Source organism: Streptomyces marispadix, assembly GCF_022524345.1.
Lineage (GTDB): Bacteria > Actinomycetota > Actinomycetes > Streptomycetales > Streptomycetaceae > Streptomyces > Streptomyces marispadix.
Genome location: NZ_JAKWJU010000002.1, coordinates 2,816,974 through 2,928,813 on the forward strand (window position 1 = coordinate 2,816,974; position 111,840 = coordinate 2,928,813).

Annotated in this window: 107 protein-coding genes, 1 tRNA gene and 4 pseudogenes (2 of these 112 cut by a window edge); 64 read left to right on the forward strand and 48 right to left on the reverse strand. The window is 70.4% G+C overall.

The features are described 5' to 3' along the window. A protein-coding gene (locus tag MMA15_RS11655; RefSeq protein WP_241059096.1) for a sensor histidine kinase crosses the window boundary here: on the reverse strand, positions 1 to 381 show its 5' portion. Its footprint begins 792 nt before the window's first position; the window shows 381 of its 1,173 coding nt (coding positions 1–381); its start codon is at positions 379 to 381; the stop codon falls past the left edge of the window. A 132-nt stretch (positions 382 to 513) separates the two neighbouring features. Between MMA15_RS11655 and MMA15_RS11660 the strand changes: the two genes are divergently transcribed. After that, the gene (locus MMA15_RS11660; protein WP_241059098.1) at positions 514 to 1,296 is read left to right on the forward strand and encodes a class I SAM-dependent methyltransferase; all 783 of its coding nucleotides are present in this window, start codon (positions 514 to 516) and stop codon (positions 1,294 to 1,296) included. Further along, positions 1,293 to 2,018, forward strand: a complete 726-nt coding sequence (locus tag MMA15_RS11665) for a DedA family protein (protein WP_241059100.1) — start codon at positions 1,293 to 1,295, stop codon at positions 2,016 to 2,018. The genes MMA15_RS11660 and MMA15_RS11665 overlap by 4 nt, the downstream gene beginning before the upstream one ends. On the opposite strand, the gene MMA15_RS11670 is transcribed toward MMA15_RS11665, so the two are convergent. Next, positions 2,003 to 3,472 carry an FAD-dependent oxidoreductase gene (locus tag MMA15_RS11670; RefSeq protein ID WP_241059102.1) on the reverse strand — a complete coding sequence of 490 codons (1,470 nt, stop codon included), beginning with the start codon at positions 3,470 to 3,472 and terminating at the stop codon, positions 2,003 to 2,005. The genes MMA15_RS11665 and MMA15_RS11670 overlap by 16 nt on opposite strands. A gap of 263 nt (positions 3,473 to 3,735) precedes the next feature. Here MMA15_RS11670 and MMA15_RS11675 point away from each other — a divergent pair, with 263 nt between their 5' ends. From MMA15_RS11675 to MMA15_RS11710, 8 genes are all read left to right on the forward strand, one after another. Beyond that, on the forward strand, positions 3,736 to 4,860 hold the full coding sequence (locus MMA15_RS11675) for a family 43 glycosylhydrolase (protein ID WP_241059104.1): 1,125 nt from the start codon (positions 3,736 to 3,738) through the stop codon (positions 4,858 to 4,860). Positions 4,861 to 4,952: 92 nt separating this feature from the next. Beyond that, positions 4,953 to 5,801 (forward strand): hypothetical protein, encoded by an 849-nt coding sequence (locus MMA15_RS11680; RefSeq protein WP_241059105.1) that lies wholly within the window; start codon positions 4,953 to 4,955, stop codon positions 5,799 to 5,801. Between the two features lie 549 nt (positions 5,802 to 6,350). Beyond that, positions 6,351 to 6,698, forward strand: a complete 348-nt coding sequence (locus MMA15_RS11685; protein ID WP_241059107.1) for a hypothetical protein — start codon at positions 6,351 to 6,353, stop codon at positions 6,696 to 6,698. Positions 6,699 to 7,140: 442 nt separating this feature from the next. Further along, positions 7,141 to 7,281 carry a lasso RiPP family leader peptide-containing protein gene (locus MMA15_RS11690; protein ID WP_241059110.1) on the forward strand — a complete coding sequence of 47 codons (141 nt, stop codon included), beginning with the start codon at positions 7,141 to 7,143 and terminating at the stop codon, positions 7,279 to 7,281. 19 nt (positions 7,282 to 7,300) lie between these two features. Continuing rightward, positions 7,301 to 9,121 carry an asparagine synthase-related protein gene (locus MMA15_RS11695; RefSeq protein ID WP_241059112.1) on the forward strand — a complete coding sequence of 607 codons (1,821 nt, stop codon included), beginning with the start codon at positions 7,301 to 7,303 and terminating at the stop codon, positions 9,119 to 9,121. After that, the gene (locus MMA15_RS11700) at positions 9,118 to 9,369 is read left to right on the forward strand and encodes a lasso peptide biosynthesis PqqD family chaperone (RefSeq protein ID WP_241059114.1); all 252 of its coding nucleotides are present in this window, start codon (positions 9,118 to 9,120) and stop codon (positions 9,367 to 9,369) included. The genes MMA15_RS11695 and MMA15_RS11700 overlap by 4 nt, the downstream gene beginning before the upstream one ends. A gap of 2 nt (positions 9,370 to 9,371) precedes the next feature. Then, positions 9,372 to 9,779: a lasso peptide biosynthesis B2 protein gene (locus MMA15_RS11705; RefSeq protein WP_241063151.1), complete on the forward strand. Its 408-nt coding sequence runs from the start codon at positions 9,372 to 9,374 to the stop codon at positions 9,777 to 9,779. A gap of 408 nt (positions 9,780 to 10,187) precedes the next feature. Then, positions 10,188 to 10,592, forward strand: coding sequence for a tyrosine-type recombinase/integrase (locus MMA15_RS11710; protein WP_241059116.1), 405 nt, complete (start codon positions 10,188 to 10,190; stop codon positions 10,590 to 10,592). Between the two features lie 273 nt (positions 10,593 to 10,865). Here MMA15_RS11710 and MMA15_RS11715 read toward each other — a convergent pair whose 3' ends face one another. From MMA15_RS11715 to MMA15_RS11730, 4 genes are all read right to left on the reverse strand, one after another. Beyond that, the gene (locus MMA15_RS11715) at positions 10,866 to 11,279 is read right to left on the reverse strand and encodes a DUF8371 domain-containing protein (RefSeq protein ID WP_241059118.1); all 414 of its coding nucleotides are present in this window, start codon (positions 11,277 to 11,279) and stop codon (positions 10,866 to 10,868) included. After that, complete coding sequence (locus MMA15_RS11720; RefSeq protein WP_241059120.1) at positions 11,203 to 12,384, reverse strand: DUF8370 family protein; 1,182 nt, start codon at positions 12,382 to 12,384, stop codon at positions 11,203 to 11,205. Before MMA15_RS11720 ends, MMA15_RS11715 begins: the two co-directional genes overlap by 77 nt. A 1,053-nt stretch (positions 12,385 to 13,437) precedes the next feature. Then, positions 13,438 to 14,226, reverse strand: coding sequence for an ATP-binding protein (locus tag MMA15_RS28210; RefSeq protein ID WP_308290537.1), 789 nt, complete (start codon positions 14,224 to 14,226; stop codon positions 13,438 to 13,440). A gap of 45 nt (positions 14,227 to 14,271) precedes the next feature. After that, positions 14,272 to 14,706: an NUDIX hydrolase gene (locus MMA15_RS11730; protein WP_241059122.1), complete on the reverse strand. Its 435-nt coding sequence runs from the start codon at positions 14,704 to 14,706 to the stop codon at positions 14,272 to 14,274. Between the two features lie 85 nt (positions 14,707 to 14,791). On the opposite strand from MMA15_RS11730, the gene MMA15_RS11735 reads away from it, so the two are divergent. The 11 genes from MMA15_RS11735 to MMA15_RS28465 all read left to right on the forward strand — a co-directional run bounded on the left by MMA15_RS11735 (position 14,792) and on the right by MMA15_RS28465 (position 22,790). Continuing rightward, positions 14,792 to 15,580 carry a GntR family transcriptional regulator gene (locus tag MMA15_RS11735; protein WP_241059130.1) on the forward strand — a complete coding sequence of 263 codons (789 nt, stop codon included), beginning with the start codon at positions 14,792 to 14,794 and terminating at the stop codon, positions 15,578 to 15,580. A gap of 199 nt (positions 15,581 to 15,779) precedes the next feature. Next, positions 15,780 to 16,130, forward strand: a complete 351-nt coding sequence (locus MMA15_RS11740; protein ID WP_241059132.1) for an SCO3933 family regulatory protein — start codon at positions 15,780 to 15,782, stop codon at positions 16,128 to 16,130. Between the two features lie 4 nt (positions 16,131 to 16,134). Continuing rightward, positions 16,135 to 17,511: an FtsK/SpoIIIE domain-containing protein gene (locus MMA15_RS11745; RefSeq protein WP_241059134.1), complete on the forward strand. Its 1,377-nt coding sequence runs from the start codon at positions 16,135 to 16,137 to the stop codon at positions 17,509 to 17,511. 82 nt (positions 17,512 to 17,593) lie between these two features. After that, positions 17,594 to 18,229, forward strand: a complete 636-nt coding sequence (locus tag MMA15_RS11750; protein ID WP_241059135.1) for a DUF2637 domain-containing protein — start codon at positions 17,594 to 17,596, stop codon at positions 18,227 to 18,229. Positions 18,230 to 18,248: 19 nt separating this feature from the next. Further along, entirely contained in the window at positions 18,249 to 18,440 is a 192-nt protein-coding gene (locus MMA15_RS11755; protein WP_028433703.1) for a mobile element transfer protein, read from the forward strand. Positions 18,441 to 18,454: 14 nt separating this feature from the next. Continuing rightward, complete coding sequence (locus tag MMA15_RS11760) at positions 18,455 to 18,649, forward strand: hypothetical protein (RefSeq protein ID WP_241059142.1); 195 nt, start codon at positions 18,455 to 18,457, stop codon at positions 18,647 to 18,649. Between the two features lie 14 nt (positions 18,650 to 18,663). Continuing rightward, positions 18,664 to 18,945: a hypothetical protein gene (locus MMA15_RS11765; protein ID WP_241059143.1), complete on the forward strand. Its 282-nt coding sequence runs from the start codon at positions 18,664 to 18,666 to the stop codon at positions 18,943 to 18,945. A 90-nt stretch (positions 18,946 to 19,035) separates the two neighbouring features. Next, on the forward strand, positions 19,036 to 20,436 hold the full coding sequence (locus tag MMA15_RS11770) for a replication initiator (RefSeq protein ID WP_308290614.1): 1,401 nt from the start codon (positions 19,036 to 19,038) through the stop codon (positions 20,434 to 20,436). Then, positions 20,433 to 20,645 carry an excisionase family DNA-binding protein gene (locus MMA15_RS11775; RefSeq protein WP_241059147.1) on the forward strand — a complete coding sequence of 71 codons (213 nt, stop codon included), beginning with the start codon at positions 20,433 to 20,435 and terminating at the stop codon, positions 20,643 to 20,645. Before MMA15_RS11770 ends, MMA15_RS11775 begins: the two co-directional genes overlap by 4 nt. Further along, a complete protein-coding gene (locus MMA15_RS11780) occupies positions 20,633 to 22,042 on the forward strand; it encodes a tyrosine-type recombinase/integrase (protein ID WP_241059149.1) in 1,410 nt (469 codons plus the stop codon). The genes MMA15_RS11775 and MMA15_RS11780 overlap by 13 nt, the downstream gene beginning before the upstream one ends. A gap of 64 nt (positions 22,043 to 22,106) precedes the next feature. Next, positions 22,107 to 22,790: an HD domain-containing protein gene (locus tag MMA15_RS28465; protein ID WP_372498337.1), complete on the forward strand. Its 684-nt coding sequence runs from the start codon at positions 22,107 to 22,109 to the stop codon at positions 22,788 to 22,790. A gap of 452 nt (positions 22,791 to 23,242) precedes the next feature. Here MMA15_RS28465 and MMA15_RS11785 read toward each other — a convergent pair. Continuing rightward, a tRNA-Thr gene (locus tag MMA15_RS11785) sits at positions 23,243 to 23,319 on the reverse strand. Positions 23,320 to 23,503: 184 nt separating this feature from the next. On the opposite strand from MMA15_RS11785, the gene MMA15_RS11790 reads away from it, so the two are divergent. From MMA15_RS11790 to MMA15_RS11800, 3 genes are all read left to right on the forward strand, one after another. Beyond that, a complete protein-coding gene (locus MMA15_RS11790) occupies positions 23,504 to 24,628 on the forward strand; it encodes an ABC transporter ATP-binding protein (protein WP_241059151.1) in 1,125 nt (374 codons plus the stop codon). 268 nt (positions 24,629 to 24,896) lie between these two features. Further along, positions 24,897 to 25,322, forward strand: coding sequence for a hypothetical protein (locus tag MMA15_RS11795; RefSeq protein ID WP_241059153.1), 426 nt, complete (start codon positions 24,897 to 24,899; stop codon positions 25,320 to 25,322). Between the two features lie 71 nt (positions 25,323 to 25,393). Beyond that, positions 25,394 to 26,155, forward strand: a complete 762-nt coding sequence (locus MMA15_RS11800) for a nucleotidyltransferase family protein (RefSeq protein ID WP_241059155.1) — start codon at positions 25,394 to 25,396, stop codon at positions 26,153 to 26,155. Between the two features lie 109 nt (positions 26,156 to 26,264). On the opposite strand, the gene MMA15_RS11805 is transcribed toward MMA15_RS11800, so the two are convergent. The 7 genes from MMA15_RS11805 to MMA15_RS11835 all read right to left on the reverse strand — a co-directional run bounded on the left by MMA15_RS11805 (position 26,265) and on the right by MMA15_RS11835 (position 34,157). Continuing rightward, positions 26,265 to 28,118 carry a DoxX family protein gene (locus tag MMA15_RS11805; protein WP_241059157.1) on the reverse strand — a complete coding sequence of 618 codons (1,854 nt, stop codon included), beginning with the start codon at positions 28,116 to 28,118 and terminating at the stop codon, positions 26,265 to 26,267. A 341-nt stretch (positions 28,119 to 28,459) separates the two neighbouring features. Next, on the reverse strand, positions 28,460 to 29,413 hold the full coding sequence (gene rlmB / locus MMA15_RS11810; RefSeq protein WP_241059160.1) for a 23S rRNA (guanosine(2251)-2'-O)-methyltransferase RlmB: 954 nt from the start codon (positions 29,411 to 29,413) through the stop codon (positions 28,460 to 28,462). A gap of 170 nt (positions 29,414 to 29,583) precedes the next feature. Next, a complete protein-coding gene (cysS, locus tag MMA15_RS11815) occupies positions 29,584 to 30,999 on the reverse strand; it encodes a cysteine--tRNA ligase (protein ID WP_241059162.1) in 1,416 nt (471 codons plus the stop codon). A gap of 217 nt (positions 31,000 to 31,216) precedes the next feature. After that, positions 31,217 to 31,624 (reverse strand): PPOX class F420-dependent oxidoreductase, encoded by a 408-nt coding sequence (locus tag MMA15_RS11820; RefSeq protein WP_241059164.1) that lies wholly within the window; start codon positions 31,622 to 31,624, stop codon positions 31,217 to 31,219. Between the two features lie 122 nt (positions 31,625 to 31,746). Beyond that, on the reverse strand, positions 31,747 to 32,328 hold the full coding sequence (gene ispF / locus MMA15_RS11825) for a 2-C-methyl-D-erythritol 2,4-cyclodiphosphate synthase (protein ID WP_241059171.1): 582 nt from the start codon (positions 32,326 to 32,328) through the stop codon (positions 31,747 to 31,749). Next, on the reverse strand, positions 32,318 to 33,163 hold the full coding sequence (gene ispD / locus MMA15_RS11830; RefSeq protein WP_241059173.1) for a 2-C-methyl-D-erythritol 4-phosphate cytidylyltransferase: 846 nt from the start codon (positions 33,161 to 33,163) through the stop codon (positions 32,318 to 32,320). Before ispD ends, ispF begins: the two co-directional genes overlap by 11 nt. Before the next feature lie 511 nt (positions 33,164 to 33,674). Beyond that, positions 33,675 to 34,157, reverse strand: a complete 483-nt coding sequence (locus MMA15_RS11835) for a CarD family transcriptional regulator (protein ID WP_016472332.1) — start codon at positions 34,155 to 34,157, stop codon at positions 33,675 to 33,677. A 578-nt stretch (positions 34,158 to 34,735) separates the two neighbouring features. Between MMA15_RS11835 and MMA15_RS11840 the strand changes: the two genes are divergently transcribed. After that, complete coding sequence (locus MMA15_RS11840; protein ID WP_241059175.1) at positions 34,736 to 35,464, forward strand: copper chaperone PCu(A)C domain-containing protein; 729 nt, start codon at positions 34,736 to 34,738, stop codon at positions 35,462 to 35,464. A 218-nt stretch (positions 35,465 to 35,682) separates the two neighbouring features. On the opposite strand, the gene phoP is transcribed toward MMA15_RS11840, so the two are convergent. Together phoP and phoR are read right to left on the reverse strand one after the other, a co-directional pair. After that, complete coding sequence (phoP, locus tag MMA15_RS11845) at positions 35,683 to 36,354, reverse strand: two-component system response regulator PhoP (protein ID WP_505016618.1); 672 nt, start codon at positions 36,352 to 36,354, stop codon at positions 35,683 to 35,685. Positions 36,355 to 37,021: 667 nt separating this feature from the next. Continuing rightward, a pseudogene (gene phoR / locus MMA15_RS11850) lies at positions 37,022 to 38,213 on the reverse strand (two-component system sensor histidine kinase PhoR); the annotation flags it as partial. 209 nt (positions 38,214 to 38,422) lie between these two features. Between phoR and phoU the strand changes: the two are divergent. Continuing rightward, positions 38,423 to 39,124, forward strand: a complete 702-nt coding sequence (gene phoU / locus MMA15_RS11855) for a phosphate signaling complex protein PhoU (RefSeq protein ID WP_241059178.1) — start codon at positions 38,423 to 38,425, stop codon at positions 39,122 to 39,124. A 613-nt stretch (positions 39,125 to 39,737) separates the two neighbouring features. Here the strand turns inward: phoU and MMA15_RS11860 are convergent. Together MMA15_RS11860 and MMA15_RS11865 are read right to left on the reverse strand one after the other, a co-directional pair. Next, positions 39,738 to 40,028, reverse strand: a complete 291-nt coding sequence (locus MMA15_RS11860) for a hypothetical protein (RefSeq protein WP_241059180.1) — start codon at positions 40,026 to 40,028, stop codon at positions 39,738 to 39,740. Between the two features lie 188 nt (positions 40,029 to 40,216). Continuing rightward, positions 40,217 to 40,975, reverse strand: a complete 759-nt coding sequence (locus MMA15_RS11865; protein WP_241059182.1) for a phosphoglyceromutase — start codon at positions 40,973 to 40,975, stop codon at positions 40,217 to 40,219. A 113-nt stretch (positions 40,976 to 41,088) separates the two neighbouring features. Here MMA15_RS11865 and MMA15_RS11870 point away from each other — a divergent pair, with 113 nt between their 5' ends. After that, positions 41,089 to 42,591, forward strand: coding sequence for an MFS transporter (locus MMA15_RS11870; protein WP_241059184.1), 1,503 nt, complete (start codon positions 41,089 to 41,091; stop codon positions 42,589 to 42,591). Here the strand turns inward: MMA15_RS11870 and MMA15_RS11875 are convergent. Continuing rightward, positions 42,553 to 44,532: a helix-turn-helix domain-containing protein gene (locus MMA15_RS11875; protein WP_241059185.1), complete on the reverse strand. Its 1,980-nt coding sequence runs from the start codon at positions 44,530 to 44,532 to the stop codon at positions 42,553 to 42,555. The two genes, MMA15_RS11870 and MMA15_RS11875, sit on opposite strands and share 39 nt — an antisense overlap. 277 nt (positions 44,533 to 44,809) lie before the next feature. Then, complete coding sequence (locus MMA15_RS11880) at positions 44,810 to 45,622, reverse strand: 3-hydroxybutyrate dehydrogenase (RefSeq protein WP_241059192.1); 813 nt, start codon at positions 45,620 to 45,622, stop codon at positions 44,810 to 44,812. A 203-nt stretch (positions 45,623 to 45,825) separates the two neighbouring features. Here MMA15_RS11880 and MMA15_RS11885 point away from each other — a divergent pair, with 203 nt between their 5' ends. Further along, on the forward strand, positions 45,826 to 46,842 hold the full coding sequence (locus MMA15_RS11885; protein ID WP_241059194.1) for an extracellular catalytic domain type 1 short-chain-length polyhydroxyalkanoate depolymerase: 1,017 nt from the start codon (positions 45,826 to 45,828) through the stop codon (positions 46,840 to 46,842). Positions 46,843 to 47,166: 324 nt separating this feature from the next. Then, the gene (locus MMA15_RS11890) at positions 47,167 to 47,592 is read left to right on the forward strand and encodes a hypothetical protein (protein ID WP_241059196.1); all 426 of its coding nucleotides are present in this window, start codon (positions 47,167 to 47,169) and stop codon (positions 47,590 to 47,592) included. Between the two features lie 77 nt (positions 47,593 to 47,669). Here MMA15_RS11890 and MMA15_RS11895 read toward each other — a convergent pair. Next, positions 47,670 to 48,175 (reverse strand): annotated as a pseudogene (locus MMA15_RS11895) (type III secretion system chaperone family protein). Between the two features lie 151 nt (positions 48,176 to 48,326). Next, on the reverse strand, positions 48,327 to 49,760 hold the full coding sequence (gene mshA / locus MMA15_RS11900) for a D-inositol-3-phosphate glycosyltransferase (protein ID WP_241059198.1): 1,434 nt from the start codon (positions 49,758 to 49,760) through the stop codon (positions 48,327 to 48,329). A gap of 345 nt (positions 49,761 to 50,105) precedes the next feature. Here mshA and MMA15_RS11905 point away from each other — a divergent pair, with 345 nt between their 5' ends. Continuing rightward, on the forward strand, positions 50,106 to 51,005 hold the full coding sequence (locus MMA15_RS11905) for a class I SAM-dependent methyltransferase (protein ID WP_241059200.1): 900 nt from the start codon (positions 50,106 to 50,108) through the stop codon (positions 51,003 to 51,005). 67 nt (positions 51,006 to 51,072) lie between these two features. On the opposite strand, the gene MMA15_RS11910 is transcribed toward MMA15_RS11905, so the two are convergent. From MMA15_RS11910 to MMA15_RS11955, 10 genes are all read right to left on the reverse strand, one after another. Beyond that, complete coding sequence (locus MMA15_RS11910; protein ID WP_241059202.1) at positions 51,073 to 51,453, reverse strand: DUF2267 domain-containing protein; 381 nt, start codon at positions 51,451 to 51,453, stop codon at positions 51,073 to 51,075. Between the two features lie 185 nt (positions 51,454 to 51,638). Further along, a complete protein-coding gene (locus tag MMA15_RS11915; RefSeq protein WP_241063152.1) occupies positions 51,639 to 52,064 on the reverse strand; it encodes an Hsp20/alpha crystallin family protein in 426 nt (141 codons plus the stop codon). Between the two features lie 192 nt (positions 52,065 to 52,256). After that, positions 52,257 to 53,747, reverse strand: a complete 1,491-nt coding sequence (locus tag MMA15_RS11920) for a CHAD domain-containing protein (protein ID WP_241059204.1) — start codon at positions 53,745 to 53,747, stop codon at positions 52,257 to 52,259. 85 nt (positions 53,748 to 53,832) lie between these two features. Beyond that, positions 53,833 to 56,184: an RNA degradosome polyphosphate kinase gene (locus tag MMA15_RS11925; RefSeq protein ID WP_241059206.1), complete on the reverse strand. Its 2,352-nt coding sequence runs from the start codon at positions 56,182 to 56,184 to the stop codon at positions 53,833 to 53,835. 219 nt (positions 56,185 to 56,403) lie between these two features. Then, the gene (gene mshD, locus MMA15_RS11930) at positions 56,404 to 57,318 is read right to left on the reverse strand and encodes a mycothiol synthase (protein ID WP_241059208.1); all 915 of its coding nucleotides are present in this window, start codon (positions 57,316 to 57,318) and stop codon (positions 56,404 to 56,406) included. A 292-nt stretch (positions 57,319 to 57,610) separates the two neighbouring features. Then, complete coding sequence (locus tag MMA15_RS11935; RefSeq protein ID WP_308290538.1) at positions 57,611 to 58,393, reverse strand: NADPH-dependent FMN reductase; 783 nt, start codon at positions 58,391 to 58,393, stop codon at positions 57,611 to 57,613. Positions 58,394 to 58,610: 217 nt separating this feature from the next. Then, positions 58,611 to 60,110 carry a HAMP domain-containing sensor histidine kinase gene (locus tag MMA15_RS11940; RefSeq protein WP_241063154.1) on the reverse strand — a complete coding sequence of 500 codons (1,500 nt, stop codon included), beginning with the start codon at positions 60,108 to 60,110 and terminating at the stop codon, positions 58,611 to 58,613. A gap of 32 nt (positions 60,111 to 60,142) precedes the next feature. After that, positions 60,143 to 60,901, reverse strand: a complete 759-nt coding sequence (locus tag MMA15_RS11945) for a response regulator transcription factor (RefSeq protein ID WP_241059210.1) — start codon at positions 60,899 to 60,901, stop codon at positions 60,143 to 60,145. 180 nt (positions 60,902 to 61,081) lie between these two features. Then, entirely contained in the window at positions 61,082 to 62,119 is a 1,038-nt protein-coding gene (locus MMA15_RS11950; protein WP_241059212.1) for a LacI family DNA-binding transcriptional regulator, read from the reverse strand. Positions 62,120 to 62,240: 121 nt separating this feature from the next. Then, entirely contained in the window at positions 62,241 to 63,047 is an 807-nt protein-coding gene (locus MMA15_RS11955; protein ID WP_241059214.1) for a winged helix-turn-helix transcriptional regulator, read from the reverse strand. A 263-nt stretch (positions 63,048 to 63,310) separates the two neighbouring features. On the opposite strand from MMA15_RS11955, the gene MMA15_RS11960 reads away from it, so the two are divergent. The 11 genes from MMA15_RS11960 to ygfZ all read left to right on the forward strand — a co-directional run bounded on the left by MMA15_RS11960 (position 63,311) and on the right by ygfZ (position 71,597). Further along, entirely contained in the window at positions 63,311 to 64,390 is a 1,080-nt protein-coding gene (locus MMA15_RS11960; protein WP_241059216.1) for an alpha/beta fold hydrolase, read from the forward strand. 80 nt (positions 64,391 to 64,470) lie between these two features. Next, positions 64,471 to 64,737, forward strand: coding sequence for a MoaD/ThiS family protein (locus tag MMA15_RS11965; RefSeq protein WP_241059218.1), 267 nt, complete (start codon positions 64,471 to 64,473; stop codon positions 64,735 to 64,737). After that, a complete protein-coding gene (locus tag MMA15_RS11970; RefSeq protein ID WP_372498230.1) occupies positions 64,734 to 65,702 on the forward strand; it encodes a hypothetical protein in 969 nt (322 codons plus the stop codon). The genes MMA15_RS11965 and MMA15_RS11970 overlap by 4 nt, the downstream gene beginning before the upstream one ends. 163 nt (positions 65,703 to 65,865) lie before the next feature. Beyond that, positions 65,866 to 66,576 carry an LmeA family phospholipid-binding protein gene (locus MMA15_RS11975; protein WP_241059220.1) on the forward strand — a complete coding sequence of 237 codons (711 nt, stop codon included), beginning with the start codon at positions 65,866 to 65,868 and terminating at the stop codon, positions 66,574 to 66,576. A gap of 234 nt (positions 66,577 to 66,810) precedes the next feature. Next, positions 66,811 to 66,894: a putative leader peptide gene (locus tag MMA15_RS28470; RefSeq protein WP_372498338.1), complete on the forward strand. Its 84-nt coding sequence runs from the start codon at positions 66,811 to 66,813 to the stop codon at positions 66,892 to 66,894. A 280-nt stretch (positions 66,895 to 67,174) separates the two neighbouring features. Next, on the forward strand, positions 67,175 to 68,014 hold the full coding sequence (locus tag MMA15_RS11980) for a sulfurtransferase (protein WP_241059221.1): 840 nt from the start codon (positions 67,175 to 67,177) through the stop codon (positions 68,012 to 68,014). Between the two features lie 73 nt (positions 68,015 to 68,087). After that, positions 68,088 to 68,375 carry a DUF1416 domain-containing protein gene (locus MMA15_RS11985; protein ID WP_070018969.1) on the forward strand — a complete coding sequence of 96 codons (288 nt, stop codon included), beginning with the start codon at positions 68,088 to 68,090 and terminating at the stop codon, positions 68,373 to 68,375. A 180-nt stretch (positions 68,376 to 68,555) separates the two neighbouring features. Then, positions 68,556 to 68,972 carry a DsrE family protein gene (locus MMA15_RS11990; protein ID WP_241059222.1) on the forward strand — a complete coding sequence of 139 codons (417 nt, stop codon included), beginning with the start codon at positions 68,556 to 68,558 and terminating at the stop codon, positions 68,970 to 68,972. 412 nt (positions 68,973 to 69,384) lie between these two features. After that, positions 69,385 to 70,002 carry a heme-binding beta-barrel domain-containing protein gene (locus MMA15_RS11995; protein WP_241059224.1) on the forward strand — a complete coding sequence of 206 codons (618 nt, stop codon included), beginning with the start codon at positions 69,385 to 69,387 and terminating at the stop codon, positions 70,000 to 70,002. 22 nt (positions 70,003 to 70,024) lie between these two features. Continuing rightward, on the forward strand, positions 70,025 to 70,564 hold the full coding sequence (locus MMA15_RS12000) for a Fur family transcriptional regulator (protein ID WP_241059226.1): 540 nt from the start codon (positions 70,025 to 70,027) through the stop codon (positions 70,562 to 70,564). 55 nt (positions 70,565 to 70,619) lie between these two features. Then, on the forward strand, positions 70,620 to 71,597 hold the full coding sequence (ygfZ, locus tag MMA15_RS12005) for a CAF17-like 4Fe-4S cluster assembly/insertion protein YgfZ (RefSeq protein WP_241059228.1): 978 nt from the start codon (positions 70,620 to 70,622) through the stop codon (positions 71,595 to 71,597). A 72-nt stretch (positions 71,598 to 71,669) separates the two neighbouring features. On the opposite strand, the gene dtd is transcribed toward ygfZ, so the two are convergent. Beyond that, positions 71,670 to 72,095: a D-aminoacyl-tRNA deacylase gene (gene dtd / locus MMA15_RS12010; RefSeq protein ID WP_241059237.1), complete on the reverse strand. Its 426-nt coding sequence runs from the start codon at positions 72,093 to 72,095 to the stop codon at positions 71,670 to 71,672. Positions 72,096 to 72,256: 161 nt separating this feature from the next. Between dtd and MMA15_RS12015 the strand changes: the two genes are divergently transcribed. The 3 genes from MMA15_RS12015 (at position 72,257) to MMA15_RS12025 (ending at position 75,284) form a co-directional block, all read left to right on the forward strand. Beyond that, the gene (locus MMA15_RS12015) at positions 72,257 to 72,850 is read left to right on the forward strand and encodes an RsiG family protein (RefSeq protein WP_241059239.1); all 594 of its coding nucleotides are present in this window, start codon (positions 72,257 to 72,259) and stop codon (positions 72,848 to 72,850) included. A gap of 111 nt (positions 72,851 to 72,961) precedes the next feature. Beyond that, the gene (locus tag MMA15_RS12020; RefSeq protein WP_241059242.1) at positions 72,962 to 73,927 is read left to right on the forward strand and encodes an asparaginase; all 966 of its coding nucleotides are present in this window, start codon (positions 72,962 to 72,964) and stop codon (positions 73,925 to 73,927) included. Positions 73,928 to 74,033: 106 nt separating this feature from the next. Then, positions 74,034 to 75,284 (forward strand): GNAT family N-acetyltransferase, encoded by a 1,251-nt coding sequence (locus MMA15_RS12025; RefSeq protein ID WP_241059244.1) that lies wholly within the window; start codon positions 74,034 to 74,036, stop codon positions 75,282 to 75,284. A 185-nt stretch (positions 75,285 to 75,469) separates the two neighbouring features. Here the strand turns inward: MMA15_RS12025 and MMA15_RS12030 are convergent, their stop codons facing one another. Next, positions 75,470 to 75,646 carry a hypothetical protein gene (locus MMA15_RS12030; protein WP_241059246.1) on the reverse strand — a complete coding sequence of 59 codons (177 nt, stop codon included), beginning with the start codon at positions 75,644 to 75,646 and terminating at the stop codon, positions 75,470 to 75,472. Between the two features lie 233 nt (positions 75,647 to 75,879). On the opposite strand from MMA15_RS12030, the gene MMA15_RS12035 reads away from it, so the two are divergent. From MMA15_RS12035 to MMA15_RS12050, 4 genes are all read left to right on the forward strand, one after another. Continuing rightward, positions 75,880 to 76,755, forward strand: a complete 876-nt coding sequence (locus MMA15_RS12035; RefSeq protein ID WP_241059254.1) for a GntR family transcriptional regulator — start codon at positions 75,880 to 75,882, stop codon at positions 76,753 to 76,755. 78 nt (positions 76,756 to 76,833) lie between these two features. Then, entirely contained in the window at positions 76,834 to 78,054 is a 1,221-nt protein-coding gene (locus tag MMA15_RS12040; protein ID WP_241059255.1) for an aminoglycoside phosphotransferase family protein, read from the forward strand. A 36-nt stretch (positions 78,055 to 78,090) separates the two neighbouring features. Next, entirely contained in the window at positions 78,091 to 78,798 is a 708-nt protein-coding gene (locus MMA15_RS12045) for an HAD family hydrolase (protein ID WP_241059257.1), read from the forward strand. A gap of 216 nt (positions 78,799 to 79,014) precedes the next feature. Then, complete coding sequence (locus MMA15_RS12050) at positions 79,015 to 79,437, forward strand: ankyrin repeat domain-containing protein (protein ID WP_241059259.1); 423 nt, start codon at positions 79,015 to 79,017, stop codon at positions 79,435 to 79,437. A 145-nt stretch (positions 79,438 to 79,582) separates the two neighbouring features. Here MMA15_RS12050 and MMA15_RS12055 read toward each other — a convergent pair whose 3' ends face one another. Continuing rightward, entirely contained in the window at positions 79,583 to 80,848 is a 1,266-nt protein-coding gene (locus MMA15_RS12055) for a MerR family transcriptional regulator (protein WP_241059261.1), read from the reverse strand. 230 nt (positions 80,849 to 81,078) lie between these two features. Between MMA15_RS12055 and MMA15_RS12060 the strand changes: the two genes are divergently transcribed. Then, positions 81,079 to 81,816, forward strand: a complete 738-nt coding sequence (locus MMA15_RS12060; RefSeq protein ID WP_241059263.1) for a DUF4097 family beta strand repeat-containing protein — start codon at positions 81,079 to 81,081, stop codon at positions 81,814 to 81,816. 93 nt (positions 81,817 to 81,909) lie between these two features. On the opposite strand, the gene MMA15_RS12065 is transcribed toward MMA15_RS12060, so the two are convergent. Beyond that, entirely contained in the window at positions 81,910 to 83,010 is a 1,101-nt protein-coding gene (locus tag MMA15_RS12065) for an aminotransferase class V-fold PLP-dependent enzyme (protein ID WP_241059264.1), read from the reverse strand. 137 nt (positions 83,011 to 83,147) lie between these two features. Then, positions 83,148 to 85,379 (reverse strand): sugar phosphate isomerase/epimerase and 4-hydroxyphenylpyruvate domain-containing protein, encoded by a 2,232-nt coding sequence (locus tag MMA15_RS12070; protein ID WP_241059266.1) that lies wholly within the window; start codon positions 85,377 to 85,379, stop codon positions 83,148 to 83,150. 293 nt (positions 85,380 to 85,672) lie between these two features. Here MMA15_RS12070 and MMA15_RS12075 point away from each other — a divergent pair, with 293 nt between their 5' ends. Together MMA15_RS12075 and MMA15_RS12080 are read left to right on the forward strand one after the other, a co-directional pair. Continuing rightward, positions 85,673 to 86,593 (forward strand): IclR family transcriptional regulator domain-containing protein, encoded by a 921-nt coding sequence (locus MMA15_RS12075; RefSeq protein ID WP_241059268.1) that lies wholly within the window; start codon positions 85,673 to 85,675, stop codon positions 86,591 to 86,593. A gap of 193 nt (positions 86,594 to 86,786) precedes the next feature. After that, positions 86,787 to 88,076: a saccharopine dehydrogenase family protein gene (locus MMA15_RS12080; RefSeq protein WP_241059270.1), complete on the forward strand. Its 1,290-nt coding sequence runs from the start codon at positions 86,787 to 86,789 to the stop codon at positions 88,074 to 88,076. 94 nt (positions 88,077 to 88,170) lie between these two features. Here MMA15_RS12080 and MMA15_RS12085 read toward each other — a convergent pair whose 3' ends face one another. Next, positions 88,171 to 88,623 (reverse strand): arsenate reductase ArsC, encoded by a 453-nt coding sequence (locus tag MMA15_RS12085; RefSeq protein ID WP_241059272.1) that lies wholly within the window; start codon positions 88,621 to 88,623, stop codon positions 88,171 to 88,173. A gap of 157 nt (positions 88,624 to 88,780) precedes the next feature. On the opposite strand from MMA15_RS12085, the gene MMA15_RS12090 reads away from it, so the two are divergent. The 3 genes and pseudogenes from MMA15_RS12090 to nhaA all read left to right on the forward strand — a co-directional run bounded on the left by MMA15_RS12090 (position 88,781) and on the right by nhaA (position 91,974). Further along, the gene (locus tag MMA15_RS12090; protein WP_241059273.1) at positions 88,781 to 89,095 is read left to right on the forward strand and encodes an ArsR/SmtB family transcription factor; all 315 of its coding nucleotides are present in this window, start codon (positions 88,781 to 88,783) and stop codon (positions 89,093 to 89,095) included. Positions 89,096 to 89,211: 116 nt separating this feature from the next. Continuing rightward, positions 89,212 to 90,295 (forward strand): annotated as a pseudogene (gene arsB, locus MMA15_RS12095) (ACR3 family arsenite efflux transporter). 464 nt (positions 90,296 to 90,759) lie between these two features. Continuing rightward, on the forward strand, positions 90,760 to 91,974 hold the full coding sequence (nhaA, locus tag MMA15_RS12100) for a Na+/H+ antiporter NhaA (RefSeq protein ID WP_241059276.1): 1,215 nt from the start codon (positions 90,760 to 90,762) through the stop codon (positions 91,972 to 91,974). A 102-nt stretch (positions 91,975 to 92,076) separates the two neighbouring features. Here nhaA and MMA15_RS12105 read toward each other — a convergent pair whose 3' ends face one another. From MMA15_RS12105 to MMA15_RS12115, 3 genes and pseudogenes are all read right to left on the reverse strand, one after another. Next, positions 92,077 to 92,553, reverse strand: coding sequence for a GNAT family N-acetyltransferase (locus MMA15_RS12105; protein WP_241063155.1), 477 nt, complete (start codon positions 92,551 to 92,553; stop codon positions 92,077 to 92,079). A gap of 114 nt (positions 92,554 to 92,667) precedes the next feature. Then, positions 92,668 to 93,345, reverse strand: a pseudogene (locus MMA15_RS12110) (methyltransferase domain-containing protein); the annotation flags it as partial. Between the two features lie 5 nt (positions 93,346 to 93,350). Next, positions 93,351 to 93,707 carry an ArsR/SmtB family transcription factor gene (locus tag MMA15_RS12115; protein WP_241059278.1) on the reverse strand — a complete coding sequence of 119 codons (357 nt, stop codon included), beginning with the start codon at positions 93,705 to 93,707 and terminating at the stop codon, positions 93,351 to 93,353. Between the two features lie 294 nt (positions 93,708 to 94,001). Between MMA15_RS12115 and MMA15_RS12120 the strand changes: the two genes are divergently transcribed. Then, the gene (locus tag MMA15_RS12120; RefSeq protein WP_241059280.1) at positions 94,002 to 95,132 is read left to right on the forward strand and encodes a hypothetical protein; all 1,131 of its coding nucleotides are present in this window, start codon (positions 94,002 to 94,004) and stop codon (positions 95,130 to 95,132) included. 175 nt (positions 95,133 to 95,307) lie between these two features. On the opposite strand, the gene MMA15_RS12125 is transcribed toward MMA15_RS12120, so the two are convergent. Further along, complete coding sequence (locus MMA15_RS12125; protein ID WP_241059282.1) at positions 95,308 to 95,709, reverse strand: ArsR/SmtB family transcription factor; 402 nt, start codon at positions 95,707 to 95,709, stop codon at positions 95,308 to 95,310. A 198-nt stretch (positions 95,710 to 95,907) separates the two neighbouring features. On the opposite strand from MMA15_RS12125, the gene MMA15_RS12130 reads away from it, so the two are divergent. Both MMA15_RS12130 and MMA15_RS12135 read left to right on the forward strand, forming a co-directional pair. Further along, positions 95,908 to 96,405 (forward strand): ArsI/CadI family heavy metal resistance metalloenzyme, encoded by a 498-nt coding sequence (locus MMA15_RS12130; RefSeq protein WP_241059283.1) that lies wholly within the window; start codon positions 95,908 to 95,910, stop codon positions 96,403 to 96,405. 61 nt (positions 96,406 to 96,466) lie between these two features. Next, a complete protein-coding gene (locus MMA15_RS12135; protein WP_241063156.1) occupies positions 96,467 to 97,375 on the forward strand; it encodes a class I SAM-dependent methyltransferase in 909 nt (302 codons plus the stop codon). Positions 97,376 to 97,426: 51 nt separating this feature from the next. Here the strand turns inward: MMA15_RS12135 and MMA15_RS12140 are convergent, their stop codons facing one another. The 4 genes from MMA15_RS12140 to MMA15_RS12155 all read right to left on the reverse strand — a co-directional run bounded on the left by MMA15_RS12140 (position 97,427) and on the right by MMA15_RS12155 (position 100,914). Further along, positions 97,427 to 98,209, reverse strand: a complete 783-nt coding sequence (locus MMA15_RS12140; RefSeq protein WP_241059285.1) for an ABC transporter permease — start codon at positions 98,207 to 98,209, stop codon at positions 97,427 to 97,429. After that, a complete protein-coding gene (locus tag MMA15_RS12145; protein ID WP_241063157.1) occupies positions 98,206 to 99,249 on the reverse strand; it encodes an ATP-binding cassette domain-containing protein in 1,044 nt (347 codons plus the stop codon). The genes MMA15_RS12140 and MMA15_RS12145 overlap by 4 nt, the downstream gene beginning before the upstream one ends. Before the next feature lie 158 nt (positions 99,250 to 99,407). After that, on the reverse strand, positions 99,408 to 100,250 hold the full coding sequence (locus MMA15_RS12150) for a DUF4097 family beta strand repeat-containing protein (RefSeq protein WP_241059287.1): 843 nt from the start codon (positions 100,248 to 100,250) through the stop codon (positions 99,408 to 99,410). A 151-nt stretch (positions 100,251 to 100,401) separates the two neighbouring features. After that, the gene (locus MMA15_RS12155; protein WP_241059289.1) at positions 100,402 to 100,914 is read right to left on the reverse strand and encodes a hypothetical protein; all 513 of its coding nucleotides are present in this window, start codon (positions 100,912 to 100,914) and stop codon (positions 100,402 to 100,404) included. A 591-nt stretch (positions 100,915 to 101,505) separates the two neighbouring features. Here MMA15_RS12155 and MMA15_RS12160 point away from each other — a divergent pair. From MMA15_RS12160 to MMA15_RS12180, 5 genes are all read left to right on the forward strand, one after another. After that, positions 101,506 to 102,333: a class I SAM-dependent methyltransferase gene (locus MMA15_RS12160; RefSeq protein ID WP_241059291.1), complete on the forward strand. Its 828-nt coding sequence runs from the start codon at positions 101,506 to 101,508 to the stop codon at positions 102,331 to 102,333. Between the two features lie 232 nt (positions 102,334 to 102,565). After that, positions 102,566 to 103,486: an aminoglycoside phosphotransferase/kinase family protein gene (locus tag MMA15_RS12165; protein WP_241059293.1), complete on the forward strand. Its 921-nt coding sequence runs from the start codon at positions 102,566 to 102,568 to the stop codon at positions 103,484 to 103,486. Between the two features lie 643 nt (positions 103,487 to 104,129). Then, on the forward strand, positions 104,130 to 104,744 hold the full coding sequence (locus MMA15_RS12170) for a helix-turn-helix domain-containing protein (RefSeq protein ID WP_241059294.1): 615 nt from the start codon (positions 104,130 to 104,132) through the stop codon (positions 104,742 to 104,744). A gap of 72 nt (positions 104,745 to 104,816) precedes the next feature. Beyond that, complete coding sequence (locus tag MMA15_RS12175) at positions 104,817 to 105,482, forward strand: hypothetical protein (RefSeq protein WP_241059297.1); 666 nt, start codon at positions 104,817 to 104,819, stop codon at positions 105,480 to 105,482. Positions 105,483 to 105,771: 289 nt separating this feature from the next. Beyond that, the gene (locus MMA15_RS12180; protein ID WP_241063158.1) at positions 105,772 to 106,101 is read left to right on the forward strand and encodes a DUF2516 family protein; all 330 of its coding nucleotides are present in this window, start codon (positions 105,772 to 105,774) and stop codon (positions 106,099 to 106,101) included. A gap of 116 nt (positions 106,102 to 106,217) precedes the next feature. On the opposite strand, the gene MMA15_RS12185 is transcribed toward MMA15_RS12180, so the two are convergent. Beyond that, on the reverse strand, positions 106,218 to 107,774 hold the full coding sequence (locus tag MMA15_RS12185) for a PP2C family protein-serine/threonine phosphatase (protein WP_241059299.1): 1,557 nt from the start codon (positions 107,772 to 107,774) through the stop codon (positions 106,218 to 106,220). Between the two features lie 212 nt (positions 107,775 to 107,986). After that, a complete protein-coding gene (locus MMA15_RS12190; protein WP_241059301.1) occupies positions 107,987 to 109,042 on the reverse strand; it encodes a C40 family peptidase in 1,056 nt (351 codons plus the stop codon). 600 nt (positions 109,043 to 109,642) lie between these two features. Between MMA15_RS12190 and pstS the strand changes: the two genes are divergently transcribed. Then, positions 109,643 to 110,755: a phosphate ABC transporter substrate-binding protein PstS gene (pstS, locus tag MMA15_RS12195; protein WP_241059303.1), complete on the forward strand. Its 1,113-nt coding sequence runs from the start codon at positions 109,643 to 109,645 to the stop codon at positions 110,753 to 110,755. A 240-nt stretch (positions 110,756 to 110,995) separates the two neighbouring features. Next, a protein-coding gene (gene pstC / locus MMA15_RS12200) for a phosphate ABC transporter permease subunit PstC (protein WP_241059305.1) crosses the window boundary here: on the forward strand, positions 110,996 to 111,840 show its 5' portion. It continues 181 nt past the right edge of the window; 845 of the gene's 1,026 nt are visible here — the first part of the coding sequence; its start codon is at positions 110,996 to 110,998; its stop codon lies off the right edge, out of view.

Below are 111,840 nucleotides of genomic sequence, written 5' to 3' on the forward strand. Positions count from 1 at the left end.
CAGCACGCCGAAGCGCACGGTGAACGACGACGTCGCCGAGGCCAGCAGGGACTCGGCGACCAGTACGGCGGCGCCGCAGCCCAGGGCCACCGCGATCCGGCTGTGGGAGGCCAGTTCGAACAGGGCGACCAGCAGCAGCGGCAGCAGCGGCCACCCCCAAAGGCCCGTCGCCACGGTGGCCAGCAGAGGTGCGAGCAGCCAGTGGGGGCGGCGCACCAGCAGGGCCAGGCCGCAGAGCACCGCCGCCGCGCTCACCGGCGTCAGATACCGCCCGTCCGCCGACACGGCGCCGTACTGCACGGCGCCGAAGGTGACCGGCACCACCAGGCCGAAGCGCCCGTATGCGGCCCACGAGGGGTGCCCTATCCAGCTCCAGCCCACCCCGCGATCCTAAGCACGGGACGGGAGGCCGCCCTCCGGCGATCTTCCACGCCCGACCCCTACTTTCGTAGGGGTCCGTCGTCGTACAACGGCGGAGTCGCGGGCGCCCGGCCGCTTTCTAGCGTCGGGGCCATGAGCCACTCCCCCGCGCCGCGCCGCCGAATCCCTGCCCCACGCCCCGCCGACGGCTTCATGTTACTCCTCGAAGCCGCCCGCGATCTGCGCACCGTCGGAGCCGTCGCACCCAGCGGCAAGGCACTCGCCCGTGCACTGACCGAGCCCGTACGCGCACAGGCCGGACAGCCGCTGGACATCCTGGAGGCCGGGGCGGGAACCGGAGCCGTCACCCGGACCCTGATCCCGCAACTGGCCCCCGGCAGCCGCCTGGACGTCGCCGAGGCCAACCCGCGCTTCGCCCACCGCCTGAGTGAACTCGTCCGCGCACACCCGCACTTGGCCGGACGGCCCCCCGAGCAGGTACGCGTACACGACGTCCACGTCGAGCGCCTGGAGACCGGCCGCCGCTACGACGTGATCGTCTCCGGGCTGCCGTTCACCAACTTCTCCCCCCACCACGTCGAAGCGATCATGGACCGGTATCTTGAACTCCTCCGTCCCGGAGGCACTTTGACCTACTTCGCATACCGAGGCACCGGGCGCGCCCGCGCCCTGCTCGCCTCCCCTGCGCAGGCGCACCGCCACCGGGCCGTGGAGCGGCTTCTCGCCGCCTACCGTGACCGCTGCGCCACCGGCCGCCGCACGGCGTGGGCGAACCTTCCCCCGGCAACGGTCTGGCAACTGCGGCGCCCCGCATACGCGGTCGAGCACTCGGGCACGCGGGCTGCGACGGCGGAAGGGGCCGGCGGTGCGGGCGGTGTGCCCGGCCCGGCGGGCGTGCCCCGGACGGGTCTATGACCGCCCTCTCCGGCATGTCCGCCGCCCTCGGCCACGTGCCCCCGGGCGCCGCCTACGGGATCGTGACTTCGGCCGTGCTCGCCGAATCCGTGCTGCTGATAGGCGCGTTCGTACCCACGCTCACGTTGTTGCTGACGGCGGGCGCACTGGCACGTACGACGTCACTCGACCTTTCGCTGGTGATCGCAGCCGCCGCGTGCGCCGTAGTGGCGGGCGACTTCCTCGCGCACCGCACCGGAGGGCTGCTCGGCGAGCGCCTGCGCAACGGACGCCTCGCCTGCCGCATCCCGGCCACCGCATGGCGTCGCGCCGAGTCGCTGACGGCACGCTACGGCGGCCAGGCCGTGTTCCTCTCCCGCTTCCTCCCCGTCATCCGCACACTCACCCCCCACCTCACCGGCGCCACCCGCCTCCCGTACCACCGCATCGCCCCGTACAGCGTCACGGCCGCCTCGCTGTGGGCCACCGGAGAGACCACCCTCGGCTACGCGGCGGCGACATCCCTCCAACAGGCCCTCGCCCTGGGCCCGTTACTCGCAGCGCTCGCGGTAACGGCGGCGGCCGGCGCGCTGGCATGGGGGAAGCTGCGGCGTGGGACGAGTCGACGGGCAGGGCGAGGGGCAGGACGACGGTCAGAGCGAGGGGCAGGGCGCGCGAGACGAGCGGCCGAGGCCACCCGCCTTCGGCCCGATGACGAGCCGGTCCGTCAGACGATGTCGTAGGAGACGCCGAGCAGGTCCTCGTCGGCGAGGCGCTTCTTGAACGAAGTGAGTTGCGGCCCCTGGGGGTTGAGGCTCTCCGCGACTCTCAGCCCCGAGTACAGGGCGGTCTCCTGCAAGTCGGTGATCGTGGTGAAGCTGCCCGCGAAGTACAGGTTCCGCTCGCCCTGGAAGGCCATCATGTCGCGCGCCGCCGCGAGGGAGCGCGGGGTGGACAGCGGGTGGGAGAACCGGCGTTCGGCGAGGAGTTCGCCCGGGTCGTCGGCACGGTGCGCGGCCCAGCTCTTGAAGATGCCCGGCTTGGTCGCGGGGTCCGAGGTGCCGTAGTAGGCGCCGACCCAGATCGACGTCTCGCAGTGCCCGCCTCCCACGGCCGCGTTCTGGACGGCCCAGTAGTCCTTGTCGGCGGGCATGTAGTGGGGATCGCGGTGGATGACGAGGCGCGAGGGATGGTATTCGTGCGCCCCGAGATGCTCCGCGATATGCCCCAAGTCCGGGACGTCGCCGAAGAATTCCTTCGACACGGGCGGCGGAGCAGTGACGACGACCGCGTCGTACGGCCCGTGCCGCCGGCCGGAGGCGGTACGGACATGCCAGGTCCCCGACTGCTCCTCCAGGCTCTCCACAGCGGCCCGGGTGAGCACGGTGGTGTTCTCGCACGCGTCGAGAAGCATCCGCAGATACCCCTCCAGACCCACCGTCGAGTTGTAGGTGTGTACGGGCTCGAAGATGCTCCGGGGAAAGGTCTTCGCGAACGACGACAGATGGGCACGTGCCGACTGAGTACGGACGAGCTCGACGTCACCGCAGGTCAGGGACGACAGCCACGGGGTGAGGACGTCGCGCTTATAGCCGTCGTCGATGTCCAGCCCGTCGAGCCACCCGCCCATGGTGGTCTCCCAGGGCGCGTCGGGCTCGGTCATCTTCCGCGCCTCCCCGGTGAAGGTGAGGAAGCGCAGGGCCCCCGGGATGTCCTCCAGGACGTGCTCCGACCCGAAACGGGCCTCGCCGGTGCCGCCGTCGAAGACGGTGAGACTCGCAGGCCCTTCGATGACCAGGCTCTCCTCGGGATCGTCGCTACGAGCCCCGATCTCCGCGAGGAACGACCAGTACAGCGGGTGCGTATCGGGATGGAAGAACTCGGCGCCGATGTCGACCGCGTAGCGCTCGTCCCCCTCGGTGACGTTCAACGTGTCGGCGTGACCGCCGATCTTGTCGCGCGACTCGAAGAGGTCGACGCTCCACGCCGAGTCACAGAAGTACGCCGAGGCGATTCCCGCGGCCCCCGCCCCGACGACCGCGAGCCGCTTCCCCGGCCCGGCCTTTCCCCCACGCCGTTCCCGCTTCGCCTGATTCGCCGGAATCGCCCGGGAGTTGAGCAGCCCCAGCGAGGCGACCCCCAGAACTCCGCCCTGCAACACCGACCGCCGCCTCAAGGGATTCACCGAGCCCAGCATTCCGCCTCCGCCGCATTGGTCTGAACCTTTAGGGAGGGCTCATCGTAGCCCCGGGGTACGGGCCGTGACACGGGCGGTACGAGTCGGGCGCAGCGGGGCGGGGGCGAGCACGGGGCGCGGGCACGGGCGCGGGGCACGGCGGAAGGTCATGGCGCCCACCGGGGCTGCGCTCGGCCGGAATGTATCCGCTTTGTATGTCCACTCACTTCAATCGCGAGTCTTGATCACGACCTGTGCGTGCGGAACTGCGGGGGAAGGAAACCATGAGGAACAAGAGAGCCAAGCTCGTCTCGGCGGCCATAGTGGCCGTGTTCGCCGCCACTTCGGCGGTGGCGGCCGGAGCCACGACTTCGGGGACGACGGACGCTGCCGACGGGGGCGTGGCGAGCAGCGATTCCTCGTCCACGCGCAGCGCGTCGGAATTCAAGCTCGCCGACCCTGACACGGTGCCGACCGGCCAGGGCGACTACATCACCTACGGCACCAGCAGCGCGGGCACCAAGTGCGGCGGCACGAAGCACGGCTTCAAGGTGCCGATGCTGCGGCACGGCTCCGGCGACGACGTCGGAATCGCCGACTGCGCCGTGGGTGACGCACTGCCGAAGAAGAACATCGGCGAATGGGCGGACAAGTCCGGCGGAGTGTGGGCGCCCGGCGTCGTCGAGCACAAGGGCAAGTACCTGATGTACTACACGATGTCCAAGAAGGGCTCGAAGCAGAAATGCATCGGCTTGGCGAGGTCGGCCGATGCGAACGGCCCGTTCAAGGACGACGGCGACCGCCCGTGGGTCTGCCCGGCGAGCGGCAGGTGGGCGATCGACGCCAACCCATACGTCGCGGGCGGCAAGTTGTATGTCGCGTACCGCGACGATCAGGTCACGCGAGGCATCGAAACCGGTGTCTCCGTTGTCGGCGCCGGCGACGACGGATGGGCGGACAAGAACTTCTCCTCGCGCCGTACCGCGATCACGAGCAAGGACATCGCGTGGGACAGCGCCCGGAACAAGGGCAACAACCACATCGTCGAGAACCCGTCGATGTTCAAGGCGGGCGAGAGCTGGTATCTCGCCTACTCGGCGAACGCCTGGGACAGCGCGCGCTACGCGACCGGTATCGCCAAGTGCGGCACCAAGCCGATTCCGCGCAGCAAGTGCGCCCCGTTGCGCAGCGGCGTCAAGCGGCCGTACTTCGGATTCAAGGGAAAGGCCGGCCTCGGACCGTGGCGGGGGCTGCCCGGCAACCACACCGGCCCCGGCGGCATGGACGTTTTCCAGGCTGAGAACGGAAGCCACCGAGCCGTCTACCACTGGTTCCAGCGTTCGGACAAGAAGCGATACCCGATCACCGGCACCTTCGTATGGCACGACGGCGGATTCGCGGTGAAGTGACGGCCCCAACCTGGCCGTCGGCCGAGAACTCAGAACTCGCAACACGCAGACACACGTAGACACACGCAGACGCACGTGTGGAAGGGAAACCCGTGGAATCGATCAGCGGAAGAATCAGCAGAAGACGCACTCTCGTTCTGGGAGGCGGCGCCGTTCTCGGAGCTGCCGCGGCACTCACCGCAACGAGCGGCGCCGGCGCGGCCACCGACTGGAAGCGCCTCGTCGTCGTCACCGCCAACATCGGACGCAAGCACCTCGATCAACGAGAAAGAGCCATCCGCGACGTCCGTCACGCGGCGACGACAGGCGGCCGGCTCGCCAAGCCACTGGTGGGCTGGCAGGAGATCGGCGAGGGAGACGACGACGGCCGGGAACCGCGCTGGATCAACGAGCACTTCGGCAAGGGCTTCCGGAACATCTTCGAGACCGACAAAGCAGCCCACCGGGTGCCGATGTCGATTCCCACGGAGTTCAACATCGTCGACCGCAGGAGCACCCCCGTCCACGGCGGCATGGACGGCGTATCGCCGAACCGCGTCATCAACCAGGCCGTACTGGAGCTGGCGAGCGACCCGCAGTTGAGGTTCGTGTTCGTCAACACCCACTACGTGGCCGGAGCGTGGAACGGCAAGAACGACTCCCACGAGGCCTGGCGCCGCCGCATGTGGGCCCGGCACTTCCGCAGCCACCGCGACGATGTGCTCGACCACTGGCACTCTCAGGGCTACCCGGTGATCTGGACCGGCGACGTGAACCGCAGCCCCATGCCGCTGCTCCTGCCCAAACGCGAAAAGCGCGCGTTCCGCCGCGGCATCGACCAGATCGCCTGGATCCCCGGCACCAACGGCACCGAAATCCGCCTGACCGGCACCAAGTCCGTCCCCATGCACGTGGACGACCACCACGCAAGGGTCGCCATGATGCAGATCCGCCGCGCGTGAGGCCGCCCGCGACCGCTCGGACGCCACGCAACGCAGAGCCCAGCGCCCAGCCGTCGTGAGCGACCGGCGCCGGCACTTCCTCCCGCACACGAACTGCGCCCGCCCCCGCACGTGAATCTGCCGGGACAGCGCAGGAGAACCCCCGCGTGAAGAGGCCCCGTTCCGATCATGGAACGGGGCCTCTGACCTTGTTACTTCTCCGGAGCCGCCTGCCGGATTCGAACCGACGACCCTGTTTACAAGCATTGGGCGAACGCGCCGAGGCGACCCCGGGGTTGGGCCCTGCCATAGGGAACTGCTTGCTGATGGCAGTCCTCGTGTGCCGCCGTTGCTGTCAACGTTGCCGTCACCCACGTCACGAGCATGAGGCGGCGTGCTCCGGATCTGGCGGGCTCGCCTGCCGGCCTGCTTCTCGATGGCTTTCCGTGCGGCGTTGAAAACCAGGCCCCACGGGAAACCGCGCGTATCGCCCTGCTTCGGCGGGTGCGGCTCGCCCGGTCCGAACAGGACGTCGACGCCCCGGTCAGCTTCCAACAGCGAGGTAGTGGCGTGGTCTTACCGCCGCTCGTCGTCCCTGCACGGGACTTCTGGTCCGGCGTCCTGGTCCAACTGACCGTGCAGGACGACGGCACCGGTATCGGCCACATCTGCGGCGGCGCCTCCTACATGCCGATGAAATCCCACCGCCCGCCGACTCCCGCACCGGTCGAGGAACACTCGGCACGCCCGTACGAAAGCGCCCTCGACCCGCGGGAGTCGCTGCCGCTCGGCTTCGCCCTCTACGGCGGGACGCGCCTGCCCGGAATGAAACTCGTCCACGCCCTCCAAGGGGAGAGACGAGACACCACCGCGTGTGGCTCCGCGACCTGCACGGTTCCGGCGCCGCCGCCGACGTAGGCGAACCCGTCGCACAGTACGGGCCACGCGACCTGTGGGCCGAAGTCGAGGCAGCGTACGCGGAGTATGCCGACCTCGGCAGACCAGAGCCCGAGACGTTCGGCATAACCGTCTCCCCGCATGGCGAACAGATGTGGATCGGCGACCCGAGTCGCGTGATCGGCCCGTCCTCGTCGGCCGCCGCTCCACGCCCGGCGCCGTTGACGTCCTGACCGGCTTCCCGTGCCTTCCTCGTCACGGCTAACTGAGCCTTCCGCAGTACCGGTCGCCCTTCAACCCGAGGCTGGCATCGAGGGGTTGAGCGCTGACTGCCACCGGAAGGTGTGGTTTGCGGACCCGAAGTGCCAGTGATCTATAGCGCAGTTGGCGGTGATCACCATGTAATGCCCTTAGAGCCCCGAATGGTTCGGGTCTGTTCCGACTGAGAGGAGATGTCGTAAACGTGAACACCAGTGAGTTCCTTACGAGTGAGGGGGTCGCCGAGTATGAGGCGCCCGTGATCACCGACATCGGCGAGTTCGCCGAACAGACCAGGGGTGAATTCGGTGACTGGCCCGACTACCCGGTCGGTCTTTGGCTCTGAACGAGGTTGATCGACGATCGTGAGTAGCAGCAGCGGTTGGCCCGTGTCGTGGTTCGTCGTGCTGGCGGACCGTGACGAGCAGCGGGATGTGGTGGAGCGGGTGCCGGCATCCGCGCGGCGGGTTGCCTCGTACGCCTCTGGCCGTCCGTGGCTGGTGGGGCAGGTGCCGCAGTGGCAATGCACGATCGTGGAGGTCGGATTGAACCGACTGGTGGTGCTCGGGGTCTGCCCGAGCACCACCGACGACCTGTCGCAGCGCCTGTCCCGCGTTGGCGGTGTGGAGGACCTCGACGGTCTGGCTGCGGCGTTGCCGGGCAGTTGCCACCTGGCGCTGGCGGTCGAGGACCGGACCCGGGTGCAGGGCACGGCCTCCGGGCTTCGGCGTGTGTTCCAGGCCCGGCACGGTCGCGGCACCATCGCGGCAGACCGGGCCGATGTGCTGGCGGCGCTGACCGGCGCTCCGTTGGATGAGGACTGGCTCGCGCTGGGGATGCTCCGGTACCTGCCGCATCCACTGGGGGACCGGACACCGTGGCGTGGCATCGACGGCGTGCCCGCAGGCTCCGCCCTGCAATGGGAGGCCGATGGGTCGGCGCGGGTGCGCCGTTGGTGGACACCACCGGAACCGGCGGCGTCGGTAGCCGAAGGTGCGCCGGTGCTGCGCGAGGAGCTTTCCCGCGCGGTGGCACTACGCGTGGAGCAAACGTCATCAGACGCTCCGCTGGGGTGCGATCTGTCCGGCGGGATGGACTCGACCTCGTTGTGTCTGCTTGCCCACCACCACGGCGCCGACATGGTCGCCCTCACCACCCACCACACCGACGCCTCCAGTGCCGACTCCCGCTGGGCCGACCTCGCCGCGACCGTGATGCCCGGACTGGACCGGATGCACCTGGGCCCGGACGACCTCCCCCGCTACTTCGCCGGCATCGACGAGGTCCACCCGCCGACCGACGCGCCCTCGCCGTTGCCGCGCGGTCGGGCGGTGTTCAGCCGCAGCGCGCGGCTGTACTCCCGTCGCGGGGTGCAGGTTCACTTGGCGGGGCACGGTGGTGACGAGGTCGTCGCCGCCCCGGACGCCTACGTACACGACCTGTTCCGCCGCGATCCCCGGACAGCGCTGAAGCACCTGCGCGGCCACCGCGCTCGGCGCCGCTGGACGAAAGCGCACATCGTCCGAGGACTCGCGGACCGCAGTGGCTATTCCGGATGGCTGGCCACCGAGGCCGACCGTCTCACCGACCCCGAGCACACCAGCGCGTTGTTCGGCTGGGGTGCGCCGCTGCGGCTGCCGCCGTGGGCCAGCCGCCGTGCGGTGCGCGTCGTGTCCGAGGCGTTGGCCGAGGCCGCCGCCGGTGCGCACTCCCTCGCACCGTCCCGCGGCCAGCACACCGCGCTGCAACGCATCCAAGAAGCGGGGAACTACTACCGGTTGTTCTGCCAGGAAACCGACGCCCCCTGCATCGAACTGCCCTATCTGGACGACCGCGTCATCGAGGCGTGCCTGTCGGTGCGACTGGCCGAGCGAGGCGATCCCTGGCAGTTCAAACCGCTCCTCACCCGCGCGATGCACGGCATCGCACCCGCTGAGTTCCTGACCCGCACCACCAAGGACACCCCCGCCCTGGACTGCTACCAGGGGCTACGCGCCCATCGAGCCCAAGTACTCGATGTAGTGGCCGCCTCGCCGCTGGTCCACCACGGCCTGGTCGACCCAGCCGCGCTCCGCGCCGCCGTGCTCTCCCCGCAACCCCGGCAGTGGGCCGCGCTGGAGCACTCCCTGTCCTGCGCCACTTGGCAACCCCGCACCCCGATCATCACTTCAGGAGCAACGGCATGACACTGCGACTCCATCCGAAAGTCGCCGCCACCACGACCGACAGCGGCATGGTGCTACTGGACCAGAACGCGGGGCGCTACTTCGAACTCAACGCGACCGGCGCGACCGTCGTCCGAGCCCTCACCGATGGTGCGGACCCAGTGCAGCAACTGATGCAGCGAGCCTCCGTCCCCAAGGACCAAGCGGCCCAAGACGTCGCCGAGTTCCTGGAGACGCTGCGCTCCCGCGGTCTGGCGGTGGACCAGTGAGCATGCCCGCCTCGGTCAACGCGTTGCCACCGTTGGCCTGGTGGCGGCGACCGCCAGTGTTGCTGGCGGTGGCCGGCGCGTGGTGGCTGGCGCGACAATCACCGGCCCGCATCCAGGCAGTGCTCAAGGTCCTCCGGCGAGGCGCCCGGCCCGCCACCTACGCCCAGGCTCAGCAAGCGCGCAACGACGTCCTGGCGACCAGCGTGCAATGCAACGGCGAAGGCTGCCTCCAGCGCTCCTTGGCCACCACGCTGCTCTGCCGGCTGCGAGGGACCTGGCCAACCTGGTGCACTGGCGTACGCACCATGCCCTTCACCGCGCACGCCTGGGTCCAAGTAGACGACCGCATCGTCGACGAGCCATACCCCGACGACTACTACCGACCCATGCTCGTCGTGACGCCACGGTAGAAACCGGTGGCTTCGGCAGTTCTGAAGGTGAACGTCCGGGTCGTATCGGATGAAAAGACTGGAACGGGGCGCTGCTACACCAAGCTCGGCCCGACATCGACGCCACGCGGAGTACGTCGACCTCGGCAGACCAGAGCCCGAGGCATTCGGCATGACCGCCACCCCGCACGGCGAAGAGATGTGGATCGGCGACCCCACCCGCGTGATCGATCCGTCTTCTTCAGATCCGGCGCCGCACCCTGCCCGTTGAGGTTCTGACCGGCTCCGGCCGTCACTCCGTGGCGGCTCCGGGCCGAGGCCCCCGGCCCGGATGTCCGTCGATCCCCGGCGGGGACAGCCGGTCCGTCGTCCAAGCAGCCGAGGATGTATCCCTGCCGCGTCGCCCTGCCTTCGGAATGCGTGACTGCTATGCGGGCGCGACGCAGCCAGCAGCTTGCCGACCAGCGCGCGGCTGGCGCGGGCTGGAAGGGGGCGGCTCACGGGTTGATCTTCACGACGAAGAACGGCACTCCCATCGAGCCCCGCAACCTCAACCGCTCGTTCGAAGCCTTGTGCAGGCGGGCGGAGATCCGAAGGGTCCGCTTCCACGATCTGCGGCACACGTGCGCGTCACTGCTCCACGAGCAGGGTGCGGACGCTCGCATGATCATGGAAGTTCTCGGGCACAGCTCGATTCGCGTCACGATGGACATCTACACGTTCGTGCGCCTCGACGCCCAGCGCTCAGCCTTCGACCGCGTCGGCGATGCGCTGAACGACGGCCCGGACGAGGGCCAGGACGACGATCCCGGCGCGGCCCCAAAAGAGGACTGAGGTGCTCGCTGGCGGTTGCCGTCAACCGTCGCTGTCTGCGGCATGAAAGAGGCCCCTTGAACGATTCCAAGAGGCCTCTGACCTGCGAGCCGCCTGTCGGATTCGAACCGACGACCTTCTGTTTACAAGCTGTGGACAGCTCGGACATCTGCGGTCGCAGCGGTCAGGCAAGCGACGTCAGCAGGGGCCTGCGGCCACCAACGGTCAGCGAGGTTGCTGTACTTCGCTGCTGTACAGCAACCTCAAGCGAGCCACAGAATGGGGGACGGCGGGTCAGTCGATATCGTCGCCCGCTGTGGAGTCATCTTCCCCGGGATCCTCCTCGCTGCCACCGCGTTCATGAAGCTCATCAGACAGTTCAGGGTTTCGGGCTCGCGACGCCGATTCTTTTCGTCGCGCATCGATGAGGATCGATGTAATGTTTGCTCCACTGGCCTTCGAAGCTACAGCCGCCGCCTTCTTCACTTTCTCACGAAACTCTGGGACGAGCTCGTCATCCGTGTACGCGATTGCCACATAGATGCCCCGCTTTACTTCTTCTGCAACTTGATATCTGGGTAGCTGAGCTAAGACCCCATCCCAAAACCTGCTGCTTCGCGCAAGCTTGATCTCAACGAGTGCACGAGCTGACCAACCACGCGAGAACTTGAAGTCTACCGGGCCCCCTGCCGGCGTCTGCTTCTCCACTTAGGTCGATGTCATTTGCTCGACAGTAGTGAATCACAGAGCTTCGAAAAAGGGCTTGCGATATTCGCTCTTCGCGCCCTCTCTTTTCCCCCCAGAGAATCTGCCATCCATCTTGATCCTCTATGCTATGCCTGAAGCAATCGACTACCACTTCGACAAACTTGCCGAAATCAGCTTCGCGTTCAGGGACGAAGCTGAGGGGTGAATTTTCAGCTAGCTCTGCTCCGGCTTCGTACCAATGCACGAGCATGTCGGGATCGTCGTGAATCGGATATGGATTCTTAGGTTCTTCTTCCAGGGCCTTCAGGTAGAGTGCGGCCACATCGGGGTTCTCCCGAGCCAGCTTTGCCTTCTCCCGGCGCTCGACATTTCTGGCGATATCAAATGCCAAATCGCCTCTCAGCTCTTCCGACATGTTCGACCAAGCCCAGGACCAGAACCCATCCGGTGTTGCGACTGGGATCCTTCGCAGGAAGCTGGCTGGTGTCAGAATGAGTGGTCTATTTATAGCCGGATTGACAGGCAGTTCACATTTTTTTGAAACCCAGCGACAATAGTCCTTGTTCCATTCTGCATTGGTCACATCGAATTCCCGCATAGGGACGTGATGACGACGGCAGACTTCCTGCGTGTACGCAATGAAGTAGCTTTTTAGAATATTGCAAGTCATGTCACTGAGGCGGTCAACTCCCATACCACCTTGGAAGAGGTTGAGCATTTCCATATGCGCAACCCGGCTCATCCCCAAGCCTGTGGCAACCTTTACTCCTTCGAGCATATCTCGTTGGAGGCAGGCACCTGACCCGATGCCCATCGGGGAACTTTCCGCAACGCCAAGGCAGAATTCGAACGGTTCAGGGAATAGGAGGAGCTTCTTCGATTGCCGCCATGACACGGAGGATGTATTGCCACCTGACTTCTTGACCAGATCAAATACCATCTCGAAGAAATCGATCAAGTGATCGTGAGCTGATGCCCACTGCCCTTCTGTTCGCTCCCAGATCAGAAAAGGGTCGACGAATAACTTCGTGTCAGCTGGCATGAAGGTGTCGAACCAGTCGTCCTCGGGCGTGGTAGGGATGTTGTAGTACTCGCTGAAACGCATGTCGCCCCCTCGTTGTCGTCTCAACGATTGTGGCAGTGCAACCGGACGGCGAACAGGGTGCTTCAGGATGCTTTCGAACGGGCGCATCCTCAAGCATCACGGCCCCCAACCAGCCGAGTGGTCAGGGGCCGTTACGCCGAAGGACGATTGCACCGCGATGCCCGTGCCTGTCGTTACCGATGGGGTGTGGCACATGAATGGCATGGGACGGCAGTGACTACAGAGGCCGTTGACGCCCCTTGCGCTTTAGCGCTGAACCGTAGTAGGCGATGAAACACGCGAGGAAGGCAGCAGCGTCTGCATAGGCGCTGATGACTTCTGCGCCAACACGCCAGAATGTCACAACTACGACGATTACTGTTACAACCCATAGTTGAACACGAGGGTTTGACAGTCCTGGCAGCAACGGGTGCACACTCATCTGTGAGCCTCCAAGGCTTGTGCCCCGTCCCAGTCGCTCGTGCCGGCAAGCGTGCGCGACTGGGGCGGGGTTCTCTCTGTGATGTCCAAGCGACCGTAGCAACGTCTCAGCCATAGATCCTCACACGCAGCATCACCGACGATCACTCTCGGATGTAAAGTGGCTTGACAGTTCAACTCTCCGTAGTCATGAACGTGTTCTGGGGGACACGTTTCACGGAAAGAATCAACTGCACGTTGATTTTCCAAGAGCGAGATGACCCTATGTGGCCACGCAAGTTGGCTGAATACACTCGGTCGGAACCTACAAAGCGCGGTCGGTGGAACGGCTTTGGGCTGGAGCTGCCTTGGGGCGAGAGATCAGGGGCTCGTAAGCTTCCCGCGACTCGGGCAGTCTCCTGACCTGCCCGCAACAGCCCGAAGTGAGCCCCTGATCTTCGAGGCTCGCCCCAAGGTGGCTGCCTAAAGCAGTGGAGCCGACCGACCCCCGGCAGCGCCCTTCTTCTCTTCTGGGTCGCGTCCGCGCGCGGAACGGCGGCCGGGCCGGAGCGGGGCGAAGACAGGAGCGTGGCCCGGCGGCAAGCCGGGCCGCGCAGCGAGCGGAGCGAGCCCTTGAAGTAGTAGAGAAAGTTGTTACTCACCGCGGAGGCTGGTGAGTTGGGCTGTCGAGTGCATCTGCGTGCATGCAGGCAAGATCCTGCCTTGGCGGTGTGCCATCGGTAGGAAGGTGACCGGTCGGGCGGTCCAAGTGATGTGCGTGGTGCGGTGTTTGAGGGTGAGGTGCTGGGGCTCGCCCTTGCGGAGCGCTTCGAGGGCCTGCGGCTGCTCGTGGTTCTTCCAGTGCTGGGCCTGGCGGTAGGGCTCCTCGTCCAGGGCCATGGCGATCGTCATGAGGCTGATGCGGACCCAACGGATTGCCTGTTCGGGGCTGGTGGCGTCGAAGGAGCCGAGCTTGCCACCGTTGACGAGGCATTCGCACCAGTAGCCGTGTGTCAGCGGGGTGTTGGGCGTCTCCGGGGCGGTGGAGAGTTCGGCTGTGACGGTGTGGCCGTGCTTGTCGTCGCCGTTGATGTGGAGGCGCTGAGCGAGGGTGGAGACCAGGGCCAGGCCGCGGCCGTGGGTGTCGTTCTCGTCGGGGTGAGCCACGTGTGGCGTGGTGCGGGTGCCGCCGGCGTCGGTGACGGAGATCAGCACGGTCTCTGGTGCGCGGGAGATCGTGAGGTTGAAGGCTTCGCCCTGGTTGCCGCTGGCGCTGTGGAGTAAAGCGTTCGTGCCCAGCTCGGTGACGATCAGCGCCGCGTCGTCGGCGTGGTCGCTGTCGCTGAGGATGTCGCGCGTCCATCGGCGGGCGCGGCCGACCTCTTCCAAATAGCCAGGGCAGGTGAGTTCCCAGATCCGCAGAGTGCTCGTATACTCGTGCATACAAGTTCCTTCATGCTGGTGGCCGCTATGGACAGTGGATTAGAGCTAGACGAGTTTGACGCCGTCGTGCGCACGCACAGCCGGCGGGGATGTCGCGTCGAGTGCGTCCAGGACTCGAATTGCGTATGCCTCGTCGGCCAGTTCGGAGACTTCTTCGCGGGTCGCCCAACGAAGCGCGTAGGTCTCGTCCCCGGTCGTCGGGGCGCCGCTGACCGCTTCGCAGCGGAAGACGAGCGAGACGATCAGGCCGGACATGTTCTTGTAGACGCCGGTGAGGGTCGCGGGAAGCGCGATCTTGATGCCGGTCTCTTCGAGGACTTCGCGCTGAAGCGCATCAGGGATGGTCTCCCCCGGCTCCAGCACGCCGCCAGGCGGTTCCCATCGGCCGTTGTCCCTGCGCTGGATCAGGAGAGCCCGGGCGCGGTCGTCGACGATGACCCCGGCGACGCTTACCGAGTGGGGGCGCTCTACTGGACTCACGGCTTTCCGGCTTCCTTCGTCTGGCTAGGCTCTCCACCGTAACAACGACACTCGACCTCTCGTCTAGATATCTGAAGGAGTACACATGGCGGCTCTTCCCTCCGGCATCCTGGGAACGCTGGACCCGACGAGTGATCGCGCAGTTTTCCGGCAAATCGCCGATCAACTGCGCGAAGCCATCGACAAGGGCCGCTTCAAGGAGGGAGCAAAACTCCCCTCCGAGGCCGAGTTGACTGAACACTTCGGGGTCTCCCGAATGACCGTGCGCAACTCCCTCTCCGTATTGCAGAGCGAAGGACTGGTCTCCTCCGAGCACGGCCGCGGCGTCTTCGTCCGCCCGCGTCCGCCTGTGCGGCGGCTGGCGTCCGACCGCTTCGCCCGGCGTCACCGCGATCAGGGCAAGTCCGCGTTCGTGGTGGAGGCGGAAGCCGCGGGGAGCCGTCCCGAGGTGGACAGCCTGGAAGTGCGGGAAGAGCGCTCGACTCCGGATATCTCCGCGCGGCTCGGCTCGGCTCGGAAGGTGCTCGCTCGCCGGCGCCGCTACCTGCTGGACGGGAAGCCGGTCGAGACGGCCGTCTCGTACCTGCCGCTCGACATCGCCCGCAATACGCCCATCGCCGAACCGAACCCCGGGCCCGGTGGCATCTACGCCCGGCTTGAGGAACTGGGCCACCAGCTCGACCACTTCGAGGAAGAGGTACGGGCTCGGATGCCGGCACCGGATGAGGTGAAGACGCTCCGGCTGGCCTCCGGTGTACCGGTGATCCACCTGGTGCGGACCGCCTACGACACAGATGGCCGTGCGGTGGAGGTCTGCGACACCGTGATGTCCGCTGACGCCTACGTCCTCGCCTACCAACTTCCTGCTAGCTGATGGACGTTGAGGGTCGGTGTGGTGCAAGGGGCTTCTTCCCCGGAACTTGTACGCACCCAGAAGCATACTCGTATAGACGAGTGGGCAAGTGTTGTGGCACAGTGGTCCGCGTTCCAATCGAACCGGTGCTGTCACGACGCATCTTGTCTAGACGACTAGGCGTGACTGGCTCCGGGTGACTGAAGGAGAAGAGAGAACCTTGAAGACCATCCGAGTTGAGACCGAGAACGCCACGATCCTGCTGACCGAGCTGCCTGAGCCCAAGGTGCGGGACCGGCAGACCGGTGAGATCGCCAAGGACGCCGTCAGCGGTGAGGCGTTGATGAAGGTCGGCGTCGTCTACATCGACGAGGGGGAGTCCTCGCTCCTCCACGTGACCGTTCCCGAGAGCGGGGTCTCCGAAGGGCTGACGCTCGGGGCCCCGGTCTCGCTGCCGGGCCTGTTCGCCCGGCCGTGGGAGTCGGTGTTCAACGGGCAGCAGCGTCACGGGATCGCCTTCCGCGCGGCGGCAGTTGCTCCGGGTGCCGTCCCGGCCGGTGTGGGGGCCTGACCTGATGTCGGAACTGATGACGCTGATGGAAGTGGGTGGTCCTCTCGCCGCCGCTGGTGGTGGGGCCGCCTACCTCCGGGCCCGGCATCCGGCCGCGTACTGGTCCACGGTGGGCCTGCCGGTTTCGGTGGCACGGCTGTTGGGCTCGTACGGGTCGGTCATGGACTCGTGCGGGCTGACGGTTCCGCCGTCACGGCTGCGGGTGTTCGCCACGCGTGCGACGACTCGTCGCGAGGTGCGGCCGGTGCCTCCTCGCCGTGGACTGCTGCGGCCGACGTCGACCGGGATGCGGCTGCGTCTGCGGTTGGCTCCGGGTCAGGAGCCGGCGGACGTGGCGGCTTCGGCTGAACGTCTGCGGCATTCCTGGGGTGTTCACGCCGTCTGCGTGGACGAGGTCAAGCCCGGCGTGGTCGAGCTGCGGCTTGTCGGCTTCGACGTGCTGGACCGGGTGCGGATGCCGCGCAAAGCCGGTGGCGGCTTCCTGCGGGTGCCGTTGGCGCTGCGGGAGGACGCGACCGCGTTCGTACGGGACTACCGCGCGATACCCCACCAGCTCACGCTCGGCGCGACGCTGTCGGGGAAGTCGATGTACTTGCGGAACCTCGTTACGGGGCTGGCGGGTCAGCGGGTGGCGCTCGCCGGGATCGACTGCAAGCGAGGTGTGGAGCTGGCGCCGTTCGCTTCGCGGTTGTCGGCTCTGGCGACGGAGCCGGGGGAGGCGGCTGAGTTGTTGCCGATGCTGGTGCGGCTGATGGAGGAGCGCTACGACCTCATCAAGGCCCGGCAGGGCATTGCCCCGAACACGCCGGATGAGGAGATCACCTCGGACGTGTGGGGGTTGCCCGAGCATCAACGGCCGGTGCCGGTGGTGCTGTTCGTCGACGAGGTCGCCGAACTCTTCCTCGTCGCGACGCGGAAGGACGAGGAGAGGCGGGACGAGATGGTCACCCAGCTCATCCGCCTCGCCCAGCTGGGCCGAGCCGCCGGCATCTACCTGGAGGTGTGCGGACAGCGCTTCGGCGCCGAACTGGGCAAGGGCGCCACCATGCTCCGCGCTCAGCTCTCCGGCCGCGTCTGCCACCGCGTGAATGACGAGCCCTCGGCCAAGATGGCGCTCGGCGACATCGCCCCGGAAGCGGTCGAGGCCGCCTGTGCCATCGCTCCGGAACGGCCCGGCCTGGCCGTTGCCGGTGACACCTCCGGTGGCTGGTCCCGCATCCGTACGCCGTACCTGTCGCTGGCCGACGCTGCGGCCGTCTGCCAGGAAGCCGCGCACATGGTGCCGGACGTGCCCGCGCTGGACCCATTCCGGCCTGCTCCTCTGGTCCCGCCCGTTGACCGGCCGGTCTCGCTGGTGAAGCCCCGCCCGGTCCTGGACTGACCCACATCCCAATCCGGTTGGCGTGACCGCCTCGCGCCACGTCCCTACCCCTCCCTTGCCTGAAACAGAAAGGAGGTGCCTCGTGCGCGCTCAACTGGCCCGCGTTGATGCGGTGCTCGTCCAGGCGGTCATCGCCGCTGCGCTGTCTTTCGCGCATCTGCACGACCTGGCCTCGGCTGCCGGACAGGACGGCTGGAAGGCGTGGGCCTATCCGGTCTCCGTCGACCTGCTGTTGGTCGCTGCCTGGAGGCGGCTGAGGTCCGGACGGGACAAGGCCGCGGGCTGGTGCTGGTTCCTCGTCGCCCTGGCCGCGTCGCTCGGCGCGAACATCTCCACCGCCGGCCTCCTCGACCTGGACGACGTGCCCGCCTGGCTCCGCATTCTCGTCGCCGGATGGCCCGCACTGGCCTTCCTCGGCGGAACCCTCCTCGCACACGGATCGAACGGGCCTGCTGCGGCAGAGAGTTCGCAGCCCGTCGTGACCGCAGAGCAAGAGTCTGCGGCTCCGATCGAGCCCGTGACTGATGAGCCTGTGCCTTCGCTCGCGAAGCCCGAGAGCGCTGAGTCGCCAGTCCCCGCTGCGCTCGTCGCGCACGCACGCAAGGTCGCCGACGCCCATCAGGCCCGTACCGGCGCCCCGATCGACACCGCCACACTCCGCGCCCGCCTCGGCGTCCCCACGCCGCTGGCCGAACAGATCGCAGCCCAACTCACCTGACCAGACAGGAGAACTCGCCATGCCCTTAAACCGCCGCTTCCGCCGCGTGACCCGCGTCGGCCCCGTCCAGGTCGGCACCGCCTACGACAACCGCGGCCGCGAGAAGCACACCGCCGCCTGCACCGCCCCGCGCTGCGGCTTCTCCGCCGACTACGACTCCCGCGCCGCCGCCGAACTCGCCGCCCGCACACACCGCTGCCCCGTCCGCTGAAAGGAGCCCGCCCCGTGACCGTCAGCCTGCCCCTGGTCGTCGTCCTCGGCCTCATCGCCTGGGGAGCCGTGAAGTTCCTCGGCGTCCGTATGTGGCTCGTCGTCGTGATCGCCCTCTTCGGCTTCTACCTCGCCGACACCTTCCTCGCCCCCGCCATCGACTCCGGCGCCCGCAACGGCGTCCAGGTCATCAACGGCACCAACGACTGAGAGGAGAACCCGCCATGCTCTTCCGCCCTCAACTCCCCGAGGCTCCGCAGCTTCCGGCCTCGCCTGGGACGCCCGTGGGGCGGGCCTCGGTCGTCACGCAGCATCACGCACCGCCGCCGGCCGCGCCCGCTCCGCGTCGGTCCCTGCCGAACGTCAGCACCGGCGCCATCGGCCTCGTGCTCCTGGGCGGCGTCGTCCTCACCGCGCTCCTGACAGCCGTCGCCGTCTCCGCCATCTCCGTGGCCGTCGCTGCCGTCGTCCTGCGCTCGCTCCTGAACTCACAGCACCGCCGCTGAGCGGCTACCGGGGCGGTCTCGATACCGCCAAGCATCCACCGCCCCGGCAGCCCAACCCCTCCCAGCCGAAGCCGAAAGGAGAAGACCATCATCACCCGCCACAGCCCGACGCCACTCAAGGAACTCGGGACACTCGCCTCAAACGGGGACCTTTCCGGTATCCTCCGCCAGCTCTCCACGCTCGGCGGCTGCACCAACCCCGTACGGCTCGCCGGACAGCGGACCGAACACCGCGTCGACACCGCCACGGGTGAGATCGGCGCCCAGCTGCACCGCCTCAACTCCCAGGACATGCCCGCCGGTCACCTCCTGGTGCGGTGCGGCAACCGCCGTACGACCCGCTGTGCGGCCTGTGCCGAGACCTACCGCCGCGACACCTTCCACCTGATCACCGCCGGACTCCGCGGCGGCAAGGGCACACCCGAGACGGTCACTTCGCATCCGCGAGTCTTCGCCACGTTCACCGCGCCGAGCTTTGGCCCTGTCCACAACCGGCCCACCGGCCCCGGTGGTTCGGTACGGCCCTGCCGGTGTGGCAAGCGCCACCACCAGGACGATGCCGCCCTCGGAACGCCACTCGACCCCGACTCCTACGACTACGGAGCGGCAGTGCTGTGGAACGCGCACGCCGGGATGCTCTGGCGGCGCTTCACCATTTACCTACGCCGTGAGATCGCCAAGCGGGCCGGGCTCTCTCAGCGCGCCTTCCGGCACTTCGCCCGTGTCTCCTTCGCCAAGGTCGCCGAATACCAGAAGCGCGGCGCCGTCCACTTCCACGCCGTCATCCGCCTCGACGGCCCGACCGGCGGGGACAGTTCGCCTCCGGCGTGGGCAACCGCCGAGCTGCTGGCCGACGCCATCAAGGCGGCTGCGGGGAAAGCCAGAGTGGCCGGCCCCGTCGTCGACGAGCGCGCGCACTCCTTCACCTTCGGCCGCCAGCTCGACGTACGCACCATCCACGGACCCGACTTCGACGGCGGCCAGGAACTCACTGACCGCGCGGTGGCCGCGTACATCGCCAAGTACGCGACCAAGGGAGCCGAGACAGCCACGGGAACGCTAGACCGTCGTCTGAGGTTCGTCGCGGAGCTGGCCCAGCTCGACATCAGCCCGCACGCCGAGCGGATGATCCGCACCGCCTGGGCTCTCGGTGCCCGTAAGGACCTGGCTCACCTGCGGCTACGGGCCTGGGCTCACATGCTCGGCTTCCGCGGCCACTTCTCGACCAAGACCCGCCGCTACTCCACCACCCTCGGCGCACTCCGCAACGCTCGCGCCGAATGGCGCCGACTCCAAGCCGCCATCGCACGCGGCGAGAACCGTCCACAGCCTGCGGACAACAACGGCTCCGGCGAAGAGACGACGCTCGTCCTCGCCCACTGGTCCTTCGTCGGCACTGGCCTCGACCCGGTCGAGCAATGGCTGTCTGCCTCGCTCGCCGAACCCAGCACACCGGCCACCACCAGCGCGGAGGGAGAGGACGGTCTATGAGTACTTCCCGCGTCGACCGCAAGTGGCACACCACAGCCGAGGTCGCCGACATGCTGGGCTTCGGCCTATCCAAGACGAAGATGCTCGTGCTGACCGGCGAGATCCGCTCCGTCAAGGTCGGCCGCAACCGCCGCATCCTTCCGGCCTGGGTCGACGAATATGTCGAACGCTGCGCCGCTGAAGCCGAGGACATGAGGTGGTCGGCATGAGCGGCAAGCGTGGCAACGGCGAGGGCTCCATCTACCCGTACCGCAACGGCTTCGCCGCGTACGTCTGGGTCTCCACCCCGGACGGCAAGCGCAAGCGCAAATACGTGTACGGCAAGACGAGAGCCGAGGTGCACGAGAAGTGGGTCAAGCTCCACGCCGAGGCGAAGAAGGGGCCGGTCGCCACTCGGCACCGCACAGTGGCCGGCTTCCTCGACTACTGGCTGACCGCTGTCGTGAAGCCGAACCTCGCTCCCCTGACGTACGTCGCGTACGAGGGTGCCGCGCGCCTCTACATCGCGCCGCACTTGGGCACTAAGCGCCTGGACAAGCTGACCGTACGGGACGTGCGTGAGTGGCTGACGAAGCTGGCCGACACCTGCCAGTGCTGTGCGCAGCGCAAGGACAAGAAGCGCCGCACTGAGCGGCGGCGGTGCTGCGCCCTTGGGAAGTGCTGCGAGCAGTACCCGAGCGGGCGCGTGGTCCAGATCGCCAGGGACACACTCCGTGCGGCACTGAGTCAGGCGATGATCGAAGAGGAGGTCTCGCGCAACGTCGCCAAGCTCGTACGCGTTCCGAAGCCGCGGCGTCGGAAGGTCAAGGCGTGGTCCGTCGCCGAAGCGAGCAGCTTCCTGGAGCACGCTGTCAGAGCCGACGATTCGCTCTACGCCGCGTGGGTCCTGGCGCTGACGCTCGGCCTGCGACGCGGAGAGATACTGGGGCTGACGTGGGAGTCGATCGACTTCGAGGCCGGAGAGCTGTACATCGATCACCAGCTCCAGCGGGCCGGCCGTGAAGTCCTGCACCGCGAGACGAAGACCGAGGACTCGGAGGACTTCCTGCCCCTCCCCGATCTCTGTCTCGCGGCACTGAAGCATCGCCGTCAGCAGCAGGAAGCTGACCGGAAAGCGGCCGGGGATCGCTGGCAGGACTCGTACGGGCTGATCTTCACCACCCGACACGGCACCCCGATCGAGCCCGGCAACCTCACCCGGGCCTTCTCCGTCCGCATCCGCCAGGCCGGCGTCCGAGCGATCCCGCTCCGGAACACCCGGCACACCACGGGCTCACTGCTCGTAGCCATGAAGGTGCACCCCAAGGTGGCACAGCGGATCTTGCGACACTCCAAGTTCACGATGACCTTCGACGTGTACTCGGAGGCCAGCGACGAGGAGATCCGCGACGCGCTGCAACGGCTGTCGCGAGGGATTGGGACGGGCGGCTCCAGCCACAAGGCACCCATAGACGCAGGTATCCTGGCGGCAAATGGTCGCCGTAGAGGGGGGATGTGCTGCCTTGAGTATCAACTCAGCTTGCGCATCGCCTCTTTGGCCTTCCGGTGGCGCCCCTTCCGATCCCACCTTCCGCGGGACGCGACGCCTCGCCTTCCTGTTCAGTGACAGAGCAGGCCGGGTGATCCAAGCCAGGTCACTGCAGCGCCAGTTGAACAGGCCATACGAGGACGTGTCGCTGTCCTTGGGGCTCGGCGTAGCAACGGCGACGTGGACTGCTCCTCATACGGGGTTCGGCGCAGGCTTCGACCTCGTCTACCAACAGGACGACCGCACGACGGTCGTAGAGTTGAAGTCGACGGTCCGAGCCGCGGTAGCTCTTCACGACCTCGGTAAGGTTTCCGCCCAGTTCCAAATGCTTCAGCGGGCTGGCCGTTGCAATCGCGGCAGCCATCAAATGATCCAGGCCTCCACGGGGGCAGGGAAGACGCACGCACTGGTCAGTCTCGTATCGCACTTCACCCGAGCCTTGAGGCCATCGGCGGCGCCCTCGTACAGCGACGCCCAACGCATCGCCGCCAGCATCGATGAATCGATGGAAGCCGAAGCCACCAGCTCGAACAGGGTCAGGTTCTTGTGGCGGCGGACTGTCTACCTGTTGGGGATCGCTGCTGGGCTCACGCGTGCCGAAGCACGCAACGTTCGGTCACTGCTTCTCACGCTCGTAAGCGTCCGAAGCGCAGCCCTTGCCAGACGCCACGACGAGCTCAATGCCAGCGGATCAAGGGGCCGAGTGTATCTCCGCACAGCGCTCCGGGGCTCGAGTACTCGTAATGCTCCGCCAGTCTCTGCCAATGCGCGGACGCTCCGGAGGACCGGGTTCCCGAGCCTGCCGCCCATGTCTCTTGCAGCGTGACTCGTCTGATCACCTGAGCTCGCGCCCGGTCCGTGAGCGGAGACCTGGATCATGTTCACTGCTTTGCTTGCTCTGCTGCGTGGTGACGCGGCGGCGTGGGTGGGGGGAGCAATCTTCCTGTTCGTTTTGACGCTTTTCGTGACGGTCGTAATCGCGCTGTGCCGGGCGGACAGGCAGGACATCGTTGACGTAGTAGAGGCGGGGGCCAACTGGCTCCCTTGGCGTCCGCGACGCCGCAACCGCCGGTAGCGCTGCCCCGTTCGTCTGCACCATATGCACCGCACAGCCGTCAGGCGACTCGACCCAAGAGCAGCGCTCCCCCGCACGCAACCTCGCCGGAGTGAAGGCCCACCGCTCGGAGCACAGTCATTAGCGATCACCCCGGTTGCTGTACTTCGCTGCTGTACGCACGACAGAGGCCCCGTTCCGATCATGGAACGGGGCGTCTGACCTGGAGCCGCCTGTCGGATTCGAACCGACGACCTTCTGTTTACAAGACAGATGCTCTAACCAGCTGAGCTAAGGCGGCGGGCTGCGCGCCCGTGCAGTCTACCCATCGGCCGCGGGCGGTCCGCGATGCGGTTTCGTTGCGGTCGTAGTGCTGACAAGACACGCACGCCCGGGTTAGCGTCACCGCACGTTCACAGCGGTGAAACGTACTCCCTTTACGACGGATCGTCCGGCACGTACCTGCCGGTGAAGGAGACAACAACATGGCCACGGTCACGTACGACAAGGCGACCCGGATCTACCCGGGTGGCGACAAGCCCGCCGTCGACAAGCTCGACATCGGTATCGAGGACGGCGAGTTCCTCGTTCTGGTCGGCCCTTCCGGTTGCGGCAAGTCCACCTCGCTGCGGATGCTCGCGGGGCTCGAGGACGTCAACGAAGGCGCGATACGCATCGGTGACCGTGACGTCACGCACCTGCCGCCGAAGGACCGGGACATCGCGATGGTGTTCCAGAACTACGCGCTCTACCCGCACATGACCGTCGCCGACAACATGGGCTTCGCGCTCAAGATCGCGGGCGTCAACAAGTCCGAGATCCGCAAGAAGGTCGAGGACGCGGCGAAGATCCTGGACCTCACCGACTACCTCGGCCGCAAGCCGAAGGCCCTCTCCGGCGGTCAGCGCCAGCGTGTGGCGATGGGCCGCGCGATCGTGCGTGAGCCGCAGGTGTTCCTCATGGACGAGCCGCTGTCGAACCTCGACGCGAAGCTCCGTGTGCAGACCCGTACGCAGATCGCGGGTCTTCAGCGCCGCCTCGGCATCACCACCGTGTACGTGACCCACGACCAGGTCGAGGCCATGACGATGGGCGACCGGGTCGCCGTTCTCAAGGACGGGCTGCTCCAGCAGGTCGACACCCCGCGCCACATGTACGACCGTCCCGCGAACCTCTTCGTGGCCGGCTTCATCGGCTCGCCCGCCATGAACCTCGTGGAGGTGCCGATCGCCGACGGCGGCGTGAAGTTCGGCAACAGCGTGGTGCCGGTCGAGCGTGAGGCCCTGTCGGCCGCGGTCGACAAGGGCGACAAGACCGTCACGGTCGGCGTGCGGCCCGAGCACTTCGACGTGGTCAACGGCGAGGGCTCCGACAAGGCCGTCTCCAAGGACGAGCCCGCCGGTGTGGCCGTCACGGTCAACGTCGTGGAGGAACTGGGCGCCGACGGTTACATCTACGGCACCGCCAAGGTCGGCGGTGAGGAGTGCGACCTCGTGGTCCGCGTCTCCGGCCGGCAGGTGCCCGAGAAGGGCTCGGTCGTGAACGTCGTGCCGCGGGGCGGCGAGACGCACGTCTTCTCCACCTCCAGCGGCGAGCGCCTCAGCGACTGACCTCCCTGCGTCGCACGTCGAACGTCGAACACAACGCTTCGAACGCCTCACGTCGAACGCCACGCGACGAACGTCGCGAAGGGGCCGTACGTCCGGATCAACTCCGGGGCGTACGGCCCCTTTTCGTCGCCTCCCACGGCCTTCTCGGCGGCCCGCGTCCCGCTGCCGGGCCCGGGGCGTCAACTCCGGTTCGGAACACCCCCGTGCGCCGTCGCTCAGCAGGGTGACCGAATGTCGCCAAATCGCCACTCTTCGCTACGATCGCGGCGTGAACCACGTAGCACGGCGAATCGGCCGATCTCTCGCTCTAGTTCTCCCCGTCGTACTCGTCCTCTCCGGGACGCTCGCCGTAGCGAGCGTGCCGTGGAGTTCGTCTTCGTCGGGGACGCAGATGCTCACGGCGTCCGAGCACAAGGCGTCGAGTCCCGCGACGGGCGCCGCCCCTCGTGCCCCGCAGGAAGTACTGCGTGACCGTCTCGTCGCCGAGTTGCAGGAGAAGAATCCGGGTGTGGCGCTGACCCGGCTCCAGGGGGAGATGGCACGGCGGCCCTCGCTGGCCGGGCACTGCGCGTCGCTCGCGCGTGCGCTGGGGCGTGCCGCCGTGCAGAAGTACGGCAGTGTGCAGCGCGCCGGGCACTGGGCGCGTCCCGTGTGCGACACCTCGTACGCCACCGGCGTCTCGCGGATGGGCTGAGCCGGGGCCTGGGCCGGGCCCGCCCGCGTCCACCACCGGCAGCCCCGCGCCCTGCGCATAGGGTGCGCTGCATGATGCGACTCCCCACCCAAGCCGTGATCCTCGCCGGTGGCCAGGGGTCACGGCTGCGGCCGTACACCGACGACCGTCCGAAGCCGATGGTCGAGATCCCCGGCACCGGAACGCCCATCATCGGGCACCAGTTGGCCTGGCTGGCCGCCGAGGGCGTCACCGATGTCGTCGTCTCCTGCGGGCACTTGGCCGACGTGCTCGGCAACTGGCTCGCGACGGCGGAACTTCCGGACGCGCCGGACGGAAGTCCGTTGCGCACCAAGGTGGTTGTGGAGGAGAAGCCGCTCGGCAGGGGCGGGGGTCTCAAGTACGCCGCTGCCTCGCTGCCCCGGCCGGACGAGCCCTGGTACGCCACCAACGGCGACATCTGGACGCGCTTCGCGCTGCGCGAGATGGCCGCCTTCCACGGGGAGCGCGACGCGGTCGCCACGCTCGCGCTCGCCCGGCCGCGCATCCCGTGGGGGGCGGTGGAGACCGATCCGTTCGGTCACGTCCTCGACTTCATCGAGGCTCCGCCGTCCCCGTACCTGGTCAACGCCGGTGTGTACGTGTTCTCTTCGGTGTTCGCCGGGATGCTGCCGGACCAAGGCGACCACGAGCGTACGACGTTCCCCCGGCTCGCCCGTGAACGTACGCTCGCGGGCTTCCAGTTGCCGCAGGGCGCGTACTGGCGGGCCATCGACACCGCCAAGGACCTGGAGGAGGCGGCGAAGGAACTACGCGCGGCGCAGGGCGAGTTGGGCAGAACGGCAGCCGAGTAGATCCCCGGCCCTGGTTCCCAGACCGAGACTTGAAGGGGCCGGGGCCGGGTACCTGAGCTGCGCTGCGCCCGCCCTTCCGCTGTCCTGCCTGCGTCCGGTCGAGCACCCCTCAGCCGAGCAGACCGCCCAGTCCGCCCCCGCTGCCGCCCGAGGACGAGCCACCGCTGCTGCCGCCGCCCGAGGCCGAACTCCCGCTTCCGGGGCCGTAGTCGGCGCCGCCGCCCCCGCCGCCGTCGCTGCCGCCCGTGGTGGTGCCGCGGCTCTGAGCCGACCCCGTACCCGGCGCCGACTGCTGCGGCGGCTGTGCACCGGGGGCGGACTCCCTCGGCACCTGTACGGTCTCCCGCTGGCTGGGCCGCGACGTATCTCCGTGGTGCCGCTCGTCCGGTGAGGCCGAGGACGAGGGGCCTCCGGACCGGCGGCCGTCCGTACCGGCACTGGCCTGGGCATGTCCGCCCGCGGGGCGCCCGCTGTCCGTACGGGCCCCGGGCTCCTTCGGCAGGGGCGAGCCGGGAAGCTGATTGGCCGGGGGCTCGCCGGGCTCGGGCACCTTGGCGGTGTGCGAGGCACGCACGGCGCCGCCCAGCATGGAGCCGGTCAGCATCGCGAGCCCGGTGATGAGCGTCGCGATCATCGCGCCGCGGCGGAGCACCCGGCGCCGCAGCTCGCGTAGTTCGGCACGGGGCCCCAGCTTGCGCCAGGCGTCGGCGGCGAGCCGGCCGTCGACGGAGTAGACGGGTGCGCCGGCGAGGATCAGCGGGCTCCAGGCGGCGAGATAGATGATGTCGGGCGCCTCGTAGACCGGGCCGGAACTCCAGCTCACCGTCATCAGCAGGGCCGCCGACAGCAGCGCGCCGATGGATGCCGCGAGCCGCTGCCAGAGACCGCAGACCGTCAGCACGCCGATGATGATCTGGAGGAACGCCACGGTCAGCCCGGAACCCACGGGATGCGCCAGCGCGAACTCACGCAGCGGGGACGCCACGGCCCACGGTTCGAGGGAACGCAGCCAGGTCACCATCGAGCCCCGTGCGTCGCCGTCGAAGTAGACCGGGTCGCACAGCTTGCCCATCCCGGCGTAGACCGAGATGAAGCCGAGGAAGATCCGCATGGGGAGCAGTACGACACCGAGGTTCATCCGGCGGCCGGGGTAGTACGCCTGGCGCCGTGCGGTCTCGGCGGTCTCGCCCCGCGCGCCGTGGCGGGCGGCCGGGTCCTCGAACTCCCGGTGCGGGAGCGGCTGTTCGCCGTACGGCGGAAGGTCGCCGTGGGCGCCGTGTCCGCCGTGTCCGCCGTCGGGGCCGTCCGTCCATTCGCCCTCGTCGAAGGCTCCGCGCGCCGGGCGCACCCCGTAGAGCAGGGACCCCGGATGCCGGGGCTGCGGCTGCGTCGTCTCGGGCGAACGCGGTCCTCGCGGGCCGACGACCGTGTGCGGTGGTACTGCGTCCTCGTCGATCCGCGGCAGCACCTGCGTGGTGGAGCCCGCTGGTTCCGCGGGCTCGCGGCCCGGCTCCCGGCTCCGTTCCCAGCCCGCCTCACGGTTGCCGGAGCGAGCGTGCGGCAGGCGGGTCGCTCCGGTGTCGTCGGGGCTGGTGGTGTACACGACGCCCTCGGCCGTGTGCACGATGCCGTCGGTACGTACGACCCGGGCCCGGTCCGCCTGTCCGCCCCAGGCGACGGGCGTACCGGACACGACACCGGCTTGGGCGGACTGCGCGGAGGGAGCGGGCACACCGGGCACAGCAGGGGTCTGTCCGGTGGCTGCGGCGACGGATTCGGCGGCGCGCGGCGCGAGTTGAACCCGGAAACTCGCGTGGGTGACGACTACCTCGGCGGGGTCGGAGGGGACCTTGACCGAACTCAGCACCGGTTCGTCGTCGTAGAAACCGCTCGGGCCGCCCTGTCGGGTGTCCCCAGGACGCCGGCCCGAGGGGTCGGGCGTGCGGGGTGTTCTGGTGTCCACACTGATCTAACCGAGTGACGGACGCTTAAGACACTGCCTTGACCGCCCCGATCTGTCGGAGGTCCGTCAAGGGAGGTCCGGGCGGGTCCGCCAATGCGTCGAGCCGGAATCCGGGGGCGGCTCAACTACGGCCCGGACCCGGCCACTTGCGGCACCCCGCAGGCTCAACTCCGTGCAGTCCCCTCTGGCCGGGCTCGGTCCAGGCCCCGGCCCCCGAGTGCGACTACGGCCCAGGCCCGGCGCTTCCGGCCCGCCCCGGCTCGACTGCCGTACAGGCCCGGTCACTTCAGCGCCGCCACGCCTCAACTCCGGCGCCGCGCAGTCCCATAGAGCGCCACGCCTCAACTCCGGCGCCGCGCCGCCTCGTAGAGCACCACGCCCGCCGCGACTCCGGCGTTCAGCGACTCCGCGCCGCCGGGCATCGGGATCCGTACCCGTACGTCGCAGGTCTCGCCCACCAGCCGGGACAGGCCCTTGCCCTCGCTTCCGACGACGATCACGACCGGGCCGTCCAGCGCCTCCAGCTCCGGCAGCTCCACGTCGCCGTCCGCCGCGAGGCCGACGACCATCATCCCGGCCTTCTGATAACTCTCCAGCGCACGCGTGAGGTTGGCGGCGCGGGCGACCGGTGTGCGCGCTGCCGCGCCCGCCGAGGTCTTCCAGGCGCCCGCGGTCATGCCCGCGGCCCTGCGCTCCGGTACGACGACGCCGTGCCCGCCGAACGCCGAGACGGAGCGTACGACCGCGCCCAGATTTCGCGGGTCGGTGATCCCGTCCAGCGCGACGATCAGCGGGTCCTCGCCCTCGTCGAGGGCCGCCTCCGAGAGGTCGTCCGGGTGCGCGTACTCGTACTCCGGGACCTGGAGCACCACGCCCTGGTGGTGCAGGCCCCTGGTCATACGGTCCAGCTCGGGCTTGGGCGCCTCCATGAGATGGATGTCGCCGTACTCGCCGGCGAGGCGCACCGCCTCACGCACCCTGTCGTCGTTGTCGATGAACTGCTGTACGTAGAGCGTCGTCGCCGGTACCTGCTCGCGCAGCGCCTCCACGACCGAGTTGCGGCCGACGACCAGTTCGGCCGTGCTCCTGCCGCTGCCCTTGCCGCGCTGCGGACGGCCCTGTGCACGGCGGGCCTTGGCCTGCGCGGCGCGCTGCTTGGCGTGGCCCTTGCGCATCTCGGCGGGCGGCGTGGGGCCCTTGCCCTCAAGGCCGCGGCGCCGCTTGCCGCCGCTGCCGACCTGCGCGCCCTTCTTGTTGGACGTACGCCGGTTGGGGCGCTGGCTGTTCCCGGCCATCGGGCACCTGTTCCTCTGCTGGTCTTCGCTGGTCTCGCGCCTGGTTTCCGGGCGGCTGCGGCCATTATTCCGGAGGGCAGGGCCTACCGAAGAAGTGGATCATCGAGCGGGGGCGGACGGCCCGCCCGTCCCCTCGATCCGGCCCGTCCGGGCGCCCGGTCCGCCACGGCTCAGTGGCCGCCGCTGCCGCCCAGCTCCCAGCGCGGCCCCGACGGGGTGTCCTCGATCACCAGCCCCGCCTGCTTCAGCTCGTCGCGGATGGCGTCCGCCGTGGCGTAGTCCTTGCGCTGGCGCGCGGCCTGCCGCTGGTCGAGTACGAGACGCACCAACGAGTCCACCACGTCGCGCAGTTCGCCGCCCCGCCCGGCGTCGGTCGCGCTGGACTGCCACCGCGAGTCGAGCGGGTCGAGGCCGAGGATGCCCAGCATCGCCCTCACGTCCGCGAACTTCTGCGCAGTCGCGTCCTTGTCGTCCTCGCTCATGGCGGCGTTGCCTTGCCGAACGGTGTTGTGCACCACGGCCAGCGCCTGCGGCACCGCGAAGTCGTCGTCCATCGCCTCGGCGAACGCAGCCGGTACCTCGTCGGCCGGACGTACGTCGCCCACCGTCTCCCCCGCACGCTGGAGGAAGCCCTCGATGCGGCCGAAGGCGGCGTCCGCCTCGCGCAGCGACTCGTCGCTGTACTCGATCGTGGAGCGGTAGTGCGGCGAGGCCAGGTAGTAGCGCAGCACGATGGGGCGCCAGTGCTTGACCATCTCGCTGACGAGCACGGAGTTGCCGAGCGACTTGCTCATCTTCTCGCCGCTCATGGTGACCCAGGCGTTGTGCGCCCAGTAGCGCGCGAATCCGTCGCCGTACGCCTTCGACTGCGCGATCTCGTTCTCGTGATGGGGGAAGACCAGGTCGACGCCGCCGCCGTGCAGGTCGAAGGAGGCACCGAGATACTTGTGCGCCATGGCAGAGCACTCCAGGTGCCAGCCGGGGCGCCCGCGCCCCCAGGGCGTCTCCCAGCTCGGCTCGCCGGGCTTGGCGGCCTTCCACATGGCGAAGTCGCGGGGGTCGCGCTTGCCGGTCTCGCCCTCGCCCTCGGGCTGGAGGAGGTTGTCCAACTCCTGGTTGGAGAGCTGGAGATAGCCGTCGTAGGAGCGGACGTCGAAGTAGACGTTCCCGTCGGCGGCATATGCGTGACCGTCGTCGATGAGCTTCCGCATCATCTCGATCATCTCGGGAATGTGGCCGGTCGCCCGGGGCTCGTACGTGGGCGGCAGGCAGCCGAGTGCTTCGTACGCGGCGGTGAAGGCACGCTCGTTGTCGTAACCGATGGACCACCAGGGCCTGTTCTGCTCCTCGGCCTTGACGATGATCTTGTCGTCGATGTCCGTCACGTTCCGCACGAACGTGACCTCGAAGCCGCGGTGGGCGAACCAGCGGCGCATGATGTCGAAGTTGAGGCCGGACCTGATGTGCCCGATGTGCGGGGCGGCCTGCACTGTGGCGCCACACAGGTAGATCGAGACATGGCCCGGCGTCTGCGGGACGAAGTCGCGGATCTGCCGGCTGCTGGTGTCGTACAGGCGAATGCTCACGCGACCAGGGTAGTGGGCCGGTGAGGCGTGATGCTTCGCACACCCGGCATCGTGCGTCGGATCGGTGACAGACGTCAGAGCGGCGGACGTGGGGACACGGATCAGTGCAGCGCGGTGGATACGGGGACGGATGCGGATACGTGCACGGATTGCACGGAGGGCCCGCCCGGGCCCTCCGTGGTGGGCTGTGCGTGCCCGATAGACGTGCGGGCGCCGGTCAGAGGCGTCCGACGACCTTGCGGGGGCTGACCCTTACGACGACCCGCTCGGCGTCCTGCCCCGAATACGGGTTGAAGTCCGCGTACTTCTTGCCCACGTACTTCTGTGCCAGCTCGTCGATCAGCTCCTGGCCGCCCTCGGTGGTCAGGCTGGCCGTACCACGGATCTCCGCGTACGTGTACGGGGCGTCGGCGGGCTGCACCATGACCGTCACCCGCGGATCGCGCTGGAGATTGAGCGTCTTGCGGCGGTCGACGGTGGTGGAGATCAACAGCTCGTCGCCGTCACGCTTCACCCACACCGGCGATACCTGCGGACTTCCGTCGGGCTGGATCGTCGCGATGCTGACGAAGATCGGGGTGTCCAGAACCTGCTTGAGGCTGTCGGAGAGCTGTGCTGCTGCCACGGGGGTCGCCTTCTCTCGGGGCGTCGGGTCTCTTGCGGTCGGTCGTCGGTGTACGCGGCGGGCGGCGCCGCATCACCTCCAACACCGTTGCGGCGCAAGGTGTTCCGCTCCGCGGCCCGCGCTCACGCGGACGGTGGACCCTGAGCCCCCGACGGCAGCAGCAGCGCCGTGGCCATCGCCGCCAGGCCCTCGCCGCGGCCGGTCAGCCCCAACCCGTCGGTCGTCGTGCCCGATACGGAGACGGGAGCGGCGACCGCCGCGGACAGGGCCCGCTGTGCCTCCTCGCGGCGCTTGCCGATCTTCGGCCGTACGCCGATCACCTGGACGGCGACGTTGCCGATCACGAAGCCCGCAGAACGCACGATCCGCGCGGCCTCGGTGAGCAGCGCCACGCCCGGCGCACCGGCCCACTCGGGGCGGTCCGTGCCGAAGTGAGCGCCCAGATCGCCGAGTTGAGCGGCGGAGAACAGCGCGTCGCAGGCGGCGTGCGCGGCGACGTCGCCGTCGGAGTGCCCGGCGAGGCCATAGCGCTCGCCCTCCCACAGCAGCCCCGCGCACCACAGTTCGCGGCCCTCCTCGAAGGCGTGCACATCGGTGCCGATGCCGACCAGCGGGACCGCCGCCGGGCCCGCCGTCCGGGAGCCCGTCCCGGAGTCAGCCCCTCGCCGGGGCCCCGTACGGGAGCCGGACTCTTCAGAAGCCATCGGTCGCGCGCCTCCTCGCCAGTACCGCCTCGGCCAGCACGAGATCGAGCGGCCGCGTCACCTTGAACGCCTCGTCATGCCCCGGTACGACCACGACCTCCACGCCGAGCCGCTCCACCATGCCCGCGTCGTCCGTGGCGCCGTCGCCCTCCCGCGCCACCTGGGCGTGCGCGGCGGCCAGCACCTTCAACTCGAAGCCCTGCGGCGTCTGTACGGCACGCAGCCGCGAACGCTCCGGCGTCCCGGTCACGGGCTCCGGGCCACCGTCGTCCCGTACCCGTACCTCCTTGACGGTGTCCGCCACCGGCAGGGCCGGCACCACCGCGGGCGCGCCCTCCCGTACGGCCGCCGCCACCGCGTCCACGGTCTCGACCGGCACCAGGGGACGTGCGGCGTCGTGTACGAGCACGGAGTCCACGTCGTCCGGGAGCGCGGCGAGCCCCAGACGTACCGAGTCCTGCCGGGTCTCACCGCCGGGCACGACCAGGACGTCCGACGTCTCGGAGGGAGCGGTGTGCTCGTCGAGCAGCCGCCGCACCTCGTCGGCGCCGTCCGGCGGTGCCACCACGACGACGAGGGAGACGGAACGTGAGCGGGTCATGGCGCGCACGGCATGGACCAGCATCGGCGTACCGCTCAGCGCGCGCAGCGCTTTGGGAGCGCCGGGGCCGAGCCGCAGGCCACGGCCGGCAGCGGGAATGACGGCGGCCGTGCGGTGCCCGGAAGAGGCGGATCGCGACGCGACGGGACCGGTCGCGGTGTCGTCCACCGGACCCGCTCCGCCTGGTCCTTGCGGGTGGTCGTGGGGCGACTCGCCTGCGGATTGGATTGACATGGGTCGCACGTTCAGGTTTGTGTCCTCAGCCGTTATGGGTATGGCCTGGGGGTACCCCCGGCCGCAGGTTGGGGGCGTGCCGGGCGCGAGCCTGACCGGCCCTTCCGTGATTTCCGGTCCAGGCGGTTGCCCGGGCCCGGCACGCTTCTGGCAGTCGTGGGCGACCGTGTGGGAGCGCCACACGACAAGCAGTGACGAGATTACTGAACGCTGCCGGGGGGCCGCTCACCGAGCGTCGAAGACAGCCGTGCGAGCAGCACGGCGTCATGGGCGTTCCGCTGCGCCGACCGCAGCGTGCTGCACACATGTCGCAGCGCTGGCCTGGACATGCCGCAGCGCTGCACACATGCCGCAGCGCCCGGCGACGGACGATGTCACTCGGGCACTGCGGCACAGCCTTGCTCGGTACTGCTTTCAGCTACTGCGTACTGCCTTGAAGCTACGGCCTTGCTCGTCTCTACGACGTCTTGACCGGACGGTCAGGGGACGCACGACAGCGCGTCAACTCCCGTCAGGACGCGAGGACTTCGTCGAGCAGCGCCTCGGCCTTGTCTTCGTTCGTGTTCTCCGCGAGAGCCAGCTCGCTCACCAGGATCTGGCGGGCCTTCGCGAGCATCCTCTTCTCACCGGCGGAGAGCCCTCGTTCACGCTCGCGGCGCCACAGGTCGCGAACGACCTCCGCCACCTTGATCACGTCGCCGGACGCGAGCTTCTCGAGATTCGCCTTGTAGCGCCGGGACCAGTTGGTCGGCTCCTCGGCGTACGGTGCACGAAGCACCTCGAAGACCCTGTCCAGCCCGTCCGAACCGACCACATCTCGTACGCCGACGAACTCCGCATTGTCCGCTGGCACACGAACCGTCAAGTCGCCCTGCGCAACCTTCAGAACCAAGTAGGTCTTGTCCACGCCTTTGATCTGGCGGGTTTCGATAGCCTCGATCAGCGCGGCCCCGTGATGGGGATAGACCACGGTGTCGCCAACCTTGAACGTCATGTGTCAGGTACCCCTTCCGTGGCTATCCAGAGTAACACGGAATCGGGCTCTTCTGAATGGCGTTTTCGCAGGTCAGACCGCATCTCGGGGCTTGACAAGCGGCCCTGTTACGTGCTGCGGACGGCGACTTGTGAAGGGTATTCGCAGGTCGGGGCACTTCTGCGCGCTCGTCGAAACACAACCGACACGTCCGAAGAAGGTGCTTCAGAAAGCATCTGCTGTCCGTTTTGTCCGGCTGTAAGTCGTCGCCCGTTCGGCCCTCTTCGGCTCTTCACGGACTTTCCCAAGAATTGATCAGCAGTTCCGCTGATCAATTCACAAGCCGTTCGCATTCTTTACCCCGGAAACGTCCCGGCTGTTGCCCGGTGAGCATGCTCCCCGCTCTCCCCGCGTACGCGCTTGCCCGGGCGGCGCGCGGCGGGAGGGCCGGGTGCGGGGGCCCCGAAGGCGCTCGGTAATCTGAGCCGAGCCAGAGATCCACCGTGATCCCGGACCGCCCGTGACCGGTGATCAACCGTATCCGCCCGCGACCGGCTCGTAGTTCGGCCGCCAGAGCACGCCCAGGAGTTGCCGCCGCCGTGAGCAGCAGCATTCGACGCGGCACCCTCGCCGCCACAGTCCTCGCGCTCGCCGTCGTCACACTGTCCGCCTGTGCCGCCGGTCACGATGCTCAGACGCTGGAGGTCAAGCCGGACAACGCCGCGACCTCCGTCGGCTCCGTAAAGGTCCAGAATGTCGCCATCGTCACACCCGACTCCGGAGAGGGTCCCGCCGCCGTGACGGGACGGATCTTCAACCAGGGGTCCAAGGACGAGACCCTGACCGCGATCAAGGTCAAGGGCACCGGTGAGCGTGTGAAGCTCCGGCCCGCGAAGGGCGAGAAGGAGCTGACGGTCCCGGCGGGCGGTTCGCTCGCGCTCGGCGGCCAGGGCAACGCCTCGGCCGAGATTCCGCAGACCGCCGGCATGAAGGCAGTGCGGAACGGCAACGCCCAGCCGGTGTCGTTCGACCTGAGCCGTACGGGACTGGTGACGCTGCGGGCGACCGTGGTGCCCGCGCACGGGGACTTCCGTAAGTTCGGCCCGACGGTCGAGCCTTCGCCGAGCACGTCCTCCGGTACGCCGTCCGGCACGCCCTCGGGCGCGGCGTCCGAGTCGCCGTCGGGCAGCCCGTCCCCGGAGGGGTCGGAGGAGAAGGCGTCGGAGGCGCCGGGCGGCTCAGAGGAGGCGGAGGGCGCCGACGAGGCCGAGGGTGCCGAGGAGGCGGACGACGCCCACGAGGCGGACGACGCGGCCGGGGCGCACTGAGCCACCCGGCCCGCGCTTGCTGCGGCGCCCCGGGCACCGCACACGGACGCAGAAGGCCCCGCCCGTACGGTACGTATCCGCACGGGCGGGGCCTTCGGTTTGTTCCCTCGATCTGTCTCGCGCGGACCGAGGTCGGCGATTGGCAGTCCCCAGGCGGCAGTTCGGGCCTGTGGCGGGTCTGCCGGGCCTGTGAGCGGTCTGCCGGGCCCGTGAGCGGTCTACGGCTCGAACTTGTAGCCGAGGCCGCGCACCGTCACCAGGAAGCGGGGAGCGCCCGGGTCCGGCTCGATCTTGGCGCGCAGGCGCTTGACGTGGACGTCGAGGGTCTTGGTGTCCCCGACGTAGTCCGCGCCCCAGACGCGGTCGATGAGCTGCATGCGCGTCAGCACCCTGCCCGCGTTGCGCAGCAGCATCTCCAGCAGGTCGAACTCCTTCAACGGCAGGTCGATCTTGCTGCCCGCGACCGTGACGACGTGCCGGTCGACGTCCATACGGACCGGGCCCGCCTCCAACGCCGCCGGAGTGACCTCCTCCGGCTCGCCCTGGCGGCGCAGCACCGCCCTTACCCGCGCGACGAGTTCGCGCGACGAGAAGGGCTTGGTCACGTAGTCGTCGGCCCCTATCTCCAGGCCGACGACCTTGTCGATCTCGCTGTCCTTCGCGGTGACCATGATGACGGGGACGTTGGACCGGCCGCGAAGCTGACGGCAGACCTCGGTGCCGGGCAGGCCCGGCAGCATCAGATCGAGCAGGACCAGGTCGGCGCCGTTGCGTTCGAACTCGTCCAGCCCGTCGGGGCCTGTGGACGCGACGGCTACCTCGAAGCCTTCCTTGCGCAGCATGTACGACAGTGCGTCGCTGAACGATTCCTCATCCTCGACGACGAGCACTCGGGTCACGGGAGGACCTCCGGGGCGGTTTCAGGGGCGCGCGGCATTCCACGCGGCGGTGAGAACGGGGAAGTTGAGGAACGGGGAGAGGGAGAGCTGGAGCGAGAGGGAGCGAGGGAGGCGGAAGCGGAGGGGGCGGCCGTCGTCGGATCGCAGTACGCGCCCGCGGCCTCGGGCCCAGGCCCGGAGCCGGAACCCGAACCGAAGTCGGAGCCGGAACCCGAACCGGAGCCGGGACGGCGACCGGGGCCCCCCGGGGGCTCGACATCGTCGGCGGACCCGTCGAGCTCTGCGGCAGGTGAGGCGGAGGGAGTTCGGGACTCCCCGGAAGGGGAGGCGGCTTGGGAAGGGGAGGTGCCTGGGCCCGGCGTCCTTGCCGTGCCCGTGGCTTCTGCGCGCACACCGGCGCCGCCGCGCGCCCGCGCGTTCGCGTCGTTCACGTCGTTCACGTCGTTCACGTCGTTCACGTCGTTCGCGCGGTTCGCCTCGTGTGCGTAGTTCGGTTCGACCGCGTCGTCAGTTTCGTCGACGTCGTCCACGTCGTCCACGTCGTCCACGTCGTCGAGCTCCGCCGCGTCCAGATCCACGGCGTCCTCGGCGGCCTCCGCGGCTTCGTCTTCGTAGTCCGCCGGTCCTTCGAGGAACCCCTGCGGACGGCCGTCGCGGCCCTCCGCCTCCGCGCGGTTTCGTGCGTGGCCGGCTTCCGGCAGCCGCAGCGTGAACGTGGAGCCCTGTCCCTCGGCGCTCCACACCGTGACCTCGCCGCCGTGCGACGCGGCGACGTGCTTGACGATGGCGAGTCCGAGGCCCGTGCCCCCGGTGGCACGCGAGCGGGCGGGGTCCACGCGGTAGAACCGCTCGAAGACGCGCTCCTTGTCCCGCTCGGAGATGCCGATGCCCTGGTCGCTCACGGATATCTCGATGAGGTCGCCGCCGGGGGCGGCGACCCTGCGGCCGGCGATGCCGACGCGGGTGCGGGCGGGCGAGTAATTGACGGCGTTCTCCACGAGGTTGCCGAGGGCCGCCGCGAGCTGGCTCCTGTTGCCCCACACGTGCAGCCCCTCGTCGCCGGTGTCCGTGCCCGTACGGCCCGCGACGAGGGTGATGTGCTTGCTGCCCGCGGACTGGCGGCAGCGGTCGATGGCCTCGGCCATCAGCTCGTCCACGCCTACGCGTTCGGAGTCGCCGAGCGGGTCGTCGTTCTGCACACGGGAGAGGTCGATCAGCTCCTGCACGAGGCTCGTCAGCCGCGTCGACTCGTACTGCATGCGGCCCGCGAAGCGCTCGACCGCCTCCGGGTCGTCCGCCGCGTCCAGCACCGCCTCGGAGAGGAGGGAGAGCGCACCGACGGGGGTCTTCAGCTCGTGGCTGACGTTGGCGACGAAGTCGCGGCGCACGGCCTCGATGCGGCGGGCCTCGGTCATGTCCTCGACCAGCAGCAGTACGAGCCGGGAACCCAGTGGAGCCACGCGGGCGGAGACGGCGAGGGCCTCGCCGCGGCCCGTGCCGCGCCGCGGGAGGTCCAGGTCGACCTGCCTTATCTCCCCGTCGCGTCTGGTGTCGTGTGCCATCTTCAGCATCGGCTCCACGGCCAGCCTGCCGCCCCGTACGAGACCGAGGGCGTATGCGGCGGAGCTCGCCTTGACCACTTCGTCGGCCTCGTCCAGCACGACGGCCGAGGAACGCAGCACCGACAGGACCGTGTCCACGCCAGGGGGCAGCACGGCCTCCGTGTGCAGGGAAGAGCGGGTGGGGCGGGCCTGGTCGCGCTCGCTCCAGCGGAACGCCAGCATCGCGATCACGCCGGTGAGCACTCCGGCGATCGCTGCCGCTGCGGCGACCGCCGCGTTCACGTTCATGTCTCCAGGCTATGCGCGCCCGCCGACAGCTCCCCATGAGAAGCGGGAGACCTCGAACACTCGTCTCCCAGAGTTCACCTCAGGGTCGGCGCCGATTCACTCATGAGGTCGGCGACGGACGCATTCCGGACGGAGCGTGGGAGCGTGGAGGGCCCGAGGCCCGGCCGTCGGGCCCCTCTGTCGAGAGAACATGCGAGGGAAGGACAGCCATGCGTGACGCGTACCACGAGGAGCTGGACTCGATCAGCGACAGCCTGGTCGACATGGCCAGGTTCGTGGGCTCTGCGATCGGCCGCGCCACGACGGCGATGCTGGACGCGGACCTGAAGCTGGCCGAGAGCGTCATCGCCGCGGACGAGAAGGTCGACGACATCCAACGCGACCTGGAGACCCGCGCCATCCAGCTCCTGGCCCGGCAGCAGCCGGTGGCGACCGACCTGCGGATAGTCGTCACCTCGCTGCGGATGAGCGCCGACCTGGAACGCTCCGGCGACCTGGCGCAGCACGTCGCCAAGGTCGCACGGCTGCGGTTCCCCGACTCGCCCGTACCGAGCGACCTCCAGGCGACGCTGCTGGAGATGGGGCAGCTCGCGCAGCGGCTGATGGCGAAGGCCGCGGAGGTGATCATCACCAAGGACGTCGACCTGGCGCTTCAGCTCGAACAGGACGACGACAAGATGGACGACCTGCACCGCACGCTCTTCCAGCACCTGATGGACGACCGCTGGCACCACGGCATCGAGACGGCCGTCGACGTGACACTGCTCGGCCGCTACTACGAGCGCTTCGCGGACCACGCGGTCTCGGTGGCCCGCCGAGTCGTCTACCTCGTCACCGGGGACTACGCCGACGAGCTGGACCCGGCGTCGGCGGCGGCCGGGGACGGTACGGCTCCGGTCGAGGGCGCCTGAGAGCGTCCAACGTGGGCCGGGGGCCTGGGCGTTGGCGCGTCCGGGGGGCACGCCAACGCCCAGGCGTCTCACGGACGTCGTTCGGGTCTCGTACGGGCCTCGTACGGGCCTCGTACGGGCCGGGTCCGTGCTGACTGGATGCGGACACGCTCGCTCGCCCCGGCTTGCCCTCCCTCACCCAGCCGACGTCCCGCCTCCGAGTCGACGCCTCCTCCGAGCCGACGCCGCATGTGCAACGACGCGCCCTTGATGCGCCCGCCGCCCCGGCCGGAAGGTGGGGAGAAGACCCGGGGAGGAGAGGAGGGAAGTCATGGCTGACCACAGCGATCGGTCCCTGGCCCCCGCGCAGTCTGAGGGCCTGCCGTCCCTGCACGTGCTGAGGTCGTGCGGCTGCGGTCCGGGGTGCCAGTGCGGCTGCCAGTCCGGCGGCCCGTGCCAGTGCGGCGGTAGCTGCGGCTGATCGAAGACCGATGGGACAGGCGCCCCGGTCGCCGACGCGGGCCGGGGCCGTCCGAGCCGCTGAGGGCCCTGCCCGGTTCGACGGGGCAGGGCCCTCAGCTTGTCCGAACGCCGGTGTAGCCGCCCGGCGTCGGCGCGGCGGGCGCGAGTGGGGCTAGCGCAGCGCCGCGAGGCCCTTCTGAAGCTCCTCACGGTTCATCACCGGCTGTACCTCCACCTCCGCGCCCATGGTGCGGAACAGCCGCTCCGCGACGGCGGGGAGCTGGGAGCTCTCCTGCATGTCGAAGACGAAGATGCAGGCGCGCCTGCCGTTGTGCGGGCTGAAGTACGCCGCCTCGGGCTTGAGTTCTTCCATGAGCGAGTCGACCACCTTCTGCATCTGGCCGTTCTCGATCGTCTGGTTCGACATCTGGGTGTCCATGAGGGCTCTGAGCATCATGCGCATGGCAGCGGCTCCTTGAGAGGGCGGCGTGACGGGTTCCGCTCAGCGTCGGCCGCCGTGCGGAACGCGGCAACATCTGCTCGGCCGTACGCCGTATTGAGCGACCGCCGCCGACGGGGAAGTCGCCTCCCGCGCATGTGCGAGCCCCCCGCCCTCGGAAGACCGCGGACAGGGGGCTTCGTGGCGTACCGCTACTTCTTGCCCTGGTTCTTCACGGCCTCGATCGCGGCCTTCGCCGCGTCCGGGTCGAGATAGGTGCCGCCCCGCTTCACCGGGTGGAAGTCGGCGTCCAGTTCGTAGCTGAGCGGGATGCCCGTGGGGATGTTGAGGCCCGCGATGTCCTCGTCGGAGATGCCGTCGAGGTGCTTAACGAGGGCGCGCAGGGAGTTGCCGTGTGCGGCGACCAGGACCGTGCGGCCCGCGAGGAGGTCGGGGATGATGCCGTCGAACCAGTAGGGCAGCATCCGGCCCACGACGTCCTTCAAGCACTCGGTGCGCGGCCTCAGTTCGCTCGGCACGCCCGCGTAGCGCGGGTCGTCGCTCTGGGAGAACTCGGAGCCGTCGGCCAGCTCCGGCGGCGGGGTGTCGTAGGAGCGGCGCCAGAGCATGAACTGCTCCTCGCCAAACTCGTCACGGATCTGCGCCTTGTCCTTGCCCTGGAGGGCGCCGTAGTGGCGCTCGTTGAGACGCCAGGAGCGGCGGACCGGGACCCACAGCCGGTCGGCGGCCTCAAGTGCGAGCTGTGCGGTGCGGATGGCCCGCTTCTGCACGGAGGTGTGCAGGACGTCCGGGAGCAGTCCGGCGTCCTTGATCAACTCGCCGCCGCGGACCGCCTCCTTCTCGCCCTTCTCGGTGAGGTTCACGTCCACCCAGCCGGTGAACAGGTTCTTCGCGTTCCACTCGCTCTCTCCGTGCCGGAGGAGGATCAGCTTGTACGGTGCGTCGGCCATGCGGAGCACCCTACTAAGTGTGTCCGCCGGTGTGTTCGGAGGCGATATCCGGTCGGTCGGCTGTGGCTTGCGCGCACATGTGTCGGTGGCCGGTTCGTCCCTACGGTCACGCCATGACCCCCGAGAACTCCGCCGCTGGCAAACATCCGACGCCCTCTTCGGCGTCGTCGCAGTCGTCGCCGGCCCCGCCGGCACCGTCGTCCTCTTCGTCCTCGTCGCTGCGGCGCATCGTCGCCGCGAGCCTCATCGGCACGACGATCGAGTGGTACGACTTCTTCCTCTACGGTTCGGCCGCAGCGCTCGTCTTCAACAAGCTCTTCTTCCCGGACTCCGACCCGCTGGTCGGCACGCTGCTGTCCTTCCTCACATACGCCGTGGGCTTCGCCGCCCGCCCCATCGGGGCGCTGGTCTTCGGCCACTACGGCGACCGGATCGGCCGTAAGAAGCTGCTGGTCCTCAGCCTGCTGCTGATGGGCGGCGCGACCTTCGGCATCGGGCTGCTGCCCACGCACGCCGCGATCGGCTCCATGGCGCCCGTGCTGCTGACGACGCTCCGCCTCGTGCAGGGCTTCGCCCTCGGCGGCGAGTGGGGAGGCGCGGTGCTGCTGGTCTCCGAGCACGGTGACGCGAAGCGGCGCGGCTTCTGGGCGTCGTGGCCCCAGACCGGCGCCCCCGCGGGCCAGTTGCTGGCGACGGCGGTGCTGGCGGTGCTGACGGCGACGCTGTCGGACGCCGCGTTCATGGGCTGGGGATGGCGTATCCCGTTCCTGCTGTCCGGTGTGCTCGTCGGCATAGGGCTGTGGATACGGCTGGCGGTCGACGAGTCGCCGGTCTTCAAGGAGGCCCGCGAGCGTGCCGAGGCCCGTAAGGCCGAGGCGGCGAAGCTCAGCGGGGAGGAGCAGGTCGAGAAGATGCCGCTGGTGGCGGTGCTGCGCTTCCACTGGAAGGACGTGCTCATCGCCATGGGCGCGCGCATGGCGGAGAACATCACCTTCTACGTCATCACGGCCTTCATCCTCGTCTACGCCACCAGCGAGCTGAAGCTCTCCCAGCAGACCGCGCTCAACGCGGTGCTGATCTCCTCCGCGGTGCACTTCGCGGTCATCCCCGCGTGGGGCGCGCTCTCCGACCGCTTCGGACGGCGGCCGATCTATCTGCTGGGTGCGATCGGCACCGGCCTGTGGGTCTTCCCGTTCTTCGAGCTGCTGAACACCAAGAGCTTCGGCGCCATCGTGCTCGCGGTGATGGTCGGGCTGATCCTGCACGGTGCGATGTACGCGCCGCAGGCGGCGTTCTTCTCCGAGCTGTTCGCCACGAGGCTGCGCTACTCCGGTGCGTCGATCGGCGCGCAGTTCTCGTCGGTCGCGGCCGGTGCGCCCGCGCCGATGATCGCCACCGCGCTGCTCGCGGACTACGGCAGCTCGACGCCGATCGCGCTGTACGTGATCGCCGCGGCGGTGCTCACGGTCGTCGCCGTCGCCTGTGCGAAGGAGACCAGCAAGCGGGACCTCACGAGGATCGGCGAGGACGACGCACTCCCGGACGCGGAGCGCGGGGCCGCCCCGGCCGGGAAGACCTCACCGTCCGACCGCTCGCGCGAGCCGGTGCAGCCGTAGCGCGAGCTGCGTCTCCAGGGCGCGCTCCGGGGACTGCCAGTCGTCGCCCAGCAGCCTGGCCACTCGCTCCAGGCGCTGGGCGACGGTGTTGACGTGGACGTGCAGTTCGTCCTTGGCGCGTGCCGGGCTCATGCCGCATGCGAAGTAGGCGTCCATGGTGGCCACCAGATCGGTGCCGCGGCGTGCGTCGTAGTCGAGTACGGGTCCGAGTGTGCGGCGTACGAAACTCCCCACGTCGCGGCTGTCGGTGAGCAGCATGCCGATGAAGCCGAAGTCCTCGGCGGCGGCGCCCTCTCCGGACCGGCCCAGCAGGCGGAGCGCGTCCACACAGCGGCGCGCCTCCGGATAGGCCGCGGCGACGGCGCCCGACTCGGCGGCGGGCGCCGCCACCGCCGCGGACGCGCCCACGGTGACGGGCGCTCCCGCCGAGTGCCCCAACTCGTAGGCGATCTCCCGCGCGAGCTGCGAGGGGCCGCCGTCGGCGGGGAGCGGCAGCAGCAGCACGATGCCGCCGTCCCTGGCGGCGGCCAACCCGTGGCGCGTGGCGGCGAGATGGGACGCGGCGGCCCACAGGCGCTGCCGCCCCAGGCTCTGCTCCTTCTCCTTCTCCCCGGCCGCATCTCCGGCCGGGCCGCGCTTCTCGGCGGCCGGGCCGCGCTTCTCGGCGGCCGTGCCGCCCAGGCCGCCTTCGCCGGGCTCTCCCCCGCCGAGCCCGTCGAGGCGGGCGCTGAGCAGTACGTGCGGCGCGTCGAGGTCGGCCTCCAGCCGCGCCGCACGGTCGCGCAGCAGCCGGGGGTCGTGGCGGGTCGAGTCGAGCAGGTCGTCGAGGAGTTCGCCGCGTACGCGCTGTTCCGCCTCGCCCGCGGAGCGGCGCGCCAGCAGCAGCAGGGACGTGACCATGGCGGCTCGTTCGAAGGTGCGCTGGTCGACCGGGTCGAGCACGGGATGGCCGTGCAGCACGAGCGCGCCGAGGAGTTCGCCGCCCGCGGAGACGGCGGTGACCCACGTGCCGTCGTCGCGCATGGCGTAGCCGGCGCTGCGGGAGCGTTCCACGGCGGGACGTGCCGACGCCGTCGACGGCTCCACGAACTCGACGCGCCCGGCGAGCACTTCGGAGACCGCGGCGGAAACGTCCGTCACGTCCCCGCCGCGCAGCACCAGTTCGGTGAGCCTGTCGTGCACGTCGCTGGCGCGTTCGATCGTCTCGTTGGCGCTCTCCAGCTCGGCCATCGCGTCGCGGGTCTCGGAGAGCAGCCGGGCCGTGTCGATGGCCACGGCGGCGTGGGCGGCGAACGAGCCGAGCAGCGCGATCTGTTCGCGTTCGAAGACGCGGGCGCGGCGGTCTGCCGCGTACAGGACGCCGATGACGTCCCGCCCGCCGAGCAGCAGCGGCACGCCCAGAATGGCGACCAGGCCCTCCTCGTTGACGGCGGAGTCGATGGGGCCGGTGTGCCGGAAGCGTTCGTCCGCGGGGTAGTCGTCCGTGACGTACGGGCGTGCCGTCTGCGCCACGAGGCCGCCCAGCCCCTCGCCCATGCCCAGCCGTAGCTGCTGGAAGCGGGCGGATACCGAGCCCTCGGTGACGCGCATGTACGTGTCGCCGCGTTCGTGGTCGGTGAGGGTCATGTACGCGACCTCGGTGCCCAGCAGGGAGCGGGCCCGCTGCACGATGGCGCGGAGCACGTCGTCCAGGTCGCGCAGCCCCGCCAGGTCGTGAACCGTCTCGATGAGCGCCGTCAGTTCGGCCTCGCGCCTGCGGCGTCCCTCCAGCTCTGCGCGAATCCGCAGGGCGAGCTGCTTGCCGCTCTCCAGGGAGGCCAGCTCCTCGGGGGGCGCTCCGGCCTCGCGGGCGCGGGCGAGCGGTTCGTCGTACGCCTCGGCGGGGGCTCGGCGTGCGAGGAGTTCCAGGAAGGCGGCGTGGGGCGGCGGGGCTTCGGGCATGGTCACAGCCTTACCCGTGGTGCGGGGCGTGACGCCAGGGGCGGATGAGCCCCGGCCGGCGCGGGGCCGGGCCCGCTGCCGGGCCGGAGGCCGGACCCCGCGCCGGGGCCTGAGGTGGGGCCTGAGGTGGGGCCTGAGATGGGGGCGGGTCCCCGGCCCCGGGTGGGCGCCTCGGCCGTGCCGGAAGCCGGCGCCGACGCCGGACCTCCCGCCGCGGCGAGTGCCGGCGCCGGGGCCGGGGCCGGACCCCCGGCCGCACCCGGGCCTCGACCCATCGTCAGTGCGCTGTCCAGCCGCCGTCGAGCGGCAGCGAGGCTCCCGTGACGAAGGACGCCTGCGGCGCGCACAGATACGCCACCGCCTCGGCGACCTCCTCCGGCTCCAGCAGCCGCTTCAGCGCGGAGTCGGCGAGCAGGATCTCCGAGACGACGCGTTCGGCGGGGATGCCGTGCGCCTCGGCCTGGTCGGCGATCTGCCGCTCGACCAGCGGCGTACGTACGTAGGCGGGGTTGACGCAGTTGGATGTGACGCCGTGCTCGGCGCCCTCCAGCGCGGTGACCTTGGACAGGCCCTCCAGCCCGTGCTTGGCGGAGACGTAGGCCGACTTGTAGGCGGAGGCACGCAGCCCGTGCACGGACGAGATGTTCACGATCCGGCCCCAGCTCTGCCCGTACATGTGCGGGAGGGCGCCGCGTATGAAGCGGAAGGGCGCCTCCAGCATCAGCGTCAGCAGGCGGCGGAAGTCCGCGGGCGGGAACTCCTCGATGGGGCGCACCAGTTGGGCCCCCGCGTTGTTGACGAGTACGTCGCTCCCCGCCGCGAGATCCTCCGCCGCGTCCAGGCCCTCGGAGTCGGTGAGGTCGAGGGGGTACGGCTGGACCGAGCCGCCTGCCTCCACGTCCTGGAGTGACCGCAGCCCGTCGGCGTCGCGGTCCACCGCCCGCACCTTGGCGCCGGCCGACGCCAGTCTCAGGGCGCACGCACGGCCGATGCCGCTCGCGGCACCGGTGACCAGCGCGGTGCGTCCGGTCAGGTCGAGGGCGACGGAGTGCGGGCCGGAGTGGGAGCCGGGTGTCTGCTGCTCGGTCATGCGGTCACGCTAGGACGGTGCGCAGCGGGCGCCCAATGTGGCGGCGCCACACTCACATCCGTGCACCGCTGGACGTACGACACGTTCGGGGGCCCGCTTCGGCGGCTCTACGGTCGGTGCGTTCCCCCACGGGACACCTCTGGACCCACCCCCCCACGGGCGCCCATGGGACCCCACGGAACACCCCCCACAGAAGGAGCGCCATGAAGGCACAACGCTCGAAAGCCGCTCTGCTGCTCACCACACTCACCGCGCTGACGGTGCTGACCACCACCGCGCTCACCGCGCTCACCGGGGCCACGTCCCAGGCCGCCTCCCCGTACGGGAAGAGCGCCGCGGCGGCCGGCCTGGAGAAGGTCGGCGACTTCGGCTCCAACCCCGGGGCGCTGAGCATGTACCGCTACGCCCCCGACGGGCTGCCGAAGAAGAGCCCCGTCGTCCTCGCCCTGCACGGCTGCACACAGGACGCCGCGACGTACTTCGAAGGTGCCGGCTGGCAGAAGGCCGCGGACGACGGGAAGTTCGCGGTCGTCGCACCTCAACAGGAGCAGGCCAACAACGCGAAAAAGTGCTTCAACTGGTTCCAGTCCGGCGACACCGACCGGGACAAGGGCGAAGCGCAGTCGATCAAGCAGATGGTGGACCGCACGGTCGCCGATCTCGACGCCGACCCCTCACGGGTCTTCATCACGGGCCTCTCGGCGGGCGGCGCCATGACGGCGTCGATGCTGGCCGCCTATCCGGACGTCTTCAAAGGCGGAGCGATCGTGGCCGGTCTGCCGCACGGCTGCGCGAACACCGTCGCCGAGGCGTTCACCTGCATGAACCCCGGCGCTTCCAAGAAGGCCGCCGACTGGGGCGACCTCGTACGTGCCGAGAACCCGGACTACTCGGGAGCCCGGCCGAAGGTGTCGGTCTGGCACGGCACCGGCGACACGACCGTGGCACCGATGAACGCCGAGGAGTCCGTCAAGCAGTGGACGGACGTGCTCGGGGCCGACCAGAAGGCCGACGCCACTGAGAAGTTGCAGGGCGGCACCACCCGCTCCGACTACCGGAACGCCGACGGCGACGTCGTCGTACGCGGCTATCTCGTGGACGGCATGCCGCACGGCACCCCCGTGAAGCCCGACGAGGGCTGCGGCAAGGCCGGGAAGCACTTCCTCGACACCATCTGCTCGACCAGGCACATCACCGCGGACTGGGGGCTCGGAGGCTGACACAGGTCCCTCCCCGTTCCCGGGCGCTCCCCCGGAGGTGCCTGCTGCACGCGCCCCTGGTGCAGCCGGCCGCTCACACCTCTGGGGGAGCACGCCTCCCCCCTGCGGGTCCCCTTCGTACGGGAGCACATCTCCGCGTCCACAGGCCCCTGTTCAGGGACGGCGCCACTTCTCACGGTCCCGATGCGGACGCCGCCGAGAACGTGAGGACACCCGGGCGGCCTTCCCCGCGAGCGTTCCGCTCGCGCTCCTCACACGATGGAACAGGCGTCGGCAGCAACGCGTCGCCGCCGTCCACGTGCAGGAACACGAGAAGGGACACAAATGAAGAACCTCGCACGCGCGATAACAACGGCCGGTGTCGCGATCGCGGTCGGACTCGTCGGCGTTCCCTCGGCCTCGGCTGTGGTGAAGGAGGCCGGGAAGACCGCCGCGGCGGCCAAGTCCTCCGCCCCGGCGAAGAAGACCTCGGCCTCGGCACCGGCGGAGACCACGGCCGTGAAGGCGGCCCTGGCCTCCTCGCGCCCGGTCACCGTGAACGTCTACTACGTGATGCACGACGGACGCGTAGTGAGCGAGCAGGGCCCGGGCAACTCCGCGGCACATCAAGTCGAGGGCAACTCCGGCGCGGTCGACATGCAGACGCAGAACGAGCCGATCACGACGGGCGACTTGAACGCGGAGCAGAACAAGGGCGACACGACCTTCGAGGTCGAGGGTTCGGAGCAGGACACGGGAGAGGTCTCCTGATTCCCTGACCGCCGCTTCCGAGGAAGCCCGTCATGCCCGGTACGCACCCGGGCGGCGCGTCCGGCGAGGCCCCGTCGTCAGCCCCGCTTGCCGCCGTCCGGTGTGCCCCCCGTCAGATGAGTGAACGCATCGAGGTTGCGGGTCGACTCCCCCCGGGAGGTGCGCCACTCGTACTCGCGCCGGATCGCCGACGCGAAACCCATCTCCAGCAGGGTGTTGAAGGAGCCGTCGGCGTTCTCCAGCACCGTTCCCAGCAGCCGGTCCACCTCCTCCGTGGTGACGGCGGCCAGCGGGAGCCGCCGGCGAGATAGACGTCGCCGAGCTTGTCCAGGGCGTAACTCACCCCGTACAGGCGGGTGTTGCGCTCCAGCAGCCAGCGGTGCACCGCCGCGTGGTTCTCGTCGGGGCAGCGCACCACGAAGGCGTTGACCGAGAGCGAGTGCCTGCCGACGGCCAGGGAGCAGGTCGTCGACAGCTTGCGGGTGCCGGGGAGGGTGACGACATACGTTCCCTCCGCCGGGCTCTCCCAGTCCAACTCGGCCTCGCGCAGGGCCCGTTCGACGGTGCCGCGGGCACGGCGCACGGCAGCGGTCCCGCCGGAGGCCCCGTTGGCCGCTTCGGTGCTTTCGGTGCTTTCGGTGCCTTCGGCGTTCTCGGTGCCCTTGGTGTCTGCGGTGCTCCCGACGCCGTCGGCGCCTCTAGCCCCGTCGCCGTCCTGTGCGTGGGCGTCAGCGTCAGCCATGGGCCGATCGTAGGCGACGGCGCCTGTCGTGGATCGCCTCGGCATAGACGTCGAGGGTGGCCGCCGCCGCGGCGTCCCAGCCGAACTCGGCCGCGTGCCGTGCCGCTGCCTCGCCCATCCGCTCCACTGCCTCGTGCGGGCCGAACCGCCTCTGCCCGGCGGGCACTTCATGCCCTCCGTCAGGCGACGGGGTGACGAACCTCCGCAGCGCGTCCGCGTAGGCGCCCGGCTCGTGCCCGTGCACCAGGAGGCCGCTGACCCCGTCCCGTACCGCGACCGGCAGCCCGCCCACCGCCGCCGCGATCACCGGCGTCCCGCACGCCTGCGCCTCCACCGCGACCAGCCCGAACGACTCGCTGTACGACGGCATGACGAGCACGGTCGCGGCCCGGTACCAGTCGGCCAGCTCCTCCTGGTCCACCGGCGGGCAGAAGCGCACCACGTCCGAGATCCCCAGCTTCGCCGCCAGCTTGTGCAGCCGTTCCGGCCTGGCAAGCCCGCTGCCGCTGGGCCCGCCCACGACCGGCACCAGAAGCCGCCGCCGCAGCCCCGGGTCCTCCCCTACGAGCAGCGCCACGGCACGCAGCAGGATGTCGGGGGCCTTCAACGGCTGTATCCGCCCGGCGAACAGCGGGATCAGCGCGCCCTGCGGCAGCCCCAGCCGGGCGCGTGCCGCAGCACGGCCGTCCGCGGGCCGGAAGCGCTCCAGATTGACACCGGGGTGTACGACGGCGGTGCGCGCCGGGTCGGCCTCGTAGTGCCGAACCAGGTCGTGCGCCTCCTCCGCCGTGTTGGCGATGAGCCTGTCGGCGGCGCGCACTATCTGCGTCTCGCCGATGACGCGGGCCGGGGGCTCGGGGCTGTCGCCCTCGGCGAGGGCGGCGTTCTTGACCTTGGCCATGGTGTGCATGGCGTTGACGAGCGGTACGCCCCAGCGCTGCGCGGCGAGCCAGCCGACGTGCCCGGACAGCCAGTAGTGGGAGTGCACCAGGTCGTAGTGGCCGGGCCGGTTGCCCGCCCACGCCTGCATCACGCCGTGCGTGAACGCGCAGAGCTGCGCGGGCAGTTCCTCCTTCGCCAGCCCCTCGTAGGGGCCCGCGTCGATGTGCCGTACGAGGACCCCGGGCGCCAGCTCGACGCTTGGCGGAAGCGCGGCCGACGTCGCACGCGTGAAGATCTCCACCTGGGTGCCGTGTGCGGCGAGCTGCTTCGCCAGTTCGACGATGTAGACGTTCATGCCGCCCGCGTCGCCCGTGCCCGGCTGGTGCAGCGGGGAGGTGTGGACGCTGAGCATGGCGACCCTGCGGGGCCGCCTGGCGGAGCCGAGCCTCAGCCGCGGCCGCTGCTGAGGCAGGGAGTCCCGGCCGGGCCTCAGGCCCCGGGGGAGGGTACGGAGCTGGCCGAGCCGCGCCATGTACTGGCTCACGCGCGAATGCCTCCTCGTATGGAGCGCCTGCCGTGCAGGGCCGTGCCGGTCCCGCGGATCGCGGATGCCGCTGTCGCGTATGCGGCCGTGACGTACTCGCGGAGGGATGGACTCCCGCCGGTACGGGTCCCGGGGCGGCCCGCGACCTGCGGAATTCCCCCGCGAATCCGCCGCGAGGAACTCGGCCCCGTAACCCGGAACACCGGAGGGGTCCGCTCCCATTTCCGCTTTGCCTAATCGTGACAAGCGGCGGGCAGGGGTGATCGGGCCGGGGCCAGGCCCGGCCGGGGCTTCTGGCAGCCGCCGCCCTGCTCCGCTCCCGCCCCGCCCTCGTACGCTCATGACATGACCGCCCGCCCCACGCCCCGCCCCCAGGGGACCGTGACGCGCGGAACCACCAGCCCCAACCGGCTGCGCCGCATGGACCGCTGGATCGCCGCCGTCCACGCGCCCGCGCTGCGCCGCGCGGCCGCGGCGGAACCGCGTCCCGGCCGAAGCAGTCACGTGGCGAGCGGTCCCGCAGAGCGCGGGCCCGCAGCGAACCCCGGGCAGACGCCCAGCCGGCCGACGGTGGTCGACCTCGGCTTCGGCGCGGCACCGTGGACCGCGGTCGAGCTGTTGCAGCGGCTGCGCAAGGTCCACGCGGACGTCCGTGTCGTCGGCGTCGAGATCGATCCGGAACGGGTCGCAGCGGCACGCCCGTACGAACGTGACGGCCTGACGTTCCTGCGCGGCGGCTTCGAGGTGCCGCTGCCGGGCGGTGTGCGCCCGTCGCTGATACGGGCGGCGAACGTGCTGCGCCAGTACGAGGAGGCGGAGGTCGCCCCGGCGTGGGCGCTGCTGTGCTCGCGCCTGTCCACGCCAGACGGGCTGCTGGTCGACGGCACCTGCGACGAGATCGGCCGCCGCCACGTATGGGTCGCGCTCGGCCCGGAGGGTCCTCGGACGGTCACCTTCGCCGCCCGGCTCGCCTCGCTGACGGCACCCTCGGATCTGGCGGAGCGGCTGCCGAAGGCGCTCATCCACCGCAACGTCCCGGGGGAGCCGGTCCATGCGTTCCTGCGCGACTTCGACCGGGCGTGGGCGACGGCCGCCCCGTACGGAGCGCTGAGCGCCCGGCAGCGCTGGATAAGGGCGGTGCGTGCCCTCGCCGGCGAGTGGCCGTTGACGGACGGCCCGCAGCGCTGGCGCCAGGGCGAGGTCACCGTCGCCTGGGGTGCCCTCGCCCCGCGCGCCTACGGATAGACCGCGACGGCCCGTACGGCCGTACGGACCGAACGAACCCGCCCGGCCCGGCCCGCACACAGGGTCGTCAGGCCGCGCTCATCAGCTCAGCACGCCCGAAGAGCAGGGCGTACCCCTGGGGCAGGTCCGCGAGAACCTCGTCGGTCAGGTCGTCGCCGCAGACCTCCCCCAGCACCGAGAGCACCGAGCTGACGTCCCAGCGCGCGGTCGCGGTCGTCGCGCCGTCGAGACGGCTCGCCACGGCCTCGACGAACTCCGCCGCGGTGAGCGGCTTCGTCGCCGGGAGCTGGTATCTGAGCGTCTCCGCCGCGGTCGCGGGCAGCCGCCCGGCGACCTGTTCGCGGACGCCGTTCGTCAGATGGCCGCCCAGAGCCGAAAGCACGACTCGGATGACCTGCTTCGTCTCGGCGTCCGTCGCGTAGCGGCCGTACTCACGGACTCGGGTCACGAGTTCGTTCCACTGCATACCTGTTTGGTCCCTTCCCCTCACATGCCGGTGGCCTCGAAGGCCGCCGCTCTCCGGAGTGCCCCGGAGAGCGGCAGAAAATGTGCAGCAGAGTCGAATGTCACATCGGTACCGGCTGTGACTTCTGCCTCAGTGGCGTCGGCGCCGACGCCACTCGCGACGGCCTTTCAGCCTGTGAGCTGCCGGTCCGAGGAATTGCCTCCGCTGATCTCGATCTTGCGGGGCTTCGCCTGCTCGGCCACGGGGATGCGGAGCGTCAGCACGCCCGCGTCGTACGAGGCGTCGATCCGCTCGGAGTCCAGAGTGTCGCCGAGGAAGAGCTGGCGGCTGAACTTGCCCGCCGGGCGCTCCGCGGCGATCAGCTCCGCGCCCTCCGGTGCGGGCGAGCGGCGTTCGGCGTGGACGGTGAGCACGTTCCGCTCCACGTCCAGATCGATGCTCTCGGGGGCGACCCCGGGCAGATCGAAGTGGATCACGAAGTCGTCGCCAGAGCGGTAGGCCTCCATCGGCATCCCCGCGGGCCGTGACTCGGTCCCGAAGATCTGCTGGGTGAGGCGGTCGAACTCCCTGAAGGGGTCGGTACGCATGAGCATCACGGTCATCTCCTTCCGTGGACTGCACTCCCGTGCGATGCCCTGTGCTTTCTTATATACACCGACCCGAGGAAAGTTGACAAACACAGGCTCAACTTCGCCTGGCGCCTCGCCTCGCTTAGCGCGCCGCCTTCCCCGGCTCCATACGGGAGCACCGTGAATGCGCAGGTCAGAGCCGCGTCCCCGCAGGGGTCATAGCGTCCGCTGCGCTGCTTCCGCCTTGTCGTTCCTGTCGCTCCTGTCGGCTCTGTCGCTTCTGTCGCTATCGCTCCTGTCGGTCTTGTCCCTCGTGCCGCTCATGCCGCCCCTGCCGCTCACCACCTGCTGCCAGAGCCCGCGGAACTCCCGCCGCGCCGACTCCGCCTCCTGTCGCTGCCCGGCGTGGAGCACGCCCAGCGCATACGCGGTGGCCGGCGCGATCCGGGGCGTACGGGCCGCGGCGGCGGCGGCCTCGGCGGCCTCGATCGCGTCGCGGTGCGCGTCGAGTGCGGCGCTCGCCGCCACGAGAAGGTCGTCGGGGCCAGTCGCGACGGCCCGGTCGTGAGGGAGATGCTGGGGCTGTGCGAGGTGCGCGTCGTGCGCTGCCTCGGCGATGTCCCTTTCCGTACGGGCTCCCGTACGGGCTTCAGTACGGGCCGCTGTACGGGCATCCGTGCGCGCATCCGTTCGTCCCGCTGTGCGGGCCTCCGCCCCGGCATCTGTGCGGACGTCCGTGCCGGTGCGCGGTTCGCCCGCAGTGCCCGCATGCCCGCCTCCTTCGCGGGCTCCGCCCGGCGGCTGCCCGTCCGCCGCGCACAGCACCTCACGTGCGTATCTGTGGTGCCGCAGCAGTATCCGCACCTCCAGCCAGGCCGCGTCCTGTCTGCTCTGTGAGTCACCGCCGGTACGTGCCGCCCCCGGGTCCGGGCCCTCGGGACCCTCGCGGCGGCCCGCGTAGGCCCTCGACGCAGGGGGCAGCGACTCGACGGCGTGCACGAGGCGCTCCCACGCGCGCTCCGCCGGGGGCAGGAGAAGGGTCCCGGCCGAGCCGCGTGCCGCGTCCGGTGCCAGCGGCACCTCGTAGGCGAGGAGGGCGACCGCGTCCGCGACCGCGTGGAAGCGGGAGGAGACCAGGGCCTCGAGAGCGGCCGAGTGCGCCCGGCTGCGCGCCAGACTGTGCTGCCGCTCCAGCAGGGCGGCCGCACGGTCGCCGCCCACGCCCTCGACGGCGAGCCGGTGCAGCGCGGCGAGCAGCCGGGCCTGACGGGCGGCACATCGGTACTCGTACGCCAACGTGCCCGACAGGCGGCGCAGTTCGGCGCTCAGCTCGTCGGCCCAGGCGGCGTCCACGAACGACCGGTAGGTGAGCAGCGCGGAGCCGATACGCCGTGACGCGCGCCGTAGCTGCCGTACCGCGTCGGCCGCCGCCGTGGCCGTCTGCGCGCTGCTCGCGCTCTCCTGGTGCAGGCGCAGGCTGCGCATGAAGTCGGCCGCCCACGCGTTGAGACAACCGCTCAGCACCTCGGCCGCGTCGGCGGTCTCCAGCGTCCTCGCCGGTGCGGCGCAGCCACCGCCTCCGATCGGACCGGCGGGCCCGGCGGCTCCGCCCGCACCGCCATGCCCGGCGGCTCCGGCCGGACCGGCCGTGCTCGCGGACCCGGCGGTCCCGGCGGGCCCTGCGAGGTCTCCCCCTCGTACCCTCACGGCTCCGTCACCCCCTCACCCCGTCGGTCGGTCTCTCCGAACCCGTAGTGCGTCTGTCGGTACGCGCGTCAGTCCGGCGGGGCCGTCAGCCCGGCGCCGGTCCGCGCCGCCGTCTGCGGCCCTCGATCAGCGACTCCTGGATGTTGCGCAGCGGCTGTCCGTCCGCGTCGTGTGCGTGGCGCGTCCATCCGCCGTCGGGGCCCAGGTGCCAGGAGGCGGTGTCGTCGGCCATGCCGGTCTCCAGCAGACGCGTGAGGGTGGCCCGGTGCGCGGGGTCGGTCACGCGGACCAGTGCCTCGATACGGCGGTCCAGATTGCGGTGCATCATGTCGGCGCTGCCCAGCCAGATTTCCGGATCTCCGCCGTTCCCGAACGCGAAGATCCGTGAGTGCTCCAGGAAGCGCCCGAGGACGCTGCGCACCCGTACCGTCTCGCTCAGGCCCTCGACTCCCGGGCGCAGCGCGCAGATTCCACGCACCCACAGATCGACGGGCACGCCCTCGCGCGAGGCCCGGTAGAGGGCGTCGACGACCGCCTCGTCCACGATGGAGTTGAGCTTGAAGCGCACGTACGCGGGCTCTCCCGCGCGATGTCTGCGCACCTCGCGCTGGATGCGCGAGATCAGCCCGTCCCGCAGCGAGGTGGGCGCGACGAGCAGCCGCCGGTAGGTCTCACGGCGCGAGTAGCCGGAGAGGCGGTTGAACAGGTCGGACAGATCGGCGCCGACCTGCTGGTCCGCGGTCAGCAGCCCCAGGTCCTCGTAGAGGCGTGCCGTCTTGGGGTGGTAGTTGCCTGTGCCGACGTGTGCGTAGCGGCGCAGCGTGTCGCCTTCCTGCCGCACCACCAGCGAGAACTTGCCGTGCGTCTTGAGCCCGACCAGCCCGTGCACCACATGGCAGCCGGACTCCTCCAGCTTCCGCGCCCACTTGATGTTCGCCTGCTCGTCGAAGCGTGCCTTGATCTCGACGAGCACCAGCACCTGCTTGCCGGACTCGGCCGCGTCTATCAGCGCGTCGACGATCGGGGAGTCGCCCGAGGTGCGGTAGAGCGTCTGCTTGATCGCCAGCACGTCCGGGTCGGCCGCCGCCTGCTCCAGGAACGCCTGTACGGACGTGGAGAAGGAGTCGTAGGGGTGGTGCAGCAGTATGTCGCGCTCCCGCAGCGCGGCGAAGACGTCCGGCGGCTGCGCCGACTCCACCTGCGCCAGGTCCCGCTGCGTACCGGCCACGAACTTCGGGTACTTCAGGTCCGGCCGGTCCATCGCCGAGACGATGCCGGACAGGCCGGTCAGGTCCAGCGGGCCGGGCAGCGGATAGACCTCGGCCTCCGAGACGTTCAACTCCCGTACCAGCAGGTCCAGTACGTACGGATCGATCGACTCCTCGACCTCCAGGCGCACCGGGGGACCGAAGCGGCGCCGTAGCAGCTCCTTCTCCAGCGCCTGCAGGAGGTTCTCGACGTCGTCCTCCTCGACCTCCAGGTCCTCGTTGCGCGTCACACGGAACATGTGGTGCGCGAGTACCTCCATGCCGGGGAACAGCTCCTCCAGGTGCGCGGCGATGACGTCCTCGACGGGCACGTAGCGGTGCGGCGACGCCTCCAGGAAGCGCGAAAGCAGCGGTGGAACCTTCACACGTGCGAAGTGCTGGTGGCCGCTCACCGGGTTGCGTACGACCACGGCGAGATTGAGCGACAGTCCCGAGATGTACGGAAAGGGGTGGGCGGGGTCGACCGCGAGGGGCGTCAGCACGGGGTAGATCCGCTGCCGGAAGAGGGTGAAGAGCCGGGCCTGCTCCTTGTCGGTCAGGCCGTCCCAGCGGAGCAGATGCAGGCCCTCGGCGGCGAGCGCGGGCGCGATGTCCCGCTGGTAGCAGTCCGCGTGCCGCGCCATCAGCTCGCGCGAGCGCGTCCAGATCTGTTCGAGGGCCTCACGGGGCTGGAGCCCTGACGCGGAGCGCGTGGCGACCCCGGTCGCGATGCGGCGCTTGAGCCCCGCGACGCGGACCATGAAGAACTCGTCCAGATTGCCGGCGAAGATCGCGAGGAAGTTGGCGCGCTCCAGCAGCGGCGCCTCATCGTCCTCGGCGAGTTCCAGCACGCGTTCGTTGAAGGCGAGCCAGCTCCGCTCGCGGTCCAGGAAGCGGTCGAGCGGCAGATCGTCGAGCTGCCCTTCCTGGGAGGAGAGCGCGTCCGCCGGATAGACGTCGGGGTCGGAGTCGAGGTCCGGGTCCAGGTCGGGGAGGGTGCCGCCGCCGGCGCGGCGCGTCGCCGGTCCGGACGTGACGGCGTAGGCGACTTCGTGACCGGTCTCGTCGCGGGTGTCGTACGGGGCGTCGTAGTGCGAGTCGTGCTGGGGGTCGCCGTGGGGGTCGAGACGTGGATCGAAGGGAGCGTGGGCGGGGGGCGCGGATGCGGCACGCGAGGTGGGCTCGCTCATGGCCCCATTGTTCCCCGCGCCGGTGACAGCGGTAGGGGCGCGAAGGCGACGAGCGGGGAGCTGCATTCCGCGATGCTCACAAGCGCGTCTTAATCAGCGGTTACGCACACATGGCCGCCGGGCGAGCGCCGCGCCACCGGCACGGGGGCCGCCGACAGGTGCGCCGCCGCCGGGCGAGCGCGCCCCCGTACCCCCAGGGGCGCAAGGTCCAGGGGGAGCTCAGCTCTCCGTGCGGTACATCAGGTCCGTCTCGTACGTCGTGAAGCCCAGCCCTTCGTAGACGTTGACGGCCGCCAAGTTGTCGGCGTCGACGTAGAGCATCGCGGTCGGCAGGCCCCTGTCGCGCTCCAGATGGCGCAGCCCGATCGCCGTGAGCGCCTTGCCCAAGCCGGTGCCCTGCGCCTCCGGGGCGACGCCCAGCACATAGACCTCGCCGAGCTGCTCCGCGCTGTGCACCTTCGTCCAGTGGAAGCCGACGAGCCTGCCCTCGCGCTCGGCCAGGAAGAAGCCCGACGGGTCGAACCAGGGCTGCGCCTTCCTGTCGTCCAGGTCGCGCTGGGTGAGGCTGCCCTGCTCGGGGTGGTGCGCGAAGGACGAGGCGTTCAGCGCCAGCCACTCCTCGTCGTCCTCGCCGGGCCGGAACGTACGCACCGTCACTCCCTCCGGCAGCACCGGCTCCGGCAGGGCGGGAGCCGACTGCGGGCCCCCCTCGGTCAACGGCCGCCGCATCTGGCGCAGTTCACGGAAGAGACTGAGCCCGAGGACCTGCGCGAGATGGCGTGCGGCGGGGTGGCCGCCGTGCGCCCACACCCGCAGCCGCTTGCCGGACTCCTTGAGCAGCGCCTGGCCGAGCTGCCGTCCGTAGCCGCGGCCCCGGTGCGAGGGGTGCACGGCCAGTTCGCCCGTGGGCGGTTCGACGGGGTCGGTGTCCTCGAGCTGTGCGTAGCCGACGAGTTGGCCCTCCTGACGCAGAAGCAGATGCCGCACGCCCTCACGGCGTCCGCCGCGGAGCTGGAGCCTGCCCTGCTCGGAGAGGGGCGACTGACCGTCCGTGCGCGCCGACTCGTCGATCAGCGACTGCGCGTCCCGTACGACCTCGGTCGACGCCTCGTCCACTACCACCACGTCGCTCATGCCACGACTTTACGAGACGGCGGCAGCGGTCCACCTCCCGCCTGTCGCGAACGCGGGGAGATGTACTCAGGGTTCACGGCAGGTATGCGGCCCGTGTCCGGTCGGCGGCCGGCCCGGATGCGGCCTCTTGGCGCGGCACGCGGCAGGTACGCGGCGGCTACGGACCCGCTGGGTGGCGACTACGAGGCGACTACGAGGAGGACCCGTACAGGCCGCAGGTGTACGGGCAGCCGGTGTACGGGCGGGGCCGGGCGCCTCGGCCGGGCCGGGCGCCCGGAGCCTTCCCGGAGTCTCAAGAGGCCGCTCCGTAAGGCGACTTGGCGCGTGCCTCACGCAGCGCGCTCCCCCACCATTCGAGCTGACCCAGCATCCGCGCGGCGGCGGCCGAGCTGCCCGCCTCGTCACGGGGGCGCCCGTCACGGTCGAAGCGCTCCCAGGCCATGTGGAAGCTGAGGGTCTCGCGGACGGTGACGGCGTGCAGTTCGGCGAAGACCTGGCGCAGATGCTCAACTGCCCGCTGCCCACCGGCCATACCGCCGTACGAGACGAACCCGGCGGGCTTGGCCTGCCACTCGTCGCGGAACCAGTCGATCGTGTTCTTCAGCGGAGCCGGAAAGCTGTGGTTGTACTCGGGCGTCACGACCACGAAGGCGTCGGCGGCGGCCAGCCGCCGGGACAGCCGGGTGTGCACGGCCTCCACCGCGGGCGGCATCGGTGCGCCGAACTTCGTGAAGGCGACAGGGAGTTCGTGCTCGGCTTCGGCGAGATCGATGACGTCGACCTCGTAGGCCCCGTGCTTCCGCGCCTCCTCGGCGAACCAGCGCGAGACGACCGGCCCGAAGCGCCCCTCCCGGACGCTGCCGACGATCAAGGCGAGCCGCAGCAGGCCCGCGTCTCCCTGGCCGGTGCCTGCCCGGTCCACGTGAGGCTCCTCCGCTTGGATCGGTCCCGCTTCGACCGGCTCCGCTTCGACCGGTCCCGCTTCGACCGGCTCCGCTTCGTGGTTCTCCGCCGCGGTCGGCGCCGTGGTGTCGGCGGTGCCGGTGGGGTGCGCCGTGCTCACTGTGCCTGGCATGGGGTCTCTCCTCGTAGGCGGTGGTCGGGACGGACGCGCGTGCGCCGTCGGCGGACGCCGGACCTGACGGCCGCGACGGTGACGGTGACGCGGCCTCGACGACCGCCCCCAGGCTCAGACATGAAGTTGAGTTGAAGTCAAGCTTCGGCTTCCGGCGCGGCTCCAGCCGGACCCGCCGCCCGGCAGGGCACCGGCGACCGGCCCGGCTCTCGCCCCGTTATGCGTCCCGCCGCCCGCCCGGCGGCGCCCCCGGTGCACCCGGCGGACCCGGCGGACCCGGCGGACCCGGCGCCCGACCCGGTCGCCCAGCCGCCTCCTCCTCCGCCTCCGGTTCCGGCCGCGGCGATCCCGGGAGGCTCAGCACCGCCACCGTGCCCCCGCCCTCCGCGGCCTCCAGCGTCACCTCGCCACCGGCCTGCCGTGCGGTTCGGGCCGCGATGGACAGCCCCAGACCCGACCCCGGCAGGCTCCGCGCCGACGGCGAACGCCAGAACCGGTCGAAGACGTAAGGCAGTTCGTCGTCGGCGATCCCCGGGCCGTGGTCGCGCACCCGCAGCGTCCCACCGGTCAGCTCCGCCTCGACCGTGCCGCCGTCCGGGCTGAACTTCACCGCGTTGTCCAGCAGGTTGACCACCGCCCGCTCCAGCGCCGCTGGTTCGCCGCACACGTACCAGGGCTCCGTGCGTACGGCGACCGTGATGCCGCCGCCGCGCAGCCGCACCCGTTCCGCCGCCCGCCGGGTGATCTCGTGCAGCGCGATGCCCGCGACCGGCCCGCCGCCCGGCGGCATCTCACGTGACAGCTCCTGCAAGTCCCCGACGAGCGCCGCGAGTTCGCTCATCTGCGCCCGTACCGACTCCAGCAGCGCCCGCCGGTCCTCACCCGGCAGCGAGCGTCCCGACTCCTCGGCCCTCACCAGCAGCTCGATGTTCGTACGCAGCGACGTCAGCGGTGTACGCAGCTCGTGCCCGGCGTCCGCGATGAGCTGCTGCTGGAGGACGCGGGAGGAGGCCAGCGCCTCGGTCATCGAGTTGAACGAGCGGGAGAGGCGGGCGATCTCGTCGTCTCCCTCGGCGGGGATGCTCACGCCGAGGTCCTCCGTACGGGCGATGTGCTCGACGGCACCGGTGAGCCGGTCCACGGGCCGCAGCCCCGCACGCGCCAGTACCACGCCTGCGCCCGCCGCCGCGAGCACTCCGGTGCCGCCGACCAGCGCCAGGATGAGGGCGAGATTGCGCAGCGACCTGTCGGTCTCGGTGAGCGGACGCGCCACGGAGACGGCGACATCCGTGCCCTCCACGGGAGTCGTCAGCACCCGGTAGTCGGTGCCGGAGCCGTCCTCGCTGCGGGCGGTGTGCACGGCCTCGGGCCGGCGGTGCTCCGCCACACGCTCGTCGCCCGACGTCACCTCCACCCTGCTGCCGACGATCACACAGCTCTTGCCGTGCTTGTCGACGACCTGGACCGTGGCGTCGAAGGGGTTCGGGGCACGCTCGTCCGCCGGTGAGCACTGCCCGGAACTGAGCTGGCCCACCACGAAGCTGGGGTCCACGCGGCTGTTGCTGCGCAGCGACTGGTCCAGCGAGCCGACCAGTTGGGCCCGCACGATGAACCAGCAGGCCGTCGCGCACGCCGCCACCGCGAGCGCCACCGTGACCGCCGCCAGCAGGGCCAGCCGTGAGCGCAGCGTCGGAACGGGAAGCCGCGGCCGGGCCATGCGGGGCCGGGGGAGCGGCGGCCGGGGGAGTCTCACGCCGCGTCGTCCTTGAGCACATAGCCCACGCCCCGCACGGTGTGCACCAGACGCGGCTCCCCCGCCGCCTCGGTCTTACGGCGCAGATACATCACGTACACGTCCAGGGAGTTGGACGACGGCTCGAAGTCGAAGCCCCACACGGCCTTGAGGATCTGCTCGCGAGTGAGCACCTGGCGGGGGTGGGAGAGGAACATCTCCAGCAGCGTGTACTCGGTGCGGCTCAGCTCCACCGTGCGAGCGCCCCTGGTCACCTCCATCGTCCCGAGGTCCATCCGCAGGTCGCCGAAGGAGAGGGAGTCCGTCCCGGGGCGGTCGGCACGGGTGCCGCCCCCGCCCTGGACGGCTGCCGTGTCGTGGCCGGTGCCCGCGGGCTCCTGCGCGTACGAGTTGCGCCGCAGCAACGCCCGTATGCGGGCGAGGAGTTCGTCCAGCTCGAACGGCTTGACGAGATAGTCGTCGGCACCCGCGTCCAGCCCCGTCACGCGGTCGCCGACGGTGTCCCGCGCGGTCAGCATCAGGATCGGGACGCGACTGCCGCTCTCGCGGAGACGCCGGGCGACGGTCAGCCCGTCCAGCCTCGGCATCAGCACATCGAGCAGTACCAGGTCCGGCTCGTACGCCGCGGTCTTCTCCAGGGCGTCGAGCCCGTCCTCGGCGAGTTCGGTGCCGTAGCCCTCGAAGGTGAGACTGCGCCTCAGCGCGTCCCGCACGGCGGGCTCGTCGTCGACGATCAGCACCTTCATGACCACCATGGGCCCAAGCCTCGCATTCGGTGCGGGCGAACCCCGTGTCAGGCGTGTCACACGCGGGCGTGCGCTCGTGGCTCAGCGCCGTGCCGGTGCCCCGGGCGGTCGTCGCCAGCGAGGCAGCTCCGCGTCACCGCTTCGTCCGTGCCTTGTCAGCACCGGATCAGCACCTCGTCAGCACTGCGGTCAGCGCTTGGGCGGTTCCCCGCATCCGCAGGAACGCCGTACGACCAGCCCCGCCGGGAACTGCCGTACCCGCTGGCGCCGCGACCCCGCGACCCGCAGCCCGTCGTCCAGCACCAGCTCGACCGCGGCCTTCGCCATGCCCTCGCGGTCCGAGCCGACGGTCGTCAGCGGCGGGTCCGTCAGCGCCGCCTCCTTCACGTCGTCGAACCCGGCGACGGCCAGATCCTGCGGTACGTCCAGTCCCAGCTCGCGGGCCGCACGCAGCACGCCGATGGCCTGGTCGTCGGTCGCGCAGAAGACGGCGGTGGGCCGGTCGGGGCGGCTCAGCAGTTCGAGCGCGAGACGGTAGGTGTCGTAGCGGTTGTACGGCGCCTGGAAGAGGCGGCCCTCCAGCGAGCGCCCGGCCTCCTCCATCGCGCGGGACCAGCCCTCGACATGGTCGGTGACCGGGTCGCCCGACTCGGGCGTCGAGTCGATGCCGCCGAGGCAGACGACGTACTCGTGGCCGTGCTCCAGCAGATGGCGGGTGGCGAGCTGGGCGCCGCCGACGTCGTCGAGCACGACCGCGACGTCGTCGATGGCCTCGGGACGCCGGTGCAGCAGCACCACGCGGGCGTCCCAGGCGTCTATCTCCACGGCCGCGTGCTCGCTGGGGCCCTGGCTGATGAGGATCAGGCCGGAGACGCGCATCCCGAGGAAGGCCCGCAGATAGTGCACCTCGCGCTCGTCGAGGTAGTCGCTGTTGCCGACGAGGACCATCTTTCCGCGCTCGGCGGCGGCTTGCTCGACCGCGTGTGCCAGCTCCGCGAAGAACGGCTGCCGTGCGTCGGGGACGATGAGCCCTATCAGGTCCGTACGGCGGGAGGCCATGGCCTGGGCGACCCTGTCGGGCCGGTACCCGAGTTCCTTGATGGCGGCGAGCACGCGCTCACGCGTGGCCGGTGCGACGGGCCTCGGCCCGTTGTTGATCACATAGCTGACGACCGCGGTCGACGTACCCGCAAGCCTTGCCACATCGTCCCGCGTCACCCTGGCCACGCGCGCAGTCTACGCGGGATGCGTCCGCCGTTTGAGGGGCCCGTCGGTTACGGGCGCAGCCGGCGCCGGCACCGTCCCGGGAGCGTTCCCGTGGCGGCTCCGGCCCGGCTGTGCGCGGCCGTCAGCCGCGGGTACCGCCCGTGCCTCCGGTGCCGCCCGCGGTGTCCCCCGCGGCCTCGCGCACCAGCCGCGTGGCGGCCTCGGTCACGGCGCGGGCCTCCGCCTTCGCCTTCTTCTCCTGCGGCGTCGAGCCGTCCTTCTCGGGCGAGACGAAGCGGTAGCCGACGTTGCGCACGGTCCCGATCAGCGACTCGTGCTCAGGTCCGAGCTTCGCGCGCAGCCGCCGTACATGTACGTCCACGGTGCGGGTGCCGCCGAAGTAGTCGTAGCCCCACACCTCCTGGAGGAGCTGGGCGCGGGTGAAGACGCGGCCGGGGTGCTGGGCCAGGTACTTCAGCAGCTCGAACTCCTTGAAGGTCAGGTCCAGGACCCGTCCCTTCAGCTTCGCGCTGTAGGTGGCCTCGTCGACGGAGAGGTCGCCGTTGCGGATCTCGGTCGGCTCGTCCTCCGTGCCGCCCTGCATACGGCCGGTGGCCAGGCGCAGCCGCGCCTCGACCTCGGCGGGACCGGCGCTCTCCAGCAGTACGTCGTCCACGCCCCACTCGGCGGTGACGGCGGCGAGACCGCCCTCCGTGACGATGAGGATCAGCGGGCAGCCCGGGCCCGTCTGGTGCAGGAGCTGGCACAGCGAACGCACCTGGGGCAGGTCGCGGCGGCCGTCGATCAGGATGGCGTCCGCGCCGGGGGTGTTGACGAGGGTGGGGCCCTCCGCGGGTGCCACACGCACGTTGTGCAGCAGCAGGCCGAGGGCGGGGAGTACTTCGGTGGAGGGCTGTAGGGCGTTCGTCAGCAGGAGTAGCGAACTCACGTCGGATCCTTCCTCGGTCCGTCGAGGGACTTCGGTACGGCTCGGCACTGCTTCGTACGTCGTGCGCGTGGCTCCCGGTGGGCGGGCGATGCCGGGGCGTCCGGCGCCCTGAAGGACACGGCCCTCCCGAAGCACCCGGCGCTCCCGGGTCGCCACAGCGCCCCGGAAGCACATGCTGCTCCGGAAGCACAGCGCTCCGGAAAGCACGAAAGGACCCGGGGGCGGCGCTGCCCGGATCCTTCACTCCGAGCAGAATAGCCGACATGGGTGACGATGCGGAGTGTGAGTTCGCTCGCTACGGCGAGGACGCACGCACCGCGGGCGGTGACGGCGGCCCGGCGACGGGCCGGAGGCGGGCGTCGCTGTGGACCTCCGACGGCGTGCGGATCGAGGCGGCGTACGACCCTTACGAGGGCGGCGGCCGGGGAAGGGGCGCTCGGTCCACGGTCCGGGCCCCCGGCGCGATCGTGCTCGCGCACGGCTTCAGCGGCTCGGTCGACCGTCCGGCGCTGCGACGGGCGGTGGGGGTGTTCACGCAGTACGGAGCCGTGATCACCTTCTCCTTCCGCGGGCACGGCCGCTCCGGCGGCCACTCGACCGTCGGCGACCTCGAAGTCCTGGATCTCGCGGCGGCCGTGAGATGGGCGCGCTCCCTCGGGCACGCGCGAGTGGCGACCGTCGGCTTCTCCATGGGCGGCTCGGTGGTCGTCCGGCACGGCGCGCTCCGCCGCCCGCACGGGACGTCCGGGACGGCCGGGATGCATGAGGGGCGCACAGGCGCACAAGCCCGCACGGGGCGTCCCGGAGGCGCCGCTTCCGGCAACGGCGCTTCCGGCAACGGCGCTTCCGGAAGCGGCAGTTCCGGGCCCGAGTCCGACGCGGGTGGCGATTCCGGACCCGGCGCCGAGGGCGGCGGGCCCTCCGGCGAGCACTCCGACGCCGTGGTGGCCGTCAGCGCGCCCGCCCGCTGGTACTACCGCGGTACGGCTCCGATGCGGCGCCTCCACTGGGTGATCCAGCGTCCCGTGGGCCGCCTCGTCTCCCGCTACGGTCTGCGCACCCGCATCCACCCCCGCGACTGGGACCCCGTACCGCTCTCGCCCGTGGGCGCCGCACCGCTGCTGGCGCCGACGCCGCTGCTCGTCGTCCACGGCGACCAGGACCCGTACTTCCCCGAGGACCATCCACGCTCGCTCGCGGCGGCGGGCGATCCGGAGCACACCGAGCTGTGGCTCGTGGAGGGCTTCGGCCATGCGGAGAACGCCGCCGACGCCGCACTGCTGCACCGGATCGGAGGCTGGGTCCGCGCTCGGTGGTCCGGCCCCGGCCGGCGCCCGGCATGATGGGTCCGCAACACACCGCGACCCGCACGCGATCCGTACGTACGGCGCGGAACGGACAGGCTGAGAGGGCAGGACCCGAGATGGCGAGTGGCACGATCCGTTACTGGGCGGCGGCCAAGGCCGCGGCCGGTACGGCCGAGGAGCAGTACGAGGCGAAAACGCTCGCCGACGCCCTGGACCGCGCCCGCGAACGGCACGTCGAACGCCCGGAATTCGCACGTGTGCTGCTGCGCTGCTCGTTCCTCGTGGACGGCGAGCCCGTCGGCAAGCGCGCACACGACTCGGTGGAGCTGAGCGACGGCGGCACGGTCGAGGTGCTTCCGCCCTTCGCGGGAGGCTGCGCATGAGCGAGCACGCCCACTCCCGCACGGGCGGCGGTGCACAGCCGCACCCGCCGCACGCCCGGCCTCAGCAGGAGCCGGCACCGCGCACCCAGCCGCGCGTACGGTCCCAGCCGCTCCCCGAGCAGACCGCCGCGACGGCCTCCGCCTCGGCAGGCGCGACCCCGGGCACGGCCGCAGGCGCGAACGGCCCGCTGCCCCGCGCCAAGGGCTCCCCGATCATCGCCCCCGGTCTCCTCCCCGCGGCCGTCACCACGGCCCTCGCCGTACTGATCGCCGGAGCCGCGCAGCTCGGCGGCCCCGCGCTCGCCGTCGCCGTCGCGCTGCTCCAGGCCGTCACGGCCGCGGGCTGGTTCCGGCTCAACGGGATGTGGCCCGCACGGCAGGGCATCGCCCTGGCGTTCCTCGCGGGCGTGGTGACCGACCTCTCGCTGCTGCTGGCCGACGAGGGCCACGCACCGGCCGTGATCATCGGCACGCTCGGCGCCTGGTGCGTGCTGACGGTGTCGCTCCATCTGCGTAACCGGTCCGGGCCCGACGAGCGGATGTACGCGTTGACCGCCGCGTTCACGGCGACCGGTCTCGCGGTCGTGGCCGCCGGGTTCCTCGCGTCGCTCGACGCCGCGTCCGCCGACGCCGTGAGCGTGGGCGCCGCCGCCGTGGCCGTGGCCTCGCTCGCCCGCGCTCTGCCGCTCCCGCCGTATGTCGCGCCCGTGGCCGCACTGGCCGCCGCAGCGGGAGCCGGTGCCGCGGCCGGTCAGCTCATGGTGCTCGGCGGCGACGGTGCGGCCACCGCGCCCGCCCTCGCCGGCGCGGTGCTGGGCCTGGTGACCGGCGGCTGTGCGCTGCTCGGGCTGCGGGTGGCGAGCTACGACTACCCCTCGCGCTTCGTCCATATGACGGCGGGTGTGGCGCTGCCGCTGGCGCTGGCGGCGCCCGTCGTCTATCTGTTCGGCAGGGCCTTCGTATGAGGAGGGCCGGGTTAGGCTCGCTGAGGTCGCGAAGGCCGGCCGTTCTGCCAGGGGCCGCACAGCGCGAGGCCCGCACGGCCCGGGCGGTACGACGGCCGCCCGCGGAGCAAGGTCCGGCCCGCTGAGCACGGTTCGCCGCCCGTATGCATGGGAGAGGTAGCAGATGCGCGCACTACGCAGGGGGCTCGTCGTCCTCTTCGTCCTCGCGGTGCTGTTCGTGGCCGCCGACCGGCTCGCGGTCAAGCTGGCCGAGGACCGGGCCACGGAGGAGATCAAGAGCGCGCAGGGTGTCGCATCCGCCGGGAAGACCTCCGTCGACATCAAGGGCTTCCCGTTCCTGACCCAGATCGCCGGCAAGGAACTGGACGAGATCGACGTCGGGATGAGCGGCATGAAGGCCGAGGCCCAGGGCGGGCAGCTCAAGGTCGGCCGCATCGACGCACATCTGCGGGACGTACGCCTTGGCGACGACTACAGCACGGCCGTCGCCGACCGCGCCGACGGCACCGCTCTCGTCTCGTACGAGGAACTGACGAAGGCCGCACTCGAAGGCGTGGACGTCGGGTGGGGCGGCAGGAGCGACAGCGGTCGCGGCCGGGTCAAGGTCAGCGCGGGCGTCACGGTTCTCGGGCAGACCTTCCAGCGCAGCGTGTTCAGCACGGTCAGCGTCTCCGGCGGCGACACGGTGCGGCTGCGGGCGGACAGGGTGCCCGGCGCAGGCATCCCGGGGCTGGAGGACGCGATCCGCGGCAGGATCGACTTCGCCCGCAAGATAGCGGGACTGCCGGAAGGGCTCGAACTGGAGAAGGTCGAGCCCACGGCGCGGGGCATCGAGCTGTCGGTGCGCGGCAAGGACGTCAAGCTCGGCAAGTGACCCCGGCCCGGAGTGTGGGCGGGACCGGATCATCGCCGGAGCCCGAACCGCCGCCGCCGTCCCACTGAACGAGACGATGGCGTCCGCAGGGGAGGCCGTCCTCGCCCCGCCGGGCACCGGCGACGGCCCGCCGGGCACGGGGAAGAGGACTCGAATCCCACATCACGGGCGAACACGTCTCACGATGTGGATTTGCGGTGACACGGGCGGTCCACCGTCCCTACGATCGTGCCCATGAAGCGACAGGCGGACCTCACGAAGCGACGTGCAGTCGACCTCTGCCGCGTCGCCGCGATGCTCTGTCGCGTCCCCTCCTGACGGCCGCCGTACGGCCGGGCCACGTCCACGGCCCGTGAAGGCAGGCCGAGCGCACGCAGCGCCGCGTCGCCCGCCGCCGTCCCGCCGCCGAAGGCTCCCGCCGTCCCGTGCCGCCGCCTGCGGTGCGCACGGGTGCAGGGCCGCCGGTCCCGCCCCGCCAGATCCCTTTCCGCCTCACGTACATGCGCGTCCGGACACACGCTCCGGCTTCCGTGCCGTGTGCCCGCCCCGTACCGCTACGCCCCGCTTCATCCCGCAACCCGCCTCCGGAGGAGAGAACATGAGCCGCAGTGACGTCCTCGTAGACGCCGACTGGGTCCAGGAGCACATCGACGACCCCAAGACGGTCATCGTCGAGGTCGACGAGGACACCTCGGCCTACGACAAGAACCACATCAAGAACGCCGTGCGCATCGACTGGAAGCAGGATCTCCAGGACCCTGTCCGCCGCGACTTCGTCGACCAGGAGGGCTTCGAGAAGCTGCTCTCCGAGAGGGGCATCGCCAACGACGACACCGTGGTGCTCTACGGCGGCAACAACAACTGGTTCGCCGCCTACGCCTACTGGTACTTCAAGCTCTACGGCCACCAGGACGTGAAGCTCCTCGACGGCGGCCGCAAGAAGTGGGAGCTGGACTCCCGCGATCTCGTGGCCGAGGTGCCCAGCCGCCCCAAGACGGACTACAAGGCCAAGCCTCAGGACACCTCGATCCGCGCCTTCCGCGACGAGGTCGTCGACGCGATCGGCGCCAAGAACCTGGTCGACGTCCGCTCCCCCGACGAGTTCAGCGGCAAGCTGCTCGCCCCGGCCCATCTGCCGCAGGAGCAGTCGCAGCGTCCCGGCCACGTGCCGAGCGCCCGCAACATCCCGTGGTCGAAGTCGGCCAACGACGACGGCACCTTCAAGTCCGACGAGGAGCTGAAGGAGCTCTACGAGGGCGAGGGCGTCGACCTCGGCAAGGACACCATCGCCTACTGCCGTATCGGCGAGCGTTCCGCGCACACCTGGTTCGTGCTCCACGAGCTGCTGGGCCAGGAGAACGTCAAGAACTACGACGGCTCCTGGACCGAGTACGGCTCGCTGGTCGGCGTGCCCGTCGCCGTCGGCGCCGAGAGCTGAACGCGGACCCCCGGTCCTGCGATCCACCCGGCCGCGGCCGGACCCAGACCTGATCAGAACGGAAGGGAAGTCCATGTGCGGAGCGAAGGCAGGCGGTCCCGACGCCTCCACCATCAAGCCCGGTGAGACGACGATCCAGGGCAGCGTGACCCGCGACGGCGAGCCCGTCACCGGTTATGTGCGGCTGCTGGACGCCGGGGGCGAGTTCACGGCGGAGGTCCCCACGTCCGCCACCGGCCAGTTCCGCTTCTACGCGGCCGAGGGCACCTGGACGGTACGCGCGCTGGTACCGGGCGGCACCGCCGACCGCACGGTCGTCGCGCAGGACGGCGGTCTGGCGGAGGTCGCCATCGCCGTCTGAGGCGCATGAGCGGGCGGTGAGCGCGGTGCGAGCAGTACGAGCCGTGTGAACCGTACGAGCGGTACGGACCGTACGAAGGGCCGTGCCCGGGTGCCGTCGCACTCGGTGCACGGCCCTTCGGCGTTCCCGCCGCTCCCGGGGGCGCGCGGCTGACTCCCGGACGCGGCATAGGCTTGCCGTATGGCAGCAGAACCAGCGGCGACAGCAGGCAAGAAGCTCGTGATCAAGGTGACGGCGGGCACGGACGCTCCGGAGCGCTGCTCGCAGGCGTTCACCGTCGCGGCCGTGGCGGCGGCCAGCGGCGTGGAGGTGTCGCTGTGGCTCACGGGCGAATCGGCGTGGTTCGCGCTGCCGGGCCGTGCCGCCGAGTTCGAACTGCCGCACGCGGCGCCGCTGCCGGAGCTGATCGCGGGGGTGCTGGCCGGGGGCGCCCCCGGGCCGCAAGGCCAAGGGGGAGGGCGGATCACGTTGTGCACGCAGTGCGCGGCCCGTCGCGGCATCGAGGAGAAGGACGTGCTGGAGGGTGTCCGCATCGCGGGCGCCCAGGTCTTCGTCAGCGAGATCATGGGCGAGGGCGTACAGGCGCTCGTCTACTGAGCCGCACCCACCGGTACCGAGCCGCAACGGGCCACGCCCGCCGTGCACCGCCCCCACAGGCCGTGTACGAGGCCCTCGGCGACGGCCACTAGACTCGGTCCGCGTAAGGCAACCGCACCGGCATCCCGCCGCCGTGCGGTCCGTACGCCGAGAACCACCGCGAACAGCGAACGATCCGAGGAGCACATCCCGTGCTTGAAGCATTCTTCACCGCGCTGATGGTCCTGGTCTGCGTAGGCACCGCGGCCTTCGCCGGTCTCACGTTCAAGAAGCTCTACCAGGGCCAGCGCTGAGCGGCCGCGGGAGCGTCCGGCACCGCCGTCGCGCATGACGGAGCCGGGGTCATGCCCGTGACGCAATGCCGCGGCGCCGTCCGAAACTTCCACCGTCCCCACCGACCGTCTGAGTTGCCATGATCGAGATCCCGTCCGACCTGCACCCGGACCTCGTCCCCCTCGCCTTCCTGCTGGGCAACTGGCAGGGCGCGGGCGTCGCCGCCCTCGACTGGGGGCACCTCCCAGCGGGCGCTGGGGGAGAGGACGGCCCCGGCACCGACAAGTGCAACTTCGGGCAGGAGGTCGCCTTCAGCCACGACGGCCGCGACTTCCTGGAGTACGTCTCGCACAGCTGGCAGCTCGACGAGGCGGGCGAGAAGGTGCGCCCCCTGGAGACCGAGAGCGGCTACTGGCGCATCGACTCCGAGCGCAAGGTCGAGGTCGTCATGATCCGCGACGGCGGCGTGGCAGAGGTCTGGTACGGCGAACTGGCCGACCAGAAGCCGCAGATCGACCTCGTCACCGACGCCGTGGCCCGCACCGCCTCCGCACCCGAGTACAGCGGGGGCAAGCGGCTCTACGGCTACGTCAACGGCGATCTGATGTGGGTCGGCGAGCGCTCGGCCCCGGGTTCGCCGCTCCAGCCGTATATGTCGGCACAGCTCAAGAAGGCCGTGGATCTGAGGGAGATCGCCAAGGATCTCAGCGAGAAGGAAGGCGATCTCCCGGACGACGGCATCGCCTTCTTCAAGTGAGCCACGGTCCTACACTGTCGATGTGGTGACCACCGACTGGCAGAGCGATCTGAGGGCGCGCGGATACCGGCTCACTCCGCAGCGCCAGCTCGTGCTGGAGGCGGTCGACAAGCTCGAACACTCCACGCCCGACGACATCCTCGCCGAGGTGCGCCGCACCGCGGGCGGCGTCAACATCTCCACCGTCTACCGGACCCTGGAGCTGCTGGAGGAGCTGGGCCTCGTCTCGCACGCGCACCTGGGCCACGGCGCCCCCACGTACCACCTCGCCGACCGGCACCACCACATGCATCTGGTCTGCCGGGACTGTACGGAGGTGATCGAGGCGGATCTGTCGGTGGCCGAGCCGTTCGCCGAGCGCCTGCTGGCGCAGTTCGGCTTCGACACCGACATGAAGCACTTCGCCATCTTCGGCCGCTGCGCCGGGTGCGCCGCGCAGTCCGGTCAGCCGACGCGCTCCGGTCGGTCCGCCCGCCCCGGACAGTCCGGCCCGTCCGCGCAGACCGGCCCGTCCGGGCAGACCGGGGAGCGCGCTTCGAAGGGCGGCCGGGGCCCGTCGTAGTCTGGTCGTATGTCCTTCAACAGCCCGGTCCGTCCGCTTCTCGTGCCGCTCGGTGATGCCGCATGAACTCCCCCTTCTCTCGCTGCCGGGTGCCGTGGCCGCCGAGGGCCAGGACGAAGGCGTCGCCGCCCACTACGGCGATCTGTTCCGTGAGCAGCGGTCGCTGGCCGAAGGCGAAGGCTTCGTCGACCTGTCCCACCGCGGAGTCGTCACCGTCTCCGGCGACGACCGGCTCTCGTGGCTGCATCTGCTGCTGACCCAGCACGTCAGCGAACTCCCGCCGGGGCACGCCACGGAGGCCCTGATCCTCTCGGCGAACGGGCACATCGAGCACGCCCTCTACCTCGTGGACGACGGTGAGACGGTGTGGATGCACACCGAGCCCGGCACGCAGGGCGCGCTCATCCGGTACCTGGAGAGCATGCGGTTCTTCTACCGCGTCGAAATCGCCGACCGCACCGAGGAGTTCGCGGTCGTACACCTGCCCGCGGGCTCCATCGCCGAGGCTCCCGCGGGGACCGTCGTAAGGGAGACCGCGCACGGACGTGACCTCTTCCTGCCCCGTACGGGTCTGAAGTCCTTCGCGGAGTCGGGCCCGCCGGCGATCGGGCTGCTGGCCTACGAGGCGCTGCGGGTGGAGGGCCACCGGCCGCGGCTGGGCATGGAGACCGATCACCGCACGATTCCGCACGAGTTGGGGTGGCTGGGCAGCGCCGTGCACCTCGACAAGGGGTGCTACCGGGGGCAGGAGACCGTCGCCCGCGTGCACAACCTCGGCAAGCCGCCGCGGCGTCTGGTCTTCCTCCACCTCGACGGCAGCGAAGTGCGCCTGCCCGTACACGGCGACGCCGTACGGCTCGCCGCGGACGGCCCGGAGGGACGCAAGCTGGGCTTCGTCACGACGTCCGCCAGGCACCACGAACTCGGGCCGATCGCAATGGCGTTGGTGAAGCGGAACGTGCCGGTGGACGCGGCGCTGACGGTCGGCGAGGACGAGACCGCGGCGGCGCAGGAGGTCGTCGTCGCGCCCTGACGGGGCCGCCCGGCCAGGTTGCACTGACGGGCCGCCCGGCCGGTGCGAGAACCCGCGCCGGTCCCGTTCCGTTCAGACCTCCAGCAGGACCGTGAACGGGCCGTCGTTCGTCAGCGACACCTTCATCGAGGCACCGAAGCGTCCGGTCGCCACTTCGGCGCCCGACTCCCGCAGTCTCGCCACGACTTCGTCGACCAGGGGCTCCGCCACGGGCCCGGGCGCCGCGGCGTTCCAGGTGGGACGGCGGCCCTTGCGCGCGTCGCCGTACAGGGTGAACTGACTGATCACGAGGAGCGGGGCCCCGATGTCGGAGCAGGACTTCTCGCCCTCCAGGATGCGCAACGACCAGAGTTTGCGGGCGAGTTGGGCGGCCTTCGCCGGTGTGTCGTCGTGTGTGACGCCCACCAGGGCGCACAGTCCCTCGCCGGTGATCTCGCCTACGGTCTCTCCGGCCACGACGACGCTCGCGCCGCTCACCCTCTGCACAACAGCTCGCATGGCGGCCATCATGCCGTGCCCGGTCGGCGATCTGTTCCCATGGGCCGGATGGGTGCGACATCGCTGCGCAGCGGCGCCCGGCAGTGGCACGATGCGTACACGCGGTACGTACCGCTGCTCTCACCGCTAATGCGGCAATAAGGATGAAGGGGACACCGTCCATGAGCGCAACCGGCGCCGCCCGTACACCCGGTGATCTGCCGGCCGCCCGTACCGGCCCGGCCGGACCGGCGACCGCCGGGGCCACTGCCGGCACCACCGCCTCCGCCGAAGACGACGTCCCCGATCTGCACGGCCTGCTGCTGCCCGAACTGCGCACCGTGCTGCGCGACGCCAAGCGGGAGGAGGGAGAACTCAGCTACGTACGGCGGCTGTTGCAGGGCCGCATCGACATCCTCCGCGCCGAGCTCGCCAGGCGCAGCGCCCCCGGCTCCCCGCTGCTCGAACTGCTGCCGCAGATCCTCGCCGACGGCCCGTCCAGTCACCGCAGTTCCGTACGCCACGTCACGCTGAGCACACCGCAGAGCGACGAATACCGCTGTCTCGCCGAAGAGATGCTCGCGCAGGTCGAGTTGAGCGATCTCACAGCGCGCACGGACGAGGAGCTGCACGACGCGATGGCCCGCCTCGTCGGCTACGAGCAGCACGTCTCACAGCGGCGGCAGGTGACGCAGCGCACGGCGGACGGGTGCAGCAGGGAGATCGCACGCAGGTACCGTGAAGGCGAAGCGCAAGTGGACGACCTGCTCCCCTGACCACGGCCCCGGCCTCCGCGACTCCCCATACCCCGAGGTCCGGCCTCGTACGAGCGGGAGGCGCCCCCGGGCACCGCCTCGGGGGCGGTCGGCGAAGTGAGAGGCCCGCCCATGCCGTCGTACGGGACGCCCCCGGTACTGGCCGAAGTCGTACGTTCCGGATTCATCGAGGGACACCATCGTGGCTCGCTCGTGGTGCTCGCCTCGGACGGCAGCGTGGAGCTGTCGATGGGCGATCCCGGCGCCCCCTTCTTCCCCCGCTCGTCCAACAAGCCCGTGCAGGCCGCCGCGATGCTGCGTGCGGGAGCCGAACTGAGCGGCCCCCGGCTGGCACTCGCCGCCGCCAGCCACTCCGGAGAACCGTTCCATCTGGACCTCGTACGGAAGATGCTCGCCGAGCACGGCCTGAGCGAGGACCTGCTGAGGTGCCCGCCCGAACTGCCCGTCGACCAGGCCGAGTCGGTACGGGCGATAGCCGCGTCGGGCTCCGAGGAAGCGGCGCGCAGCCGCGTCGCGATGAACTGCTCGGGCAAGCACGCGGCGATGCTCGCCACCTGCGCGGCGAACGGCTGGCCGCTGGAGAGCTACCTCGACGAGTCGCATCCGCTTCAGCGACTGATCGCCAGGACCCTCGAATCGCTCTCCGGGGACAGCGTCTCCCATGTCGGCGTCGACGGCTGCGGAGCACCGCTGATGGCGATCACCCCGACCGGGCTTGCCCGTGCCTTCCGGGCTGTCGCGGTGGCTCCGGCGGACAGCCCCGAGGGCCGGGTCGCCGAGGCGATGAGGGCGCACCCCGAGTACGTGGCGGGCACTCGGCGCATCGACACATGGCTGATGAGCGAGGTGCCCGGTGCCATCGCGAAGGTCGGTGCGGAGTCCGTGCAGGCGGTGGCGCTGCCCGACGGCCGCGCCCTCGCGTTCAAGATCCACGATGGCGGCAACCGCGCGGTGGGCCCGGTGCTGGCCCGTGCGCTGGAGTTGCTCGGCGTCGACTCCCCGGTGCTGGAACGGATCGCGGACTCGCCGCTGATGGGCGGGGGACGGCGGGTCGGCGAGGTGCGCGCGGCGTTCTGAGCGGACGCCGAGCGGCCTGAGGGCACCGAAGGTGGCCCGGGGCCAGGCGGCCCGAGGGGCCCTTAATCCAGATGCGGCGCCCTGGCGCCCCGCCTACCGTGACCGCATGCCTCCCGAGATCCGCACGCTCACTTCCGGAGACGAACTGCCGGAGTGGCTCCGCGCCGTGGCCGTCGGCTTCCTGCAAGGCGCCACGATCTCCGAGGAGGAAGTCGCCGTACGCACACCGGACATCGAACCGGCCCGTACGCAGGGCGCGTTCGACCGGGGCCGGTGCGTCGGCACCTTCCGTACCTTCTCCCAGGAGATCACCGTCCCCGGCGGCGCGGCTCTGCCCTCGTGCGCGGTCACCAACGTCACCGTCTCCCCGACCCACCGGCGGCGCGGCCTGCTGACCCGGATGATGGGCGCCGCTCTCGACGCCGCGAAGGAGCGGGGTGACGCCTTCGCGTCGCTGGTCTCCGCGGAGTACCCGATCTACGGGAGGTTCGGCTTCGGCCCGGCGGCCTGGACCGCGATGTGGGAGGTGGACGTGGCCCGCTCGGGGCTCGACCCCCGTCACTCCGGTCCTGCCGACGGAGGGCACGTGGACCTCGCCGAGCCGGAGGAGATCCGCCGCATCGGTCCTGCCCTGCACGAGCGCTACCGCGCGCAGGCCCACCGTCAGGGCGTCGTCGACCGTCCCGACCGCTGGTGGCTTATCCACACGGGTCAACGCCGTTTCCCCGGCGACAAGTTCACGCCTTGCTTCCACGCCGTACACCGTGACGCCGACGGCGAACCGCAGGGCTTCGTCTCCTGGACCGTGGACGAGCGCTGGGAGGCGAAGCTCCCGCAGAACCGTGCCGACGTGCGGTGCCTCACCGCGCTCACGCCCGCCGCCGAGCGGTCGCTGTGGCTGTTCGTGCTCTCGATCGACTGGATCGTCCGCGTACGTTCGGGGCCGCGTGCCCCCGACGACGTACTGCCGCTGCTGCTGCCCGATCCGCGTGCGGCGGCGCTCGGCACGCTCGCCGACTTCCTGTGGCTGCGGCCGCTGGACGTGCCGCGGATGCTGGAGGGCCGCCGCTATCCCGTGGAGGGCGCGCTCGTACTCGAACTGCACGACGAGGCGGGCCTGGCAGGCGGCCGTTACCGCCTGGAGGCGGGCCCGGACGGCGCCGTATGCAAGAGCACCGGCGAGAGCCCCGAACTGGCCCTCGACATCGCCGAGTTGGGCACGCTCTATCTCGGGGACGAGTCCGCCGTACGGCTTGCGGCGCTGGGCCGCGCCGAGGAACTGCGGGCGGGCGCAGCCGAGTCGGCCGACACCCTCTTCCGCACCCCGCGCCGGGCGTGGTGCCCCGACGTCTTCTGAACGAGGGCAGCACACCCGGCGGGGCGACGCGGCGCACGGCATAGGCGTGGGATGGGAACCGCGCGCCGCGGGTTCAGCGGGCCGGCCCATCGGTGGGGCCGGCGGGTCGAGGCCCCAACGGGCAGTGGGCAACGGGCAATCGGACAAACCGGCCGGTGGAAGCGATGGGCCGACGGATCAACGGCTCAGACGATCAGCATGGTCAGCACCACCGCGCCGATGCAGCTGCACGTGACGTTCTTCGCCTTGACACCGACGCTCAGCAGCACGAAACCGATGGCCCCCAGGGCACCGAACTGCCACTCCACAAGTCGCTCGAAGCCGATCACGGCGGCTGCGAGAGCGAGAGCGAACACAGGCATGGCATCCCCCTTCGTCGAGCACGGGCCCGTACGTCGTCGGACAGGCGGTAACGGAACCGGAGCGCTCTTCGTCGGCGGTCAGCCACACCTACTTGGCGACACTCTGTCGAACTTGTCCACCATCTCCATGAAGTTGTCCGCCAACTTATTCGAAGTCTTCCCACTTGGCGGGAGATTGAAAACAGTTGACCGACAACTCCCCGTGCTTGGCGTGGAGTTGTACGGTCTTGGGTGTGAACAGGACGAGCCCCGCGAATGACGCACGGCCTCCCCACGAGGTGGTGGCCGCCGCGCTACGTGAGCGAATCGACTCCGGCGAGCTGCCCCCGGGAGCCCGCATCCCCACGCAGAAGGACCTGGCCGCCGAGTACGGCGTCAACCGCACCGCAGTGCGCCAGGCCCTACAGGAACTCAAGCACCTCGGACTCATCACGGACACCGGCCGGGGCGCACCGCCCGCCGTCGCGCGTGCCGACTCCTCCCAGGAAGCGCCGAAGCCCGCCGGCACCGAGCTGGCGGAGCGCCTCTACGAGGCCTTCCGCGCCGAGCACGTCACCATCGACACGTACTCCCTCACGACGGAGACCTTCAACAACGCCCTTGCCCGGCCGCACCGTTCGATCGTGGACGGGACCCTCCAGCCCCGTTCCGTCACGGTACGGGTCATCCTCCCCAGCTCGGAGGCGTATCTGGCCCTTCCCCGACTGATCAACAACCCGGACGACCGCCGCCCCCTCCACCGGCTCCACGAGCTTCAACGCACGTGGGCGACGGCACTGCGCATGAGCCTGGAAGTCTTCAGGGACAGATACGGCGTGCCCGAAGTCTCGTGCCAGATACGGACCGTGGCCGCGACGCCCCTGCAGAAGCTCTACCTGCTCAACGGCACCGAAGCCCTCCTCGGCTACTACCACGTGGTACCCGAGGAGGTGACGTACCAGGGCGAGGAACTGGAGATCTACGACGTCCTCGGCTTCGAGACCGCCCTCTTCCGCTTTTCATCCGGCTCTGAGAACCCAGACAGGCAGGACGTCGCATTCGTACACGACTCCCAGGCATGGTTCGACTCACTCTGGGACACGATCGCCACACCGCTGACGTCCGACTGACTCGGTGCACCTACGCCCCATCGGAAGCTGTAGTCTCAGCGCACTCACGTTCCTCTGAGTCATCATCCGGTGGCGCGCATGACTGTTCATCCCGTCGTTGAGGCCTCGCCGCTCCCACGGAGCGAGGCAGCCTCCCTCGCAGCCACGCCGCAGACCCCGGAGGGCTACGGACAGCCGCGGCCGCCCTGGGACCCACGGCCCCTGTGGTGGCACGTCGCGCAGCACCGTCGTCGCCCAGGGGGCTTCTCGCTCCAGGGACATCACCACGACAACTACGTGGTTCCCCTGCACGAGCCGCTCGCCTCGATCGTGCGCGAAGCCCCTGGGCGCCTCGGCAAGTTCCGCACCAGGCAGAGCGCGGTGCGGGTACTGCCGCGGGTGTGGCGCGAGACAGCGGTCTTGCGTGCAGTACGCCGGTCCATGCCCGACGTGCCCCGTCCGCTCTTCAGCTTCGGCCGCCATGCCCTGCACACCTTCATCGAGGGCGTCTCACTGGCGGAGGTCGCTGCGGCGGGCAATCCCGTCGGCGACGATAACCTGCGGCGCATCGCCGCACTCTTCGGGGACCTCGGGGACGTTCCGGGAGAGGACCTGCCGAGGCTGCCGCGGGAGTGGCGCAGCAGAACTGGCTGCGACAGCGCCCGCTTCCTTCAAAACCTCGCCGACTTCGCCCACCGCAAGGTCTACCGCCGTAACTACCCGCGCTTCGGCACCCTGTTCCGGGCGCTGGGCATCCCGGACGACGCGGTCGAACGGTTCACCCGGGAGGCGAAACGGCTTCGGCCCCGCCCGTACTCGTTGCTCCACACCGACATCCACCGGGGCAACCTGCTCGTACGGGAGAACGGCGATCTCGCCCTCGTGGACTGGGAGTTGGCTCTCTTCGGCGATCCCCTGCACGATCTGGCGACTCACGTGGTGAGGATGGAGTACACCGAGGAGGAGCGCTGCGATCTGATCGCGTACTGGCAGCGCGAGATGTCCGAGCGTGGCCGGGAGGACCGGCTTGAGGGGATGGAGGAGGACTTCCCCGTCTACCTCGACTTCGAGTACGCGCAGTCCATCTTCCCCGACACCATCAGGGCCGCCGAAGCCCTGCCTCTCTCCGCCGACGAGGACGACTTCGACGCCGCTGCCGCCTCCGTGCACCGGGCGCTCTCGCGAGCCCGCGTGGCGCTTGCCCTCGGACCCGTTCCGGACCACCGGGCGGTCAAGGAAGCGCTCCGCTCCTGGCACCGGGCCCGTCAGGCAGGCCCCGGCCGATTGCCCGCTGTACGCCGAGGCCGCCGCGGGACATAGTTGGGCTGGCACAGCGACCCCGGAACGAGGAGAGAAATGCGTCATCTCATCGAATCCGCGAAAGCTGTGCTGTTCGACTTCGACGGCCCCATCTGCCACTTGTTCCAGGGACGCTCCCTCGCACCCCTCACCGAGAGGCTGCGCCATGCTGTGACCTCCTTTGCCGCAGAGGGCGAGGCCGGCAGGGAGGTGTGGCTCCCCGAGACCGACGACCCGCTGGAGATACTGCGAGCCGCATTCCAGCAGCCGGCGCTGGTCGAGCGCGGCATCGCACGGGACATCGAGCGGGCGCTGACCGACGAGGAGATCGCGGCGGCGCCGGGGGCGTTCCCCACGGCGTACGCCGACGCCCTCGTACGCACGCTCGCCGCGACCGGCCGCCGCATGGCCGTCACGACGAACAACTCGCAGCAGGCGGTGGAGCGTTATCTGGAGACCCGGCTCACGGGAGAGCTGTTCGCGGGCCGCATACACGGCCGCAACGCCGAGGGCGAGCTGCGGCTCAAGCCCGATCCGGACTGTCTGCTGCGGGCGCTGAAGTCGACGGACACACCCGCCCGGGAGGCGCTGATGATCGGCGACGCGCCCCGCGATCTGGAGGCGGCACGTGCCGCGGGTGTGGCCTTCCTCGGCTACGCCCGCAACGAGCGCAAATCGGAGCAGTTGCGTGCGGCCGGCGCCGAGCACCTGGTCGACTCGCTACGGGACGTCGTCATGGTGGTGGACCCCGGCGCGCATGTGTGACCGGCAGCGGGGCGAGGTGGCGGCTTCGGCAGGCGTGCCTCGGCGGTCCCTCCGGGGGCTCGCGTGGGTGAGGCGCGCGCAGGCGGGCACGCGGTGAACCGTACGTAGGGTGGGAGACGGAAGCCCTCGTTCCGCGACGGTGCCGGGCGCGTGGCGTCCCGGCGGGCAGACCCGGCGCGGCAGCCGCAGCAGCCTCACCAGCACGAGGAGGACGCGATGACCGACGCTCCGATGCCCGAGAGCGACGAACCGGCGCACGACCCCGAGGTGCTGGAACTCGCCCAGAGGATCTTCGGGCTGGCGCGCGACGGCGACACCGACACCGTCGCCGCCTATGTCGACGCGGGCGTGCCGGTGAACCTCACCAACGACAGGGGCGACTCCCTCGTGATGCTCGCCGCCTACTACGGGCACGCCTCGGCCGTAAGGGCCCTGCTCCACCGCGGGGCCGACCCGAACAAGCCGAACGACAAGGGGCAGACGCCCATCGCGGGCGCGGTCTTCAAGGGCGAGACGGAGGTCGTGAGGGCGCTGCTGGACGGCGGCGCCGACCCCGGGGCGGGCGAGCCGTCGGCGGTGGAGACGGCGCGGATGTTCGAGCGTAAGGAGCTGCTGGAGCTGTTCGGCGAGGAGGCGTAGCCCTCGGCGGGCGGCCCGGCAACCGGGCGGCCGGACAGCCAGGCAGCCATGCAGCCGGGCAGCCGGGCAGCCGGGCAAACCGGGCCGGGAGCAGTTACGGCCCCCTGCCCGGTGTCTCACGGAACCGCGCCGTGCGCGCGAGTGCCTACCGCCCGGCCTCCACCACGTCCGCGACCACGCAGCTCACGTTGTCGGGTGCGCCCGACCGGTGCGCCAGCGCCACGAGTTCGCGGACCGTCTCCTCCGGGTCCGCCGTCGCCGCGACCGTGCTGCGTACCTGTTCCTCCGGTACGACGGACGTCAGCCCGTCCGAGCACAGCAGACAGCGGTCTCCGGCCCTTACGTCCTGCAACCCCACGTCCGGCCTGTCGCCCGCGCCGCCCTCCGGCCGCCCGACGAGGGCGCGCATCAGCAGGGCCCGCTGCGGATGCGAGGCGGCCTCCTCCTCGCTGATGCGGCCCTCGTCGACCATCGAGCGCACGAGGGTGTGGTCGTGCGTGATCTGGAAGAGGTCGCCGTCGCGCAGGATGTACGCGCGGGTGTCGCCGATGTGCACGAGGGCGAGCTGCGACCCGGTCCACAGCATCGTGGTGAGCGTGGTGCCCGCCTCGTCGCCGTCCGGGCCGCCCGCTACGGCGTCGCCGACCGCTCGGCCCGCACGTTCGACGGTGTCCTCCAGTACGTTCAGCAGGTCCGCGGCCGGGAGGCTGCCCTCTTCGAGCTGTCTGAAGGTGTCGACGGCCGCCGCGCTCGCCGGTCCCCCCTCGCCTCCGAAACCGTCGGCGACGGCGAGCAGACGCGAACCGGCGTACGCCGCGTCCTGGTTGGTCTCCCTCACGAGCCCGGCGTCGCTCAGCGCGGCGTAGCGGATGGCGAGCGGCGCACGTGCCGTCTCCCCGTCGCTGGCCGAGTCGTGGGCCGAGTCGTGGGTCGTCTCGTCTGGCGTGTCCTGCGGCATCTCGTGCGGCATCGCGGAGTCCTTCCGTGACAGGTGGTCGATGAGGAAGGCGGCCATGTCGCGGCGGGCGGCGACGTCGTTCTCGACCTGGGCCCAGAAGGCCCTGATCTCCCGCGCGGCTGCGGGACCGTCCAGTGCGGTCAGCTCGCGTATGCGGGCCAGGGGCATGCCGAGGCGGCGCAGCCATACGACGAGACGGGCCTGTTCGAGCTGTGCGGGTGCGTAGCGGCGGTAGCCCGTCGTGGGGTCCACGTGGGCGGGCCGCAGCAGCCCGAGTTCGTCGTAGAGGCGCAGCGCCTTCGGCGACAGCCGGGACGCCTTGGCGAACGCTCCGATCGTCAGCAGTGCGGCGCGGGCGCCGTCGCGAGCGCCGGTGTCCGCGCCGGCTGCCCCGCCGCGACCGGCACCCGAACCGGGCCCCGAACCGGGTCTGTCGCCCGCGCGCTCGTCCATGCCCGCTCCTCCCTCATACCGGGCCCCTCGCCCGGCTCCACGATGCTGTGGCTTCCCCCAAGGACAAGGTCAAGGGCGGTCCGGGGGCGACCCCGAGCGGTGATGCGGGGGTCTGCCTCATCGTCGGGCCCGTACGGGTGCCATAGCCTCGTCGGGCACTGGACGGACCGGGTAAGGCCGACGAAAAGGGACAGTCGACAGCCTCCACCTTCCACGGAGACGGGGAGTACATGATGCGCAGGCACATCCGCCTACTCGGGGCGGTCGCGGCGGCGGGGATCGGCGTGGGCACGCTGGGGGCCTGCGGCCTGGTGCCCGGTGAGACCTACGAGGACAGCGCGAAGCTGTCGGAGAAGGTCGAGGCGGTGCATCTGGACGGCAGCGTCGGGGCGGTGCGGCTCCGCAGCAAGGAGACGGTGACCGAGGTGTCGCTGCACCGCAGCGTCGAGTTCGACGGTGACAAGCCGAGGAAGCGCACGTACGGCGTCGAGGACGGAGTACTCGTACTCCGCGGCTGCGGCGACGACTGCTCGGTCAGCTACACGGTCGATCTGCCGCCCAGGGTCTCCGTCGACGGCGGCACCTCCTCCGGCGGTATCAGCCTCTCCGGCGTGGGCAAGGTGGACGTCACCAGCGACTCGGGCGCGGTGGACCTCGACGACGTCGACGGCACCGTGCGCGTACGTACGACCAACGGGCGCATCAACGGGCGGGGCCTGAAGGGCGAGGACGTACGGGCCGAGACCTCCAACGGCGCGATCGACCTCAACCTCAGCACGCCGCAGGACGTGCGGGCGAGGACGTCGAACGGAGCGGTGTCCGTCACCGCGCCGGACGGCCGCTACCGGGTGTCCGCGAGGACGAGCAACGGCGACAAGGCCATCGGTCTGCGCGACGAGCCTTCCGGCGACCACACGCTCGACCTGGCCACCACCAACGGCTCGATCAAGGTCAAGAAGGCGGGCTGAGCGGGGCGGTCCGGGGCCGTTCATCCGGTCGTCCCGGCGGCCGAGCCGTACCGGCTCCTCTCACGCTCCGCGATATCCGCACACCCCACCCCCTCACTCCTCCCGCACCAGCCGTCCCGCGACCACCTCGGCGGCGCGGTCCGCGTCCGACTCCGTGTTGTATAGGTGGAAGGCGAGCCGCAGGCGACCGGCACGTGTGCTGCCGACGACGCCCGCGCGCTCCAACTCCCGTGCCGTGTCCGGCCGTACGGCCGTGCTGACGATCGCCGAGTCGCCGTACGGCAGACCGACGGCGGCACGGAAGCGGTCGGCGAGGCCGACCGCGTGCGCGTGGAGCACGTCGGTGCCGACCTCGGCGAGCAGTTCCAGCGATCCCGCCTGGCCGACCCAGGCGTGCCACACCGGGGAGACGTCGAAGCGCCGGGCGTCCTTCGCGAGCCGCAGCGGTGCGCCGTAGAGGCTCTCCCAGCGCTCCTCGCCCGCGAACCAGCCCGCGCTGTGCGGGGTCAGCCCGTCCATGCACTCGGCGCCCACGGTGAAGAAGCAGGTGCCCCGCGGTGCCAGCAGCCACTTGTATCCGCCGTTGACGGTGTATGCGTAACGGCTCGCGTCGACGGGCAGCCAGCCGGTCGCCTGGGTGGTGTCCAGCAGTACGCGTGCACCGGTCGCCTCGCACGCCGTACGGAGCGCGCCGAGGTCCGCGACACGTCCGTCGGCGGACTGCACTGCGGCGACGGCCACCAGCGACGTACGGGACGTGACCTCCTCGGCGAGGGCCTCCAGCGGCACCTCCCGCACCCGCACTCCCCGTGGCGTCTGGGCGTGGAAGGGGAAGACGACGCTCGTGAACTCCCCGGCGGCGGTGAGCACTTCGCTCCCCTCGGGCAGGGACGCGGCGACCAGCCCCACGAAGGCGCTGACCTGGCTGCCGACGGCCACGGACGACGGGTCCACGCCGACGAGCCCGGCGTAGGCCGCACGTGCCTCGGCCAGCGGCCGGTCGTACGCGGACGGGCTCGCGGTGCCCCTGCGCCACTCGTTCTCCGCCGCACGGAGGGCGTCGAGGGAGCGGCGGGGCGGCAGGCCCAGCGAGGCGGTATTGAGATAGACGACCTCGGGGGCGAACTCCTGCTGTGCGCGGGACAGGCGGTCGTGGCCGTCGGCTTCGTCCGCGTGCGTCGTGTTCGTCTGCATGACCTCAGCCTGGGGGCAGGAGGGTCCCGGCGGAAGAGCGCCCGGACGGTAGCGCGGGCGCGGACGCCCGCGCGTCGCCTGCTTCCACCGACGGACACCGCCTGGGGACACCGCCTGAGACTTCGCCTGCCGGCTTCTCAACCGGCCCCGCGCCGCGGCCGGTTCGCGGGCGCCCGGCCACGTGCCCGTGCCTGGCGGTGGGCCGCCATCCGTACGGGTGCGTTGACCGCACCGTCGCCGCGGTAGCCGCCCACCCGCTGGACCACCTCGAAGAAGACGCGCGAGCCGAGGATGCCGGTGCAGAAGTGGAAGAACTCGCCGTGCTCGTCGCGGTCGTAGAGGATGTTCAGCTCGCGCATGTCGCTCAGCAGCCGGGGAGCGGGGGCGTAGCGGGCGTCGAGATCGTCGTAGTAGTTGCCGGTGACGGGCAGGATCTCCAGGCCGCGTTCGCGTGCCCGGCGCGCGGCGGCGAAGACGTCGCCCGTGGCGAACGCGATGTGCTCGGGGTCCGGCACCGACGGCGCCCAGCGTCCGCGGCGCAGCAGCGCGCCGTGCATGGCGATCCGCAGCTCGCCGGACTCGTTGCCGACGGTGCGGCTGCGCACCAGGCCGAAGGGCGCCGCGTACTCGGCGAAGTCCCGTTCACGCAGGTCGAGTACGGACTGGTAGAAGGTCAGCGAACCCGTGAACTGGTCGTTGGGCTGGGCCAGCGCCACATGATCGATACGGCCGAGATCGCCGGTGCGGCCGAGATCGCCGGGCCCTGAGCCGGGTCCGGAGCGGGATTCGGAGCCGGGTCGGGAGCGGGATTCGGAGCCGGACTCGGTTCCCCGGCCGGGACCGGCTTCGCCGCCTGGCCCCGCTCCCGTCGGCTCGAAGTCCGCGCGCCAGTCCGGGCCGCTCGCCCCGCCGCCCGGGCAGAAGAAGAGCTGGGTCCCGTCGGGGGCGGCCACGGCGGTGAGTTCGGCCTCTCCGGGACCACGCCTGCGTGGCAGGGGCGTTGCGAGAAGCGCTTCGGCACGTCGTGCGGACTGCTCGGGATCGAGGCTCTCGACCGCGAGTGCCACGACCTCGGCCCTGCCGGTCTCGGTCTCCCCGTGCTCCTCTGCCCCACTGACCTCACCGGCTTCCCGACCGACCCGACCTGCCTCCCGGTTCAGTACGACGTCGCTGCCGCCCTGCTGCCACAGCTCGACGGGCTTGGAGCGGTGGATTCCCGTGCGCTGGAAGCCGAGTGCCGTCAGCGCGGCGGTGACCTCCGGTGCCGATACGCCGTCCACGGCGAGTTCGACGAAGGCATGGCCGAGAAGCGCGGGAGCGGGCGGTGGCGCGGCCGGGTGGAGCCGCCAGCCTCCGCCCCTGACCGGCTCGTTCGGCTGGCGTGCGCCCTTCTCGTGACGTTCCTCGGGCCGCTGCCCGCCAAGGCCCTCTTGCTCCGGCTGCCCTTGCTCCCTCTGCTGCCCCTCCGCCTGCTCCCGGCGCCCGTACTCGCGCACCGCCTCCTCGAGCGCGACCAGCGACCGCATCGCGTCGAGCGCCGCGGGGCCGGGATCGGTCTGCCGGAAGACGTCGTTGAACACCTCCAGCGACAGCGGCCCTTCGTAACCGGCGGCCAGCACCTGCGCGAGGAAGCCCGGCAGATCGAAAGACCCCTGGCCGGGGAAGAGCCTGTGGTGCCTGCTCCACTGCAATACGTCCATGTCGAGGCGCGGCGCGTCGGCGAGTTGGAGGAAGAAGAGCTTGCCCTCGTCGACGGTGTCGATGCCCGTGGGCGCGGGGTCGCGGGAGAGCACATGGAAACTGTCGAGGCACAGCCCGAGCGCCGGGTGGTCCGCCCTGCGGACGATCTGCCAGGAGTGCTCCCAGCGGTTGACGAAACGCCCCCAGGCGAGGGCTTCGTAGGCGATGCGGATGCCGCGCTCGCAGGCCCGTTCCGCGAGTGCGCGCAACTGCTGCGCGGCCAGGGCGTCGTCGTCCACGGCGTAAGGGGAGAGCGTCGAGCAGACCAGCAACGTGTCGGCGCCCAGGCGCTCCATGAGGTCGAACTTGCGCTCCGCACGGCGCAGAGCGGCGGCGTGCAGCTCCTCGGGCAGGGCCTCGAAGTCGCGGAACGGCTGGTAGAGGTCGACGGTCAGGCCGAGGTCCGCGCACAGGGAGCGGACGTCCTCGGGTGGCATCGCCGAGACGACGAGATCGTTCTCGAAGATCTCCACACCGTGGAATCCCGCCGAGGCCGCCGCCCGCAGCTTGTCCTCCAGCAGCCCGGAGAGGCAGACCGTCGCCACGCCCTTGCGAACCGGGGACCGGCGGGCGGGCGAGGGGCCCGGAGACGCGGATACGGACGGAGACGGACCCGGAGTCGGATTCATGTGCTGCTCCCTTCCGGCCGACGGCTGCCGACGCTCACGCCCTCGCCATCGCTGTTCGTACTACGCACTGCTATGCACATAGCGCACGGTACGAGCGACCACCGGCGCCGTCAATCCGTCCACAGCAGTCGGACCACGTTCCTCAGCCCTTCCCGCGGGGCTCAAATCGCCCGCGCCAGGCCCCCGATGAGGCCGCCCCGCCTCCGCGTAGTACGCTGTGCGTAATGCGCACAACGGCGCAGGCAGGCTTGACCAGGCGAGGCGCGGCCTCGCACCGGGGAGGTAGTGAGGCTTTGTCGGAACCGACGACGGGCAATGGCGGCGACGGCACACAGCGGGAAGGGAGCGAGCACATCGGCCGGGCCGCCCGGAGCAGCCAGAAGGGCGAGAACGGCCCGAACGGCCAGGGGAGCAGCACCGGCAGGCAGGGCCACGGCCGCGAGGAGTACGGGCCGCACTTCGTGCAGTCCGTGGCGCGTGCGATGTCCGTGATGCGTTCCTTCACGGCGGAACGGCGTGCGCAGACCCTCACCGAGGTCGCTCGGGCGACGGGCCTCGACCGCGCGACGGCCCGGCGGCTGCTGCTCACCCTCGCCGACCTCGGCTACGTCGCAAGCGACGGCCGTACCTTCGAACTCACACCGCGCACCCTCGAACTCGGCTACGCCTACCTCTCCAGCATGTCGCTGCCCGAGATCGCACAGCCCCATCTCCAGTCGCTGGCCCGCGAGTTGAACGAGACGGCGGCACTGGCCGTGCTGGACGGCGACGAGATCGTCTACGTCTCGCTGGTCCAGAGCACCCGGCTGATGGCGGTGACGATCAGCGTGGGCACCCGCTTCGACGCCTATACGACGTCGATGGGCCGGGTGCTGCTCGCCGGGCTGGACGACACCGAACTGGACGAGCGCTTCGGCCGGTTGAGGCTGGAGAGGAAGACCGACCACACCATCAGCAGCCCGAGGACCCTGCGCGAGGAGATCGACAAGGTGCGCAGGCAGGGCTGGGCGCTGGTCGACTCCGAGCTGGAGGAGGGGCTGCGGGGCGCGGCGGCGCCGGTACGGGACCGCGCGGGCCGGGTCGTGGCCGCCGCGAACGTCTCCGTGCACGCCGGGCGCACGACTCCGGAGCTGGTCGAACGCGACTACGTCCCGATGATCCTGCGTACCGTCAGGCTGATCGAAGCGGACCTGGTCGGCACCGTCGCCCGCTGACCGGACGGGATACCGGGACCCGGCAGGACGCCCGGCGGGAGACCCCGCGCCACGGCCCCATCCGGCTCCCAAATCGGGCTCTCCGGCCGGCCTCCCAGGTCATGGAGCCGAGGAACCCGGCCCCCGCCCGGTTACGTTGGTTCATCAGCGTCCACACGCGCTGCGCCACCGCCCGGCCCGGAAGGACCAGCCCATGACGGATCAGCCCAGCACACAAGACCGGGATCAGCCCGGCACGCCCCACCGCCGGCGCGACCTCGACATCGCCGTCTACGGCGCGACCGGCTTCGTCGGCACCCTCGTCGCGCACCACCTCGCCCGGTCCGCCCCCGAGGGCACGCGCGTCGCCCTGGCAGGCCGCAGCGAGGCGAAGCTCTCGGCCGTACGCGCCACCCTGGGCGAACGCGCCCGCGACTGGCCGCTGTTGGTCGCCGACGCCGGTGACCGCGCGGCCCTGGAGAAGATCGCGGAGTCGGCACACGTGGTCGTCACCACCGTCGGGCCCTACGCCAAGTACGGGCGCGAACTGGTGGGCGCCTGCGCCCGTTCCGGCACCGACTACGTCGATCTGTGCGGGGAGGCGCTGTTCGTACGGGAGACCATCGACGCACACCACGACACCGCCGCGTCCAATCACGCCCGTATCGTCCACGCCTGCGGCTTCGACTCGATCCCGTCCGACATCAACGTCCACGTGCTGCACGAGAAGGTGCGCGCCGACGGCAACGGCGAGCTGACCGACACCACTTCGGTCCTCACCTCCGTCAGCGGCGGTGTCAGCGGCGGCACCATCGACACGGTGCGGCAGCAGATCGATCTGATGAAGTCCGACCGCGACGCCCGCCGCCTCGCCATGGACCCCTACACCCTCAGCCCCGACCGTGCCGCCGAGCCCGAACTCGGCCGCCAGGACGATCTGTTCATGGCCCGGGGCTCGAAGGCCGGGATTCCGCTGCGGGGCGTCCTCGCCCCCTTCCCCATGGCGCCCTTCAACACCCGTGTCGTACGGCGCAGCGCGGCGCTGCGCGACCACGCCTACGGGGCGCGCTTCCGCTACCGCGAGGCCATGCGCGTAGGGCCGCCCGTGCTCTCCCCGCTGATCGCGGCCGGGACCGCCGGGTTCATGGGCGCCCTCGTCACCGGGCTGGCCCTGCGTCCCACGCGGCCCCTGATGGACAAGGTGCTGCCCGACCCGGGCGACGGCCCGGACGCCGATACGCGAGAGAAGGGCCACTTCACCTTCGACACCTTCGCCCGAACCACATCCGGGGTCCGCTACACCGCACGCTTCAAGGCTCAGGGCGATCCCGGCTACAACGCCACCGCCGTCATGCTCGGCGAGTCCGCGCTCGCACTCGTATGGGACCGGGACGCACTGCCCGAGACGGACGGCGGCGTGCTCACCCCGGCCACGGCGCTCGGTGCCGCGCTCGTGGCCCGGCTGCGGGCGCAGGGCATGATGATCGCGGCGAAGTCCTACTGAGGCGGCCGGACCGGGGCGCGGTCGAGGATCACGGGACCGCGCCCCGGGCACGGGCCCGTTCCTTCCCGGGCCGGCACTCGCTGCCGTCCCGGGATCAGCGCCCGTTCGGACTGCCGCCCTCCGGACTTCCGCCTTCCTGACCGTCCCCGCGGATCTCGGCGATCAGGGCTTCCACGTACTCCTTGATCCGGTCCCGGATGGGACGTACGGATTCGACGCCCTTGCCCGCGGGATCGTCCAACTCCCAGTCCCGATACGTCTTTCCGGGGAAGACGGGGCAGGCGTCGCCGCAGCCCATGGTCACGACGTAGTCGGAAGCCTCGACGGCGTCCGTGGTGAGCACCCTGGGCCGGCTGCTGGAGATGTCGATGCCCACCTCCCTCATGGCCTCTACGGCGGCGGGGTTGACTCGCTCGGCGGGCAGCGATCCCGCGGACCGTACTTCGATCTGCTCACCCGCGAGACGGGCGAGGAATCCGGCTGCCATCTGGGAACGCCCGGCGTTGTGCACGCAGACGAACAGCACGGATGCGAGGGGAGTCGGCATCGGTTCTCCTTCGGCGGGGGGCCGGACGGTCCGTGGACGCGGATGTGGAGCGGGACGTGGAGGCGTACGGAAACGGGGACGGGGGGACCGGGGAGGGACGACCGGGTGGCGATGCCCGCACTGGTGTCAGCGACGGCTGATGTGACAGTATCAGCGCATGCTGACGTCAGTCGACACTGATCTGATCCGGGTTCTGGCGGACCCGCTCAGACTCCGGATCGTGACTCTGCTCGCCCACGAGACGCTCTGCACTACGCATCTGGTCGAGGAGACCGGCGCCCGCCAGACCAATCTCTCCAACCATCTGAGGGTGCTGCGGGACGCGGGCGTCGTCGACACCGAACCGTGCGGCAGGTTCACGTACTACAAGCTGCGGCCCGACGTGCTCACAGCCCTTGCCGGCTCCTTCGCCGAGCTGGCCGAGACCGCCCGTACCACCATCGAGACCGACCGCAAGAGGGCCTGCCAGTGACTCGCGCCGAACCTTCCGCCGCCTCGCCTCCGGAGCCCGGAGCCGGGTCCCAGTCCGGCTCCGCAGCCGGTCCCGAAGCCGGTCCCGAAGCCCGGGTCGTCGCCGAACTCTCCACGCTGGACCGCTTCCTGGCGCTGTGGATTCTGCTCGCGATGGCACTCGGGCTCGGACTCGGACGCGTCGTCCCCGGCCTGAACAGCCTTCTCGGCAGGGTCGAGATCGGCGGGATCTCGCTGCCCATCGCCCTGGGCCTGCTGGTGATGATGTATCCGGTGCTGGCGAAGGTCCGCTACGACAAGCTGGGCACCGTCACCGGCGACCGGAAGCTGATGCTCTCCTCGCTGGCCGTCAACTGGGTGCTGGGCCCCGCGGTGATGTTCGCGCTCGCCTGGCTCTTCCTGCCGGACCTCCCCGAGTACCGCACGGGACTGATCATCGTCGGCCTGGCCCGCTGCATCGCGATGGTCGTCATCTGGAACGACCTGGCCCGCGGCGACCGCGAGGCGGCGGCCGTACTCGTCGCCCTCAACTCCCTGTTCCAGGTACTCGCGTTCGGCCTGCTCGCCTGGTTCTATCTCGGCCTGCTGCCGGGCTGGCTCGGCCTCGGAGGCGGCGGGCGGCCGGACTTCTCCATGTGGACGATCGCCTGGAACGTCGTCGTCTTCCTCGGTATCCCACTGCTCGCCGGATTCCTCACCCCTCACCCGCCGCCTCGGCGAGCGGAAGATGGGCCGCGATTCCTATGAGAACCGATTCCTGCCGAGGATCGGCCCGCTAGCCCTCTGCGGTCTGCTGTTCACCATCGTGATCCTCTTCGCCCTCCAGGGGGAGACGATCACCTCGCGGCCCCTGGACGTCGCCCGCATCGCGCTGCCCCTGCTCGCCTACTTCGCCCTGATGTGGTTCGGCACCTTCGCCCTCGGCAGGAGCCTCGGCCTCCCCTACGACCGCACCGCCACACTCGCCTTCACCGCCGCGGGCAACAACTTCGAACTCGCCATCGCCGTCGCCGTCGCCACCTTCGGCGTCACCTCAGGACAGGCGCTCTCCGGGGTCGTCGGACCGCTCATCGAGGTGCCGGTCCTCGTGGCCCTGGTGTACGTATCGCTGGCGTGGCGGCGGAAGTTCACTGGGTTCCAGCCATCGTCCGAGACGACGTCCCAGGCGCCGTCCGAGGCGACGTCCCAGGCACCGTCCTAGGCGGCATCCCGGGTTCAGGCGCGGGTGCAGTCCGTACGGTGACGGGGCCCGGCCGGGTGCAACTCACGGGCCCCGCACGAGAAGCGGCCCGTACCGGCGTCGGCCGAACGAGGAGCGCCGCCACCCGGCACTTGTTAGGCTTGCGAAAGATACGCAGGTCAGGACGTGTGAGGAGGCGGCAGTGCGGCACACTCCCGCTTTCGCGGCTGTTCGTCCTGGTGGACGCCGGTGCGAGTGCGGCGCGGTGCGCCGGTCGCAGGAGCGGCGTCCGATCGGCACGAACGGCTACATCAGCACCTGGGGCGCGCTGACGAGCCTGTGCCCGCCGAAGGGGATCTGAGCTTCCGCCGCACCCGATGCGGGAGCCTGCGCCCAGGCGGTCCCTTCGTGCATCACGTCTCGTAGGGCCGCAGGGGCGTCACGTCGTCCCGACACCCTCACCGGCCGTATCTGGAGCCTCTTCGATGTCTGCCTTCGCGCGGCTCTCCGCCGCGCTGCGTTCCGACGCCCTCAGCGGTTCACTGCTGATCGCCGCCGCCCTCGTGGCGCTGATCTGGGCCAACTCGCCGCTGTCCGCCTCGTATGAGTCCCTGCGCTCGTTCCACTTCGGGCCGGCCGCCCTGCACCTGGATCTGAGCGTCCAGTCATGGGCGGCGGACGGCCTGCTGGCGGTGTTCTTCTTCATCGTCGGCAACGAGCTGAAGCAGGAACTCGTCCACGGAGAGCTGCGCGACCCCCGCCGTGCCGTGCTGCCGATCGTCGCCGCACTGGGCGGCGTGCTGATCCCGGCCCTCCTCTTCCTCGCGGTCAACGTCCGCTCCGGCGGGGACGCGATCGGCGGTTGGGGCATCCCGATGGCCACCGACATCGCCTTCGCGGTGGCCGTTCTCGCCGTGGCCGGGCGCGGCCTGCCCGGCTCGCTGCGTACGTTCCTGCTGACCCTGGCCACGGTGGACGATCTGGCCGCCGTCATAGTGATCGCCGTCGCCTACACCAGCGGACTGTCCCTCACCGCGCTCGGGCTCGCCGCCGCCGGTCTGGCCGTGTTCGGCTACTTGCAGAGCGGGCGCGGCCCCGCGGTGCGCCGCGTGCGGGCTGCCGTGCCGGGTCCGCTGCCGTATGTACTGCTCGCGCCCGCCGTGTGGGCGCTGATGCACGCATCCGGAATCCACGCGACGATCGCCGGTGTCGCGATGGGCCTGCTGATGCGTACGACCGTGCGCGAGGGCGAATCGGTCAGCCCGTCCCACCGCGCGGAGGAGCTGCTGCGGCCGGTGTCGGCGGGGCTGGCGCTGCCCGTCTTCGCGCTGGTGTCGGCCGGGATTCCGCTGCACGGGGCGGGCGGATTCTGGACGAGCACCATCACCTGGGGCGTCGTCGCCGGGCTGATCGGCGGCAAGATCCTAGGCATCCTCGGCGGCGCATGGCTGACCGCCCGCTTCACCAGCGCTCATCTCGGCCCGCGGCTCGGCTGGGCCGACATCGCCGCCGTCGGCATCCTCGGCGGCATCGGCTTCACCGTCTCCCTGCTCATCGCCGAACTCTCCTACTCCGGCGCCCCGGACCTCACCCACGCCAGGGGCGCAGTCCTGCTGGCCTCCGCGATCGCGTCGCTGCTGGCCGTGGTCGTACTGAGACGGCGCAGCGCTCACCACCTCGGCGCGCGACCCGCCGGGTAGGCGGAGGGCCTGAACATCCGGGCACCCCGACGCCCGGACGCTCGGGCCCAACTCCCCGCCCCGGGTCGCGGTCTTGGCGATTCCGACGGCCGCTCGGCCCGCTCAGGCGACGACGGGGCTGCGGCGTTCGAGGAGTACGACGTCCCGCCATGTGCCGTGCTGGCGGCCGACGCGTTCTCGGGTGCCTACGACCCGGAAACCGGCGGCCCGGTGCAGGGCGAGGCTGGCGGCGTTCTCGGGGAAGATCCCCGACTGCACGGTCCACACCCCGGCGCTCTCCGTCGAGGCGATCAGCGCGTCCAGCAGGGCGCGGGCGATGCCCCGGCCTCTGGTGTCGCCGCGTACATAGACGGAGTGCTCGACCACCCCGGCGTACACGTCCCTCGACGAGGTGGGAGCTGCGGCGATCCAGCCGAGCACCGCACCCGTCGCGTCGTCTACGGCCACATAGCGGTGCAGGGGCAGCTTCGCCGCGTCGAACGACTCCCAGTCGGGTGCGGCCGTCTCGAACGTCGCGTCGCCTTCCTCGATTCCGGCCTGATAGAGCGCCAGCACCGCGTCGGCGTCCTGTGCGCGCATCGGCCGCAGTACGACGCCTTCGGGAGCGGCGGGTTTGGCGGCCTTGACGATCGCCGAGTACACGCCCAGCCCTGCGTCGGCGGTCGGTGTGATGACGGCGCCGGTGAATCCGGCGGCCGACAGCAACTCCCGGTACTCGTCTGCCGTGAGGGTGGTGGCGCAGCCGGTGGCCCGTTCGGCCTCCGCACGCCGGGCCGGGGTCAGCCCGGGGTGGGCGAGGACGTCGCTGACCCCGAAGTGGCCGCCGGGGCGCAGCACTCGATAGGCCTCGGCCAGAACTCTTGGCTTGTCGGCGGAGAGGTTGAGTACGCAGTTGGAGACGACCGCGTCCACGCATGCGTCCGGAAGCGGGATCTCCTCGATCCTGCCGTGCAGGAACTCCACGTTGGAGACGCCCGCTTCGCGAGCGTTGGCACGGGCTAGGGAGATCATCTCGGCGGTGGCGTCCAGCCCGTAGACCTTGCCGCCCGGGGCGACGCGGCGCGCGGAGAGCAGTACGTCGATGCCGCCGCCCGAGCCGAGGTCCAGCACGGTGTCGCCCGGGGCGAGCGGGGCGACGGCCACGGGGTTGCCGCAGCCGAGGCTGGCCCGCACGGCACCCTCCGGCAGCCGGTCGGCCTCGTCGTAACCCTCGTACCCGGCGGCGCCGAAGCACCCTTCGCCGAACGCGTCCTCCCCGCAGTCGACGACGCGCTCCCCGGCCTCGGCGGCGCGGGCGAGTGCACCGTAGCGGCCGACCACCTCTTCCAGCCGGTCGCTCGGGGCCGGGCCCGGCCGCTGGTCGCTTGCCATGGCGATCACTCCTCGCTCGTGACTGTGGAGGACTGCGGGGATACGGCCGATGGTGTGGGTCGCCCCATGACGACGTCGGCGGCGGACGGGAAGCAGGTCACGCACTCGTCGTTGATGCGGTAGTAGCTGGCCGTCCCGGCCTGCTCGGCCAGTACGAAGCCGACATCGGCGAGCTGCCTGAGATGCGCCGAGACGGTGGACTGTCCGACCTGCACGGCATCGACGATCGCGCCGACGCTCATCGGCTGCCCGCGGCGGGCCAGCAGCGAGACGATCTGGATTCGGGTGGCGTCGGCCAGCACCTTGAACCAGGAGGCGTACTCCCGGGCGGTGGCGCGGTCGAGAGGCTGCGCTGACTTCATCGTTAATCGACGATAGACGATGAAGCACGGTGGCGGTCAAGCCCCTTGCGCCGACCCTGGCGTCTCCTTTCTGCGTCGCCCCGTTGCGTCGGGCCGATCCGGCCACTGGAGCGCAGTCATCCGGAGGCAGGGAACGCCGGACGGCCGCCAGACGGCCCACTCGCAAATGCACCGAAGTCCCCCCTCCTATAGATCTCTTGACATGGCTCCGTGGCGCTCAGAAACGAGGGCCGCGGAGGCCCCGGCCGTCGCGAGACCGCTAGACGCCCATCCCCCACAGCCAAGGGAAGCCGCATGACTGACACTTTGAGACGCGTCACCGTCACCGCCGTCACCGGACTCGGCCTGTGCCTGACCCTTCTGCCCGCAGGACAGGCGCACGCACAGACCCAGACTCAGCAGGCCCCCACCCGCGTCCCGTGCAACGACATCGCCGCGCTGAAGTCCGCCATCGAGCGGGCCAACACCAGCGGCGGCTCGATCGCTCTCGCCCCCCGGTGCGTCTACAGCCTCACCCAGGCCGACAACGAGGGCGACGGCCTTCCCGAGATCACCGGCAACGTACGCATCTACGGAGACAACACCACCGTCGAACGCAACTCCGCCGCCGGCTTCCGCATCTTCCACGTCAGACAGAGCGGCAGCCTCTCCCTGAAGTCGCTCACCGTCCGCGGCGGTGAGACCAGCACCGCGGGCGGCGCCCACGGTGGCGGCATCTTCAACGACCGCGGCACGCTCTCCCTCACCGACTCGACGGTGAGGGGCAACAGGGCCAGCACCGGCGGCGGCATCTGGAACCAGCTCGGAACGCTCGACCTCAGGAACACCTACGTACGCGACAACAGGGCCACGTTCGGCGGCGGAGTGGCCACCAACGGGAAGACGACGATGCGCGGCGGCGCCCTCCGCGACAACACCGGCGGGTTCTGGGGAGGCGGCCTCGCGAACGCGGGCGAGACGAGACTGAACCACGTCTCGGTCGACGGCAACGACTCCGGCGAGTACGGCGGCGGCATCGTCACCCTGGCGATCAACAACGAGACCGGACCGCTCCGTATGAGCTTCACCAGGATCAAGGACAACATCGCCCGCACGGACGGCGGCGGCCTCCTCACCGGCGCGGACGAGCCGACGACCCTCTACAGAAGCACCGTCACCCGCAACACCGCGAACGGCGGCCCCACAGCCGGCGGCGGCATCGAGAACTCCGGGCGGATCCTGCGCCTCTTCATCGGTACGACCGGCACCAGGCACGAGCAGAGCAAGGGCAACTCCACCAAGCAGACGCCGCACACCGTGAACCTCATCCGCAGCGCCGTCTTCAACAACCACCCCACCGACTGCGCACCTCCCCGCAGCGTGCCCCGGTGCGATGCCGTGGCCTCTACGCCGGGTACGAACACCGGGGACCGGCAAGGGAGTTGACGTAGCGGACCGCTGCGGGACGGGGGCAGGCGTCAGGCGTCAGGCGTCAGGCGTCAGGCGTCAGCAGAGACGACAGCCGGGACCGGACCGGGACCAGGGCCGGTCCGGTCCCGGTCCCGGGCTGTGACCGGGGCTGTGACCCGGGCTGTGACCCGGACTGGGCCCTGGACCGGAACTAGGCGGAGGCGGAGACCGAAGGAGAGAAACTGCGCGCCATCGAGGCCATCACGCTGGGCGCGACGCGGTAGTAGACCCAGGTGCCGCGCCGCTCGGAGGTCAGCAGTCCGGCCTCGCGCAGCTTCTTCAGATGGTGGCTGACGGTGGGCTGGGAGACCCCGACGTCGGAGATGTCGCATACGCACGCCTCACCTCCGGCGTGCGAGGCGACTTGGGAGAACAGCCGCAGCCGTACGGGGTCGCCGAGCGCCTTGAACATCACAGCGGCCCGCTCCGCCTCCTCAGCCGTCAACGGGCGCTCGTCCAGCGGCGGACAGCACGGCCGCACGCCCGCTTCGGCCTCCATCGCCGCCTCGACCAGCGGCAACGTCTTCCTGCCTGACTTAACCCTGTTCGACATACGTCTATTTTGACACGTATCGATGAGATGTCGTCCGGCCCCGCTGCGAGCCTGAATTCGATGACTGTCTATGTTGACGCTCATCGAATCAAGTGCGACGCTGAAGGTGCAAGCTCATAGACATACGTCGAATCAGTGGAACGGCCGCCTCGGACGAGTCCGGCCGCCGCCGATTCGGCCGCCCACTGGAGGTGCACCATGGCACGCGTACAACTCGCGCTCCGCGTCCCCGATTTGGAGGCGTCCATCGCCTTCTACAGCAGGCTCTTCGACGCCGAACCGGCGAAGATCCGCGAAGGCTACGCCAACTTCGCCGTCGCCGAGCCCCCGCTCAAACTCGTACTCATCGAAGGCGAGCCCGGCGAGGAGACCCGCATGGACCACCTGGGAGTCGAGGTCGGCTCCTCCGAGGCCGTGAACGCCGCGGCCACCCGCCTCGGCGAGGCCGGTCTGGCCACCGAGGAGGAGAACGACACCACCTGCTGCTACGCCCTCCAGGACAAGGTCTGGGTCCACGGACCCGGCAAGGAGCCCTGGGAGGTCTACGTCGTGAAGGCCGACGCCGGCTCGCTGAGCAAGCAGGAGGGGGGGCAGCACCTGCTGTGCCGAGAGCGGCGAATCGGGCGAGGAGGGCCGACGCGAGGAGGCCGTCGCCTCCGGCTGCTGCTGAGGCGGCACCTCCGCCTGCTGAGGTAGGAAGGGCGCGGCGGGAGGGTCCCGTTCTCTGTGAAGGCGGCCGGGCGGACACATGGCGGACATGGCAGGCGACTGGAGATGGGACGACACCTTGTTCGCGGGGACCGCCGCCTACTACGCGCGAGGCCGCCTTCCCTACGCCCCCGGGCTGGCTGACGCGCTCGCCGAGCTGCTGAGGCTCGACGGGCGGGGACGCCTGCTCGACGTGGGATGCGGGCCGGGGACGCTCGCCCTGGCGCTGGCCCGTCTCTTCCGCGAGGTCGTCGGCGTGGACCCGGACCGGGGGATGATCGCCGAAGCCGCTCGCGAGGCCGCCGGGAGAGGAGTGGCAGGGAAGGCGCTATGGGTGAGGGCACGGGCCGAGGAACTGCCCGCCGGGCTCGGGGAGTTCACCGTCGCGACCTTCGGCCAGTCCTTCCACTGGATGGACCGCGGCCTCGTGGCGGCCACCGTGAGGAAGATGCTTCGGCCCGGCGGGGCCCTGCTGCACATCTCGGATCTGAAGACGGAGGACCGGACCGCGGTCGGTCTGCCGCATCCGGCGCCGCCCCACGCGAAGATCGCCGAGCTGGTCGGGGACTATCTGGGGCCGGTACGGCGAGCGGGCCGCGCGCTGCTCCCCCAGGGAACACCCGACGGGGAAGCGGAGGTGTTCGCACGTGCGGGATTCAGCGGCCCCCAACGCCTCGTCGTGCCCGGCGGGCAGCCGCTCGAACGCAGCGAGGACGACGTCGTCGCGGGAGTGTTCTCCATGTCGTACTCGGCGCCCCATCTGTTCGGAACACGTCGCGAGGCGTTCGAGGCGGACCTGCGGCGGCTGCTGCGAGCGGCCTCGCCTTCGGGCCTGTACTCCGAACTCCAGCCCGGCACCGAGGTCTTCGTCTGGCGGAGCGGCACCGAGGGGTGTTCCGAGGAGCCTCCCGGGAGGCTTCCGCCGACGGGCTCCGACAGCCGGACGGCAGACCCGTAGGGCCGCTCCACATGGAGGACCCTACGGACAGGGGATCACGGGGCCGGACTCTCAGCGCCTGGTGGTGCTGTTGAAGAGCGAGCGCGACCAGACGTAGCCGACGAGGGTGATACCGGCGCACCATGCGAGCGAGATCCAGCCGTCGTTCCCGATCTGCGAGCCGGAGAGCAGGCCGCGCAGCGTCTCGGTCATCGGTGTGAACGGCTGGTTCTCGGCGAACCAGCGCAGGCCCGGCGACATCGACTCGGCCGGTACGAACGCCGAGCCGAGGAACGGCAGGAACTGCACCAGCAGCGGCTTGTTGCTCGCCGACTCGACGGTCTTGGACATCAGACCGAGCGCCGTCGACAGCCACGTCACCGCGAAGGCGACGGCCGTGAGCAGACCGGCCGCGGCCAGCCACTCCAGAGCGCTCGCCCCTGACCGGAACCCGACGGCGAGCGCGACGCCCACCACCAGTACGGCGCACGCCATCGTCTGGATGACGCTGCCGACGACATGCCCCGTCATGAACGACGAACGCGTGATGTCCATGGTGCGGAAGCGATTGATGATGCCCTCGGTCATGTCGGAGCAGACCGCGATCGACGTCGACATCGAACCGGCGGCCACGCCCATGATGATGATGCCGGGCGCCAGATAGTTCACATACGCGTCCCTGCCGCCGCCCATCCCGGCGCCGATCGAGTCGCCGAAGGCGTATACGAACAGCAGCAGCATCAGGATCGGCGTCATGGCGCTGCCGAACCCCACGGCCGGGTAGCGGATCGCATGCTTCAGATTGCGCCGCAGCATCGTCGCCGAGTCGTGCACGGCGTAGGCGAGAGTGCTCATCGAAGGGTCTCCTTGATGTGATGCGGAGTTGCGGCGAGGTGGGGCGAACCGCCGTTGGCGGCGGGGCCGTTGGCGCGGTCGGTACGCGTGCCGTCGCCGGTCAGGGCGAGGAACACGTCGTCGAGGTCGGGAGTGTGCACGGAGAAGTCGGCGGCTTGGATGCCCGCGGCGTCGAGCCTGTCGAGCAGGGCACGCAGCGCGTCGAGGCCCCCGTCGCCCGCCACGCGCAGGGCGAGGTCCTCGTCGTCACGGGCCGCGCCGGGGAAGGCGTCGGCCGCGCGCTCGTACTCTGCGGGCTCGGTGAAGCGCAGCCGCACATGGCTGCCGGGGATCTGCGCCTTCAGCTCGTCGGCGGTGCCGTCGGCGACGATCCGTCCGCCGTCGAGCACGGCGATCCGGTCGGCCAACTGATCGGCCTCCTCCAGATATTGAGTGGTGAGGAAGACGGTGGTGCCGCCCGCGACCAGCGAACGCACCGTGTCCCACATGGTGCGGCGGCTACGTGGGTCGAGCCCGGTCGTCGGCTCGTCCAGGAAGATCACCTGCGGGTCGCCGACAAGCGTCATGGCGAGGTCGAGCCGTCGCCGCATGCCGCCGGAGAAGGTCGCGGCCCGCTTGTGCGCGGCGTCCGCGATCTCGAAGCGCTCCAGCAACTCCCTTGCGCGGGCCCGCCCTTCACGCTTGCCGAGGCGCAGCAGGTCGGCCATGAGGAGCAGGTTCTCCTCGGCGGTGAGCAGATCGTCGAGCGCGGCGAACTGCCCGGTGACGCCGATCGCGGCACGCACCCCGTCCGGTGACGTGGCGACATCGTGGCCCGCGACCTGGGCCTGTCCGCCGTCGGCGGCGATGAGCGTGGAGAGGATCTGCACGGTGGTGGTCTTGCCGGCGCCGTTCGGCCCGAGCAGCGCGAAGACCGAACCGGCCGGGATGCGCAGATCGATGCCGTCGAGGACGGTGTTGTCGCCGTACGACTTACGGAGATCGGCGGTCGAGACGGCGGCGGGCGGCTGCGGGCCGCCGGTCCGCCCGGACTTGGGCATGACAGAGGAAGGCATGGAGCTCTCCCGTTCTCATCGAAGGGTGAAGTGACCGAGGCGGTGGGCGAGTCGGCGGGTCCGGTGCTCAGGCCCGGGTCCGGTGCTCAGGCCCGGGTCCGGTGCTCAGGCCCCGGTCCGGTACTCAGGCCCCGGTCCGGTGCTCAGGCCCGAGCGCGGAGGACGTCGATGGTTCCCCAGTTGGTCCGTGCGCGGACCTTGAGGGTGTCCTCGGTCTTCTCCGGGGCCTCGGACGCGGCGAGCCTGTTACGTACCTGCCCGTGGGTGGAGCTGACGTCGAGCCAGGCGGCGGTGTCCTCGCGGATGCCGACCTCGATGGCGCCGTAACTGGTCTCCAACTGAACGGTGCCGCGGGCGACATCGGCGACGCGCAGGCTGCCGTGGGCGGTGGTGGCGGCGACCGAGCTCTCGGCGCGGGCGATGTCGATGTCGCCGTGAGCGCCGCTCACCCGCAGGTCGCCGACGACCGCGCCGACGGCCGTGGTCCCGTGCGAGTTCTTCAGGACGGCGCTGCCTTCGACGGTGCCGACGCGCAGACTGCCGGAGCCGGAGGAGATCTCCGCGTTCCCCTCGACCCGGTCGACGGTGATCGAACAGTGCGAGGCGGTCAGCCGGAGCGGACCGGTCGCGTCGAGACGGACGTCACCGCCCGAGGTCTTCAATTGGACCTCGCCGAGTCGGCCTTCGCCGAGAACCTGGGTCCAGGAGCCGGTCATGTCGACGCGCGAGCCCGTGGGCAGTTCGACCGCCACGTCGACGGAGCCGGTGGGTCCGATGAGGCGGCGCTCCTTCGTCCTGACGGTCAGGACGCCGCTCACGTAGGTGACCTCGGTCTGCTCGGCGGCCCGCACGTCCTTGTCCCGCTTCGGATTGCCGGGCCGTACTTCGACGACGGTGTCGGGGCGGTCGCTCGCGGTGAACCGGACGGAGCCGGCGCCCACGTGGGCGGTGACCGAGATCGGTTCGGGGGTGTCGAAAGAAGGCATGGCTGTCCCGTCCTCTTGGGTCTTCGGGGCGTCCCCGCTGGTGGGACGTGGTGTGGGTGAAGTGCTGGGGATGAAGTGGTGCTGGCGAAGTGGTGCGGGCGGGTGCTGCGCGTGAGGTGGTGCGAGTGAACTGGCGTGCGCGGGCGAGGAGTCAGCGCACCCAGCCCGTGAAGCTCTGTCCGATGGTCTGGGTCTTCTCCGTCGTACGCGGCCGGGCGCCACCGTCGACCGCGGCCGAAACGGCCCGCACCAGCCACGCGTTGACCGACAGACCCTCGCGGCCGGCGGCCTCCTCGGCGCGGGCCTTGAGACGGGCGGGCAGACGGAGGTTGACGCGAGCGGTGCCCTCGTCGCCGTCGGCGGGCTCGTGCACCTTGAGCGGTTCGGCGGGGGCGGCCGACTCCGTGGGGCCGTCGTCGCCGGACGGCGGCGTCACCACGAAGTCGGGGTCCAGCCCGCGCAGCCGTACGTCGACCGAACCGGGCGCGAGTTCCCGGGTGATCTCGTCCATCGCGGCGGAGAGCACATTGAGCATGGTCAGTCGGGTCGCCGACTCCAGTGGAGCGGTGAGCCGCTCGGCCAGCTCGCGGGCGTCCTCCCCACCGGCTTCGGCAGCCACCGCGAGTTCGCGACGCAGGTTGTCAACATACGGAGTGAGGTCCATGACGTCATGGTGGCACCACTATGGCGCCATGCGCAAGCCCGAGTTGTACGCCGCCTCTACCGCGGAACGCGGTTGCCCATTCCGACCTGGGCAAAGACGCGAAAGTCCGAACTGTGACCGGGGCATCATGAGCCCCCACGGAGCCCGCCCGGAGCGGTAGATGGGCACGACACGGCATCGCATTGGCACCGGATGGCGTCGGCGCGGCACCTACGTGACACCTCGCGACGCCATGCGGTGCCAGGTGACGTTGCCCTGCCGCAAGTCAGTTGACTGCCATGGGCGAGCTTGAGTGCCCGGAGATCAGTGAGACGGCTGCCGTTCATGACCCTCGGAGGAGTCCGGGCAGTCAGCCCTAAGTCGCGGTACGTTGGCGGCTTCTGGTCGATGAAGCGTCCCGGAGCCCTGTCCTCGCCGCATTTTCGGTGGGACAGAGAAGGCCGAGAGTGCCGCTGACGCCTTCTGCATCGACATCCACCTCGCAGCCTCGCGGCCTCGTAACACGCGTGCTCCGCTGCGCGGTTGCCGGCTCGCGGCCTTGCTCCGACCACCGCTCTTTCAATCGACATGGCAGATCCGAAGGGGACCGGAATGCAGTCTGGACACGCAAGCCGCTCGGCGATGGGCAGTGCCCTGCTCAGGGCAGAACACGCCCGCTACGACCCCGCGCCCGTCCTGGACGACACCCTGTCGGGACGACTCGTCCCCGCCGCGGAACGACCACGCCTGGAGAAGACGATCGCCGGATGGCCTCCTCAGGTGCGCCGGTCTCTGCGGCTGCGTCATGCCCTTCGGGCCCGTGTGGCAGAGGACGAGGCAGTGGCGGGACTGTCCGTGGGCAGATCCGACTACGTGCTGCTCGGGTCCGGTTTGGACACATTCGCCTGGCGGCACCCGCGTGCCGGTCTCTTCCGCATCTGGGAGGTCGATCATCCGGACACCCAGGCGTGGAAGCGGTCGGCGCTCGCTCAAGCCGCGGTGGCGGAAGCGGCGAACGTCCGTTTCGTGCCCGTCGACCTGGTCGCCACGGGACTCGGGGAGTCCGGTCTGCCGGGGCACGCGACATGGAACTGGCTGGGGGTGACGATGTACCTGCCGCGAGCAGCGACCCGGACCACCCTGCGCGCCATCGCGTCCCGGCAGGAAGGGACGACGCTGGTCGCCGACTTCGTCTGTGCGAGCGGGGAGCTTGACGAGGTCGGACGGGCCGTCAGGTCCTCAACCGACGCAGCAGTCGCTGCCGACGGCGAACCCGTCCTCGCCGACTACACCACTTCCGAAGTGCGAACTCTCCTGCTTGAAGCGGGCTTTCGCGCCGTGACCCTGCTGGACGCGGAGGCCCTCCGCTCGCGCTATCCGCCCACGCGGCCTGACCTCTGCCTTTCGAGTTCCACTGTGATCGCCGTGGCAACTGTGTGACCGTTACGCCCGCACATCGCGGAGACAGGGCACAGGCCGACGTGTCCCGTCTCGATAGAGCTGGGACACCACGGTGCACTGACCTGGGGGCTCAGATCGAGTGAGACGCAGTAGCCGTGTGCGTCTCACTGAATCGCGATGGATTGTGCATTCGGTGCGGAGTTCTGGTCCCCGCCTGGGCTTTGTGGTGGCCGTCCAGATCACTTCCGCTGTGTATGGCACAGTCCGCTCCATGTCGTTGTCTGATCTGCCGGGCTGGCTACCGGCCTGGTGTGCGGACCAGTTGGGGAGTGAGCCCGTCAGCCTGCTGTTCGAGGTGCGGTCGATCTCGGCGGTGTTCGGACTGCGGCTGGCCGGTGAACGGGACGTCGTGGTGAAGGCGCGGGAGGACGATGGACGGGTTGCGTCGTGTGTAGCCGCGCAGGCCCGGTTGGCGGAGCGAGGCTTCCCGTGTGCCCGACCGCTCACGCCCGCGGTCGGCGTCGGTGGGCTGGCCGTGCACGCCGAGGAGTCCCGGTCCGGCGGTGAGCTGCTGGGTGGCGATACGCCGGACGTCGCCGTGCGCTACGCGGCGGTGTTCGCCCAGCTGATGGCCGAATTGGCTGACGTGACGGTTGACCCGCCGCTGCCAAACCCGCGCTGGGTGCGTTGGGACCACGGGGATTCCGGGCTGTGGCCGACGGTTGAGTTCCTCGACGAGCGAGACCAAAGCGCCGTGCCCGCGTACGTGGTCGACACAGCCGCCCGGGCCCGCAAGCGGATGTTGACCGCCGACCTGCCGTGCGTGCTGGGCCACGCAGACTTCGAAGCACAGAACCTTCGCTGGCACGACGGAGCCCTGTGGGCCGTACACGACTGGGACAGCCTGGCGTGGCAGCCGGAGGCGGCGCTGGTAGGTGCAGCGTGTGGAGCGTTCGCCAGCGCCTCGCCTCCGACCCTGGCCCCCATCGAGAGCTCTTCCGCGTTCCTGGAGGCCTATCAGGATCTGCGGGGACGCCGGTTCACCGTGGAGGAGCAGGAGATCGCGTGGGCGGCCAGCCTGTGGCCGGCGGCGCACAACGCCCGCTGGGAGGCCCTGCACGACGCCCCCTCGATCTCCGGTGACGCCATCCACGCACAGGCAGCCGAACGCCTCCGCCGGGCGAACGGCTAGCTGTGTTGAACCATTCGACTCGACGGCTCGCGCCCGTCGTAGTAGACCCGGTCACCCAGCGATAGCAGCTGCGGACGTGTCGGCATCCCCGGCCACCTCCTTCACCACCGCCGGTGCCGGGCGCACCAGTGGCCGCAGACAGCAACTCGCCTTGCAGGTCCACGGACGTCTCCCGGCACCACAGCAGGTGGAAGAGCACTGGCAGTACCGCGATGGGATCGCCTACGGCCTGGGCCCCGGCAGAAGACCTCGTGGCTGTGTGAACACCGCCCGCAGGTCCTCCGCCACCAGCGCACGCCGTACTCGCGAGTGCCGGTAGCCCGGCAACCAGCGCAGGAGCATGGGCGGAAGGAAGGACCGGATCGAGCACCCCCCGCTCGTAGCCCCACCCCCCCCGGGCGCAGGCCGCGGCCGTGACCGCGAACTTCGCCGCGTCCGCAGGCTCGATCCGCTCGTCGGGGCGGACGTCCAGTCGACAGCGGTGCCGTTCCGGCGGCGTACGAAGTAGTCGGGTGCGCGACTGAACCGTCGGTTCCGGTCACCGCATCGCCACGACAGCCGGAACGGCTGCCCCACGACCCCGGGAACACACTTGCAAGCACGGCGCTTGCAAAAGTTAGCAATGGGAGGCATGGTTGAGGCCATGGCTTCCCTGAACGTCGGAAATGTGGGCGAGTTCCTGCGCGAGCAGCGGCGCAACGCCAAGCTGTCGCTGCGCCAACTCTCCGACGCCGCCGGGGTGTCCAACCCGTATCTCAGCCAGATCGAGCGCGGCCTGCGCAAGCCGAGCGCCGAGATCCTCCAGCAGCTCGCCAGGGCGCTGCGGATCTCGGCCGAGACGCTGTACGTACAGGCCGGGATTCTCGACGAGCGTGAGCGGGACGACCTGTTGCAGGTTCCGGCCGCGATCCTCGCCGACTCGTCGATCAACGAGGGCCAGAAGCAGGCACTTCTCCAGATCTACGAGTCCTTCCGCAAGGAGAACGCCTCCGCGCAGCAGGAAGAGTCCGGCCGCAGCGGCGACCGGGGCAGGCGCCGCAAGCACGGCAAGCAGACCGCCGACGCGCACGGCAAGGACGCCGAAGGCGCGGGCGCGGGTGCGGGCACAGGCGCGAAGGCCCTTGCCGCGAAAGGCAGTTCCGCGAAGAGCGCGGCCGCGAAGGACGGTTCCGCGAAGGACGCGGAGGGCGACGGGGCCCCGGAGACCGCCGAGCACGCCGACGACACCAGGGACACCAGGGACACCAAGGACATCTAGGGAGCACGCAGCCCGAGCAGAGGCCATAGAGGCCGACGCCCCATAGCAGTCAGTCACAGGGAGAGACCTCTCATGCCGAACACCAAGGACATCCGCAACACCCTCACCGACCCCAAGCCGCTGTACTTCGCCGCCGGCGTCATCGACAAGATCCGCGAGGAAGCCCCCGGGCGCATCGCCGCCGTACGCGCGACCGACCCGAAGGAGGTCCAGGCGCGCTTCACCAAGCAGGCCAAGGAGACGCAGGCCAAGGTCAGCGAGACCCTCGGCGGCATCGACACCGACATCAAGAAGCTGCGCGAGCAGGCACAGCACCTGGCGTTGCAGGGCGTGGGGATCGCCGCCGAGTACGCGGTCAAGGCGCGTGAGGCCTACGACGAGCTGGCCGACCGTGGCCGTGGCGCCGTGCGCAACTGGCGCGGCGAGGACACCGAGACCCCCGAGGTGACCGTCGAGCGCGAGCCGGTGAAGGTCGCCGAGCCTCCGGCCGAGCCGCGTACCGGTACGCAGAGCGGCGCACGCAAGCCGGAACAGGGGCCGGCAGACACGGCCGCCTCTGCCAAGAAGACCGGCACGGCCCGTAAGACGACGACGGCGAAGACCACCTCGGGGAAGACCGCCGCAGGGAACGCGGGGAAGGCCGCCTCCGCCAAGCCGGACAGCAAGCCCGGCGCGGCCGGAGCGAACGGGAGCAAGACCGGCGGCAGCAAGAAGACGCCCCCGAAGTCCGGCTCCTGAATCAGAAGTCCGGCTCCTGAATCAGCGGTACGGTCTCGGGTCCGTAGTCCGGTCCTCGGGTCCGGAGTCGGTTTCCGGAGTCCGAAGTCCGGCTCCCGCGGTGCCTGAACCGGTGCCGCAGGTGCCCGGCCCCACCGCACCGCAGTGACTCCGTACCCGTTCGCAGGGCCCGGGTTTCCGGCCTGGCGAACGGGTACGGTGGCATGACGAGCGGCGCCACAGCAGGCCGCCGGGGCCGGGCATACCGGGCCATAGACGGACTTTACGTACGCACAGGGATGTGAACGAGATGATGCAGGGATTCCAAGGGCTGCTGTGGGTGATCTCCCTGGTGCTGCTGGCGATGGCGGTGTTCGCGTTCATCGACGGCGCGATGCGCCGGACCGACGCCTATCCCGCCGCCGGGAAGCAGACCAAGCCGTTCTGGCTGATCATTCTCGGCCTGACGATCGCCGTGAACGTCTACCCGATCGTCTTCCTCCAGATCGCGGGCCTGATCGCCACGATCGTCTACATCGTCGACGTCCGTCCCGCGCTGAAGCAGGTCACGGGCGGCGGTCCGCGCTGGGGCGGCAGCAGCAGCAGCGACGGGCCTTACGGTCCCTTCAACGGCCGCTAGGAACAGACCGCCGAGACCCCAGCCGAGACCCAGCCGCAGTCCGCCGGCGTCCCTGGCGGCCATCGCTCCAAAGTCCGCAGCGGCCTCGCTCCCAAGCCGTCGCGGCCCCGCCCCTGTCACTGCCGGTTGAGCAGCAAGACCGCCACGTCGTCGGTGAGTTCGCCGCCGTTCAGGCGCCTGACGTCCTCCATCGTCGCGTCCAGCAGATGTTCGCCGTCGATGCCCTGTGCCATGCGGTCCGTGACGATGTCGATCATTCCGTCCTGGCCCAGGCGCTGCCGCCCTTCACCGATGTGCCCCTCGATGAGCCCGTCGGTGTACATCAACAGGCTCCAGGCGCGGCCCAGTTCGACCTGGCGCCGCGGCCAGCGGGCGTTCGGCACGACGCCGAGCGCCGGTCCGCTGTAGTCGTAGGGGAGCAGCCGCGGCACCGAGCCGCTCGCCCCCGCGACCAGCGGTGAGGGGTGTCCCGCGAGGCAGACCCCGGCACGGCGCCCGTCGGGGGCGATGTCGACCGTGCACAGTGTGGCGAAGATCTCATCGCTGGCGCGCTCGTTGTCCAGCACCTTCTGGAGCGTGCCGAGGAGTTCGTCCCCGCACAGGCCCGCGAACGTCAGCGCACGCCAGGCGATGCGCAGTTCGACGCCCAGCGCCGCCTCGTCCGGGCCGTGGCCGCAGACGTCCCCGATCATCGCGTGCACGGTGCCGTCGGCGGTGCGCACGGTGTCGTAGAAGTCGCCGCCGAGAAGGGCGCGGGAGCGGCCCGGCCGGTAGCGCGCCGCGAAGTGGAGTTCGCTGCCGGACAGCAGCGGCGTGGGCAGCAGCCCGCGCTCCAGACGTGCGTTCTCCTGTGCGCGGAGCCGGGATTCGGTGAGCTGCCGCTGGGCGAGGTCGGCGCGCTTGCGCTCCACGGCGTAGCGGATGGCGCGGTTGAGCAGCCGTCCGTCCAGTTCGTCGCGGAAGAGATAGTCCTGGGCGCCGACCCGGACCGCCTCGGCGGCGCGTTCCGCGTCGGCGCCGTCCGTGAGCACGATGACCGCGTGCAGCGGTGCCAGGCGCAGCACGTGGCGCAGGATCTCCAGTTCGCCGGTGACGCCGGTGTCGCCGTCCTCGGACGAGGAGCCGTCGGCGGCGGCCACGCTCCCGGAAGCGGAGGCGGGCCCGGCCTCTGAACCGGGCCCGGACCCCGGCCCCGACGGAACGGACCCCGATCCGGAGCCGGCGGACCCGGACCGGCCGGCAGAGCCGACGACCTCGACAGCACCGCCGCCCGCGGATCTCGCGCCCGCACCGCCCGCGTCCTGCCGTACCCCGGGGTCCTTCCTTCCGCCCATGCTCCTTCTTCCGCCCGCCCCGGTCAGCGCCAGGTCGAGCAGGATGCACTGCACGTCGTCGGTGAGCAGCCGTTCTGCCTCGGTGAGGTTGCGGGCCGTACGCACCTTGATGCGCTCGGCCGACGCTCCTCTATGCGCGTCGCCGGGGAGGTAGCCGCCGGCGGCGTCGAGAAGTCCGGGCACGCTGCGGCCGCCCGCGAGGTTGTCCTCGATGACGAGCAGCGTCAGGGCGTCCTTCACGGCCGTCCCGGTCCGCTCGTGCGATCCACTGCTCTGCGGGGGCACCGACGCGTGGGTCCGCGCGGACACAGCGTCCTCGCGTGGCACGCCTACGGGCATATGTGCTTCCTTCCCTCCCCCCGAGGGCGGCGGCCGTGCGCCAGCCGGCACACCGCCAGGGCCCGGTCCGGCGGTGGCGTTCCGCCCGCCCGCACTCGACCGGGCTGTCCAGGGGACCTTAGCGCTCCCGCACGTACGTACGGAATGGATGACAGAAATCCGCCACTGTCATATGCCTGTGTCCACCTGGGAGGCCGCCGCGTCGCGGCACCTCATCCGTCGGGCCGCACAACGCCCTTGATCAGCAGCGAGCCCGCTCCCGCGACCGTGATCTGCCGGCCCGTACGCGGGGCGTGGATCATCTCGCCGTCACCCACGTACATCCCCACGTGGCTCGCGTCCCTCTTGTAAATGATCAGGTCGCCGGGGCGCATCTTCCTGATGGGCACATGCCTGAGCTGCTTCCACTGCTCCTGCGACGTGCGCGGGATCTCATGACCGGCGGACTGCCAGGCGCGCAGGGTCAGCCCGGAGCAGTCGAACGTACGGGGCCCCTCGGCGCCCCACTCGTAGTCCTTGCCGATCTGGTTCGTGGCGTAGGCGATCGCCTTCTTCCCGGACTTCGACGCCTTGCCGGAGATCTCGTCCAGCACACCGGATTCGAGCCACTTCGACTGCCGTGCCTGCGCCGCCTTGTCCTCCAGCTCCAGCAGCCGCTCCAACTCCTCGGTCGCGAGCTGGGATTCGAGGTCTTCGGCCTTCTCGAGGTCCTTTTCGATCTTCTTCTTCGCCGCGGCCTTGCGCTTCTTGTTCTCTTTCAGCTTGCGCAGCTTCTCGGATGCCTCAGCGGCGTAGTCGTCCAGGCGGGACTCGGTCTCGGCGAGCGTGGTGATGACGCCCTTGGCCGCCTGCTGGCCCTTACGCATGATCACCGCGTCGCGCATGAACGCCTCGGGGCTGTCGCGCAGAATCAGATGGGCCTCGTCCGGCATCCCACCGGCGCGGTACTGGGCGCGAGCCAGCGCACCGGCGGTCTTCGTGTACTTCCCCCGCGTCTTGCGCAGCCCGTCGATCTTCTCCGTCAGCCTGTCGACGGCCTTCTGCTGCTTCTCGGCGCGCTCCTGCGCCCCGTTGTACGCGTCCGTCGCCGACTCCGCGGCCTCATGGAGGCGGTCTATCCGCTTGGCGACCTCCTCCAGGCTCCGCTGCCCGCCGCCCGGCTCCGCCGGACCCGCCGGGCTTGCGTACGCACTGCCCGCCACGGGTCCCGCCAGCAGTCCCAGCGTGCAGGCCGCCACCAGCATCCGGCGCTTCCCCGTACCGCCCACGTGGCCCCCTCGCCGTAGTCCGTCTCTTCGGGGTCTGTCCTAGGGGTTCTCGGTCACTCGCCGCCGTACGCGGCGCCGTACCCGGCTTCGTACAAGGTGTCGTACAGGTCGCGGTGCGAAGTCGTCGTGCGGCGCCTATCGGCCACGGAGTGGCGCCCGTCGCCGAACGGGTCCGCCCTCTACGGTCTTCCACCGCCGGCCGCGGTCAACCACCGCCGCTTCAGCGGATGTTGCCATGCGCCCACGGAATCCGACAGGGCCACGATCGGCTACCGGCCGCTTCCCGACTCCCCCTCGCCGCCCCGGAATTGACGCTTCCGTGCGTACGTGCGCACGTCACCGGCGGGGTCGGCGACGGGACCCGTGCTCCTTCCCCCGGCGCCGAATTCGGCTCGCAGGCGTCTTGCGCCCGCGGCGACATTCGCCATGGGGCCGACTGCCGAGGTTCACCGTGCGTTCATTCGCCTTCGTGGGGCGCTTCACCTGATCTGTCTAATTTCGGCCTTACGGAGAGCGGACGTACGCCCTCCGAAACCCACCGGCACCTCAAGCCTTGCGCGCCGACCCCACCGGCGGGCTCCAGGAAGGAACCGAACGAAAGTGATTCAGCGCACGAACCGGCTTCGCGCCCTCGCCCTCGGCGCCATCGCGGTCTCCGGCGCCCTGGTACTCACCGCCTGCGGCTCGGACACCAACACCAGCAAGGACGCCCAGAAGGCGGCCGCGAACATCAAGTGCGACGGCAAGGGCAAGCTGCTCGCCTCCGGCTCCACGGCACAGAAGAACGCCGTCGACGCGTGGGTGAAGAACTACCAGACGGCCTGCAAGGAAACCCAGATCAACTACAAGGACATCGGCTCCGGCGGCGGCATCCAGGAGTGGCTCCAGGGCACCACCGCCTTCGCAGGGTCCGACTCCGCGCTGAAGCCGGACGAGCTCGCCAAGTCCAAGAAGGTCTGCAAGGGCGGCCAGGGCATCAACCTGCCGATGCTCGGCGGCCCCATCGCGATCTCCTACAACCTCCCGGGCGTCGACGGTCTCGTACTGGACGCGCCCACGCTGGCCAAGATCTTCGACTCGAAGATCAAGAAGTGGAACGACCCGGAGATCAAGAAGCTCAACCCGGACGCGAAGCTGCCCAGCACGGACATCCAGCCGTTCCACCGCTCCGACGAGTCGGGCACCACGCAGAACCTCGGCAAGTACCTCGGCACGGCGGCCAAGGGCGACTGGAAGTACCCGGACGAGAAGTCCTGGCCCGCCAAGGGCGGCCAGTCCGCGTCCGGTTCGGCAGGCATCGCACAGCAGGTGAAGCAGACCGAAGGCGCCATCGGCTACTTCGAGCTGTCCTACGCCACCGCCAACAACCTCGACAGCGTCAAGATCGACACCGATGCGGGCAAGGCCGTCGAGCCAACGGCGGAGAACGCCTCCAAGGCCATCGGCGACGCCGAAGTCACCGGCAAGGGCAAGGACTTGGCCCTCGACCTCAACTACAAGACGAAGGTCGAGGGGGCCTACCCCATCATCCTCGTCACGTACGAGATCGCCTGCGACAAGGGCAACAAGGCCAAGACGCTCGACGCCACCAAGTCCTTCCTGACGTACACGGCGGGCAAGGACGGCCAGGGCGAACTGGCGAAGCTCGGCTACGCGCCGCTGCCCGACGAGATCGCTCAGAAGGTCCGCAAGACCATTCCCGAGCTGTCCTGACCGAACGCCCCGGGCCGGGCGGCGCGCAAGCGAACGCGCCCCGGCCCGGGGCCGGTCCGCGTCCTGGCCGCCCAGGGTGCGCCCGCCGCTCCATCGCCCTCCCGGCACCTCCGGCCCCGAGACCCGGCGAGCCGGAGAACCACCGGCCTCACATCCACCGAGCCCGAGACATCACCGACCCAGCGACCCATCCGGTGCACCGCCGCCAGGGGAGACCTCCCCGACCAGACCGGAGACACCATGGACACCACCAGCACTTCCGAGAAAGCGCCGCCGCCGGCCGAACCGGCGGCCGGAGCCGCCCCCGCGACGGCCACCGCGCCAGTCAAGGGCAAGGCCGTACGCCCCGGCGACAAGATCTTCCGCGGCCTCTCACGGGGCTCCGGCATCACACTGCTCGTGATCATGGCCGCGATAGCGGGTTTCCTCGCCTACCGCGCGTCCATCGCCGTATCCAAGGACTCGGTCAACTTCCTGACCGCCTTCGAGTGGAACCCTCAGGGCGACCCGCCCGCGTTCGGCATCGGCGTCCTGGCCTTCGGCACGATCGTCAGCTCCGTCATCGCCATGATCATCGCGGTGCCGATCGCCGTGGGCATCGCGCTGTTCATCTCGCACTACGCGCCGCGCCGCATCGCCGCGCCCCTCGCCTATGTGATCGACCTGCTGGCCGCCGTGCCCTCGATCATCTACGGCCTGTGGGGCGCGCTCTTCCTCGTCCCGTACCTCGACGGGCTGACCCGCTGGCTCGACGAATTCCTGGGCTGGACAACGGTGTTCGACATGACGAACCCCGGCAGCCCGGCCCGCTCGATCTTCACCGTGGGCATCCTGCTCGCGATCATGATCCTGCCGATCATCACCAACGTCACCCGCGAAGTCTTCCTCCAGGCACCGAAGATGTACGAGGAGGCCGCGCTCGCGCTCGGCGCGACCCGCTGGGAGACCATCCGCACCTCCGTACTCCCCTTCGGCCGCTCCGGCATCATCTCCGCGTCGATGCTCGGCCTCGGACGTGCGCTCGGCGAGACGATGGCCGTCGCCACCGTGCTCTCCCCCGGCTTTCTCTTCAGCCTGCGCATCCT

Excerpts from the sequence above, each read along its gene's own strand:
- MMA15_RS11660 (WP_241059098.1), top strand. The coding sequence starts at position 514 with ATGAGCCACTCCCCCGCGCCGCGCCGCCGAATCCCTGCCCCACGCCCC.
- MMA15_RS11665 (WP_241059100.1), top strand. The coding sequence starts at position 1,293 with ATGACCGCCCTCTCCGGCATGTCCGCCGCCCTCGGCCACGTGCCCCCG.
- MMA15_RS11670 (WP_241059102.1), bottom strand. The coding sequence starts at position 3,472 with ATGCTGGGCTCGGTGAATCCCTTGAGGCGGCGGTCGGTGTTGCAGGGC.
- MMA15_RS11675 (WP_241059104.1), top strand. The coding sequence starts at position 3,736 with ATGAGGAACAAGAGAGCCAAGCTCGTCTCGGCGGCCATAGTGGCCGTG.
- MMA15_RS11700 (WP_241059114.1), top strand. The coding sequence starts at position 9,118 with ATGACACTGCGACTCCATCCGAAAGTCGCCGCCACCACGACCGACAGC.
- MMA15_RS11705 (WP_241063151.1), top strand. The coding sequence starts at position 9,372 with ATGCCCGCCTCGGTCAACGCGTTGCCACCGTTGGCCTGGTGGCGGCGA.
- MMA15_RS11710 (WP_241059116.1), top strand. The coding sequence starts at position 10,188 with ATGCGGGCGCGACGCAGCCAGCAGCTTGCCGACCAGCGCGCGGCTGGC.
- MMA15_RS11720 (WP_241059120.1), bottom strand. The coding sequence starts at position 12,384 with ATGCGTTTCAGCGAGTACTACAACATCCCTACCACGCCCGAGGACGAC.
- MMA15_RS28210 (WP_308290537.1), bottom strand. The coding sequence starts at position 14,226 with ATGCACGAGTATACGAGCACTCTGCGGATCTGGGAACTCACCTGCCCT.
- MMA15_RS11735 (WP_241059130.1), top strand. The coding sequence starts at position 14,792 with ATGGCGGCTCTTCCCTCCGGCATCCTGGGAACGCTGGACCCGACGAGT.
- MMA15_RS11745 (WP_241059134.1), top strand. The coding sequence starts at position 16,135 with ATGTCGGAACTGATGACGCTGATGGAAGTGGGTGGTCCTCTCGCCGCC.
- MMA15_RS11755 (WP_028433703.1), top strand. The coding sequence starts at position 18,249 with ATGCCCTTAAACCGCCGCTTCCGCCGCGTGACCCGCGTCGGCCCCGTC.
- MMA15_RS11765 (WP_241059143.1), top strand. The coding sequence starts at position 18,664 with ATGCTCTTCCGCCCTCAACTCCCCGAGGCTCCGCAGCTTCCGGCCTCG.
- MMA15_RS11775 (WP_241059147.1), top strand. The coding sequence starts at position 20,433 with ATGAGTACTTCCCGCGTCGACCGCAAGTGGCACACCACAGCCGAGGTC.
- MMA15_RS11790 (WP_241059151.1), top strand. The coding sequence starts at position 23,504 with ATGGCCACGGTCACGTACGACAAGGCGACCCGGATCTACCCGGGTGGC.
- MMA15_RS11800 (WP_241059155.1), top strand. The coding sequence starts at position 25,394 with ATGATGCGACTCCCCACCCAAGCCGTGATCCTCGCCGGTGGCCAGGGG.
- rlmB (WP_241059160.1), bottom strand. The coding sequence starts at position 29,413 with ATGGCCGGGAACAGCCAGCGCCCCAACCGGCGTACGTCCAACAAGAAG.
- ispF (WP_241059171.1), bottom strand. The coding sequence starts at position 32,328 with ATGGCTTCTGAAGAGTCCGGCTCCCGTACGGGGCCCCGGCGAGGGGCT.
- ispD (WP_241059173.1), bottom strand. The coding sequence starts at position 33,163 with ATGTCAATCCAATCCGCAGGCGAGTCGCCCCACGACCACCCGCAAGGA.
- MMA15_RS11835 (WP_016472332.1), bottom strand. The coding sequence starts at position 34,157 with ATGACGTTCAAGGTTGGCGACACCGTGGTCTATCCCCATCACGGGGCC.
- phoU (WP_241059178.1), top strand. The coding sequence starts at position 38,423 with ATGCGTGACGCGTACCACGAGGAGCTGGACTCGATCAGCGACAGCCTG.
- MMA15_RS11860 (WP_241059180.1), bottom strand. The coding sequence starts at position 40,028 with ATGCGCATGATGCTCAGAGCCCTCATGGACACCCAGATGTCGAACCAG.
- MMA15_RS11865 (WP_241059182.1), bottom strand. The coding sequence starts at position 40,975 with ATGGCCGACGCACCGTACAAGCTGATCCTCCTCCGGCACGGAGAGAGC.
- MMA15_RS11870 (WP_241059184.1), top strand. The coding sequence starts at position 41,089 with ATGACCCCCGAGAACTCCGCCGCTGGCAAACATCCGACGCCCTCTTCG.
- MMA15_RS11875 (WP_241059185.1), bottom strand. The coding sequence starts at position 44,532 with ATGCCCGAAGCCCCGCCGCCCCACGCCGCCTTCCTGGAACTCCTCGCA.
- MMA15_RS11880 (WP_241059192.1), bottom strand. The coding sequence starts at position 45,622 with ATGACCGAGCAGCAGACACCCGGCTCCCACTCCGGCCCGCACTCCGTC.
- MMA15_RS11885 (WP_241059194.1), top strand. The coding sequence starts at position 45,826 with ATGAAGGCACAACGCTCGAAAGCCGCTCTGCTGCTCACCACACTCACC.
- MMA15_RS11890 (WP_241059196.1), top strand. The coding sequence starts at position 47,167 with ATGAAGAACCTCGCACGCGCGATAACAACGGCCGGTGTCGCGATCGCG.
- MMA15_RS11905 (WP_241059200.1), top strand. The coding sequence starts at position 50,106 with ATGACCGCCCGCCCCACGCCCCGCCCCCAGGGGACCGTGACGCGCGGA.
- MMA15_RS11915 (WP_241063152.1), bottom strand. The coding sequence starts at position 52,064 with ATGCTCATGCGTACCGACCCCTTCAGGGAGTTCGACCGCCTCACCCAG.
- MMA15_RS11925 (WP_241059206.1), bottom strand. The coding sequence starts at position 56,184 with ATGAGCGAGCCCACCTCGCGTGCCGCATCCGCGCCCCCCGCCCACGCT.
- mshD (WP_241059208.1), bottom strand. The coding sequence starts at position 57,318 with ATGAGCGACGTGGTGGTAGTGGACGAGGCGTCGACCGAGGTCGTACGG.
- MMA15_RS11935 (WP_308290538.1), bottom strand. The coding sequence starts at position 58,393 with ATGCCAGGCACAGTGAGCACGGCGCACCCCACCGGCACCGCCGACACC.
- MMA15_RS11940 (WP_241063154.1), bottom strand. The coding sequence starts at position 60,110 with ATGGCCCGGCCGCGGCTTCCCGTTCCGACGCTGCGCTCACGGCTGGCC.
- MMA15_RS11945 (WP_241059210.1), bottom strand. The coding sequence starts at position 60,901 with ATGGTGGTCATGAAGGTGCTGATCGTCGACGACGAGCCCGCCGTGCGG.
- MMA15_RS11960 (WP_241059216.1), top strand. The coding sequence starts at position 63,311 with ATGGGTGACGATGCGGAGTGTGAGTTCGCTCGCTACGGCGAGGACGCA.
- MMA15_RS11965 (WP_241059218.1), top strand. The coding sequence starts at position 64,471 with ATGGCGAGTGGCACGATCCGTTACTGGGCGGCGGCCAAGGCCGCGGCC.
- MMA15_RS11970 (WP_372498230.1), top strand. The coding sequence starts at position 64,734 with ATGAGCGAGCACGCCCACTCCCGCACGGGCGGCGGTGCACAGCCGCAC.
- MMA15_RS11975 (WP_241059220.1), top strand. The coding sequence starts at position 65,866 with ATGCGCGCACTACGCAGGGGGCTCGTCGTCCTCTTCGTCCTCGCGGTG.
- MMA15_RS28470 (WP_372498338.1), top strand. The coding sequence starts at position 66,811 with ATGAAGCGACAGGCGGACCTCACGAAGCGACGTGCAGTCGACCTCTGC.
- MMA15_RS11980 (WP_241059221.1), top strand. The coding sequence starts at position 67,175 with ATGAGCCGCAGTGACGTCCTCGTAGACGCCGACTGGGTCCAGGAGCAC.
- MMA15_RS11985 (WP_070018969.1), top strand. The coding sequence starts at position 68,088 with ATGTGCGGAGCGAAGGCAGGCGGTCCCGACGCCTCCACCATCAAGCCC.
- MMA15_RS11990 (WP_241059222.1), top strand. The coding sequence starts at position 68,556 with ATGGCAGCAGAACCAGCGGCGACAGCAGGCAAGAAGCTCGTGATCAAG.
- MMA15_RS11995 (WP_241059224.1), top strand. The coding sequence starts at position 69,385 with ATGATCGAGATCCCGTCCGACCTGCACCCGGACCTCGTCCCCCTCGCC.
- ygfZ (WP_241059228.1), top strand. The coding sequence starts at position 70,620 with ATGCCGCATGAACTCCCCCTTCTCTCGCTGCCGGGTGCCGTGGCCGCC.
- dtd (WP_241059237.1), bottom strand. The coding sequence starts at position 72,095 with ATGCGAGCTGTTGTGCAGAGGGTGAGCGGCGCGAGCGTCGTCGTGGCC.
- MMA15_RS12015 (WP_241059239.1), top strand. The coding sequence starts at position 72,257 with ATGAGCGCAACCGGCGCCGCCCGTACACCCGGTGATCTGCCGGCCGCC.
- MMA15_RS12020 (WP_241059242.1), top strand. The coding sequence starts at position 72,962 with ATGCCGTCGTACGGGACGCCCCCGGTACTGGCCGAAGTCGTACGTTCC.
- MMA15_RS12025 (WP_241059244.1), top strand. The coding sequence starts at position 74,034 with ATGCCTCCCGAGATCCGCACGCTCACTTCCGGAGACGAACTGCCGGAG.
- MMA15_RS12030 (WP_241059246.1), bottom strand. The coding sequence starts at position 75,646 with ATGCCTGTGTTCGCTCTCGCTCTCGCAGCCGCCGTGATCGGCTTCGAG.
- MMA15_RS12040 (WP_241059255.1), top strand. The coding sequence starts at position 76,834 with ATGACTGTTCATCCCGTCGTTGAGGCCTCGCCGCTCCCACGGAGCGAG.
- MMA15_RS12045 (WP_241059257.1), top strand. The coding sequence starts at position 78,091 with ATGCGTCATCTCATCGAATCCGCGAAAGCTGTGCTGTTCGACTTCGAC.
- MMA15_RS12050 (WP_241059259.1), top strand. The coding sequence starts at position 79,015 with ATGACCGACGCTCCGATGCCCGAGAGCGACGAACCGGCGCACGACCCC.
- MMA15_RS12055 (WP_241059261.1), bottom strand. The coding sequence starts at position 80,848 with ATGGACGAGCGCGCGGGCGACAGACCCGGTTCGGGGCCCGGTTCGGGT.
- MMA15_RS12060 (WP_241059263.1), top strand. The coding sequence starts at position 81,079 with ATGATGCGCAGGCACATCCGCCTACTCGGGGCGGTCGCGGCGGCGGGG.
- MMA15_RS12065 (WP_241059264.1), bottom strand. The coding sequence starts at position 83,010 with ATGCAGACGAACACGACGCACGCGGACGAAGCCGACGGCCACGACCGC.
- MMA15_RS12070 (WP_241059266.1), bottom strand. The coding sequence starts at position 85,379 with ATGAATCCGACTCCGGGTCCGTCTCCGTCCGTATCCGCGTCTCCGGGC.
- MMA15_RS12080 (WP_241059270.1), top strand. The coding sequence starts at position 86,787 with ATGACGGATCAGCCCAGCACACAAGACCGGGATCAGCCCGGCACGCCC.
- MMA15_RS12085 (WP_241059272.1), bottom strand. The coding sequence starts at position 88,623 with ATGCCGACTCCCCTCGCATCCGTGCTGTTCGTCTGCGTGCACAACGCC.
- MMA15_RS12090 (WP_241059273.1), top strand. The coding sequence starts at position 88,781 with ATGCTGACGTCAGTCGACACTGATCTGATCCGGGTTCTGGCGGACCCG.
- nhaA (WP_241059276.1), top strand. The coding sequence starts at position 90,760 with ATGTCTGCCTTCGCGCGGCTCTCCGCCGCGCTGCGTTCCGACGCCCTC.
- MMA15_RS12105 (WP_241063155.1), bottom strand. The coding sequence starts at position 92,553 with ATGCGCGCACAGGACGCCGACGCGGTGCTGGCGCTCTATCAGGCCGGA.
- MMA15_RS12115 (WP_241059278.1), bottom strand. The coding sequence starts at position 93,707 with ATGAAGTCAGCGCAGCCTCTCGACCGCGCCACCGCCCGGGAGTACGCC.
- MMA15_RS12120 (WP_241059280.1), top strand. The coding sequence starts at position 94,002 with ATGACTGACACTTTGAGACGCGTCACCGTCACCGCCGTCACCGGACTC.
- MMA15_RS12125 (WP_241059282.1), bottom strand. The coding sequence starts at position 95,709 with ATGTCGAACAGGGTTAAGTCAGGCAGGAAGACGTTGCCGCTGGTCGAG.
- MMA15_RS12130 (WP_241059283.1), top strand. The coding sequence starts at position 95,908 with ATGGCACGCGTACAACTCGCGCTCCGCGTCCCCGATTTGGAGGCGTCC.
- MMA15_RS12135 (WP_241063156.1), top strand. The coding sequence starts at position 96,467 with ATGGCAGGCGACTGGAGATGGGACGACACCTTGTTCGCGGGGACCGCC.
- MMA15_RS12140 (WP_241059285.1), bottom strand. The coding sequence starts at position 98,209 with ATGAGCACTCTCGCCTACGCCGTGCACGACTCGGCGACGATGCTGCGG.
- MMA15_RS12145 (WP_241063157.1), bottom strand. The coding sequence starts at position 99,249 with ATGCCCAAGTCCGGGCGGACCGGCGGCCCGCAGCCGCCCGCCGCCGTC.
- MMA15_RS12150 (WP_241059287.1), bottom strand. The coding sequence starts at position 100,250 with ATGCCTTCTTTCGACACCCCCGAACCGATCTCGGTCACCGCCCACGTG.
- MMA15_RS12155 (WP_241059289.1), bottom strand. The coding sequence starts at position 100,914 with ATGGACCTCACTCCGTATGTTGACAACCTGCGTCGCGAACTCGCGGTG.
- MMA15_RS12160 (WP_241059291.1), top strand. The coding sequence starts at position 101,506 with ATGCAGTCTGGACACGCAAGCCGCTCGGCGATGGGCAGTGCCCTGCTC.
- MMA15_RS12165 (WP_241059293.1), top strand. The coding sequence starts at position 102,566 with ATGTCGTTGTCTGATCTGCCGGGCTGGCTACCGGCCTGGTGTGCGGAC.
- MMA15_RS12170 (WP_241059294.1), top strand. The coding sequence starts at position 104,130 with ATGGCTTCCCTGAACGTCGGAAATGTGGGCGAGTTCCTGCGCGAGCAG.
- MMA15_RS12175 (WP_241059297.1), top strand. The coding sequence starts at position 104,817 with ATGCCGAACACCAAGGACATCCGCAACACCCTCACCGACCCCAAGCCG.
- MMA15_RS12180 (WP_241063158.1), top strand. The coding sequence starts at position 105,772 with ATGATGCAGGGATTCCAAGGGCTGCTGTGGGTGATCTCCCTGGTGCTG.
- MMA15_RS12185 (WP_241059299.1), bottom strand. The coding sequence starts at position 107,774 with ATGCCCGTAGGCGTGCCACGCGAGGACGCTGTGTCCGCGCGGACCCAC.